This window comes from Intrasporangium sp. (assembly GCF_035280925.1).
Classification (GTDB): Bacteria; Actinomycetota; Actinomycetes; order Actinomycetales; family Dermatophilaceae; genus Intrasporangium.
Genome location: NZ_DATEEY010000102.1, coordinates 1 through 91,290 on the forward strand (window position 1 = coordinate 1; position 91,290 = coordinate 91,290).

Below are 91,290 nucleotides of genomic sequence, written 5' to 3' on the forward strand. Positions count from 1 at the left end.
CTCCTGCTCCTCGTAGACCTCCTTCCAGTCCCGGATCCGCACCGGGACCGGGCGGCGGGCGGGGAGCTCACGCTGCCTCGTGGTCAGGAAACCTTGCGGGTCAGCCATGGGAAGCCTCCATGATCCGGTTCCACACGTCCGCGCCGTCGACGTCGAGGCCCTGGGCCACCGCCTCGGCCCGGACGTCGAGAACGCGCTGGTAGTCGCGCGGGAGGACGAGGGTGAACCGCCCACGAGCGCTCTCCCAGTCATCGAGCAGGGCCCGGGCGACCGGCGAGTCGGTCCAGGCGACGTGGTCCGTGAGGAGCCGCCGGACGGTCGTCTCGTCGTCGGGCCGCAAAGGCACGAGGTCGACCAGCTCATGGTTGACGAGCTCCGGTCGGAGGTCGAGGACGTAGGCCACGCCGCCGGACATGCCGGCCGCGAGGTTGCGGCCGGTCGACCCGAGGACGAGGACGGTGCCGCCGGTCATGTACTCGCACCCGTGGTCACCGACGCCCTCGACGACCGCGGTCGCTCCGGAGTTCCGGACGCAGAACCGCTCCCCCACGACCCCTCGCAGGAAGAGCTCGCCCGTCGTGGCGCCGTAGGCGATGACGTTGCCGGCGATGACGTTCTCCTCGGCGACGAGCCTCGCCCCCCGATGCGGGCGGACCACGATCCGACCACCCGAGAGACCCTTGCCGACGTAGTCGTTCGCATCACCGAGGAGGCGCAGCGTCACCCCGGCGGGCAGGAACGCGCCGAACGACTGGCCACCCGAGCCGGTCATGGTCAGCTCGATCGTGTTGTCCGGGAGGCCGTGGGGATGTGCCCTCGTGACGTGGTGGCCGAGCATCGTGCCGACGGTCCGGTTGACGTTGCGGACCGCGATCTCGCTGCGGACCTGCTCGCCGCTCTCGATGGCGGGCAGCGCCCGGGTGACCAGCTCGTTGTCGAGCGCCTTGTCGAGCGCGTGGTCCTGCGCCGTCGTCTGGTGCAGCGTCCCGCCGGTTGGGTTGTCGGCGACCGCCAGGATCGGCGTGAGGTCGAGCCCGGACGCCTTCCAGTGCGCGATCGCCTTGTCGAGGTCCAGGCCGCCGACCTGGCCCACGGCCTCCTCGATCGAGCGGAACCCGAGGGCGGCGAGGTGCTCGCGGACCTCCTCGGCGACGTACTCGAAGAACGTCTCCACGAACTCCGGCCTGCCCGTGAAGCGCGCGCGCAGCTCCGGGTTCTGCGTCGCGATCCCGACCGGACACGTGTCGAGGTGGCAGACGCGCATCATGATGCAGCCCGACACGACGAGCGGCGCCGTGGCGAAACCGAACTCCTCGGCCCCGAGCAGGGCCGCGACGACGACGTCCCGCCCCGTCTTGAGCTGGCCGTCGACCTGCACGACGATGCGGTCGCGCAGCCCGTTGAGCACGAGCGTCTGCTGCGCCTCGGCGAGCCCGAGCTCCCACGGCGCACCTGCGTGCTTGAGCGATGTGAGCGGCGAGGCGCCCGTCCCCCCGTCATGACCCGAGATGAGCACGACGTCGGCGTGGGCCTTCGACACTCCGGCGGCCACCGTGCCGACCCCGATCTCCGAGACGAGCTTGACGTGGATCCGCGCGGCCGGGTTGGCGTTCTTGAGGTCGTGGATCAGCTGGGCGAGGTCCTCGATCGAGTAGATGTCGTGGTGGGGCGGAGGCGAGATGAGGCCCACGCCGGGGGTGGAGTGCCGCGTGCTGGCCACCCAGGGGTAGACCTTGTGGCCGGGCAGCTGACCGCCCTCCCCGGGCTTGGCGCCCTGGGCCATCTTGATCTGGATGTCGTCCGAGTGGGTCAGGTAGAGGCTGGTGACACCGAACCGCCCGGACGCCACCTGCTTGACGGCCGAGCGCCGCTCCGGGTCGAGCAGCCGGTCGATGTCCTCGCCGCCCTCGCCGGTGTTGGAGCGTCCGCCCAGGCGGTTCATGGCCACGGCCAGGGTCTCGTGCGCCTCCCGGGAGATCGACCCGTAGCTCATCGCACCCGTGTTGAACCGTCTGACGATCTCGCTGACCGGCTCGACCTCGTCGAGCGGGACCGGCAGGCGCCCGGTGACGCCGGCCGACTTGAACGCCATCAGGCCACGCAGGGTCATCAGCCGCGACGTCTGGTCGTCGATGCGCGCGGTGTACTGCTTGAAGATGTCGTAGCGGCGCTGCCGGGTCGAGTGCTGCAGGCGGAACACCGTCTCCGGATCGAACAGGTGCGGCTCCCCCTCGCGCCGCCACTGGTACTCCCCGCCGACCTCGAGCACGCGGTGGGCCTGGTACACCCCGTCGGCTGGGTAGGCCGTCGCGTGGCGCTCGGCCGTCTCCTTGGCGATGACGTCGAGACCGACGCCCCCGAGCTGCGACACGGTGCCGGTGAAGTAGCGGTCCACGAGCTCCTGGGCGAGTCCGATCGCCTCGAAGACCTGGGCACCGCGGTACGAGGCCACGGTGGAGATGCCCATCTTCGACATCACCTTGAGGACGCCCTTGCCGAGCGCCTTGATGAGGTTCTTCACGGCCTGCTCCGGCGTGACGCCCTCGATCTGGCCGGAGCGCACCAGGTCCTCGACCGTCTCCATCGCCAGGTAGGGGTTGACGGCAGCTGCTCCGTAGCCGATGAGGAGTGCCACGTGATGGACCTCGCGCACGTCGCCGGCCTCGACGAGCAGGCCGACCTGGGTGCGGGTCTTCTCGCGGATGAGGTGGTGGTGCACGGCCGCCGTGAGCAGCAGCGACGGGATCGGCGCGAGGTCGCGGCCTGAGTCACGGTCGGACAGAACGACGAAGCGGGCTCCCCGGACGATGGCCTGGGACACCTCGGCGAAGATCTCCTCGAGGCGGTCCCGCATGGCGGCGGCGCCGCCGGTGACGTCGTAGAGGCCCTTGACCACGTGGGTCGCATAACCCGGCAGGTCGCCGTCCGCGTTGACGTGGACGATCTTGGCCAGCTCGTCGTTGTCGATCACCGGGAACGTGAGCACGATCTGGCGAGCGTGGGCCGGGGATGCCGACAGGGCGTTGCCCTCGGGACCCATGGTCGTGCCGAGCGATGTGACGAGCTCCTCGCGGATCGCGTCGAGCGGTGGGTTGGTCACCTGCGCGAAGAGCTGGGTGAAGTAGTCGAAGAGCAGCCGGGGCCGCGATGACAGGACCGCGATCGGCGTGTCGGTGCCCATCGAGCCGAGGGCCTCGCCGCCGGACCTCGCCATGGGGGACAACAGGATGCGCAGGTCCTCGGTCGTGTAGCCGAAGGTCTGCTGGCGACGCGCCACCGAGGCCGCGGTGTGGACGATGTGCTCCCGCTCCGGGAGGTCCTCGAGGCGGATCAGGCCGGCGTGGAGCCACTCGGCATACGGCTTGCCGGCGGCGAGCTGGCTCTTGATCTCCTCGTCGGCCACGATGCGACCGTGCTCGGTGTCGACGAGGAACATCTTGCCGGGCTGGAGGCGCCCGCGTTGGACGATCGTGGCGGGGTCGAGCTCGAGCACGCCCGACTCGGAGGCGAGGACGACCAGGCCGTCATCGGTGACGGTGTAGCGCCCCGGCCGGAGCCCGTTCCGGTCGAGGACCGCACCGACGAGGGTGCCGTCCGTGAAGCAGACGTTGGCGGGCCCGTCCCAGGGCTCCATGAACATCGAGTGGAACTCGTAGAACGCGCGCCGAGCCGGGTCCATCAGCTCGTGGTTCTCCCACGCCTCCGGAATCATCATGAGGACCGCGTGGGGCAGCGACCGCCCGCCCAGGTGGAGCAGCTCGAGGACCTCGTCGAAGCTGGCCGAGTCGGACGCGCCGGGCGTGCAGATCGGGTAGAGCCGCTCGAGGTCGCCCGGGATGATGTCGGAGGTGAGCAGGCTCTCCCGGGCGCGCATCCAGTTCCGGTTGCCCTTGACCGTGTTGATCTCGCCGTTGTGCGCGATCAGACGGTAGGGGTGTGCCAGCGGCCACGAAGGGAAGGTGTTGGTCGAGAACCGGGAGTGCACGAGCGCCAGCTCGGTGGCGAAGAGCGGATCCGACAGGTCGGGGAAGAACGGCTCGAGCTGGCCGGTGGTGAGCATGCCCTTGTAGACGATGGTGCGAGCCGACAGGGACGCGAAGTAGACCTCGACCTCGTGCTCGGCGCGCTTGCGCAGGCAGAAGGCAAGGCGGTCGAGCCCGAGCGCGACCTGTCGCCCCATGGCCGAGCTGACGAAGAGCTGCTCGAAGTGCGGCATGCAGGCGCGCGCGGCGGCGCCGACGAGATCTCCGTCCACGGGCACCTCGCGCCAACCGAGCACCTTGAGGTGCTCCTCGACCGCGAGCGCCTCGATCCTCGCCTTGGCGGCCGCCCGAGCGGCCGGGTCGGTGGGCAGGAAAGCCAGCCCAGCGGCATACGCCCCGGAGTTGGGCAGGGTGAAGGGGACGATCCCACGGAAGAATGCGTCAGGCATCTGGGTGAGGATTCCCGCCCCGTCACCGACGAGGGGGTCGGCGCCGGTCGCTCCTCGGTGGTCGAGGTTGCGCAGCGCGGTGAGCGCGTGCTCGACGATGTCGTGGCCCGCGGATCCCCTCATGGTGGCGATGAGGGCGACCCCGCACGCGTCGTGCTCGAACTCGCGACGGTACAGGCCCGAGTCGTCCGGGTGGGTACTGAACAGTCCACGCGTGCGGGTGTGCGGCGACATCTTCACCGTCCTAACCTTCGTGTCGATCCCCTGACATGGGTGAGGGCGTGTGGACGGCCTTGGCCACAAGCTGTGCGGAGCAAAATACTGCCCGCTTCGGCGTGTCCTACCCCTTGATACGAGGCATTTCGGATGGTGAGACGCCGCAGCCGGCATGAATCACGGCACGGGACGGGTCGGGGGCTCGTCCGCCGGCTGGTCCGCCAGCTGGTCCTTGGTCGTCTCGGCGGCGTCGCTTCGCGCCCCCGCCGACCGGTCGGCCACATCGGTCTCGCTGGTCTCGCTGGTCTCGCTGGTCATGCTGGCCTCCTCGGTCCGCGGGTGGTCCACGTCGTCAGGCGGTGTGCCCTCGCCCGGGATGGCTCGGGCGTCGGCCCGCCTGCCGAACCAGCGCCACAGCCAGAGGCCGAGGAGGAACACGAGGATCGAGGTCCAGGTGTTGACGCGTTGGCCGAGGACGTGGGTGGCCGGGTCGGTGCGCATGTTCTCCACGACGATCCGGCCGAGCGGGTAGCCCATGACGTACGCGGCGAAGACCTGGCCCCGGGCCAGGTCGAAGCGCCGGCCCAGCCAGATGAGGAAGGCAGCGAGGGCGAGCACCCACAGCGCCTCGTAGAGGAACGTGGGGTGGAAGTAGCCGAGCACGACGGGGTTGCCGTCCGCTCCGACCACCGCTCGGCCGGCGGACTGGTCGAACTCGTAGACCCTGAGACGCCACGGCAGCTCGGTCGGCGCGCCGTGGAGCTCGTTGTTGAACCAGTTGCCGAAGCGGCCCATCGCCTGGGCGATCGCCACGCCCGGAGCGGCCGCATCGATGAAGTCACGGAAGTCGACGCCGGACCGGCGGCAGCCGATCCAGGCCCCGAGTGCCCCGAGGGCGATGGCACCCCAGATGCCGAGTCCCCCCTCGTAGATCTTGAAGGCGTCCAACGGGTTCCTGCCGGGCCCGAAGTAGAGGTGGTTGTCGGTGATGACGTGGTAGATCCGGCCGCCGATGATGCCGAAGGGCACGGCCCACGCGGCGATGTCGATGGCCGCATCGGTCGGCACGCCCCTGGCGGCGAGACGGCGCTGGGTGAGCCAGACCGCGACGATGATGCCGGCGAGGATGCACATGGCGTAGGCGCGGATCGGCACCGGCCCGACGTACCAGATCGACTGCGTCGGGGACGGGATCTCGGACGCAAGCGCTGGGAGTATGCCGCTGAGCCGGGTCACGCGCGTCCCCTCCGTACGCCGTCGGCGAGCTCACGGGCGAGGGTGCCGAGGGCCTCGAGACCGGCCCCCGGGGTGGCCGCCCCGGTGAGGCAGCGCACGAGCGCGGAGCCCACGATGACACCGTCGGCGAACCGGCCGACCTGGCTGGCCTGGTCCCCGGTCGAGACGCCCAGCCCGACGCAGACCGGCAGGTCGGTGACCGCCCTGGTCCGCGACACGAGATCCTCCGCGGCCTCGTCGACGCTCGCGCGCGCCCCGGTGACGCCCATCACGGCGGTCGCGTAGACGAAACCACGACCGTGCGAGGTGACCGCTGCCAGGCGCTCCGCGGTGGAGCTGGGCGCGACGAGGAACACCTTGTCCAGCCCATGGCGGTCGGCCGCGCTGATCCACTCGGCGGCCTCGTCGGGGATGAGGTCGGGCGTGATCAGCCCGGCGCCACCGGCGGCCGCCAGGTCGCCGGCGAACCGGTCGACCCCGTAGCGGAGGACCGGGTTCCAGTACGTCATGACGAGCGCTCCAGCGCCCGCTGCAGCGACGGCGCGCACCGCCTCGAAGGTGTCCTTGAGCCGCACCCCGCCCTCGAGGGCCCGGACGGCTGCGTCCTGGATGACCGGCCCATCCATGACCGGGTCGCTGTAGGGCACGCCGATCTCGACGATGTCGACGCCCGATCGGACGAGGACCTCCATCGCCTCGATCGAGTCGGAGACGGACGGGAAGCCGACCGGTAGGTAGCCGATGAGCGCGGCGCGGCCCTCGGAGCGGCACGCCTCGATGATGGGACCCACGCTCACCGCTGCTCCCCCATCCCCTTGGCGCCGGGCTCGTCGATCGGCTCGTCGTTGGGCTCGTCGATGGGCTCGATCGGGTGACCGTCGATCAGACCGAACCACCGCGCGGCCGTGTGGACGTCCTTGTCCCCGCGGCCCGAGAGGTTGACGAGGATGACCGCGTCAGGGCCCAGCTCCCGGCCGAGCTGCATCGCGCCGGCCAGGGCGTGGCTGCTCTCGATCGCGGGGAGGATCCCCTCCGTGCGGCTGAGCAGGCGGAAGGCCTCCATGGCCTCGACGTCCGTGATGGGGCGGTACTCGGCCCGCCCGGACTCCCGGAGGTGGGCGTGCTCGGGCCCGACGCTCGGGTAGTCGAGGCCGGCCGAGACGCTGTGTGACTCGATGGTCTGGCCGTCCTCGTCCTGGAGAACGTACGTGAAGGCACCGTGCAGCACGCCCGGGACGCCGGTCGAGAACCGCGCCGCATGCTTGCCGGAGTCGATGCCCGACCCGCCAGCCTCGAGCCCGACGAGGCGCACCGATTCGTCGTCGATGAACCGGTGGAAGATGCCCATGGCGTTGGACCCGCCCCCCACGCAGGCGCACACGATGTCCGGCAGGCGCCCGACGAGGTCAAGCACCTGCTGCCGTGCCTCGATCCCGATCACGCGGTGGAACTCGCGCACCATCTCCGGGAACGGGTGGGGGCCGGTGACCGTGCCGAGCACGTAGTGCGTGGTCGCGACATTGGCGACCCAGTCTCGAAACGCCTCGTTGACGGCGTCCTTGAGAGTCTGGCTGCCATGCTCGACGGGTACCACCTCGGCGCCGAGCAGCTGCATCCTGGCGACGTTGAGCGCCTGGCGCTCGGTGTCCTTTCGGCCCATGTAGACGACGCACTCGAGCCCCAGCAGGGCCGCTGCGGTCGCCGTGGCCACGCCGTGCTGCCCGGCCCCGGTCTCTGCGATGACCCGCGTCTTGCCCATGCGCCTGGTCAGGAGCGCCTGGCCGAGGACGTTGTTGATCTTGTGCGAGCCGGTGTGGTTGAGGTCCTCGCGCTTGAGGATGATCCGTGCGCCACCACAGTGCTCGGCGAACCGGGGCACCTCGGTGATGATGCTCGGTCGCCCGGTATAGGTCCGGTGCAACCGCTCGAGCTCGCCGACGAACGCCGGGTCCACGGCCGCCTTGCGCCAGACCTCCTCGAGCTGCTCGAGTGCAGGAATGAGGGCCTCGGGGACATAACGACCCCCAAACGCGCCGAAGCGCCCGACGGGCGCGGTCCGGGACATCGTCACTCCTCGTTGGACGCGTCGCGGGCGGCCTCGATGAACCGGCGCACGGCGTCGGACGGGGCGCCGCCAGTGACGAGGGCCTCTCCGATGAGTACGGCTCGTGCACCGGCCCGGACGTAGTCGACGACGTCGGCCGGACCTGCCACGCCTGACTCGGCGACGCTGACGACGTCGTCCGGCAGCTGCGGCAGGAGCTGGGTCACGAGGTGCGGGTCTACCTCGAGGGTCTTGAGGCTGCGGGCGTTGACCCCGACGAGGGCTGCGCCGAGGGCCATTGCCCGCTCCAGCTCATCGGCGTCGTGGACCTCGACCAGCGGGGTCATCCCGAGGGCGGTGGCGTGGTCGTGCAGGTCCCGCAGCAGGGGGTCGTCCAGCGCTGAGGCCATGAGCAGGACGAGGTCTGCGCCATGGGCGCGCGCCTCGACGACCTGGTACGGGTCCACCATGAAGTCCTTGCGGAGCACGGGGATCCCAACGGCGGAGCGGACGGCGTCCAGGTCGGCGAGGCTGCCACCGAACCTGCGCTGCTCCGTCAGGACGCTCACCGCGCTCGCCCCGCCGGACTCGTAGGCCGCGGCGAGCCGCCCGGGCTCCGGGATGTCGGCCAGGGCGCCCTTGCTCGGGCTGCGGCGCTTCACCTCGGCGATGACGGCAACGCCGGGGGCCGCGCGGAAGGACGGCAGCGGGTCGATCGGCGGCACGGCCTCCGCGGCCCGGGCCTCGAGCTCACGAAGGGGCGTGGCGACGCGACGGCCCGCGAGATCCTCGCGAACGCCGTCGATGATCCCGTCGAGAACCGTCGGCACAGCTCTCAGCTCTTGCCGACGGTCGAGGTGCCCCGCTCGTCCGGAGCGTCCCGGACGAGGCCCTCGCGCTCGCTGTCGTGCGGCTTGCTGCCGTAGCCCGCCATGGCGAGGACCTTGCCCACGATGGCGCCGACGACGATGACCACCGCGGCCACGACGCCGAGCGCCATGCTCGGGATGACGACCGCGATGCTGCCGATGGCCGCGCCGACCAGCATGATGCCCACCGCAGCCCATGCCGCAACGCTGTGCCCGTGGTCCTCGTGCTGCTCTTCCATGACGTTCTCTCCCATCCGGTGGGCGTCTCGTGCCCGTCACCGCTGCGTCGTCCGGTGGCTGCTCCCCGCCGCCTTCCGGTCATTCTGTCAGGTCCGGTCCGGCTCGTCTCGAAGGGTCGGGTCGTGGCCGTCGCTGAGCTCGTCCCACGTGGTGCGGACCTCTCCGCGTGGCCCGCTGGCCGGCTTCGTGCGGTCGTAGCGGGCGGACAGGCCGGACCAGGTCCGGCTCGACACCGCGGCGACCACCGTGCCGCAGACGAGGACCACGGCGACGACGAGGGCGAGCCACCCCCATCCGGTGGTGGCGCCGGTCGCGTCCGGCGCGGTCGTCCTCGCGAGCTGTTGCGACAGGGCTTCACCGACGACCTCCCGTGGTCGCAGCGTCACGAACGCCGTCACGGCCAGCGCGCCCAGGGCCGACACGACCATGACCACCGCCGAGGCGGACCGGATCACCCTTCCGCCCGTCATGAGGGCGAGGAGCGCGGCCACGCAGATGACGGCCAGTCCGACCGCACCGGGGGCGGCCCCTACCCCGCTGACTTCGACGGCGCCGCCGCTCAGCACGTCACCGCTCGTGCCACGCACCCAGACCTGCGTGGAGAGGGCGATGAGGACGACCGCGGGCACGGCCACCGTCAGCGCCGAGCGGCGCTTGTCGAGCCTCATCGGAGCACCGGCCTCATGCCAGCGGCTGCGGCCACGGCACGCAGCGCGGCAGCCGCCTTGTTGACCGTCTCCTCGTACTCGAGGTGCGGGACGGAGTCCGCGACGATCCCCGCTCCTGCTTGGACGTGCGCCTTCCCGTCCTTGATGACGGCGGTCCGGATCGCGATGGCCATGTCGAGGTCGCCCGCGAGGTCGAGGTATCCCACCACCCCGCCGTAGAGTCCCCGTCGCAACCCCTCGTAGCGGTCGATGAGCGCCATGGCGCGGGGCTTGGGCGCGCCGGAGAGCGTTCCGGCCGGAAAGGTCGCGACCAGGGCGTCGTACGCCGTGCACTCGGAGCGGAGCTCACCGACGACGGTCGACTCGATGTGCATGATGTGGCTGTAGCGGCGCACCGACATGAAGTCGACCGTGTCGACGGTTCCGGCCCGACAGATCCGCTGGAGGTCGTTGCGCGCGAGGTCGACCAGCATGAGGTGCTCGGCGCGCTCCTTGGCGTCCCCGAGCAGGTCCTCGGCGAGGTGCGCATCATGCTCGGGGCTCTTGCCGCGCGGACGGGATCCGGCAATGGGATGGGTGATGGCCCGGCGGCCGGTCACCTTGATGAGCGCCTCCGGGCTGGAGCCGACCACGTCATAGGTCGACCCATCGGGGTGCGGCAGCCGAAGCAGGTACATGTAGGGGCTGGGGTTGCTCACCCGGAGGGCGCGATACACGTCGAGCGCGTCGGCCGAGCACGGCACGGTGAAGCGCTGGGAGACGACGATCTGGAAGGCCTCCCCCGCCCGGATGGCCTCCTTGGCCTGCTCGACCATCGCCTCGAACCCCTCCTGCGTGTGACTGCCGCTTTGCCGCGCGGTCAGGGGCTCGATCGTCGCCACCGTGCTCGGCGCCGGCGCGGCGAGCTCCTCGGTCATGCGGTCGAGCCGGCCGACTGCATCGGCCCACGCCTGCTCGATCCGCTCGTCCGTGGCGTCGTGGTTGACGGCGTTCGCGACCAGCAGGAGCGAGCCGTCGCTGTGGTCGAACACGGCGAGGTCGGTGGCGAGCATCATCGCCAGCTCCGGCAGCCGCAGCTCGTCCTGCCCGGTGTCCGGCACACGTTCCCATCTGCGCACGGCGTCGTAGCTGATCGCCCCGACGAGGCCGCCGGTGAGCGGCGGCAGGCCGGGTGTGCGGGGAGTCGCGAGCAATGCGACGGTGTCCCGGACGGCCGCCGTCGGGTCGCCGGAACGGGGTAGGCCCAGGGGCACGTCGCCGATCCAGTACGCCTCACCGTCTCGCTCGGTGAGGGTGGCGGCGCTCCGAGCTCCGACGATGGAGTACCGGGACCAGACGCCGCCGTGCTCCGCCGACTCGAGCAGGAACGTGCCGGGCGCGTCCTTGGCGAGCTTGCGGTACACGCCGACAGGGGTCTCGGCGTCCGCGAGCACCCGCCTGACGACCGGGATGACCCGACGGTGCTCCAGGGCGAGCTCGGTGAAGACCGCGAGGCTGGGCCACGTCGTCCCCCACGTCAGGTCGGCGTGTGGGGCGGGCAACGTCTGAGCGGGCTCCGTGGTCGTCTTGGACACGTGCGCCATTCTCCCGCACCCGGTGCCCGGGTCCTCCCCCGCCCGCGATCCGGGATGCGGGGCCGGCCTCAGCCCAGCCTCCCTCCGGACGGGCCCTGCCCGACCACCGCTGGCAGCACGCGGGCATCGAAGCAGGTCCGGTCACCCGTGTGGCAGGCCGACCCGACCTGGTCGACCTGGACGAGCAGCGCATCCCCGTCGCAGTCGAGCCGGACGCCCCGAACCCACTGGACGTGTCCGCTCGTGTCTCCCTTGCGCCAGTACGCCTGACGGCTCCTGGACCAGAACGTGACGCGACCGTCGGCGAGCGTGCGCCGCAACGCCTCGTCATCCATCCAGCCGAGCATGAGGACCTCGCCAGTGTCGTGCTGCTGCACGATGGCGGCGACGAGCCCCTGCTCGTCCCGCTTGAGCATCGCCGCGATGGCGGGATCGAGCGCGGTCGTCTCGGTGCTGGTCGACTCGGTCACCGGCACATTCTGCCCCGACCGCCCCAACCGGGGCCAAACCACGGACGTATGCCGCTGGGCTGGCTTCGCCATGCCACCGCCGGCTGCGCCCGAGTGGTGGGCGGGCCAGGCGGAGGCAGGAGCGTCCGCGGAGTCACGGGGACCGCTGCTGCGCGGACCAGGACTGGTGGAGACTGGCGTAGACGCCACCGAGGCCGACGAGCTCGGTGTGGTGCCCACGCTCGACGATGCGTCCGGCATCCACGACGACGACCTCGTCGGCCGCTTCGGCCGTGGAGAGGCGGTGCGCGATGGCGATCGAGGTGCGACCTCGCGTCAGCGAGTCGAGGGCGCGCTGGAGCCGCACCTCTGTGCTCGGGTCGACCGCCGAGGTGGCCTCGTCGAGTACGAGCAGGTCCGGGTCGGCGAGGTAGGCGCGCGCGAGGGCGACGAGCTGGCGCTCACCCGCGGAGAGCGACTCACCGCGCTGGCCGACGTCCGTGGCCAGGCCGAGCGGCAGCGTGGCGACCCACGCCTCGAGGCCGAGCTCCCTGACGGCGAGGCGGACGTCGTCTCCGCTGGCGTTCGGCCTCCCGAAGCGGACGTTGTCGAGCAGGCTGGCGTCGAAGAGGAAGCCTTCCTGCGGCACGAGAACGACCCGTTGCCGGAGCGAGGCGAACCTGATGGTGCGCAGGTCCACCTCGTCGATGAGGACGCGCCCGGTGGTCGGATCCATCAGCCGGGTCAGCAGCTTCGCGAGCGTCGACTTGCCGGAGCCGGTCTCTCCCACGATGGCCACCCTGCTGCGTGGCGCGATGGCCAGGTCGATGTCGTGCAGCACCGGCTCCCCGCCGGGGTAGGCGAAGGCGACCCCGTCGAACCGAACGGAGATCGGGCCGCGGGGCAGCGTCACCCCGTCGGCCGGATCGGCGACGTCGGCCGGGGTGTCGATGATCCCGATCACGCGGCGCCAGCCCGCGACCGCGTTCTGCAGCTCGTTGAGGATCTCGGTGGCCTGCTGGACCGGCATGGTGAAGAGGTTGACGAGGAAGAGGAAGGCGAGCAGCTCTCCCAGGGTCAGCCGCCCGTTGGCCGCAAGGACGGTTCCCACGACGAGGACCACGGCAGTGGTCAGCCCGGAGACGAGCTGGCCCGACGTGAAGGCCATGACGGCACGGGCCTGGGCGCCGATCGCCGCCTTGCGGTGGTTCTCGATGGCGGTGTCGATGCGCTGCGCCGTGCGGTCCTCCACGCCGTAGGCACGGATCGCCTGGGCACCGACGACGGCCTCGGAGATGGCACCGAGCATGTCGCCGACCCGTTCACGCACCTTCGTGTAGCTGCGGCCGACGATTCCCTGGAACGTGCGGATGATGACGAACAGCGGCACGAAACAGGCCCACACGACCAGGCCGAGCAGCGGGCTGTAGACGAGCATCAGGACGGTCGCCAGCGTGATCTGGGCGACGTTGATCATGAGCATCAGGCCGCCGAACTGCACGAACATCGAGATCGTGTCGACGTCGGAGGTGACCCGTGAGACGAGCGAGCCGCGCCGCTCGGTGTTCTGCGTCAGCATCGACAGGTCGTGGATGTGGCGGAACGCCTTGAGCCGCAACGTTGCCAGCCCGCTCTCGGACGAGCGGAAGAGCCGCACGTTGACGAAATAGGCGGAGAAGGCCGTCACGACGACGCCGCCGAGGGCGAGCGCGATGAAGCGCACGACGACATCGATGTCCGGGCCGCCTGCCGCCAGGATGCCCTCGTCGGTCACGCGCTGGACGACGAACGGCACGAGGACCCGTCCCACGGTCGCGAGGACAGCGAGCAGCACGGTCACGCCGATGCCCCTGCCCAGCTCGGGCGACAGCTGGACGCCGCGCCGGAGCGTCCCCCAGGTCGTCAGGTCCCGGCCCGACGCGATGCCGTGGTGCTCGACGGGTGGTGCGAACCGCATGCTCATGGCGCCACCTCCGCGGCGGCCAGGGCGGCCCGCTCAGCGGCCTCGCGTGCGTAGGCGGTGACGAGCCGTTCGTAGCCCGGGCACCGTCCGAGCAGCGCGGTGTGCGTCCCGTGGTCCACGACGCGTCCCTCCTCGACGTAGACGACCTCGTCCGCGAGCAGGATCGTCGCCATCCGGTGGGCGATGACGAGTACCGTGGTGCCGGAGCTGGCCTCACGCAGCCGGGAGAGGATCGCCCGCTCGACGGATGGGTCCACGGCAGAAGTGGCGTCATCGAGGATCAGCAGCTGGGGGTTGCGGATCACCGCCCTGGCCAGCGCGATCCGCTGGCGTTGGCCACCGGAGAGGCTGGTGCCGCGCTCTCCCACGCGGGTGCCGAGCTGCTCCGGCAGGCGGCCGACGAAGGCCGCTGCCTGCGCCACCTCGAGGGCCCGCCACACTGCGCTGTCATCGTGGTCGGCGCCGAGGGTGACGTTGCCCCGGACGGTGTCGTCGAACATGAAGGTCTGCTGCGCGACGAGGGCCGCGACCTCGGAGACGCCGCCGCGCCGCACCTGACGGAGGTCGACGTCGTCGATGAGCACGGCCCCGGAGTCGGGGTCGACGAGCCGCATGAGCAGGTTCGTCAGGGTGGACTTGCCACTGCCCGTGCGACCGACGACAGCGACGGTCGAGCCGGCCGGGATGGCCAGGGTCATCCCGACGACGGCCGGGTTGACGCCCGGCTCCCCCTCCTCGGTCTCGATCTCGTAGGCGTAGGACAGGTCCTCCGTCGTGACCGCGCTGGCGCGGCCACGGGGCAGCGCTCGGTCACCGTGACGGAGGCCGCCGCTGGCATCGAGCACAGCGGAGATCCGCCGCCAGCCGACGACGGCCCGGGGCAGCTCGGCGAGCACCCACCCGAGAGCCCGGACGGGGAAGGCGGTGATGGAGAACAGGTAGGCGATCTGGGTCACCTCTGCCGCCGAGAGCTCCCCGGCCTGCACCCGCAGGCTCCCGATCAGCAGGACGGCGAGCGTGCCGAGGGTGGGGATCGCCTCGATCGCCGGGTCGAACCGGCCCCGCGTCCGGCCCACCTCGATGTTGGCGTCGCGCAGCTCGTTCGTCACCGTGCGGAACCGGTCGGTCTCGTGGTCCTCCCGACCGAGCGACTTGACGATGAGAGCGGCCTCGAAGCCCTCGTGGGCGACCTCGGACACGTCAGCGCGCAGCTGCTGCGCTCGAGTCACCCGTGGGGACATCGCCCGCTGGAAGGCGACGTTGGCGACGAAGAGCATGGGGAAGACGGTCAGGCCGACGACGGCGAGGAACGGGTCGACGACGACCATCTGGACGATGCCGAAGACGAGCATGACGAGGACGCCGATCGCCATCGGCAGCGGGGCGAAGACGTTCCACGTGGCCTCGACGTCGGCGTTGGCGTTCGACAGCAGCTGCCCCGAGGGATGACGGTGATGCCAGCTGAGGGGCAGCCGGAGGTACTGCCGCGTGACGTCGCGCCGATATCTCGCGCCCAGGTTGTACATGGCGACGCCGCCGGCAAGGCGCCGCCCGATCACACCGATGACGGTGACGAGAACGACTGCGGTCAGCACGCCGCCGATGAACCACAGCTGGTCCGCCGTGACGTGGCGAGCCTGGATGGCGGGGCCCACGGCTTCGTCGACGACCCAGCCGATGGCCCAGGCCATCAGGCCCGTCATGATGCCGTAGACGGTGGCCCCGAGGACCGCGACCGCGAACCAGCGCGGCTCCCCGGCGATGCCGCGGCGGACGACGGCCAAGCCGTCGCGGATGGTCGAAGGGGCGCCCGGCTCCGGCCACCCGGCGGCCGGACCGCTCACGGGCGCCACTCCGCGTCGGCAGCTCGGACAGCTCGGACAGGTCCGACACGTCCGACAGCTCCGACGGTCCTCGGCGTCGGCACCCAGTACCGGCGGCTCGTTCCACGGACGTCCTCGAGCACGCCGCCGTTCGCCTCGATCGTGCGAGCGGAGGCGACGTTGTCGTCCTCGCACGTCACGAGGGCGGGGTCGATGCCGAGGCGCGCGGCCATGCCCAGCGCGAGTCCCAAGGCGGTCGTGGCGACTCCTCGCCGACGGGCACTCGGCCGGACGGCGTACCCGATGTGCCCGCCCACGACGAGGAGCGAGTCGGTGAGCCGGTGCCGCACCGTGACCGTCCCGACGAGCCGATCGTCGTCGAGGATCCACCGGTACGACGCCGGGACCCAGCCCTCCGGGAGCCGCGTTCCGGGCACTTCGTACGAGGCGAGCAGGTCCGCCCACACCTCGAGTCCGCCGGGCCGCTCGAGCTCGGCGCGATCGTCAGACCGGTAGGCCGAGCCGTGGATCGGCGCTGCGCCGAACTCGTCCACCAGCTCCCACCACGCCTCGGCGAGGAGGCTGGTCGGACGAACGAGCTCGATCACCCCTCGACCCTAGGTCGGCGCAGGCCGTGGCTGCCACCGGGTTTGGGGGCGTCCGTCCGGCACCTGAGAGGATGAGGCCCATGACGCGCCATGCCTGGTCCGAACGCCAGCAGCTGTGCGACGAGCTGGATCGGCTCGGCCCGGATGCGCCGACCCTGTGCGAGGGCTGGGCCACGCGAGACCTCGCCGCCCATCTCTTCGTCCGCGACGCTCGCCCCGACCTCGGCATCGGCGCCTTCCTCCCCCTCCTGGGCGGACGGCTCCAGCGGGAGCGCGACAAGCTGGCCCAGGGCGACTACCGCGCGCTCGTGACCCGCGTGCGCGCTGGTGCCCCCGCCTGGAACCCCGTGTCCCGCCCCCGCATCGACGAGCTGGCCAATCTCGTCGAGTTCTTCGTCCACCACGAGGACGTCCGCCGGGCCCAACCGTCCTGGGCTCCTCGCGACCTCGCCGGCAACGAGCAACGCGCCCTGTGGGCGGCCCTGCGCAGAACCGCCCGGCTCATGTTCCGCAAGGCAGGGACGGGAGTCGTCCTCGTCGCCCCCGGTGTCGGCCGCCACTCGGCCAGGCTGCCCGACGAGCACGGCACCGTCGTGCTGCGGGGCACCCCAGCCGAGCTGGTTCTCTTCGCCTACGGTCGCGGCGACCACGCCGACGTGCAGTTCGAGGGACAGGCTGACGACGTCGTCATGCTTCGCCAGTCCAAGCTGGGCCTGGGCTGACAACGCGCCAGACCAGTCTCACCGTCGAGTGTGCAGTTCGCGCCGCGCACGATGGGAGCAATGACGGGACCAAGCCCGCCCAGGCCCAGCGCGCACGCACGAGCCGCACCACCGCGTCCCGTCACTCGTCCCTCACTGGGCGGCATCTTCTGCACACTCGACCGAAGCGGGCGCGCGTTGGACGCTCGACCCAGGGCCGGCTAGCGGACGGTGACTCCGGCCTCCCGCAGGGCCCGCTTGACCTGGCCAACGGTGAGCTCGCCGAAGTGGAAGACGCTCGCGGCCAGGACGGCGTCCGCCCCCGCCTCGACCGCGGGGGCGAAGTGCTCGACCCGGCCGGCACCGCCGCTGGCCACGACCGGCACCGCCACGGCCGCGCGCACTCGCCGGACCAGCTCGAGGTCGTAGCCGTCCTTGGTCCCGTCCGCATCCATCGAGTTGAGCAGGATCTCGCCGGCGCCGAGCTTCGCGGCCCTGGCGCACCACTCGACGGCGTCCAGGTCGACTGGCGTGCGCCCGCCGTGGGTCGTCATGACGAAGTCCTGTGTCCGGCGACCGGAGTCGTCCACCCGCCGGCGGACGTCGGCCGAGAGGACGAGCACCTGGGCGCCGAACCGGTCCGCGATCTCGGCGATGAGCTCGGGACGCGCGATCGCGGCAGTGTTGACACCAACCTTGTCGGCTCCGGCCCGCAGCAGCCGGTCCACGTCGTCGACGGTGCGCACTCCTCCGCCGACCGTGAGTGGGATGAAGACCTGCTCCGCGGTGCGCCGAACCACCTCGTAGGTCGTCTCACGGTTGCCCGAGCTCGCCGTCACGTCGAGGAAGGTGAGCTCGTCCACACCCTGTGAGTCGTAGAGCTTCGCGAGCTCCACGGGATCCCCGGCATCGCGCAGGTTCGCGAAGTTGACGCCCTTGACGACGCGGCCCGCATCGACGTCAAGGCATGCGATCACGCGGGTCGCCACGGTGCTGACGGTGCTGCGGCTGGTCACGGGGCCAGCGTAGATCGCGAGTAGGGTCGCGCTCATGTGGGACCAGATCACGGAACCCGCCGACCCCGTGCATCTCGAGGCGGTGGTCGAGCTGGCTCTGGACGTGCAGCCGCGCTGCGGGGACACGACGGTTGTCGCGATCGACGGACGCAGCGGTGCGGGCAAGACGACGCTTGCGCAGGGCGTCGCAGCCGACCTGAGGTCCTACGGCACCGTGGCCCTCGTGCACATGGATCACCTGTACCCGGGATGGGACGGGCTCGGGGAGTCGTCTGAGATCCTCGCCACCCGCGTACTCGAGCCGATCTCGCGAGCGAGCTCAGCGGCATACGCCCACTGGGACTGGGACGCGGGCGGCTGGGGCGCAACAGTCGTTCTCGAGCCGACCGACTTCCTCGTGATCGACGGTGGCGGCTCGAGCGTCGGGCCGGCCCGCCCGTGTACGGCGGTGGCCGTGTTCGTCGACGCCGACCCGATGCTCCGGATGTCGCGCGGTCTCGCGCGCGACGGCGACACGTACCGACCACACTGGCAGCGCTGGGCGGCGCAGGAGGACGCCGTCTTCGCCGCGGACGACACGAGGGCCGGCGCGGACCTCGTCATCGACACGACGCGACGTGGTCTACGGTCAGCCGGGTGGAACCAGCCGACGTGACCAGGGGCGCCGAGATCGGCGTGCGGGCGAGGCCGCTGCCGCCTCTCTGGGTCACCGCGGTCGCACTCCTCGCCGTGGCAGGCAACCTGCGGACCGCGATCACGAGCGTGCCGCCCCTGATCGACGCCATCTCGCGCGACCTGGGGCTGAGCCACGCCGCCGCCGGCGCCCTGACCACGCTGCCGGTTCTGTGCATGGGAGTGTTCGCGCCCATCGCGTCCGCGATCGCACACCGCCTCGGCGCCGTCGCGGCCGTCCTCGCCGCGGTGGCCTGCGTCGTCGTCGGCACCGGCAGCCGGTGGTTCGGCGACGACGTCGCAACGCTCTACCTCGGGACGTTCGTCGCCGGCGTCGGGATCGCCGTCGCCGGTTCGCTCCTGCCCCGCCTCGTCAAGACGTTCTTCCCGCCGGAGCGCGTCGGGCTGGTCACGGGCCTGTACATGTTCGCCATGATGGGCGGTGCGGCTCTCGCGTCCGCCCTCTCGGCCCCGTTGGCCGACCGCCTCGGGTCCTGGCAGGCGTCCCTCGCGACGTGGGGGCTCCTCGCCCTCATGGGCCTGCTCGTGTGGGCGCCGTTCACGCTGCGGGCGAACCCGCACCACCTGCAAGGCGAGGAGGGTAGGCGCCGGCTGCCGTGGCGACACCCCACCGCGTGGCTCGTCGCCGGATACCTCGCCCTGCAGTCCTGGTGCTTCTACTCCGCGGTGACGTGGCTGCCACCGACCTATGTCGAGCTCGGCTGGGACCGGTCCGCGGCCGGCTACCTCGGCGCAGTGTTCAGCGGCTCGCAGGTCATCTCCGGGCTGCTCGGACCGGTGCTCAGCGACCGTGCCACCGACCTGCGGCGGCTGCTCCTCGTCTCGGCCGGGCTCGGCGTCCTCGGCTGCCTCGCCATCTTCACGGCACCCGAGGCGGCACCCTGGCTCTGGGCCGTGGTGCTGGGCCTCGGCCAGGGCGCGGCCTTCTCCCTGGCCCTCGTCCTGCTCGTCCGCTACGCGCTGACACCCGAGGCGAGCGGGCGGCTCACCGGCATGGCCTTTCTCTTCTCCTACAGCGTGGCCTCGGTCGGCCCCTTCGCCATGGGTCTGGTCCGCGACGTCACCGGCGGCCTGACACTCGTCTGGATCGTGCTCGCTGCCATCGGCGTCGTGCAGGGCCTCGTCGTCGTGCGGATGCGTCCCGACCTGGCCCGCGTCACCTGAGCCTGCGCGGCGCGACCCACCGTCGGGCGCCGCCGGCAGGCGCGTCCGCCTCTTGGCAGCCCGTGCTGGATTGGAGCGGCGCGGAAGCTGGCGCCGGTGGCGCCGCCGCTCAGCCCCAGTAGTCGTCGGCCTCGGGGCCCTCCGCCTCAGCGATCCTCTCCGTGACGGTGAACTGGCCACGGTAGAACAGCATCGGGCGGCCGGCACCCGTGTCGTCGAGGCTGAGCACGCGTCCGATGACGACGTCGTGGTCGCCGGCGACATGCACCTGTTCCACGGAGCAGTGGATGCGCGTCAGGGCGTCGGCCAGGCTGGGCCCGCCGTCTGCAGAGGGATACCAGTCCAGCCCGTCGAACCGAGCGCCGGACGGCGACCCGAAGCGCTCGACAATGTCGTGCTGCTCGTGGTGGAGGACGTTGACGGTGAACAGTCCGGTGTCGCGCATGATCGGCCAGGAGCGGCCGCGATGGTCGGCGCAGAACAGCACGAGGGGTGGGTCGAGCGACACGGAGGCGAAGGACTGGCACGCAAAACCCACGGGGTCACCGTCCAAGGTCGTGCCGGTGACGACGGTGACCCCCGTCGCGAAGTGGCCGAGTGCGTGGCGCATCTCGTCGGCCGTCGGCTGGGGGCTCATCACGAGGGCGCGTCGCGGGACTCACCGAACGCCTGGACCAGCGCGGCGAGCCGGGAGGCCTCGCGGCCGGCGAGCTCCCCGTCGGCCTTCTGGATGGCCATGACCGCGAGGGTGTCGCCGTCCTGCAGGTCGAGGCTGACCCATGGCTCGCCCCCGCCGAACTGGATCCCGACGATCTCCGGCCACTCGAGGGTCCTGCTCAGCACGAGGTTGCGGACCGTGATCCCTTGGCGGCTCGGGGTGGCGACGATCGAGGCGTACCGCCAGGCCAGGGCAGCGATGACGACGCCGAGCCCGAAGAGCATGATCCGGTCCGGCACACCCCAGCGACCATCCTGCTCGGGCATGATCACGGCGATCAGGCCGAAGAGCAGCAACGAACCCCACACCACGCCGAGGGCGACGACCCGGCCGCGCCTGGGCCGGAACGGTGCCAGAGCCGCGGGGGTGCTCGTCGGTGTGTCGCTCACAGTCGGCACGCCGCGATGTCGGTGACGAGGATCGCCCGCGCGCCGAGGTCGTACAGCTCGTCCATGAGGCGGTTGCGCCCCAGACGCGGAACCATGGCACGCACCGCGACCCACGCCTCGTCCTGGAGCGGCGAGACGGTGGGTGACTCGAGCCCCGGCGTCAGCTGGGTCGCCCTGGCGACGAGATCCTTCGGGCAGTCGTAGTCGAGCATGACGTACGTCCGGGCGGTGATGACGCCCGCGAGCCGGCGCTGGAGCACGGACGTCGCCTGCTGCTCCCCCGGTCGGTCGCCCCGGATGAGCACGGCCTCGGAGCGCAGGATCGGCTCGCCGAAGACTTCCAGGCCCTGCTGGCGCAGCGTGGTCCCGGTCTCGACGACGTCCGCGATGACGTCGGCCACGCCCAGGGTGATCGCCGTCTCGACCGCGCCGTCGAGACGAACGACCTCGGCGGCGATCCCGCGCTTGGCGAGGTCGGCGCGCACGAGTCCCGGGTAGGACGTGGCGACGCGGTTCCCGGCGATCTGCTCGACCGTCGTGACCTTGCCGGGCCGCGCGGCATAGCGGAAGGTCGATGCGGCGAAACCGAGGGTCATCACCTCGAGGGCGGTCGCCCCGGAGTCGAGGAGCAGGTCACGGCCGGTGACGCCGGCGTCGACGGTCCCCGACCCGACGTAGACCGCGATGTCCCGGGGACGCAGGTAGAAGAACTCGACGTCGTTGTCCGGGTCCGCGACGACGAGCTCCTTGGCGTCGCGCCGGGTGCGATAGCCCGCTTCCCGGAGCATCTCGACGGTCGCATCAGAGAGGGAGCCCTTGTTGGGCACGGCGATTCGCAGCATTGTTGGGTCCTCGGTGCGGTCAGAGGTGGGCGTAGACGTCGTCGAGCGTGATGCCCTTGGCGATCATGAGGACCTGGAGATGGTAGAGCAGCTGGCTGATCTCCTCGGCGGCCTCGGCCGTCGACTGGAACTCGGCGGCCATCCACACCTCGGCCGCCTCTTCCACGATCTTCTTGCCGATCGCGTGGACGCCGGCGTCGAGTGCGGCGACCGTCCCCGACCCCTGAGGGCGCGTCGCGGCCTTCTCGGCCAGCTCGGCGTACAGCTGCTCAAAGCTCTTCACGGCCAAGAGCGTACTTCCGTATGCCGCTGGGCTCAGTCCCGCCCGATCCGTGGCCACCCAGCCGCCTTTCGGTTCGATGTATCGCTCGCGGTTCGAGGTGTTCGTTCGCTCCGGAGGGCGACCCGATACCTCGATCCGCGTTGGGCGCAGGGTCAGCGGAGGTCCCGGAGGGCGGCGACAGTGGCGACTGCCGCCGTCGCGGCCTCGTGGCCCTTGTCCTCCTTCGAGCCGGGCAGGCCTGCGCGCTCGATCGCCTGCTGCTCCGTGTCGCAGGTCAGCACGCCGAAGCCGATCGGGGTGGCAGTGCGCACCGAGACCTCCGTGATGCCGGTCGTCGCCGCCTGACAGACGTACTCGAAGTGCGGGGTGCCGCCGCGAATGACGACGCCGAGTGCGACGAGGGCGTCGTAGCGAGCGGCGAGCGCGGAGCACGCCACGGCGAGCTCGAACGTGCCCGGGACGCGGACCTCGCTGACATCCGTGACGCCCGCGTCGGCGAGTCCTCGACGAGCCCCGTCGAGCAGGCCGTTCATGACCTGCTCGTGCCAGCTGGCAGCGACGACGGCGACCTTGAGGCCACGGCCGTCGACGGTGAGCGTGGGTGCTCCGTCCTTCATGCGAGGTCTCCTCTCAGGCGGACTCGGGCTTGGCGCGGAGGACGGCCGGCAGGTCGTGCCCGAGCCGATCGCGCTTCGTCACGAGGTAGCGCTCGGTCTCGGGTGCCGCCTCGGTGTGCAGCCGCTCGACGGCGACGACGTCGATCTCGAAGTGTCGCAGCGCCGCCACCTTGTCCGGGTTGTTCGTCAGCAGCACGATGCGCGTCGCAGCGAGGTCATGGAGCACCGCGGCCCCGGCTGCGTACTCGCGCGCGTCGACCGGGAGGCCGAGGGCCGTCTGCGCGTCGACCGTGTCCGCACCACGATCCTGCTCGGCGTAGGCCCGCAGCTTGTCGACGAGGCCGACGCCGCGACCCTCATGGCCGCCGAGGTAGACCACGACCCCGCCCTCCCGGCCGACCCGGGCCAGCGATGCCTGCAGCTGGGGTCCGCAGTCGCACCGGAGCGACCCGAAGGCGTCACCGGTCAGGCACTCCGAATGGAGCCGGACCAGGGTCGGGGCCCCGGGCCTGGTGCCCGTCAGCCCCCGCGGGCTCACCAGGGCGACGTGCTCGTCCCCGGTCAGCGTGTCCCGGTAGCCATGAGCCGTGAAGGTGCCGTGGCGCGTCGGGATCATGGTCGTCGCGAGCCGCTCCACCCGGTCGTGCTGCTGGCGCCACGCGATGAGCTGCTCGATCGTGACGACGGGCAGTCCCGTCTCCCGTCCGAGGGCGACCACCGCGTCGTAGCGCATCATCCGGCCGTCGTCGTGAACCAGCTCGCCGATGACCCCGACGGGTGGCAGGCCGGCGAGGCGGGTCAGGTCGACCGCGGCCTCCGTGTGCCCGGCCCGGGTCAGCACGCCACCCGGTCGGGCCCGCAGGGGCAGCACGTGACCGGGGCGGATGAGATGGGTGGGCTCGGAGGCGGGGTCGGCGAGGACCTGGACGGTGCGGGTCCGGTCCGCGGCGCTGATGCCCGTCGTCACGCCGGTGGCGGCGTCGACAGAGATCGTGTAGGCGGTGCGCAGGGGGTCGCGGTTGTCCGAGACCATGAGCGGCAGCTCGAGCCGGTCGGCCACGTCGTTCGGCATCGGGGCGCAGAGATAGCCGGACGTGTGCCGGATCGCCCAGGCCATCCACTCCTCCGAGGCGGTATGGGCGGCCAGGACGAGGTCACCCTCGTTCTCGCGGTCCTCGGAGTCGAGCACGAGCACCGGTCGACCGACCCGCATCGCCTCGAGGGCCTCCTCGATCGTCGACAGGGCGGCGGTCATGACTCCTCCTTGGTGGCAGCGGCGCCGGCTGCGCCCTGCCCGTGCGCGAGCAGGCGCTCGACATACTTCGCCAGGACGTCCACCTCGAGGTTGACCCGGTCGCCGACCTCCTTGCGGCCCAGCGTGGTCAGCTCGAGGGTGGTCGGGATGAGCGAGACGGAGAAGGTCGCCGGTCCGACTGCCGACACCGTCAGTGACACGCCGTCCACCGTGATCGAGCCCTTCTCGACGACGTAACGGGCCAGTGCGCCCGGGAGGCTCAACGTCACCACCTCCCACCGGTCGCCGGGGGTGCGCTCGGTGATGGTGGCCGTACCGTCGACATGGCCCTGGACGATGTGCCCACCGAACCGGCTCGACGCCGCCATCGCGCGTTCGAGGTTGACGCGGTCACCCGTTCGCAGCGAGCCGAGGCCGGACCGACTCAGCGTCTCGGCCATGACATCGACGCTGAACCCGTCAGCATCATGGCCGGTCACGGTGAGGCACACGCCGTTCACCGCGACCGACGCACCATGGACCGCATCGCTGGCGACGAGCGGTCCCTCGATCCGGAGTACGGCCGACTCGGTTCCGTGCTCGATGGACCCGACGGTCCCCAGCTCCTCCACGATCCCTGTGAACATGGTTATCCCGCCTTCCCCACTCCCACGAGGCTCGACGTACGGGCGCCGGCCCTGCCGCTCACGGGTACGTCGACCGGGTACGCGGTGGTCGCGTGGATCCGAAGGTCCGCGCCGACGCGCCGCACGTCCCCCAGGGCCAGTCGCCTGATCCCCTCCATCGACGTGATGCCGAGATCCCCCACGGCCGGACGTCCCGCGCCGAGGAAGGCTGGTGCGAGGTAGGCATAGACCTCGTCGACGAGCCCGGCTCGGAGGAAGGCGCTCGCGAGCCTCGGGCCGCCTTCGAGCCAGACGTCACGGACTCCCTTGTTCCACAATGCCGCCAGGACTTCATGCGGGTCACGGCTGCGGATCTGAAGGACCTCGCCAGGCCCCTCATGGATCCGGGCCGAGGCGGGCACGTCACGCAACCCGACCACGACGCGAAGTGGCTGTGCGCCCGCAGGCGTGCCCAGCGGCATACGGCCACGTCCCGTCCGCACGGTCAGTGCGGGATCGTCAACGAGGACCGTGCCCGTGCCCGCGAGGATGGCGTCGCGTGACGCCCGGAGTGCGTGCACGTCGGCCCGTGCCTCCTCGCTGGTGATCCATTGGCTCGTGCCGTCGGCCGCGGCGCTGCGCCCGTCCAGGGTGGCGGCGAACTTCCACGTGACGAGCGGTCGGCCCAGCGCGATCGTCTGCGCCCAGCGCTCGTTGAGGGCAGCGGCCTCGTCCGCCAGGACCCCGGCCACCACCTCCACCCCCGCCGCGCGCAGGACCTCAGCACCTCCGGCCGCATCGCCGTTGGGGTCGTCCTGCCCGTAGACGACCCGGGAGACCCCGGCCGCGACGAGCGCGTCAGCGCACGGACCGGTCCGTCCGGTGTGGGCGCACGGCTCGAGGGAGACGTAGGCCGTGCCACCGCGGGCCCGGTCGCCAGCGACGGCCAGCGCCGCAGCCTCGCCGTGGGGCGTGCCTGCACCGCGGTGCCAGCCCTCACCGATGAGCCCGCCGGCCGGGTCGACGATGACGCACCCGACGCGGGGGTTCGGGTCCGGCCACGATCCCCTCGTGGCCAGGTCCAGGGCGCGCCGCATGAAGGCGACGTCCATGGCGTTGACGGCGGCGTCGGCGGCGTCGGCGGCGTCGGCGTTGGCAGCGTTGGCGGCAGCCATCGCTCAGGCCCCGCGGGCGGTGACGAGCACCGGCTCGAGGTCGCGGTGTTCGGTCCGCGACGCCTTGACCCACTGCGTGAAGCCGTAGACGACGAACAGCCCGTAGAAGACGTAGAGGACGGCCGTCGGCACGTAGCCGGTCGCGAAGCCGAACGGCACTCCCACCAGGTCGACACCGATCCACGCGAGCCAGAACTCGTTCCAGCCGCGGGCCATGGCGTACGTGGCCACGATGGAGCCGACGAAGATCCACGCGTCGCACCAGAAGAACCACCACTGCGGCGTCCAGAACGGGTTCGGTGCGAGGCTCCACAGCGACACGAAGACCTGATGCACGATGACGGTGCCGACGAGCCAGAAGCCGACCACGGCGGTGCGCTCGCGCGCCGTCGCCCAGCGCGGCGTGATCGCGGCGCCGGTCGCGTCGTCGGCATGGTTCAGCCGGCGCACCTGCGTCCACCGCCACCAGCCGTAGATGCTGGTGAGGATGAAGAAGACCTGCCTCCCGGCCTGGCCGAAGAGTGGGACGCGTTCGTCGGCGCCGAAGAGCGCGCCGAGGTAGACGAAGAAGAGCATGACGTTGGCGAGGATGCCGACGGGCCAGGCCCAGACACGGCGCTTCATGCCGAACCAGGCCGAGGCGACGCCGATGAGCACGGCGATGAGCTCGATCCAGTGCAGCTGGTAGGGCCCGACGGGGATCGCGGCGTCGATGGCCTGCTGGAAGACGTTCTTCGTCTCGTCTGCGAGAGCTAGTGACTGCATGTGGTGTTCGTCCTTGGAGTTCGTGGTGCTGCTCGGACGAACTCCGGGGAACCTCCACAGCTGTCGCTGCCGTGCTCCGCCCTCCCGATCTGGGTGCGCGAACCACCACAGACGTCAGTCTGTTTCGTGCTGCCTCCCATCCGGACTTTCACCGTCGGTCCTGGAGTTCCACCAGGTCAACCGGCCACTCGTCAAGCGTGGTGAGTGGTCGGGTCGCGGACTGTCACCGCCGGCTCGGAATTACACCGACCCCGGAGCACGTAGTCACCAGTATGCACCGTGACCTCGGCAACTCCCACCCCCCGTCCGCGTGACGGCCACCACGCTGGAAGGTGTCGTATGCCGCTGGGCTCAGTGGGTGTGCGACGTGACCAGAGCGCGCAGCTCGTCGACCGCGGCGGCGGCGTCCTCGGCGCCATAGACCGCCGAGCCGGCGACGAAGACGTCGGCTCCCGCCTCGGCGCACTGCTCGATCGTGTCCGCGCTGACGCCGCCGTCGACCTGGACCCAGATCTCCCCGCCATGACGCTTGACGGCCTCGCGGACCTGGCGGACCTTCGGCATCTGGTCGGCCAGGAAGGACTGTCCACCGAAGCCGGGCTCGACCGTCATGACGAGCACCATGTCGAGCTCGGGCAGCAGGTCCGCATAGGGCGCGAAGTCCGTCCTCGGCTTGACCGCCATCGCCGCTCTCGCGCCGGCCGCCCGCAGCGCTCGGGAGAGGGATCGGGGATCACGCGCAGCCTCGATGTGGAAGGTCACCGACCGACACCCCGCCTCGGCGTACATCGGCGCCCACCGGTCCGGGTCCTCGATCATCAGGTGCGCATCGACCGGGATGGGGCTGACCTTGACGAGCGCCTCGACGACGGGCAGGCCGATGGTCAGGTTCGGCACGAAATGACCGTCCATGACGTCGACGTGGGCCCAGTCCGCGTTGGCGACCCGCTTCAGCTCGCGCTCGAGGTTGGCGAAGTCGGCCGACAGGATGCTCGGGGAGATCTGCACGGGCCCAGCCTAGGGTCCCGCTCCTGCGCCACGAGGCCCGCATGAGTGGCCTGGTCGATGGACCCGCGGCAGCCACACGGCGCGTGGGAAAGACCCACGACACCTACCGCAAGGGCAGCGGGCCGGGCGTGGTGCTCGTGCACGAGATCCCGGGAATCACGCGCGGGTCCTCGCCTTCTTCGGCGAGCGGCTGGGGCCGCGCGGGTGCTCCGCCTGGCGGCCGACACGGCAGGATCGATCCATGAGCAGCGATCCGAGCAGCGGACCCAGCAGCGACCCCGTCATCCAGGCGTTCGACGGGGACGTCCTCGTCATGACCCTGAACCGCCCGGAGAAGCGCAACGCGCTCAGCCGGGGTCTCTGCCGAGCGCTCGACTCCGCCGTTCGGGAAGGCGCGACGCGAGCTCGGGCCATCGTCCTCACCGGCGCCGGGTCGACGTTCTGCGCCGGCGCCGACCTGGACGGCGTCTACGGCGAGGAGTTCCTCGAGGCGCACTACGGCATGCTGCGCGCGATCACCGGGTCGGCCATACCGGTGATCGCCGCGGTGAACGGTCCGGCGATCGGTGGCGGCACCCAGCTCGCCGCCGCGTGCGACCTGCGAGTGGCCAGCGTCGCGGCACGGTTTGCCGTGCCGACGGCGCGCAACGGCCTCGCCGTCGACCCGTGGACGATCCGGCGGCTCAGCGACCTCGTCGGCGGGGGTCACGCTCGCGGAATCCTGCTCGCCGCGGAGACCCTCGACCTCCCCGCAGCGCTCGCGTGCGGGCTGGTCCAGCGCGAGGGAGACCTGACCGACGCGATCGCCCTCGCCCACGACCTCGCCGGCTTGGCCCCGCTCTCCCTGGCCTACGCCAAACGGGTGCTCAACTCGCACCTGCCCGACGACGACCCCGAGCTGCGGGCCGAGTTCCTCGCCTGCTTCACGAGTGCGGATGCTGCCGAGGCCGACGCGGCACGGCGGGAGGGCCGACGACCCGTGTTCCGCGGACGGTGACCTCGGCTGATCTCGGCTGATCTGGGCTGATTTCGGCGGTCTAGCGCTTGCGCAGCAGGGCGACGAACATCGCGTCGGTCCCGTGCACGTGGGGCCACAGCTGGACGTACGGGCCGTCGCCGAGCTCGGGGAGCACGGCGCCCTCAGCATCGACAAACAGAGAGCGCGCGTCGACCAGCTCCACGTCGTCGCGCTTCTTGAGGACGTCCTGCACGACGAAGCGGGTCTCGTTGAGGTGCGGGGTGCACGTGGCGTAGGCGATGACGCCGCCCGGCATCGTCGCGTCAATGCCGGAGGCGAGCAGCTCACGTTGCAGCCCGGCCAGGGCGGCGACGTCCTTGGGACTGCGCCGCCACCGAGCCTCGGGTCGTCGGCGGAGGGCGCCCAGACCCGTGCACGGGGCGTCGATGAGAATGCGGCTGTATGCCGCCGGGCTCGCTTCCCCGATCTCGCGCCCGTCGCCGTGATGAACCTCGATCGTGCTGCCAGCGGCGCGTGCAGCCGCAGTCGCTGCAGTCAGCGTCTGGCGGACCAGCTGTGCGCGCGTCTGGTTCACCTCGTTGGCGATGAAGGGGATCCGCCGTTGCACGGCGATCGAGCCCAGGAGGCCCGCCTTGCCGCCCGGACCAGCACAGAGGTCCAGCCATCGCTCGGAGGTCATGGCGTCGTGACCTACCTCCGCGGTCGCGAGGGCCAGGGCGACCAGCTGGGACCCCTCGTCCTGGACAGCGGCTCGTCCCTCTCGGATGGCGGGAATGGCGCCCGGGTCGCCCTCGGGGAGCACGGCGCCGACCGGGCTCGTCGTGGACGCGACGGCGCCCGCGTCGACCAGCTCGGCCACGCTCGCCAGTCCCGGCCGCGCCGCGAGGGAGACCCTGGGTGCTGCGTTGTCCGACTCGAGCAGGCGACCCAGCTCGCCGTCGACGCTGTCGGCGGTGGCCCGGCCATGTCCGATGAGCGCCGCGCGGAGTGCCTTGGTGACCCAGAGCGGGTGTGAGGTGCGGATCGCGAGGGCCTCGAGCGGGTCGTCCACGTCAGCCGTGACGACCTCGAGCCACTCCTCGAGGCTGCGCTCACTGACGCGTCGCATCACCGCGTTGACGAAGCCTGAGGCACCCGCGCCGTTCACCTGCCGGGAGAGCGCGACGGTCTCGTCGACCGCCGCGTGGGTCGGCACGCGCATGCCGAGCAGCTGGTGGGCGCCGAGCCGGAGCGTGTCGAGGACGCGCGGGTCGATGTTGTCGACGGGGCGGTCGGCGGCATGGGCGGCGACGGCGTCGTAGAGACCGGACATTCGGGTCGCCCCGTAGACGAGCTCCGTGGCGAAGGCGGCGTCCCGCCCGTGGATCCGCTTCTCGCGCAACAACATCGGGAGCGCCAGATTGGCATAGGCGCCCTGGGCCACCTCGCGCATGGCGGTGTAGGCGGTCAGCCGGGCCGGATCGGTGCGCCGCGCCCGCTCCGACGGCCGCTGCACCGACCGGTGCCGGGCATTCCGGCCTCGGTCCGGTGGTCGCTGCCGTCCGCCACGGCGCCCCTCGTCACTCATCGGCGAGTCCCTCGCCTGCCTCGATGCGGGTGCCTCGCGCCCAGTCCGGAGCGGGCATCGGCCGCTTGCCGTGGGCCTGGACGATGCCGAGCCGGACGGGCAGGGTTCCCGTGCCGACGAAGACGGCCTGTCTCGTCACCAGGAGTGTGCCGGGCTCGAGCGTGCCATGCCCCGGCACCTCGTCGGGAGCAGCGATGGCGACCGGCAAGAGCTTGAGTCGCTCGCCCCGGAACGTCGTCCAGGCCCCCGGCGCCGGCGTGCAGCCGCGGATGAGCCGGTCGATGGCCCGGGCCGGCCTGGCCCAGGTGACGCGGGCGTCGGCGACCTCGACCTTGGGGGCATGGGAGATCCCTTCGGCTGGTTGCGGTCTGGCCACGAGGTCACCGTGCTCGATGCCGTCGAGGGTGGCGACGAGCAGCCCGGCGCCGCCGTGGGCGAGTCGTGCGAGGAGGTCGCCGGCCGTGTCGGTCGGCCGGATCGTCTCGGTCATGACGCCATAGACAGGGCCGGTGTCGAGCCCCCGCTCCAGCCGGAAGGTCGAGGCGCCGGTCACCTCGTCGCCTGCCATGATCGCGTGCTGGACGGGTGCGGCCCCCCGCCAGGCCGGGAGCAGCGAGAAGTGCAGGTTGATCCAGCCGTGCGGCGGGAGGTCCAGCGCGACCTGAGGGATGAGGTTGCCGTAGGCCACGACGGGGCAGGCATCCGGCTCGAGCCGCCGCAGCTGGTCGAGGAGCTCGGGCTCCTTGACCGAGCGGGGAGTCAGGACCGGCAGGCCGAGCTCCCCCGCTCTGACCTTGACGGGGGACGGCTCCAAGCGGCGTCCCCGGCCGGCCGGAGCGTCGGGGCGGGTGATGACACCGGCGAGGTCGTGGCGCGACTGCGCGATGGCATCGAGGCTCGGCAGCGCCGCCTGCGGCGTTCCCGCGAAGACCACCCGCACGTCACATCCCCAGGCCGAAGGTCGAGTGGGGGCTGACCTTCACCCTGGGCGCCGGCTCGCCGAACCACTCGGCCTCCCGGATGGCCCGCATGGCCTCCTTGCGTACCTCCGCGTCGAGCCGGTCGACGAAGAGGATCCCGTCGAGGTGGTCGGTCTCGTGCTGGACCGCCCGGGCCAGCAGCTGCGTGCCCTCGAGCACGACGGGCTCGCCGTGCATGTCCTGGCCCTTGGCGACGACGCAGAGGGCACGCCTCGTCTCAACGGTGACACCCGGGATGCTGAGGCATCCCTCGGGCCCGTCCTGGGTCTCGTCGGAGAGGTCGAGCAAGGGGTTGACGAGGTGCCCCACGACGTCGTCGACGAAGTAGGTGAAGACCCGAAGCCCGACCCCGATCTGCGGGGCGGCCAGACCGGCGCCGGGCGCGTCGAGCATGGTGTCCTCGAGGTCCTTGACGAGCGTCCGCAGCTCCTTGTCGAAGTCGACGACCTCGACCGCCGGGGTGCGCAGCACCGGGTCTCCGAAGAGGCGGATGTCCTTGATCGCCACAGGTGTCAGTCCTCGAGGGTCGCAGGCGCCCACGCCGGGCGCCGAAGACCAAGTCTAGGTGGGCCTCACCTGCGCCTCAGGGCAGGCGCTCAACCTCGAGGGGGCAGTACCCCGCCGCGCCCTCCCCGTGGAGTGCGCACTTGGCTCTGCGCCCCCCGTCGAGTGTGCACTTGGCATCCGTCGCGGGGGATGCCAACTGCGCACTCGACCAATCGTGGCGAGGTCCAGTGCACACTCGACCAATCATGGCGAGGCCCAGCGCACACTCGACCAACGTTTGGCGATGCGCACGGCACACTCGACCGGGAGGTGTCGCTGCTGGGCGGCCCGCCAAGGGCCAGCAGTCGGGCCGGCTGTCACGGCAGGCGCTCAACCTCGAGGGTGAAGCCCTGCGCCCGCAACCGCTCGACGAGAACGTCTCCGATCGCCGTGGCCGGGGTCAGGACTCCCGCGCGGTGCGGCAGGCGGTCCTCGTCAAGTGCGAGAGCCAACGCGCTCTCGCCGAGCATCACGGCCGTTCCGGTGTAGCCCGGGTCGTACGACGCCCCGACGCGGGCGACGTACCGGGCTCCGGTCGTGGTCGTCGTCCTGGTCTCCATGAGGAACCGTCCGGCCGCCATCTGCTCCCGGCTCGGGCCCTCGCCCGGCTTGGGCAGGAGCCGGTCGAGGACCGCGCGTGAGGGCGCCCAGGACAGGCCGGCCAGCCCACCGGTCAGCCCGATCGCCATCCCCGCGGCGAGCACCGGGGAGAGCGGGCCCTTGCCGAAGTCGACGACCTCGCGATATCGGAACTCCCGTCCGTAGGACCAGTCCGTCAGCGTGTTGGACAGGCGAACGACCCTGGTGTTGAAGCCCGCCATGGCGAAGGGCCCGTTCCAGCGTCCGCTGGCCGGGTCGCGGTCGACCGGCATCACCTTGCGGAGCAGTCCGGCGAGACCCCCGGGACGCCGGGACGCACTCGTCGGCTCCTCGGCGCGCCTCGGGCTGAGCGCGTACGGGTCGGCGAGCACGTGCCGGGTCTCGGGCTCCTCGCGGACGAGGATGGCCTGCTGACGGGCGGAGTCGACGGTGCCGCCGCTGAAGCCACCCGATGCGAACTTCACCGCGAGGAGCGTGTCCCCCAGGGTGCCCTCGCCGTCCTCTGCGGCACGTCGAGCCAGCAGGTGGACCGCGAGGTCCGACGGAACGGAGTCGTAGCCGCAGGCGTGGACGAGGCGAGCGCCCGTCTCGGCGGCTCGTCGCGAGAGGGTGTCCATCGTCCAGCGGACGAAGAGCACCTCTCCCGTCAGATCCGCATAGTGCGTCCCGGCGTCGGCGCAGGCGCGGGCAACTTCCTTGCCGTGCACGGCGAACGGCCCGACGGTCGTCGCCATGACACGGGTCCGTGCCGCCAGGGCGTCCAGTCCGGAGGCGTCCATCGCGTCGACCTCGATCAGCTCCCAGTCGGCGGCGTTCTCGTCCAGCCGATCCCGGACGGACTCGAGTCGCGAGCGCGATCGCGCAGCCAGCGCCACCCGCGCGGTCCCGGCCTGCTGCGACAGATATCGGGCCGTCAGGGCGCCGACGAAGCCGGTCGCACCGTAGAGGACGATGTCGAACTCGCGGGTGTCCATGGCGTCACTGTGCCATGCGACCCCAGAAGCTGTTCACTCGATCGTGAGGGGTGGGGGCCGTAGCGAGGGTGGGGGGCGTGGCGCGGCTACCAGCCATCGACCGGATCCACGCGGACCGTGACGACATCGCCCTCCTTGCGCGCCGACCGGAGGGCCCTGAGCGCGGCCAGCGCGTCAGTCAGCTCCGCGGTCACCTCCAGCGGAGCGCGCACCAGCGCGTGCCAGCTGCCCGGGTCATCGTCCGAGCCACCGTCGCCGCTACCAGTGCCACTGTGGGACCACGTGCCGAGCGGCATCGGGCCAAGCATCTGGGCTTCAGCAGGCAGGCGCAGCTGGGCCAGGGCCGCCTCGAGCGCCGCACGACTGCCCCGAAGCTGAGCCATCCGCACCGCGGGCGGCAGGCCCAGCTCGCGTCGCTCGCCGAGCTCTCGGCCCGCGAGCCACCCGGGATCCCAGCGCACGAGCGCCTCGACTGCCGGCAACGTCACCCCTTCGGGAGCCCCGGCGAGGACGACGGGCCGGCCGGGACGCACCAGCGCGGCCGCGGCCATCCAGCGGCGCAGCGACTCCAGCGGCGCGTCGAGGACCGGCAGGTCAAGACTCGCCCAGGCGTCGAGGAGCAGCACCGCCGCATACCCATCCTCGGCCACCGGCTCGGCACCGGGAGTCGCGATGACGATCGCCGGCTCCGGCCCGACCGAGCCGTGCACCTCTCCGGAGCCGGACGTGATGACCGGGTGGCCCGGCAGCGACCGCCCGATCTCCTCCGCGGTGCGGCGCGCCCCGGTGACCGTGGCGCGCAGCCGCCGGGAGCCACAGCTGCGGCACTCGAAGCCGGATGGCCCGAGCCCTGCACTGCACCAGCGGCACCGGGGTTCGCTGCCGGCGGAGCCCAGTGCCATCGGCCCGTGGCAGCGCGGGCACCGCACCGGGGACCGGCACTCACCGCAGCTCAAGGCCGGCAGGTATCCCCGCCGAGGGACCTGGACGAGGACGGGCCCGTCGCGCAGGGCGTCCTTGGCCACGCGCCACGCCCTCGACGGCAGGTGGGCCCGGGCAGCGGGCCCGTCCCGCTCCTGATCGAGTCCCTCCCCCGCAATGACGACCTGCGGCGCCGCGCCGCGGACGACGTCGTGGTCGGCGACCACCGGGACGACCTGGCCTGCCTCGACCTCGGCCTCCAACCGGAGGCTGCGGACGAAGCCGCCCGAGAGCAGTGCTGCGCCGGCCTGCTCGGCCCGCAGCGACAGGACGACTCCGGTGTGGTGATAGGGCGCCCGCGGCTCGGACAGCAGGTCGTCGCCGTCGTCCCAGCACGCCACCAGCCCCAGGTCATGGACCGGCGCGAAGGCCGCGGCCCGGGTGCCGATCGCCACCCGCACGTGCCCGCGCAGGACCTTGAGCCAGGCGGTGTAGCGGGCCTGGGGGCCCTGGTCTGCCGTCAGCCTGACGTGCCGTCCTGGACCGAGACGGCGGACCAGGGCCGCGTCGACGCGGTCGACGTCGCGATGATCCGGGACCACGACAACCGCTCCCCGCCCACCCGTCAGGGCGGCGTGGACCGCGACGGCGAGCGCCTCCGGCCAGTCGCTGTCCCGGTCCCTGGTCGGCAGCGCCAGCCACGCCGCGGCAGGGCCCTCGCCGGCTGCCACGCGACGCAGCCAGGCACGACCAGCGGGATAGTCGGCCCAGGGGCCGCCGTCAACCCCGCACGCCACGGGGCTCGACGGCTCGTCGGGAGCCGGCTCAGCGGCATACGACCTCGGCGTCGGCGGCAGGAGCGGGAGGTTGCGCTCCGCCGTGGCGTGACGTCTGGGCACGGCGAGGCGAAGGACGTCGCTGAGCGTGCCGGCGTATCGGTCGGCCACCGCCCGGCACAGCGTGAGAACCTCCGGTGTGAGGACGGGCTCCGCGCTGACGACCTTGCGCAGCGGCGTCAGGCGCCCCTCGTGCTCGGCCTCCGCGCGCCGCTCGACGAGGAACCCCTCGAGGTCCCGACCGGCAAAGCGCACCCGCACCCGGGCGCCGGGCACGGCGTCTGCGGCCAGCTCGTCGGGAACGGCGTACTCGAACACCCGGTCGAGGTGGGCGAGCGGCGTGTCGACGACAACTGCAGCGACCGGCCCGAGGGCCGGTCGCGGCGCAGAGGTGTCGTCGCCCACGAGGGCGAATCTAGTGTCAGCTGGCGACAGCGGCCCGCAGGGCCTCGATGCGGTCGGTCCGCTCCCAGGTGAAGGCGTTGTCCACCCCATCCGCCTTGGTGCGGCCGAAGTGGCCGTACGCCGCCGTGGGGCCGTAGATCGGGCGGAGCAGGTCGAGCGCGTCGACGATCGCCGCCGGACGCAGGTCGAACACCATGCCGATGGCGTCCTGGATCCGGTCGACCGGCACGGTCTCGGTGCCGAACGTCTCGATGTAGAGCCCGACCGGCTGGGCCTTGCCGATCGCGTACGCGACCTGGACCTCGCAGCGCCGCGCCAGGCCGGCCGCGACGACGTTCTTGGCCACCCACCGCATCGCGTACGCACCGGACCGGTCGACCTTGCTCGGGTCCTTGCCCGAGAAGGCGCCACCACCATGCCGGGCCATCCCACCGTAGGTGTCGACGATGATCTTGCGACCGGTCAGGCCGGCGTCGCCCATCGGGCCGCCGATCTCGAAGCGCCCGGTCGGGTTGATCAAGGTGCGGTAGGTCGAGACGTCGAGGTCGCTCCCCCCGGCGTGCAGCTCCTCGAGGACCGGCGCGATGACGTGCTCCCTGATGTCCGGCTCGAGCATCCCCTCGAGCGACACGTCGGGAGCGTGCTGCGTCGACAGGACCAGCGTGTCGAGCCGGACCGCCTTGTCGCCCTCGTAGGCGATGGTCACCTGGGTCTTGCCGTCGGGGCGCAGGTAGGCGAGCTCGTTGTTCTTGCGCACCTGGGTCAGGCGCTCCGACAGGCGGTGGGCGAGGTAGATGGGCAGCGGCATGAGCTCGGGGGTGTCGTCGCACGCGTAGCCGAACATCAGCCCCTGGTCGCCGGCACCCTGCTTGTCCATGGGGTCGACACCGCCGTGCCGAGTCTCATGGGCCGTGTCGACGCCCTGCGCGATGTCGGGCGACTGGGAGCCGATCGATACGGAGACGCCACAGGTGCGGCCGTCGAAGCCCTTCTGCGACCCGTCGTAGCCGACGCGCAGGATGGTCTCCCGGACGATGCGCGGGATCTCCACGTAGCCCGTCGTCGACACCTCACCCGCGACGTGGACGAGCCCGGTGGTGACCATCGTCTCGACGGCGACCCGGGCCTGGGCGTCCTCGGCGAGCATCGCATCGAGGATGGCGTCGCTGATCTGGTCGCAGATCTTGTCCGGGTGTCCCTCGGTGACGGACTCGGACGTGAAGAGACGTGCGGACACGTGGGCTCCCTGGCTGTGTGGCGTGCGGGCGATGGCGAGTTTAGCCCGCGGGATGGAGAAGGGCGGCCACAACGTCCAGTACGGCGTCGGCGACGGCATCCTTCGATGCCGGCCCCACCGTGCGGACCTCGTCACTGCCCCGGGTCAGGAGGTGAACGGTGTTCTCGTCCTGCCCGAAGGTCTTGTCGTAGCCGACCTCGTTGGTCACCTGGAGGTCGCTGCCCTTGCGGGCGAACTTGGCGCGGGCGTGGTCGAGCACCGACCCAGCCGCATCGCCCGTCTCGGCGGCGAAGCTGACGATGACCGGACGCGCCGCCCCGCGCTCAGCGCGGTCGGCGACGAGGCCCTTGACGATGTCGGGGTTCTCGACGAGGTCCAGACGCAGGCCCGCGCCGTCCTCCCCCTTCTTGATCTTGCTGTCGCTCGCTGTCGCCGGGCGGAAGTCGGCAGGCGCCGCGGCCATGACGACCACGTCGGCGTCCGTGGCCGCCGCGACCACCGCCTCCTGCAGCTCGATCGTCGTCTCGACGGGAACGACCGCCACGCCGTCGGGCGTCGGGAGTGAGACGTTCGCCGCCACGAGGGTCACCGTGGCGCCACGGGCGGCGGCCGCGCGAGCGATGGCGAGGCCCTGCTTGCCCGACGAGCGGTTGCCGAGGTAGCGCACGGGATCGAGGGGCTCGCGGGTGCCCCCGGCCGAGACCACGACCTTGCGGCCCTTGAGGCCATCGACGTCGTATGCCGCTGAGCCGGCTTCCCGGGACCCAGCGGTGGCGACGTCCTCCCGCGCTCCCGCGTCGTCACTCCCGCTCGGGGCGGTAGGAGGGGGACCATGCGGGTCAACGATGGCGAGCACAGCGGCATAGAGCTGGTCGGGCTCGGGAAGCCGACCGGCGCCGGTGTCGGTGCCGGTCAGGCGACCTTCCGCCGGGTCGATGACGTGGACCCCACGCTCGCGCAGGGTGGCCACGTTGGCCCGGGTCGCCGGGTGGAGCCACATCTCGGTGTGCATCGCGGGGGCCAGCACGACCGGGCAGCGCGCCGTGAGCAGGGTGTTGGTGAGCAGGTCGTCGGCGAGGCCGTGGGCGGCCTTGGCGAGCACGTCGGCGGTCGCAGGGGCGACGACGACGACGTCGGCGGCCTGGCCGATGCGCACGTGCGGCACCTCGTGGACATCCGTCCACACGTCGGACGCCACCGGCTTGCCCGACAGGGCGGCCCATGTCGGCGCGCCGACGAAGCCGAGGGCGGCCGCGGTGGGCACCACGGTCACGTCGTTGCCGCTCTCGGTGAAGAGCCGCAGCAGGGAGCACGCCTTGTAGGCGGCGATGCCGCCGCTCACGCCGAGGACGACGCGCATCGGACGGGGCGCCTCAGGCCTCGGTCGGCTCGGAGGTGAGCAGGCCCTCGTTGATCTCGCGCAGTGAGATCGACAGCGGCTTCTCGTGGACCTCGGTCTCCACGAGCGGGCCGACGTAGTCGAGCAGGCCCTCCTGCAGCTGGGAGTAGTACGCGTTGATCTGGCGAGCCCGCTTGGCCGCGTAGATGACGAGCGCGTACTTCGAGTCGGCGGCGGTCAGCAGGTCGTCGATCGGCGGGTTGGTGATGCCGATGGGAGCGGCCTTGGTACCGGACACGGTGATCTCGTTTCGTTGGGTTCGTTGCGTGCGTCGTCTCGTGCAAGGACGCCCTCGCGGCGCACAAGACCGGCGGGACCACCGTCAGGAGCGTCCCGATCTCATCAATGATACGAGTTCTTCGCTGGCCCGACGAACGTCGTCGTTGACGATGACCTTGTCGAACTCCGCTCGGGCCGCCAGCTCCGCGCGGGCGGTGTCGAGCCGACGGGTGCGCTCCACCTCGTCCTCGGTTCCCCGGCCGACCAGCCTGCGGACGAGCTCCTCCCAGTTGGGCGGCTCGAGGAAGACGAAGAGCGCGTCGGGCCAGGTGTCCCTGACCTGACGGGCTCCCTGCAGGTCGATCTCGAGCAGGGCGTCCTTGCCCTCCCGGATGGCCCGCTCGACCGGCCCTCGCGGCGTGCCGTACTGCGCGACGCCGTGGACGACGGCGTGCTCGAGGAACTCGCCGGCGGCGACGAGCCGGTCGAACTCCTGGTCGTCGACGAAGTGATAGTGCACGCCGTCCACCTCACCGGGTCGCGGCGTGCGGGTCGTCATGGACACGGAGAACCAGACGCCGGGGAAATGGGTTCGGACGTAGGCCGCGATGGTGCCCTTCCCCACCGCTGTCGGGCCGGCAAGCACGGTGAGGCGTCCGGGCTCGCGGGGCGCCGTCCCGGAGGCCGGCGTCACGGCCGCTCGAACTTGCGCAGCAGCGCAGCGATCTGGTTGGCGCCAAGCCCCCGCACCCGACGGGACTCGGCGATGCCCACCTCAGCCATGATGGCCCTGGCCCGGACTCGGCCCACCCCCGGCATCGACTCGAGCAGCTCGGTCACCTTCATCTTGCCGATGACGGGGTCGGCCTTGCCGTCCTCGATGACCTCGGCCAGCGAGCCGCTGGAGTACTTGAGGCGGTTCTTGACAGCTGCTCGCTCCCGGCGCGCGGCGGCAGCCTTCGTCAGGGCTGCGGCGCGCTCCTCAGGGGTGAGCGGTGGAAGGGCCACGGTGCGAACTCTCCTCGCTGGGCGGGCGCGGTGTCTCGCCGATTCGATGACTGGGTCTGCGCCGAACCTAGCGACCTTGCCCGCGCTCGTGCAACGCGGCACCCTCCACTGAGGCCGGGCCCGATGGGCGTGCTTGGAGCGCAACGCGACCCAGCGCCGCGGGTCGGTCGACCCACCCCCTGAGCTCCTCGATGCTGCGCTGCAGCCGGTCGACGAGTCGGTGCGGTTGCGGACCGGCCGCCAGGAGGGCCCGGCTGGAGGCGGCGAGGACCTGGCTCCGGGCCGGTCCGAACGTGTGCTCGAGTGCGACGACGTCGCCTCCCTGGGCGCCGAAGCCGGGTGCGAGGATCGGCGTCGCAGCGGCGCGCAGGTCGAGTGCGAGGTCCTTGACCGCGCTGCCGACGGTGGCCCCGACGACGAGGCCGACGTGTCCCAGCTGTCCGCTGGACCGGGCGTCCTCGTTGTCCGCGGCGGCGCCCCTGACGATTGAGCCGGCCACCGACTCGTCGTGGCGCTGCGCGTGCTGCACGACCGAGCCCTCGGGGTTCGACGTGAGGGCCAGCACGAAGACCCCCCGCCCGGTCCGGCGCGCGAGGTCGATCGCGGGGCGCAGCGACTCGTAGCCGAGGTACGGGCTCACCGTGAGCGCGTCGGCAGGCGCGGCTGCCTCGGTCCCGAGGTACGCCTCGGCGTAGGCGGTCATCGTGGAGCCGATGTCGCCTCGCTTGGCGTCGAGGATGGTGAGGGTGTCGGCCTCCCGCAGCTCGGTGAGGACCCGCTCGAGGACGGCCACGCCCCGGCTGCCGAAGACCTCGAAGAAGGCCGACTGCGGCTTGACCGCTGCGACCCGTCCCGCGAAGGCCTCCACGCAGGTCAGGGCGAACCGTTCCAGTCCTGCGACGTCATACGTCAGGCCCCACCCCTCCACCAGTGAGCGGTGCGGGTCGATTCCGGCGCAGAGCGGTCCGGCCGCTGTCATGGCGGCGGCGAGCCGGGTCCCGAACGCGGTTGGTGTGGGTGTCATGCGGACACCTCGACCGCATCAGGGGAGGCAGGCGTGACACCGAGGAGGTTGAGGTCACGGGCGTGGTCCTGGAGGGACTTGACCCGGATCTCCTCGGTGAGGTGGGACTCGATGCCGAGGACGGCCGCCGCGAGCGTGGCGATGGTCGTGATGATCGGCAGGTCCGCGCTCGTCGTGGCGGCGCGGATCGCATACCCGTCCGCCCTGGCGTCCTGTCCCGAGGGTGTGTTGACGACCATCTGGACCGTGCCGCCCTGGATGAGCTCGACGATCGACTTCTCGCCCGCGTGCTCCCCCGTTCGCTCCGTCAGCTTGCGCACGAGGGTTGCCTCGATGCCGTTGCGCTTGAGCACCGCCGCGGTGCCCGCCGTCGCGAGGATGGTGAAGCCGAGGTCGACGAGCCGCTTGACGGGGAAGAGCATCGCTCGCTTGTCCCGGTTGGCGACCGAGACGAAGATCGCTCCGGTGCGGGGCAGCCCACCGCCGATTGCCAGCTGGGCCTTGGAGAAGGCGGCGCCGAAGTCACGGTCGATCCCCATGACCTCGCCGGTCGAACGCATCTCCGGCCCCAGCACGGAGTCGACCGCGAGTCCCTCCGGGGTCCGGAACCGCTTGAACGGCAGGACCGCCTCCTTGCATGAGATCGGTGCGTGGTCGGGCAGCGACCCGCCGTCCCCTGAGCGCGGGAGGAGTCCTTCCTCACGCAGCTCGCGGATCGTCGCACCGAGCATGACCCGCGATGCGGCCCGGGCCAGCGGGACGCCGGTCGCCTTGGACACGAACGGCACCGTCCGGGAGGCGCGCGGGTTGGCCTCGATGACGTAGAGGATGTCCTGCGCCAGGGCGAACTGGACGTTCATCAGGCCCCGGACGCCGATGCCTTCGGCGAGCTTCCGGGTCGCCACCCGGACGCGCTCCAGCTCGGCGTCGCCCAGGGTCGCGGGGGGAAGGGTGCAGGCGCTGTCGCCCGAGTGGACTCCCGCCTCCTCGACGTGCTCCATGATGCCGCCGAGGTAGAGGTCCGCACCGTCGAAGAGCGCGTCGACGTCGATCTCGATCGCGTCGTCGAGGAAGCGGTCGACGAGGATCGGGTGCTCGGGGGACGCCTCGGTGGCCTTCTCGACGTAGGTGACGAGCGAGTCGTCGTCGTAGACGATGACCATGCCTCGGCCGCCCAGCACGTAGGACGGCCGCACGAGCACGGGATAGCCGATCTCGCGGGCCACGGTCAGCGCCTCGTCCGGGCTGAGGGCCGTGCCGTGCTTCGGAGCGACCAGTCCGGCGCGGGCGAGCACCTGGCCGAAGGCGCCGCGGTCCTCAGCGAGGTGGATCGCCTCGGGTGAGGTCCCCACGATGGGCACGCCCTCGTCGGCCAGGGCCCGGGCGAGCCCGAGCGGGGTCTGGCCACCGAGCTGGACGATGACCCCGGCGATGGGCCCGGCCTCGGTCTCCGCGTGGATCACCTCGAGGACGTCCTCGAGCGTCAGCGGCTCGAAGTACAGCCGGCTGCTCGTGTCGTAGTCGGTGGACACCGTCTCGGGGTTGCAGTTGACCATGACCGTGTCGTAGCCCGACTCCCGCAGTGCGAAGGAGGCGTGGACGCAGGAGTAGTCGAACTCGACGCCCTGACCGATGCGGTTCGGTCCGGATCCGAGGATGATCACGGCGGGCCGCTCGCGTGGAGCGACCTCGGTCTCCTCGTCGTAGGACGAGTAGTGGTACGGCGTCAGAGCGGCGAACTCGGCGGCACAGGTGTCGACGGTCTTGTAGACGGGTCGCACGCCGAGGGCGTGGCGCACCCCCCGCACGACGGCCTCGGGCATGCCGCGCAGCGCGGCCACCTGCGCGTCGCTGAAGCCGTGTCGCTTGACCAGGCGAAGCAGGTCCGCGGTCAGCGTGGGCGCCGCGGCCAGGTGGTCGGCGACCTCGTTGAGCAGCTCGATCTGGTCGAGGAACCACGGGTCGATGCCGGTCGCCTCGTGCACCTGCGCGACGGTGCACCCGCCACGGAGTGCCTGCTGGACCAGGACGATCCGCCCGTCGGTTGGGACCTCGGCCTCCCGGAGGATCCGCGCCGCCCCGGCAGGAGTGACCTCACCGGACCAGTGGAAGGTGGCGTCCTTCTTCTCGAGCGAGCGCAGGGCCTTCTGCAGCGCCTCGGTGAAGTTGCGACCGATGGCCATGGCCTCCCCGACTGACTTCATCGTCGTCGTCAGTGTCGGGTCGGCCGCCGGGAACTTCTCGAAGGCGAAGCGAGGCACCTTGACGACGATGTAGTCGAGCGTGGGTTCAAAGGCTGCGGGATACCAGTGCTCGCCGCGCACGGCGCCGTCCGGGGCGTCCACGGGTGTCCCCGCGTGTGTCGTGATGTCGTTGGGCACCTCGTCGAGCGTGTAGCCGACGGCCATCTTCGCCGCGATCTTTGCGATCGGGAACCCGGTTGCCTTCGAGGCGAGGGCGCTCGAGCGAGACACACGTGGGTTCATCTCGATGACGATGACCCGGCCGTTCTCCGGGTTGACCGCGAACTGGATGTTGCAGCCGCCCGTGTCGACGCCCACCTCGCGGATGACGGCGATGCCGATGTCACGCAGGCGCTGGTACTCGCGGTCGGTGAGCGTCAGCGCGGGCGCGACGGTGATCGAGTCCCCCGTGTGCACGCCCATCGGGTCGAGGTTCTCGATGGAACAGACCACCACAACGTTGTCCCGGTGGTCTCGCATGACCTCGAGCTCGTACTCCTTCCAGCCGATGATCGACTCCTCGAGGAGCACCTCGGTCACGGGTGAGTACTGCAGGCCGGCGCCGGCGATCCGGTGCAGGTCCGCCTCGTCGTAGGCGAAGCCGGAGCCAAGGCCACCCATGGTGAAGGACGGCCTGACGACGACTGGGTACGTCAGCTCCGCTGCCGCAGCGAGGCACTCGTCCATCGTGTGGCAGATGATCGAACGGGCCGACTCGGCGCCGCAGCGCTCGACGACGCCCTTGAACTTCTCCCGATCCTCGCCGAGCTGGATCGCCTCGACGTTCGCGCCGATGAGAGGGCAGTTGTACTTCTCGAGGACCCCGTTCTCGTGGAGGGCGATGGCGCAGTTGAGTGCGGTCTGGCCCCCCAGGGTCGCGAGCACGGCGTCGGGCCGTTCCTTGGCGATGATCGCCTCGACCACCTCGGGCGTGATCGGCTCGACGTAGGTGGCGTCCGCGAACTCCGGGTCGGTCATGATCGTCGCCGGGTTGCTGTTGACGAGGACGACCCGGATGCCCTCGTCGCGCAGCACCCGGCAGGCCTGTGTGCCGGAGTAGTCGAACTCGACCGCCTGGCCGATGACGATCGGTCCCGAGCCGATGACCAGGACGCTCCTGATGTCGTCGCGCCTGGGCATCAGAGTGCCTCCTCGATCTGCTCGTCCCTGTGGGGGGTGTGTCCCTCGGTCATCCGGTCGTCGGTCGCGCTCGTCGGGGCTCCGGGCCTCGCTCGTTCCTCGCTCGTGTCCTCACCCTCTCCTCGCCGCTCCATCAGCTCGATGAACCGGTCGAACAGGTAGGCGGCATCGTGCGGCCCCGCGGCTGCCTCCGGGTGGTACTGGACCGAGTAGGCGGGGGTGTCGAGGCACTCGAGCCCCTCCACCACATCGTCGTTGAGGCAGACGTGGGACACCCGGGCCCTCCCGTGGGGCGTCACGGTCACGTCGTCGAGTGGTGCGTCGACCGCGAAGCCGTGGTTGTGTGCCGTGACCTCGACCTTGCCGGTCGCCCGGTCCAGGACCGGCTGGTTGATGCCTCGGTGTCCGTACTTGAGCTTGTAGGTCCCGAAGCCGAGGGCGCGCCCGAGCAGCTGGTTGCCGAAGCAGATGCCGAAGAAGGGGACTCGTGCGTCGAGGACCTGGCCCAGCAGCGCGATCTCCGACTCGGCGGTCGCCGGGTCGCCTGGTCCGTTCGAGAAGAACACGCCGTCCGGGCCGCGCTCCCCCACCGCCTGGACCTCCTCGAAAGAGGACGTCGCAGGCAGGACGTGCACCTCGATCCCGCGTTCGGACATCAGCTGGGGAGTCATCGCCTTGATGCCGAGGTCGAGCGCCGCCACCGTGAATCGCCTCTCGCCCTTGGCGGGGACGACGTACGGCTCGGTGGTGGTCACCTCCTCGGCGAGGGCGGAACCGGCCATCACGGGGGCCGCGAGCACCACGTCGATCAGCTCCGACTCCGGACGCGCGGCCGACGAGCCGCTGAAGATGCCCACACGCATGGACCCGCGCTCGCGCAGGTGCCGGGTGAGGGCCCGCGTGTCGACCTCGCAGATGCCGACGACGCCCTGGTCGCGCAGCTCGTCCTCGAGCTCCCGCGTCGCCCGCCAGCTCGACGAGCGGAGGGCCGGGTCCCGCACGACGTAGCCGGCCGCCCAGATCCGGTGCGACTCGCCGTCCTCGTCGTTGACCCCGGTGTTGCCGACGTGCGGTGCCGTCATGACGATGACCTGCCGGTGGTAGCTGGGGTCGGTCAGCGTCTCCTGGTAGCCGGTCATACCGGTCGAGAAGACGGCCTCGCCAAGGGTGTCGCCGACCGCCCCGTAGGCCAGGCCGCGAAAGGCCCGCCCGTCCTCGAGGACGAGCACTGCAGGCTCACGAACGAGCCTGGCTGGACCGGCGAGCCCGATCCGGCTGGGAGGGTTCACGGTCACGAGGCGCTCTCCATCAGGGTCTGGTCGGTGCTGTGGGTGACCGTCCCGCGGTGGATGGTCGAGTGCACGGCACCGCGGAAGGTGCGCCCGTGCCAGGGGTTGTTGCGCGAGCGGCTCCGGCTGGCAGCCGCATCGATGGTGACCTCGCGGTCCGGGTCGACCAGGGTCAGGTTCGCCGGCGATCCGGCCTCGAGCGGCCGCCCCTGCCCGGTGAGGCGGCCGATCCGGGCCGGCGCCGTCGACATGATCCGCGCGACGGCGGCCCAGTCGAGCAGGCCCGGGCGGACCAGTACCTCGCTCACGACGTTGAGCGCCGTCTCCAGCCCGAGCATCCCGAAAGCGGCGTCGGCGAAGGCATGCTCCTTGTCGTGCCTGGCGTGGGGGGCGTGGTCGGTCGCGACGACGTCGATCGTGCCGTCGACCAGTCCGGCCCGGAGGGCCTCGACGTCCTCCGTCGGGCGAAGGGGCGGGTTGACCTTGTAGACCGGGTCGTAGCCGACGAGCAGGTCCGTCGTGAGGGCCAGGTGATGTGGCGTCACCTCTGCCGTGACGTCGATCCCCTGCGCCTTGGCCCAGCGGATCACCTCCAGCGTGCCCGCCGTCGAGACGTGGGCGACGTGCAGTCGTGACCCGGTGTGGCGGGCGAGCATGACGTCGCGGGCGACGATGGACTCCTCCGCGATGCCCGGCCATCCGGGTAGTCCGAGCCGTCCGGACAGCTCGCCCTCGTGGCAGCACGCCGACGAGTCGGCGAGGCGGGCATCCTGCGAGTGCTGCGAGATGACGCCGCCGAAGGGCTTGATGTACTCCAGCGCGCGGCGCATGACGCGGGCGTCCTGGACGCACCGCCCGTCGTCTGAGAAGACCCGCACCCGCGCCCGGGACCTCGCCATGAGACCGAGCTCCGCGAGCTCGGCACCCTCGAGTCCCTTGGTGACGGCACCGACGGGCACGACCTCGACGAGACCACAGGCCCGGCCCAGGTCGAGCACCCGCTCCGCCGCCTCGCCCGTGTCGGTCACCGGGCTCGTGTTGGCCATCGCGAAGACGGCGGTGAAGCCTCCTGCTGCAGCGGCGGCCGATCCGGTCGCAATGGTCTCGGCGTCCTCCCGGCCCGGCTCACGCAGGTGCACGTGGAGGTCGACGAGGCCGGGGAGCGCGACGAGGCCGTCCGCGTCGATGACCTCGACACCGGCGCCGGCGGAGCCCAGCGACCCGACCTCGCGGATCACTCCGTCCTCGAGCAGCAGGTCCGCTCCGTCGCCGCCCAGGATGCGGGCTCCCCGGACGAGCAGACGGGTCATCGGAGGGCTCCCTCGGCTGTGGCGGACATGGCTCGCACCGGGGTCGAGGGCGCCTCGTCGCTGCCGGCCAACAGGTGGTAGAGGACGGCCATGCGCACCGCGACGCCCGCGGAGACCTGGTCGAGGACGACGGACTGCGCGCTGTCCGCTGCCTCGGGCGCGATCTCGAGGCCGCGGTTCATCGGTCCGGGGTGCAGGACCAGGACGTCGGGGTTGCGTGACACGAGCCGGTGGAGCCGCTCCCTCGTCAGCCCGTATCCCACGGTGTACTCGCGCGGCGTCGGGAAGTAGCCACCGGTCATCCGCTCGCGCTGGACCCGCAGCATCATCACGGCATCGACCTGGTCGTCGCCCTCGAGCACCGCGTCAAGATCCCATGAGGTGCCGAAGCCGTCACGCTCGCTCCACCCCGTGATCCCGCTCGGCATGAGCGTCGGTGGCGCCACGACCGTGACCCTCGCCCCCAGGGTCTTCAGGGTGATGACGTTGCTGCGAAAGACGCGCGAGTGGGTGAGGTCGCCAACGATGACGACGTGCCTGCCGTCAAGGGCTCCCACGCGTGACCGGAGGGTGTAGGCGTCGAGCAGCGCCTGCGTCGGGTGCTCGTGCATGCCGTCCCCGGCGTTGATGACCGAGCAGCGCACCCACTGCGCGACCTGGTGGCAGGCCCCGGAGGCGTTGTGCCGGATCACGAGCGCGTCAACCGCCATCGCGTCGATCGTCATGGCCGTGTCCCGCAGGCTCTCGCCCTTGGAGGTCGAGGAGCCCTTGGCCGACAGGTTGATGGTGTCGGCCGACATCCACTTTCCGGCGATCTCGAACGAGGACCGCGTCCGAGTCGAGTCCTCGAAGAAGAAGTTGATCACGGTCCGCCCGCGCAGGGTCGGCACCTTCTTGACCTCACGGCGCTGGAGGTCGTGCATCGACTCGGCCGTTGCGAGGATGTCCTCGACCTCGGAGCGCGTGAGGTCCGCGGATGAGATCAGGTGCCGGGTCATCGGCCCTCACCGCCGCTGATGCGCACGATGTCCAGGCCGTCGATCTCGACCACGCGGACGTGGACGCGCTCGTTGCGGGAGGTCGGCAGGTTCTTGCCGACGTGGTCGGCGCGGATCGGCAGCTCACGATGACCGCGGTCGACGAGAACGGCCAGGCGCACCGCTCGCGGCCGCCCCAGCTCGGACAGCGCGTCGAGGGCCGCCCGGATCGTCCGCCCCGAGTAGAGCACGTCGTCGACGAGGACCACGACCTTGTCGTCGATGCCCTCGTCCGGAATGCGCGAGCGGTGCGCGGCACGCACCGGCTGCCGGCGCAGGTCGTCGCGGTGGAGCGTGATGTCGAGCTCGCCGACGGGGATGTCGATCCCCTCCACGGCCGAGATCGCGGCACCCAGCCGATGCGCGAGCGGCACACCGCGGGATGGGATGCCGAGGAGGACGAGATCCGAGGCACCCTTGTTGCGCTCGAGGATCTCGTGACCGATGCGCCGCAGCGCCCGGGAGATCTCATCCGCGCTGAGGACGTCTCTGGCGTCCTCGGGGGTGGTCGAGCTGGGGGCCGGTGCACTCAGGTCAGGGCAGGTCACAGCCGCTGGACCTCCTTCCCCGCCTCACGGGACGGTGGTTAAAGGATGTCTTCCGCGGGCGAGTCTAGCGCGCTCCGCGACGCCGGCCCGCACGCGTCCACCGCGTGGCGCACCTCACGTCATGAGCGTCGCGGCGAGGGTGCCGCCGAGCTCGAACGCCCCCTCCCGAACCTGCTTGTCCACCGGCCCGATGACGAGCAGGGGCGCGGCGGCCCGTACCCACCCCAGCGCGCCGACGATCGACTCGATCGCGCGGCTGGCGCCCTCGGTGTCGTTGTTGCCGTGCACCCAGTAGCCGTAGGGCATTCCGTGCTTCGCCTCGAGGGTGGGGTAGTAGACGGTGTCGAAGAAGTGCTTCAGCGCGCCGCTCATGTAGCCGATGTTGGCGGGCGTCCCGAGCAGCACCCCGTCGGCGCCGAGCAGGTCGCTCGCGGTGGCAGACAACGCCGGATGGACCTCGACCTCGACGTTCTCGATCCCGTCCGCGCGGGTGCCGGCCAGCACCGCCTCGAGCACCTCCTGGGTCGCCGGGGACGGGGTGTGGTGGACGACGAGCAGACGCGCGGTCACCCCGCCAACCTAGACCGCGCCGCACGTCCGCCGTGGGTGGGTCGTCGGGGCTCCGTCCGCGGATCGCGACGGCGAGGGTGCCCGGGGTGACCTGTCAGAGGTGCTCGGCGGACATCGATGCCGTATGCCGCTGGGCCCGCTCCCGGCCCGACGCTCCCTCGCGCTGCTCCCGCCAGTCCAGGGACCGTGATTCGCGGGCGTCGCGTCGAACCCGCGTGCCGAGGGCGCGGTATGTCGCGCCTCTGGCACGCGCGCTCCTGAGCCACGCCGCTGGGAGGTCGGGTTCGCGCGGGGCGAGCTGAGCGGCATACGGCCCGATGGAGGCGACTCAGACGATGGTTGCCTTCACCTCGGACAGCCGGGCGAGCAGGCCGTTGACGAAGGTCGGCGACTCGTCCGTCGACAGCTCGGTCGCGAGCGCGACCGCCTCCGAGATCGCGACTGCGTCGGGGATGTCGTCGTTGAAGAGCACCTCCCAGGCGCCGATCCGCAGGATCGCCCGGTCGACGGCGGGCATCCGCTCGATCGTCCAGCCCTGGCTGTAGTCGGTGAGCGCGGCGTTGATGTCGCCCCACTTCCCGACGACCCCCCGCACCAGCTCGGCGGTGTAGGGGTTGTTGCCCGCGCGGGACCCCGAGATCGCGGCGTCGGCGAGCCGCTCCTCGAGCAGTGCCTCCGCGTTGAGTCCGCGCTGGTCCGCCTCGAAGAGGATGTCGAGGGCGCGGGACCGGGCTTTCGTGCGTGCAGCCAAGGCGATCAGTCGTTGACGCGGCCGAGGTACGACCCGTCTCGGGTGTCGACCTTGACCTTGGTGCCGGTCTCGAGGAAGAGCGGGACCTGGATCTGGGCGCCCGTCTCGAGCGTGGCCGGCTTGGTGCCACCGGTGGAGCGGTCGCCCTGCAGGCCCGGCTCCGTGAAGGTGATCTCGAGGACGACCGACGCCGGCAGCTCGACGTAGAGCGGGGTGCCCTCGTGCGTGGCGACGATGGCGTTCTGGTTCTCCAGCATGTAGTTCGAGGCGCTGCCCACGGTCGACTCGGGCACGTGGATCTGGTCGTACGTGTCCGTGTCCATGAAGACGAAGTCGGTGCCGTCCTTGTAGAGGTACTGCATGGTCCGCTTGTCGACGTTGCTCGTCTCGACCTTGACGCCTGCGTTGAAGGTCTTGTCAACGGTCTTGCCGGACACGACGTTCTTCAGCTTGGTGCGCACGAACGCGGGTCCCTTGCCCGGCTTGACGTGCTGGAACTCGACGACGGACCAGAGCTGTCCGTCGAGGTTGAGCACCAGGCCGTTCTTCAGGTCGTTGGTCGTTGCCATCAGTGAGTGGTCGCTTTCGTATGCCGCTGGGCTCGCTCACGCGCGCGCCTGCTCGCGGGTGCCCACGGACGTGGGCGGAGTTGGCTGAGGAGTTGCCGCGCAAGTGTAGCCGCGCGGCTGGACGATCGAGCAATCGCGCGTGCGCGGGCCGGGCTCCGGCGGGTAGGCTGTCCGGCTCCGCTCCCCCACCCGCCAATCCGCCGTCACCGCTCGTCTGGAGGAAGGCCCGCTCCGTGCCGTCGCTCGACGCCGAACTCGCAGACGAGCAGGCGCATCTGGAGCGAGCCCGCGCCGAGCTGGCCAGGATGCGCGAGGCGGCCGAGTCGCTCGACGCGTCCAAGGCGAGTGATGCCGTCTCCGGCGAGGTGCTGGGCTGGGTGCTGGCGCGGCGCATCGCCTCGCTCCAGGACGACCCGGAGACGACGCTCTTCTTCGGCCGCATCGACACTCGCCCGCGCGGAGGCCCGGCCGAGGACTTCCACATCGGTCGCCGGCACGTCACCGACGCGACAGGCGACCCGCTCGTCGTCGACTGGCGGGCGCCGATCTCGACCGGCTTCTACCGCGCTTCGAGCGCGGAGCCGATGGACGTCGTGCGACGACGACGGTTCGGCGTCCATGCTGGACGACTCACGGCAATCGAGGACGAGTGGCTCCTGGGCGACGAGGTCTCCCGTGATGGGCGCAGTGCCCTGCTGGCAGCCGAGATCGAGCGCCCCCGCACCGGGCCGATGCGCGACATCGTCTCGACGATCCAACCGGAACAGGACGAGATCGTCCGTGGCGACGTCGCGACCACGATCTGCGTCCAAGGAGCGCCGGGCACGGGCAAGACGGCCGTGGGCCTGCACCGCGCCGCCTGGCTGCTCTACTCGTTCCGTCAGCGGCTGGACCGCTCAGGCGTTCTCGTGGTCGGACCCAACCGTGCCTTCCTCGATCACGTCGGGGCCGTCCTGCCCTCCCTCGGCGAGGTCCGGGTTGCCCATGCCACGATGGAGACCCTCGTCGCCCACGCCCCCGCGCGCGCCGAGGATCCCGTGGAGGTCGGGAGGCTCAAGGGCGATGGGCGCCTGGCGGAGGTGCTCTCCCGGGCGGTCTGGTCCCACGTCAGGCCCGCGAGCGAGCCCCTCATCGTCCCGCGCGGGGTGCGCAAGTGGCGGGTGCCCGCCTCCGAGGTCCAGGACGTCCTGGACGAGCTCAAGGCGCGCGACCTCCGCTACGAGGCCGCGCGGGGCCACCTGCTGCAACGGCTGGCCCATCACGTGCTCCTGTCCATGGAGGCCTCAGGAGAGGCCCCGGACGACCGGGTCCAGGACGCCGTGGCCCGGTCGTCGGCGGTCAAGCGCTATGCCGCCTCGGTCTGGCCGGCCCTCGATCCCGCCGCCGTGCTGCACTCGCTCTTCTCGGACGCCGCGGCGCTCGCTGCGGCGTCCGCGGACATCCTGACGCCCGAGGAGCAGCGGCTGCTGGTGTGGGACAGGCCAGCCCGCACCAAGGGGGCGGCGAGGTGGTCGCGGGCTGACCTCGTCCTCCTGGACGAGCTGTCCGACCTCCTCTCGCGCACGCCGAGCCTGGGCCACGTGATCCTCGACGAGGCCCAGGACCTGTCCCCCATGCAGCTGCGCGCGGTGGGTCGCCGGTGCTCGACGGGATCGGCGACGGTGCTCGGTGACCTTGCGCAGGGCACGACGCCGTGGGCAACGGCGTCCTGGGCCGAGGCGATGGCGCACCTGGGCAAGCCGGACCACGACCTGGTCGAGCTCGACCGCGGCTTCCGTGTGCCGGGACTCGTCATCGACTACGCCGCCCGGCTGCTGCCCCACATCTCCGAAGGGCTCACTCCCCCGACGTCGGTCCGCGACAACCAGGGCAGGCTCACCGTTTCCCGGGTCGTCGAGGGCGGCGTTGGCGCACGCCTGGCCGGGATCCTGGCCGAACGGGTGGACGAGCCCGGATCGACCGGAGTCATCGCCGCGGACGACCACCTCGACCGACTCGGCGCAGCCCTCGACGAACGCGGTCTTGCCCACGGCCGGCTCGACGTCGACCACGGAGACGACGCGGACCACCCGGTCCAGCTGGTTCCCGCGACGGTGGCCAAGGGCCTCGAGTTCGATCGAGTCGTCGTGGTCGAGCCGGCCGCGATCGCAGCGGCCGAACCGGACGAGCGGACCGGCCTGCGTCGCCTCTATGTCGTGCTCACGCGTGCCGTGTCGGAGCTCACGGTGCTTCACTCCGAGCCCCTCCCCGAAGCGCTGACCCCGTGAGCCCCTGCGTCTCCGGCGTCCGCGGTCAGACGCCGATGGTCAGGTGTGCCGTCCACCCCTGGTCGTTGTCGCCCGACATCGTCGCGAGCTGATGGCGTGCGCCGTCGTCACGGAAGACGTTGTCGGTCGCGAGCGAGAGCCCGTTCAGGTTGCGGAGACTCGCGTCGTAGCCGTTCGTGCCGTAGACCGCCTCGCAGGCCGCCTGGGGAAACGCGAGCTGCGAGGTCTTGACGATCGGACCGCTCGACGTCGCATCCGCCACTCGCTCATAGACCTCGAAGTGCACGTGCGGCCACCGGCCCGGGTAGCAGCCCGGATAGACGGAGCCGAAGGTCACCGTCCCCGTGGCATCGGTCTCCTGGACGCCGCGAAGGTAGTTCTCCTCCTCGAAGCCGCTGGAGTACATCGAGTAGTTGCCGTCCCGGTCGCAGTGCCACACGTAGACCGCCGCGCCGACCAGAGCCTGGCTCGCCTCCGCGTCCTTCACCGTGATCCGGATCGTCAACGGGACACCCTCCGCCACCTGCGACGAGGTGCCGAAGCTGCCGCGGATGTCCGAGCGCACGATGCCCGAGTCGTCGAGAACGTCCTGGCCGTTCGAGCCGTCTCCGGGGAACGGTCCCGCGGTCTCGTCCGGCACCTCGACGAGGTCCCCACCACCGGACGCCGAAGTGGGTCCACTCGTCGCGGCCGCCCTGGTGGAAGTCGTGCCCGGGGTCGTGGCGCCCGCGCCCGACGAGGGGTCGGCTGACGTGCATGCCGCGAGCGCGCCCGCCAGGCCCAGGCCGCCCATCAGGGTCATGGCCCGTCGGCGGTCGAGCAGCGTGGCCAGGTCGAAGGCGAGCCCCCGGTCATCCGCGTGGTCCTGCTCGTCGAACGCGTCCATCGCGGCCCTCCTTCCCGGGGCGTCAGGTGGTGGTCGGCCCCGCTCTGTCCAGCAGCCTGGGTGCAGTATCGGTGTACGTCATGAGGCTCGCCTGTGCGGTCCGTGTGGTCCTCGGCTCACACGAGGGCCCGCAGCCCGAGCAGGTAGGACTGGAGGCCGAACCCGGCGATCGTACCCGTCGCGACGGGAGCGACGACCGACTGGTGCCGGAACCCCTCGCGCGCAGCGGGATTGGACAGATGGACCTCGACGAGCGACCGTCCGCTCGTGGTCACGATGGCGCACGCGTCCCGGACGGCATACGAGTAGTGCGTGAACGCTCCCGGGTTGAGCACCACATCCGCGCGCTCGTCGACCGCCTCGTGGAGCCAGTCGATGAGCTCTCCCTCGTGGTTGGTCTGGCGGCAGTCGGCGATGAGACCGAGGTCCCGTGCCTCCCGCTGGACGGCGGCGTGGATGTCGTCGAGGGTGTCGGACCCGTAGACGTCCGGCTCGCGCGAGCCGAGCCGGTTGAGGTTGGGTCCCGAGAGGACGAAGACCGTGGGTGCCGTCATGGCGGGAGTCTAGAAGCAGATGCCATGTGCCGCTGTGCTGGCTGACCGCAACGACCAATCGAGTGAACGGGTTCCGGGAAGGACGACCCCCAGAGCTGTGCACTCGATCGTGCGGAGGTGTGGGTCAGGCGTGCGTTACGAGGCGGTAGGCCTCGCGGAGCAGGTCATCAGGAGGACCGACGAGCCGGGTGGGCCGTGCCAGGCCGTCGAGGACGACGAAGCGCAACACCGAGCCGCGTGACTTCTTGTCCCGCCGCATGGCCGTCAGGAGGGCGTCCCACCGGTCGCCCCGATAGGTCGTCGGCAGGCCGACGGACTCGAGGACCGTCCGGTGCCGCGCCACCAGCCCATCGCCCTCCGGGCCGGAGAGGTGGCCGGAGAGCCGGGCGAGCTCGGCGGCGTACACCATGCCGACGCTGATGGCCTCCCCGTGGCGCCACGTGTAGTCCTCGACCTGCTCGATGGCGTGACCGAAGGTGTGGCCGTAGTTGAGGACCTCCCGGAGCGAGCTCTCCCTGAGGTCGACCGCCACCACGTCCGCCTTGACCTGGACGGCTCGCTCGATGAGCTCGCGGAGACGCGGGCTGTCCGCTCGTCGAGCGCCAGTCGGGTCCGCCGCCACCAGCTCGAGGACCACCGGGTCGGCGATGAAGCCGCACTTGACGACCTCCGCCAGTCCGCCGGCGAAGTCGGCCTCGGGCAGGGTCGCCAGGACCTCGGTGTCGCACAGCACGCCAGCCGGTGGATGGAACGCGCCGACGAGGTTCTTGCCCTCGGCCGTGTTGATGCCCGTCTTGCCGCCGACCGCAGCATCGACCATGCCGAGCAGGGTGGTCGGGACCTGAACGACCCGGACACCTCGCAGCCACGTCGCCCCGACGAAGCCCGCGAGGTCGGTGACCGTTCCCCCACCGAGGCCGACGATCGCGTCGCTCCTCGTGAAGCCCGCTCGCCCGAGCCGGCCCCAGAGAGAGTCGGCGACCGAGGACGTCTTCGCGGACTCGGCGTCGGGCACCTCGGCGAGCTCAACGGCATACCCCTTGTCGGTGAGCGCGTCGGCCACCTTCCCCGCCAAGCCGGCCAGCGTCGGTGGATGGACGACGAGCACGCGCTCGACGCCCGGGCGCAGCAGGTCCGGCATGCGGCCGATGACGCCCGAGCCGATGACGACGTCGTAGTCGTCACCGACCCGGATCACGGTCGGTTGCGCCGGGCGGGTCACGCCTCCACGCCTTCGAGCAGACCGGCGATCTCCTCAGCGATCTGCTCGGGATCACGACCCGCCGTGTCGACGCGGTGGGTCGCGACTCGCTCATAGGTCGCGCGGCGGGCGTTCATCATGGCGACCCACGACGCCCGCGGGTTGACGGTGAGCAGAGGACGCGAGCGGTCGAAGCCGATGCGCTTGCTCGCGTCGGCGATGGCGACGTCGAGGAAGACGACGACGTGGCCGACCAGGGCTGCCTCCGTCTGCGGGTCCATCACGGCTCCGCCCCCCAAGGCGACCACACCCCGCTCTTCCATGAGCGCCCGCGCCACCTCTGCCCGCTCGAGATTGCGGAAGGCCGGCTCGCCGTCGTCGACGAAGATGTCCGAGATCGACTTGCCAGCGGCTTCCTCGATCGCCGTGTCGGTGTCGTGCAGAGGCGCGCCGAGCCGAGCCGACAGCACCCGGCCAACGGTGGTCTTGCCCGAGCCAGGCGGCCCGACGAGGACGACGGCCGGACGGTTGGACGCCGTCACCATGTGCGCAGGCTCTCGGGGATCGCCGTGAGGTATGCGTCGTGGTTGCGGGCCGTCTCCGTGACCGAGTCGCCGCCGAACTTCTCGACGCAGGCCTCCGCGAGGACCAGGGCCACCATCGCCTCGGCGACGACCCCAGCAGCCGGGACGGCGCAGACGTCGGAACGCTGATGGATGGCCGTGGCAGCCTCGCCCGTCGCGATGTCGACCGTCGCGAGCGCCCGAGGGACGGTGCTGATCGGCTTCATCGCGGCGCGTACCCGGAGCGGCTCGCCCGTCGACATGCCCCCCTCGGTGCCGCCGGCTCGACCGGTGCGCCTGCTGATGACCCCGTCGATCAGGTCGATCTCGTCGTGAGCCTGCGAGCCTCGGCGGCGCGCCGTCTCGAAGCCGTCGCCGATCTCGACGCCCTTGATGGCCTGGATGCTCATCAGGGCAGCCGCCAGGCGGGCGTCCAGCTTGCGGTCCCAGTGGACGTGGGAGCCCAGGCCGGGCGGAAGGCCATAGGCGAGCACCTCGACGACACCGCCCAACGTGTCGCCGTCCTTGCGGGCCGCGTCGACCTCGGCCACCATCGCCGCGGATGCATCGGCCTCGAGGGCGCGGACCGGGTCGGCGTCGAGGCGTTCGACGTCGTCCGGGGTCGGCAACGTCGCACCGGTCAGGTCTGCGGCGGTCCCGATGGACGCGGTGTGCGACACGAGCCGGATGCCGTAGGCCTGCTCGAGGAACCTGGCCGCCACCTCCCCGAGGGCGACTCTGGCCGCCGTCTCACGCGCGGAAGCCCGCTCGAGGACCGGCCGCGCGTCGGTGTGGCCGTACTTCTGCATGCCGACGAGGTCGGCGTGACCGGGCCGCGGCCGCGTCAACGGCTTGTTGCGCGCGAGCTCCTTCTCGGCGTTGACGTCGTCGGCGGCGGCGAGGGCCTCGGCGCTCACGGGCTCCGGGCTCATGACCGTCGTCCACTTGGGCCACTCACTGTTGCCGATGCGGATGGCGATGGGTGAACCGAGCGAGACGCCGTGACGCAGGCCGCCCAGGAACTCCACCTCGTCCTGCTCGAACTTCATCCGCGCGCCGCGACCATAGCCGAGTCGCCGGCGCGCGAGCGCGTCCTGCACGTTCTTGGCGGTCACCTGGACACCCGCCGGCAATCCCTCGAGCACGGCCACGAGGGCGGGGCCGTGCGACTCACCGGCAGTCAGCCATCGCAGCATGGGACGATCCTCCCACGCGTGTCAGGGGCGCCCGGTGGGGCGCCCGCCAACCGGGATGGCTCAGAGCTCGTCGGGCGGCAGGACGGTGAGGACGCGCGCGATGAACTCGTGGAACTCCTGCATGTACATGCGCAGGAAGGACTCCAGCTCCGGGTTCCTGATCTCCCCGTCCTCGCCGTAGTCCTCCGGCTTGAAGTGGATGTAGGCCTCGACCGCGTTCATGAGCGGGCTGTTGCAGAAGGCCATGACCTGCTTGAGGCTCTGCTGGCCGACCGCCGTCCCGATGGCGCCCATCGAGGCCCCGATGACGGCTGACGGCTTCCGGGAGAAGGAGTTCTGGCCCCAGGGCCGGCTCGCCCAGTCGATCGCGTTCTTCAGGGCGCCCGGGATGGACCGGTTGTACTCCGGTGAGACGAACAGGACCGCATCGACGGCGGCGATGGCCTCCTTGAGGGCGCGACCCTCGGGCGGGTAGTCGGCGTCGTAGTCGTAGCTGTAGAGCGGGAGGTTGCCGATGGGAATCTCGGTGAACTCCATGTGCGGCGGAGCGACCCGGAGCAGCGCCTTCGACAGCGTGCGGTTGATGGAGCCCTTGGCGAGGCTGCCGACGAAGTAGCCGACCTTCTGCGTGGTCATGCTGTGAACCCCTCTCCTCGGCGGGACGCGTAACGGGACACACGTACCCCGTACTGCGGTGGCCACCGCGTCGGCTGACCTCAGACGAGCGGGCGGATCTCGACGAGGAGCGCGAGCAGCGCGCCCACCAGCATCCACGGGCCGAAGGCGATGTGGTCCTTGCGGGACCCCAGCCGCAGGATGATCCGGCCGAGACCGTAGGCACCGGAGAGCAGGAACGCCGCGTAGGTCGCGATGACCGGCGCCCACGGCGAGAGGTAGCCGGTCGCGATGCCGATGAGTCCAGCGAGGGTGACGTCGCCGAGGCCGAAGCCGCTGCGCAGCAGTGCGGCCACGAGCGCCAGCAGGAAGTAGATGCCCCAGAGGACAGCGCCCGCGACGAGGGCCCGGCGCAGGGCCGCCCAGTCCCCCGAGGCCCACGAGGCGAGGGCCAGCTGACCGATGAGCATCGGGTAGGCGGGTCGCGTCAGGCCGTGCGGAAGCCGGTGGACGTCGGCGTCGACCCAGGCCAGGCCGACGCCGACGGTGGCGAAACCGAGGTAGGCGGGGGCGAGGGCGTACTCGGCGGTCGGGCCGAACCGCCACGCGAACAGGCCCCAGAGCACCGCGAGGGTCGCTGCCACGGCCCACACCGGCGGCCGAGGGCCCGGGCCGGTCTCGTGGTCCAGCCGGTAGCCGAGGGTCGCGAGACGCGTCCCGAGCACCCACCCGACCACGCCGCCCGCCGTGCACAGAGCTGCGACGTACCACCACGGAGTCGGTGGGAAGTCGACCCAGGTCACGCGCCGGCCCCGGGCCGCTGCCGCCTTCGCAACGCGAGCTCGCGCTCGAGCGCGTCGACCATCGCCTGGATCGGTGCCGGACGGCCAGTCATGAGCGAGACCTGCTCGGTCGCCTGGTGCAGGAGCATGGCGGTGCCCTCCTGCACGGTCCAGCCTGCGGACGCTGCCGCGGTCTGCAGGGGCGTGCGCCCGGCGCCGTAGACGACATCGAGAACGGTGCGCGGGCTCTCGTCGCGATCAGACCGCGGGAACACCTCGAGTCCGGTGACCGCCGCCGGGGGGACGGTGCTGATGACGACGTCGCTTCGCGACCACTGCCCCATGGGCACCTCCGAGACGGAGATACCCGCGCGACGCGCCTGCTCGACCGTCTCCGGCCGCGCGCCGGTGCGAACCATGAAGGTGATGTGTCGGGTGCCCGACGAGGCGAGCGCGGCCACGGCGGAGCGGGCCGTGGCGCCGCTGCCGATGATCGTCGCGTCGGTCGTGTCGTGACAGCCCGCGTCGAGGAGGGCGACCGCGATCCCGTGGACGTCCGTGTTGTGGGCCGTCCAGCCCACGGGCCCGCGCACGAGGGTGTTGACGGCGCCCGTGTCGGCCGCCGTCGCCGCGACCTGCGAAGCCGCGCGGAGAGCCACCTCCTTGAGCGGCATGGTCAACGAGAGTCCGCGCCAGGTGTGGTCGAGTCCGGCGAGCGCATCGTCGAACCCACCCTCGTCGACCTCGCGCGACTCGTACGTCCAGTTGCGCATGTGCAGCGCGGCGTAGGCCGCCCGGTGCAGGACGGGGGAGAGAGAATGCGCGATCGGTGACCCCCACACGCCGCACTTCACGCGGCGGCCGCCACGCTCAGCACTGGCCCTTGTTCGCCTGGCACCACGCCTGGAACTCGGCGACGTTGGCCTCGTGCTCCTCCCAGGTGACGGCGAACTTGGTCGTCCCCTTGCTGGGATCGACGGTGACGAAGTAGAGCCACGGGCCCTGAGCCGGCTGGGCCGCCGCCTGGATCGCACTCTCGCCAGGGTTCCCGATCGGCCCGGGCGGCAGTCCCGTCACCTCGTACGTGTTGTACGGGCTCTTGCTCGCACGGTCGGCGTCCGTCGTCGTGATGCCATGTTTGCCGGTCGCGTAGTTGACCGTGGAGTCGAACTGCAGCGGCATGTCCTGGGCGAGCCGGTTCTCGACGACGCGGGCCACCTTCGGGCGGTCTTCCGGGAAACGCGCTTCCGCCTCGACGAGGCTCGCCACGATCATCGTGCGCTCCATCCGGTCCGGAGTGACCCCCAGCGCCTCGAGGCGCTTCGTCGACTCGGCGACCATCTTGCGCAGGTGGTCGACGGCCGTGGTGTCCGGCTCGAACTCGTAGCTCGCCGGGAAGAGGTATCCCTCGACGTTGCCCTTCGCCGAGGGAGGCAGGCCGAGCGCGGCACCGTCCTTGGCCGCCTTGGCATACTCCGCGACGGGGATTCCCGTGGCATCGGACAGGATCGGGTAGACCTCCTTGGCCCACTTGCCCTCCGGTACCACGACCTTGGTGACGATTCGGTTGGCGGGATCGACGAGGATGGCGAGCGCGTCGGTCGCCTTCATCTGGGTGCGCATCTCGTAGACACCGGGCTGGATTCCGGCGCTCTTCGGGTCGTCGCTCGCCGCCTCGATGAACGCCTTCGTCGTCTTGACGACGTCCTGGTCGGCAAGGACCGTCGCGATGGCCGATCCCCCGGCACCCTGCGCCACCGTGACGCGGACCGAGCCCGAGCCCGGACCGGGGTAGTCGTTCGGCTCGAAGAACCCCGCGACGACTGGGCGCAGGTAGGTGTAGGCGATCAACACCCCCCCGCCGACGATGGCCAGGGCCAGGACGATGACGGCCAGGCGGCGCAGCACGGACGGCTTGCCGCGGGGGGCCTGGCCCTTCCGTTTGGCCGCGCGTTGCGCGGCGAGCTCGGCTTCCTTCGCCTCGCGGCGGGTCCGCGGCGGTGGCGTCGGCTGGACTGCCTCCTGTTCGTGGCCGTTGTCGTCGGCGGACTCGTCGTGCTCGCCGAAGATGGAGGCCTCGAGATGGTCCTTCATCGTCGACGTTCCTTCTTCCGTGCTCTGCCGAGCGAGACGATCTCACCCGATGGCCTGCCCGACAACGCTTCCGCGTCAAGGGCCGACTGGAGGATCAGCACGGCGGCAGCCTGGTCCACGACCGATCGCTGTCCCCGACCCGGCACACCGCTGTCGTGCAGTCTCTTGTGCGCCGCCACCGTGGTCAAGCGCTCGTCGACGAGCCGCACCGGCACCGGAGTGACCCTGGCCGCGAGCTGACCGGCATAATCCCGGGCAATCCGGGCCGCCGTGCCCTCCTGGCCGGACAGCAGCCTCGGGAGGCCGACGACCACCTCGACGGCGGCCCGTGCGGTCACGAGGGCAGCGATCGCCTCGACATCGGCGCCGCTGCGCTGGTCCCGGGGCAGGGTCTCGACGGGGTGCGCGAAGGTGCCCGACGGATCGGAGGCGGCGACGCCGACGCGAGCGTTGCCCACGTCGACGCCGATTCGCACACCGGTTCGGGCAGGCACGGTCACGCGCCTCGTTGCCGGAGCTGCTCCTCGACGGCGCCGAGCGCGGTCGAGACCTTCGAGGGATCGGTGCCACCGCCCTGGGCGATGTCGTCCTTGCCGCCGCCGCCGCCCCCGAGGACCTGTGCGGCGGTCTTGACGAAGACACCGGCCTTGAGACCGATCTCGCGTCCCCGCTCGTTGGTCGCGACGATGACGATGGGCCGGCCGTTGGAGACGCCCGCCATGGACACGAGCGACGGCCGGTCGTTCCCGAGGCGGCGGCGCACGTCGAGGACGAGGCCGCGCAGGTCGTCGGCCGTGACCTCCGCTCCCGCGTCGTGGCTGACGAAAGTCACCCCGCCGAAGTCGCGAGCCGTGGCGACGAGTCCGGGCGCGGCACCGAGGACGTGGGCGTGCTTGACCGCCGCAATCTCCTTCTCGGCCTCCTTGAGCTTGGTCAGGATGATCGCGATCCGGTCGGGCAGCTCCTCCTTGCGGACCTTGAGCTGGTCGGTGAGCTGGCCGACGATCGCCGCCTCGCGGGCCAGGTAGTGGTACGCATCGGAGCCGACGAGCGCCTCGACCCGGCGGACGCCGGAGCCGATCGACGCCTCCCCGAGGAGCTTGACGACGCCGAGCTGGCCGACCCGCAGGGCGTGCGTGCCGCCGCAGAGCTCTCTGGACCACTCACCGATGGACACGACCCGGACCCGGTCGCCGTACTTCTCGCCGAACAGCGCCAACGCCCCCATCCGCCGGGCCTCGTCGAGGGACATGACGTCGGCCATCACGGGCAGGTCGTCGAGCAGGACGGCGTTGACCTTGGCCTCGATGTCGGCCATCGCCTCGTGCGGCACCGGACTCTGCGCCTTGAAGTCGAAGCGCAGCCGGCCAGGAGAGTTCTCCGAGCCCGCCTGCGTCGCCGCGTCGCCGAGCTCCTCGCGGAGCGCCTGGTGAACCATGTGCGTCGCGGTGTGCGCGCGGGACACGGACCGACGCCTGGCCACGTCGACGAGCGCCTCGGCCTCGGCGCCCGTGACCGCCTCCCCCTCGAGGACCGTCGCGCGATGGACGATGAGGCCGTTCACCGGCTTCTGGACGTCCCGCACCTCGATGAGCGCACCATTGGCGAGGCGGATCCTCCCGTGGTCGGCAAGCTGCCCACCGGCCTCGGCATAGAGGGGCGTCCGGTCGAGCACGAGCTCGACCTCGTCGCCCGCGCTCGCGGACTCGACGAGCGCTCCGTCCTGGATGAGCCCACGGATCCGGGCCTCGGACACCACCTCGTCATAGCCGGTGAACTCGACCTCTCGACCGAGCTGGTCCGCCAGCTGGCGGTAGACGGACACGTCGGCGTGCGTCATCTTCTTCGCCTTGGCGTCGGCCTTGGCCCGGTCGCGCTGCTCGGCCATGAGCCGCCTGAACCCGGGCTCGTCGACGTTGAGGCCCTGCTCGGCCGCCATCTCGAGGGTGAGGTCGATCGGGAAGCCGTACGTGTCGTGCAGCTGGAACGCCTCGCTGCCGCCGAGGGTCCCCGACCCGCTGGACTTGGCCCGGGCCACCGCGACGTCGAGGATCGTCGTGCCGGCGCTCAGCGTCCGGTGGAACGCGTCCTCCTCCGCGTAGGCGACCTGGCTGATCCGGCCGAAGCCGGACTCGAGCTCGGGGTAGGACGCGCGCATCTGGTCCTTGCTCACGGGCAGCAGGTGCTCGAGGGTCGGGGCGTCCACGCCGAGCAGCCGCATCGAGCGAACCGCGCGGCGGATCAGCCGGCGCAGCACGTAGCCACGGCCCTCGTTCCCGGGCGTGACACCGTCGCCGATGAGCATGAGGGCGGAGCGCACATGGTCGGCGACGACCCGGAACCGGACGTCGTCCTCGAGGTCGGCGCCGTAGCGGCGACCCGACAGCTCCTCGGCGGCCGCGATGACCGGGAACACCTCGTCGATCTCGTAGAGGTTGTCGACGCCCTGGAGCAGGTAGGCGACGCGCTCGAGTCCCAGACCGGTGTCGATGTTGCGCTTCGGGAGCGGGCCGGCGATGTCGAAGTCGTCCTTGGCCCGGACCGCGGACAGGTCGTCCTGCATGAACACGAGGTTCCAGAACTCGAGGTACCGGTCCCCCGCCTCCCAGTCACGGTCGGCGCCGAACTCGGGGCCTCGGTCGATGAGGATCTCGGAGCATGGTCCGCCCGGCCCGGGGACGCCCATGTTCCAGTAGTTGTCCTTCTTACCGAGGCGCACGATGCGGTCGTCGGGGAGCCCGGCGACCCGCTTCCAGAGCGCGATCGCCTCGTCGTCCTCGTGGTAGACCGAGGCGTACAGGTCCTTCTCGTCGAACCCGTAGCCACCGTCGTGCTGTGGCCTCGTCACGAGCTCCCAGGCGAGCTCGATGGCGCCCTCCTTGAAGTAGTCGCCGAAGCTGAAGTTGCCGTTCATCTGGAAGAACGTGCCGTGACGCGTGGTCTTGCCGACCTCCTCGATGTCGAGGGTTCGCACGCACTTCTGCACGCTCGTCGCACGGGCGTACGGCGGCGTCTCCTGACCGAGGAAGTAGGGCTTGAACGGCACCATCCCGGCGTTGACGAACAGGAGGTTGGGGTCGTCGTGCACCAGTGGCGCGCTGGGGACGACGGTATGACCCCGGCTCTGGAAGAAGGCGAGCCAGCGTCGCCTGATCTCGGCGGTTTCCATGATCGTGAGGTCCTTGCTGATGTGGGTGGATGAGGTCGGGGCGGGGTCAGACCGCGCTCACGCGCGTGGCTGACCCCCGGAGAGCTCGTGCCCACCGGACGGCTCGCGCACCCAGCCGGCCCGAGGCCACTGGGCGGGTCATCTCGCACACATCCATGACCTCTAACCCTAGCCGACGAGCGGGATACACCGTTGATCCGTTGTCGCCGCCCCGCGGCCTGTCTCGGCTCTGGCAGCCTAGGTCCATGACGACGGACGACCGAGGCCCCAACGATGACCTCAAGGCGACGTTGCTGGGCTACCTGCAGCGCGCCCGGGACGCCGTGCTGTGGAAGCTCGACGACCTGTCCGACTACGACGTGCGGCGTCCGCTGACCCCGACCGGCACCAACCTGCTCGGTCTCGTCAAGCACCTCGCCGGGGTCGAGTCCGGCTACTTCGGATTCGTCATGGACCGGCCGTTCCCCGAAGCGCTCAGCTGGCTGGACGAGGACTCGGAGCCGAACTCGGACATGTGGGCGACCGCCGACGAGCCACGCGAGGTCGTCGTCGGGCTCTACCGGCGGGTCTGGGCGCACGCAGACGCGACGGTGGCCGCGGTGCCGCTCGACGCGCAAGGGCTCGTGCCATGGTGGCCGGAGGAGCGGCGCCGCCCGACGCTGCACACGCTCCTCGTCCACGTGACCGCCGAGACGCACCGGCATGCGGGCCACGCCGACATCGTCCGCGAGCTCGTCGACGGGGCGGTCGGGCTGCGGCGCACCGCAACCAACCTGCCTCCCGGCGATGCGGCGTGGTGGGCCGCCTACCGCCAGCGGCTCGAAGCGGTCGCGGCGTCCTTCCGTTGAGAATCGCCCCTCACGCTGCTCCACCGCGACACCGGCCGGGGCACGCGAACCCCCGCCTTCTTCTGCCGTATGCCGCTGAGCCGGGTTCTCGACGAACGAGCCGTCAGCCGTCCTGCCGAGGCGCCTTCCCCAACCGCTCGTCCAGCCAGTCCATCCTGGCCCGCAGCCGCTCCTCGAAACCGCGGTCCGTCGGCGCGTAGTACGCCGTCTGGCCCTGGAGGTCATCGGGGAGGTACTGCTGCCTGGCCACGGCATCCGGCTCGTCGTGGGAGTAGACGTAGCCGGACCCGTGCCCCAGCCGCTCTGCGCCGGCATAGCCGCTGCCTCGCAGGTGGGGCGGAACGGCACCCCCCCGGCCCGCGCGCACGTCCGCGACCGCGGCGTTGATGCCGTTGTAGGCGGCGTTCGACTTCGGCGCCAGCGCGTTGTGGACCACAGCCTGCGCGAGGATGATGCGCGCCTCGGGCATCCCGATCTGGGCGACGGCGTGCATGGCCGCAACCGCTGTCTGCAGGGCCGTCGGGTCAGCCATCCCGATGTCCTCGCTCGCCGCGATGACGACTCGACGCGCGATGAAGCGCGGGTCCTCGCCGGCCTCGAGCATGCGGGCCAGGTAGTGCAGGGCCGCATCCACGTCACTGCCCCGCATGGACTTGATGAGCGCGCTGGCCACGTCGTAGTGCTGGTCACCGGTCCGGTCGTAGCGGACGGCCGCGTGCGCGATCGCCTGCTCGACATGGGCGAGCGTGACGGGCACGGGCGAGTCGTCGCTCCGGCCGGCCGGCTGGGCGTCGAGGGCGACCCCGGCCCCGGCCTCGAGAGACGTCAGCGCGCGACGGGCATCGCCGCCCGACGTCCGGACCAGGTGGTCCATGGCGTCGGCGTCGAGGGTGTGCGCTCCCGCGAACCCTCGCTCATCCGACAGCGCCGACTCGACCACTTGGCGGATCTCCTTGTCTGACAATGGTTTCAGCGTCACGAGAACAGAGCGGGACAGCAACGGGGCAATGACGCTGAAGGACGGGTTCTCCGTGGTGGCGGCCACGAGGATGACCGTCCGGTTCTCGACACCGGGCAGCAGGGCGTCCTGCTGCGCCTTCGTGAACCGATGGATCTCGTCGAGGAAGAGCACGGTCTGGCGCCCGTACAGGTCCCGCTCCCGCATCGCGGACTCCATCACGGCGCGGACGTCCTTGACGCCCGCAGTCACGGCGGACAGCTCGACGAAGCGCCGGTCCGCCGCCGTCGCGACGAGGTGGGCGAGCGTCGTCTTGCCGGTCCCGGGTGGGCCCCAGATGATCGCCGAGAGGGGGCCGGCCGCTCCCCCACTTCCCTCGATGAGGCGCCGCAGGGGGCTGCCCGGGCGCAGCACCGCCTGCTGGCCACGGACCTCATCGAGCGAGCGAGGCCGCATGCGGGCGGCCAGTGGGGCCCCGCCCGCCGAGGCCGGCCGGCCCTCGCGCTCGGCCGCGGAGGCGGCACCGAAGAGGTCGTCGGTGGTCACTGTGGAAGGCTATCTGGCGTGCGCGAACGATCCACCTCGACGCAGGCGCCCCGGCCCGAGCTCCCGTCCGCGCGCCCGTCGTTCCTCGCCCGTCTCGGCCGCAGCACGGGGCAGCATCCGCTGCGGTGGGTCGTCGGGTGGGTCCTCGCCGCCCTCGTCTCCTTCGCGGTCGCGGTCGGTGGCATCACAGGGGAGTCCCTCTTCAACCGGCTGACGTCCGGTGAGCCCCGGGTCCCCGGCCAGTCCCAGACCGCGCGGGACATCATCGAGTCGGTCGAGCCCACGTCGGAGGGCGTGATGCTCCAGGTCGACGGCGCTCCACTGGACGACTCTCGGGCCGTCGCGGGCGCGGCTGCCGCATCGGCGGCCCTCATGGAGATCCCGGGCGTCGCCTCGGTGCGGTCGCCGCTCCTGTCGCCCAGCGGGCTCGCCGACCCCGAGGTCCGGCCGCTGCTCGCCGGCGGCACGACCGAGTCCGGGCGCTTCCTCACGATCGCCGACCTCGACGAGGCGCTCACGGACAGCGAGCTCGACGCGGCGCGGTCAGCAGTGGAGGCCCATCTGGCGGAGGTGGCGGATGCCCTCCCCGGCGCGACGGGCACGGTGGGCAGCTACCACCATGTCCTGAAGGCGGTCACCGGCACGATCGAGCGCGATCTCGTCCGTGGCGAGGGCATCGCGCTTCCGCTGACGTTCCTCGTCATGGTCTTCGTGTTCGGCGGCTTCGTCGCCGCTGGCATGCCGATCGCAGGAGCTATCATCTCGATCGGCGGCGCGCTGCTGTCCCTCTTCGCCTTCTCGCACGCCCTCGATCTCGACGCCACCGTCGTCAACATCGTGACCCTGCTCGGGCTGGGCCTCTCGATCGACTACGGCCTGCTCACCGTCAACCGGTTCCGCGAAGAGCTCGCCACCGTCGCGCCGGGCCGTACCGCGACGCGTGAGGAGGTCGTCCTCGCCTCGGAGCGGACCGTGGCGACGGCCGGCCGGACCGTCCTCTTCTCGGGCATCACCGTGGCGATCGCCCTGTCCGGTCTGCTCATCTTCGAGGCGGAGATCATGCGGGCGATCGGCCTCGCGGGCGTCAGCGTCGTGCTCGTGGCGATGGTCGTGGCGGTGACGCTCGTGCCGGCTCTTGCGGTGCTCGGCGCCAAGCGCCTGGGCCGCAAGGCGTCGCGCGCGGTCGAGGACACCGGCGTGTTCTCCCGGCTGGCCGTCGCCGTCCAGCGCCGTCCCGTCGTCGTCATCCTCGCCGGCCTGGTCGTCCTCGTCGCAGCGGCGCTGCCGACGCTCGACATGCGGCTCACCGCGTCCGGCACGGAGCTGCTCCCCGTGACCGCGCCGCAACGGGTCTTCTTCGACACCCTGCGCAGCGACTACCCGGCCCTCGCCGCGCCCGAGGTGACCGTTGTCGCCCGCAGCGCCGACACCGCGGCCGTGACGGCGGCGCTCCAGCCGCTCCGTGCCGAGCCGGGGGTCACGGACTTCGCCGTCCGACCGCTCGGGAGCGAGTACCAGCTCGCGAGCTTCCGCGTCGAAGGGCACCCGACCTCGGACGAGGCCCAGGACCTCGTCACGACGATCTCCGACCTGCAGCCCGACTTCGAGACCTGGGTCACGGGCCAGGCGTCCGGGCAGATCGACTTCCTCGACTCGATGAGCCGGCGCGCCCCCTACGCCGTGGGGCTCGTCGTGCTCGGCACGTTCGTCCTGCTCTTCCTCATGACCGGCTCGGTCGTCATCCCGGCCAAGGCCCTGCTCCTCAACGTCATCTCCCTCGGCGCCGCGCTCGGGGTCGTCGTCTGGATCTTCCAGGACGGGAACCTCGAGGGGCTGCTCGGCTTCACGTCCGTCGGGGCGGTCGAGTCGATGGTGCCCTTCCTCGTGCTCGCCTTCGGCTTCGGCCTGTCGATGGACTACGAGGTCTTCCTGCTGTCCCGCATCACCGAGGAGTACCACGCAGGTGCGCAGAGCGACCGGGCGGTCTCCCTCGGCCTGCAGCGGACGGGCCGGATCATCACCTCGGCCGCGCTGCTCATCATCATCGTGTTCGCCGGGTTCATCGCCGGTGACATCCTCATCATCAAGCAGATGGGGGTCGCCCTCGTCGCCGCGGTGGCCATCGACGCCACGATCGTCCGCATGCTCCTCGTCCCCGCCACGATGACCGTCCTCGGCCGTTGGAACTGGTGGGCCCCGGCTGGGCTGCGCCGCCTGCACCACCGATTCGGGATCAGGGAGTGACCCAGGCATGACCGGCCGGCGCCAACGGGTGCGCGCCATCCGCCTGACCACCAACGCCGAGCTGCTGGCGGCAACCGGCGGTGACGCCTTCATCCGCTACGACCTGCCCGACCCGCTCGAGGGTCCCGGCTGGTCGCTCGGAACCGCCGTCATCGTCCCCCGCCGGACCCACACTCGCCGCCTCGGGCTCGTCGTCATGGGGCGGCCGGACGACGTCGAGGAGCTCGCGGAGGAGCTGGCGGACCGCAACGTCTTCGACGACCCTCGTCTGCTCCATGCCACCGTGGAGTGGACCGCCTTCCCGGCCTTCGCCGGCGTCGTGCCGCTGACCGACGTCGGCGGCGACTGGGAATGGATGTGCATCCGGACCGATCCTCCCCGGGTGGACGGCGAGGATCGCGTCGTCGGGCTCGACGCGACCGACGAGGAGCAGATCCGCGCCCTTCTCGAGGTCGCCAACGCGCGCACGGACGCTCGGCCCTTCGAGACCCCGGGACAGCGTTGGGTGGGCGTACGGGACGCCGACGGCACCCTGGTCGCGTGTGGGGTCCGGGTCCGGACGCTGGCCGGCACCCCGATCCTCGAGGGCATCACCGTCCGCGCGGACCAGCGCGGCACCGGACTGGGTCTCGCCGTCACGGCGCGACTGACCCGCGAGGCGGTCCGTTCGGACGGCGTCTGCACACTGGGGATGTACTCCGACAACGACGTGGCGCGGCGGCTCTACCACGGGCTCGGCTATGGCGACGACCACGTGTGGTCGAGCCGCCGCCTCGCTGCCGACGCGAGCCCGGCCGCGCTCTAGCTGTACCCGCTCCCCACAGCACCTCTCGGCAACACACCGAGTAGGTTCCAACACACCGGCCGCGGATCGCGGTGCGTCCGAACCTGGTCGGTGTGTTGCTGGGTCGCCCCCAGCCCCACGAGGACGTATGCCGCTGCGCTCGGCGAGCTCAGCGGCATACCTCCTGCTGTGGTGGGGTCGTCACACCCGTGCCGGCGACGGCTCGGGAGTGGCGTCGACCCCCGCTTCCTTGCGCTGGACCGGCGTGATCGGCGCCGGGGCGCCGGTGAGCGGGTCGAACCCGCCGCCGGACTTCGGGAAGGCGATGACGTCGCGAATCGACTCCGTCCGCGCGAGGAGCGAGACGATCCGGTCCCAGCCGAAGGCGATGCCCCCGTGCGGCGGGGCGCCGTACTGGAAGGCATCGAGGAGGAAGCCGAACTTGTCCTGCGCCTCCTCGTGGTCGATCCCCATGACGTCGAAGACCCGCTCCTGGACGTCGCGGCGGTGGATACGGATGGAGCCACCGCCGATCTCGTTGCCGTTGCAGACGAGGTCGTAGGCGTAGGCGAGCGCCGACCCGGGGTCCTGGTCGAAGGTGTCCTCGAACTCCTTCTTCGGCGAGGTGAACGCGTGGTGCACGGCCGTCCACGCGCTGTAGCCGAGCGCGATGTCTCCCGAGGCCGTCGCCTCCGCAGCAGGTTCGAAGAGCGGTGCGTCGACGACCCAGAGGAAGCTCCAGGCCTGCTCGTCGACCAGTCCGCACCTCCTGCCGATCTCGAGGCGCGCCGCGCCGAGCAGCGCGCGGGACGGCTTGGTCGCACCGGCCGCGAAGAAGATGCAGTCGCCCGCCTTGGCGCCGACGTGGCCGGCGAGGCCGGCTCGCTCAGCATCGGTGAGGTTCTTGGCCACCGGGCCGCCGAGCTCACCATCCTCCCCCACGAGGACGTACGCCAGGCCACGAGCGCCACGCTGCTTGGCCCACTCCTGCCAGGCGTCGAGCTGCTTGCGCGGCTGGCTCGCTCCCCCGGGCATGACGACGGCGCCGACGTAGTCGGCCATGAAGACGCGGAACGTCGTGTCCCGGAAGTACTCCGTGCACTCGACGAGCTCCAGACCGAAGCGCAGGTCCGGCTTGTCGGAGCCGAAGCGGCGCATCGCCTCGTCGTAGGTCATCCGCTCGAACGGCGTCTCCAGCTCCACCCCGATGAGCCTCCAGATCTCGGCGATGACCGCCTCGCTGAGCTCGAGGACGTCCTCCTGCTCGACGAACGACATCTCGATGTCGAGCTGGGTGAACTCCGGCTGGCGGTCCGCGCGGAAGTCCTCGTCGCGGTAGCACCTGGCGATCTGGTAGTAGCGCTCCAGGCCGGCCACCATGAGCAGCTGCTTGAACAGCTGCGGGCTCTGCGGCAGGGCGTACCAGGACCCCGGGGAGAGGCGAGCCGGCACGAGGAAGTCACGGGCCCCCTCCGGCGTGGAGCGGGTCAGCGTGGGCGTCTCGATCTCGACGAAGTCCCGCTGGCCGAGGACCTTTCGGGCGGCGGCGTTGACCTGCGAGCGCAGGCGGATCGCCGCGCCCGCCGAGCTGGCGCCGGGTCGGCGCAGGTCCAGGTAGCGGTGCTTGAGCCGAGCCTCCTCGCCGACGCTGACGCGCTCGTCGATCTGGAACGGCAGCGGCGCACTCGGGTTGAGCACCTCGAGCTCGTCCACGACGACCTCGATCTCGCCGGTCGGCAGGTCCGGGTTGGTGTTGCCCTCCGGACGAACCCGCACCTGACCGGTGACCTTGACGCAGTACTCGTTGCGCACGTCGTGGGCACCACCCTCCTCGAGCACCTCGTCACGCGCGACGACCTGGGCGACACCGCTGGCGTCCCGGAGGTCGAGGAAGGCGACGCCACCGTGATCGCGCCGTCGCGCCACCCAGCCGGTGAGGGTGACGGTCTGTCCGGAGTGGTCGGCACGCAGGGTGCCGGCCTCGTGAGTGCGGAGCACGAAGGTGTCCTTCCGATGGTGCGGGGTTTCCAACGATGCGGCCGTATGCCGCTGGGCTCGGTCGCGCTCGGACGGCGTCGTCGTGCGCGGGGTCGGCGCGGGGCGCCGACGCCCAATCCTACGGGGTGCGAACCCGCCACACTGTGACGGTGGGATGCAGCCGGAGCGGGCCCGGCGGCATACGACGGTGTGGTGTCGACGTCAGGACGAGTACGCCCTCACCGCACCGGTCGACCGGTTCCAGACGAGGTACCCGTGCTGGAAGTTCTGGCGAATCCCGACAGTGACCGTGTAGGGATCGCTCTTCGGGTAGCCGAGCCAGGAGCGTTCCCAGCCGAGCTTGGCCCAGGCGGTCCGGATGGCGCCCGTCACCGGGTGCGCCCCGGTGCCGCTGCTCCAGAACATCGATCCGCCCTGGAAGTGCTGGTATCGGCCCACACCGCTCGCCGTGGCGTTCGTGTTCGTCGTCGGGTAGCGCAGGTAGGACGCCTCGGCCTTCATCGCGGTGTACCTGGACAAGATGGCGTCGCGCACGTAGTGGGCCCCGGTCGGGCCGGACGCATAGACCGCCCCGCCCTGGAAGCGCGCCACGTAGCCATTCCGGGACGCCGTGAGGGTGACGTCGATGGTCGGGTACCCGAGCCAGGATCGTTCCCAGCCGAGGCTGGCCCAGAGCGACCGGATGGTGCCGGTCACGACGTGCGCGCTTGAGTCACTGCTCCAGAAGATCGACCCATCCTGGAAGTGCTGGTACCGCCCCGCACCGCTGGCGGTGGCCCTGGTGTCGGTGGTCGGGTAGCGCAGCTGAGAGGTCTCTGCCCCGATCGAGCGGTACTTGGGCAGGATCGGGCTGGTGAGGTAGCGCGTCCCGGTCGTCCCTGAGTGGTAGATGACCCCCTTCTGGAAGACCGCGATGTAGCCGGTTCGCGACGCGGTGAGGGCCAGGTCTCGCGTGGGGTACCCGAGCAGGGACTGCTCGGCGCCCAGACCGATCCAGCGGTTGCGGACCGCACCACTGACCGCGTGGGCTCCGGAAGCCGCGCTCCAGTAGATCGAGCACGAGCTCGCGAAGTCGTTGTAGCGACCGTCGCCGTTCGTCGTGGGCAGGTCGTCGGTGACGGGAACTCCGCACCAGGACAGGCCGCCGAGAGCGGTGAACCGCTGGGCGATCGCCCCGGCCACGTAGTGGACTCCTGCTGCTGGGGACCAGTGGGCGGAGCCCTTGGAGAAGGTACGAGACCGTGTCGACAGGTCGCCTTGCTCCACTCCGGCCGGGTCGCCGAGGGCTGTCCTGAAGGCGGCGTCGCCGGCGTACCTCCGGTCGATGGGCGTCTGGTAGATCGCCTCGAGTGTGATGTCGCGAGACCCGACCACCACCTCGCGGTCACGGTTGACCTCGCCATCGCCCCAGCGCGTGAACCCCGACAGGCCGTCATGTCCCTTGTCCGCGGCGACGACCGTGATGGTCATGCCTTCGGTGAACACTGCCGAGGCGGCGCTGACGTCGGCCATGGTGAACGCCGCTGGCCACGTGCTGGTGATGGTCACACGGCGCTGCCGCGGCCGGACCGCGAACTCGGACCGGGTCGTCGCTCCCTTGCTGTCGGTGGCTGCGGCGGCGACCCAGAGCTGGGTGTCGCCCTCGTGGCCCTCCATGGGAAGGTCGAACAGGGCGCCCTGTCCGGTGGTCCCATGGTGCTGGTGGCAGTCGGTCACCGCGTAGCAGTGCTCGAGGCGCGACGACCAGGACACGGTCAGCGCACCGTCCTCGGGGTCGGATGCCGTTGCCTCTGCATGCACCGTCTCCCCGACCGCGTAGGTCACCGACGGGTCCGGCCAGGTGACGTCGAGGTTCGGCGCCAGGTTCGTCGGGTACACGGTCTGCGTCGTGCTCGACGTGGCGCCCAGCGGGTCGGTCACCGTCAGGGTGACGTCGTGGTGGTCGGGATCGGCGGGGAAACGGTGCGTCGTCGTCGGGCCGCTCGCCGTGGCGCCGTCGCCGAAGTCCCACCGGTAGGTCAACGTGTCGCCGTTCGGGTCGGTCGAGGACGTGCCGTCGAAGGTCATCGTGCCCGGTGTGTCGGTGACGCTCGTGTACGCGGCGGTCGGGGCGGCGTTTCCCGGCGCGTACACGAGGCGCCGCAGTCGGGCCGCTCCGATGTCGGCGAAGACGATGTCGCCGCCGCGGACCGTGTCGAAGCGGACGGGGGACCCGATCTCCGATCCGAAGCCGCCCTGTTCTGGGGTCGTCGTCAGGACACCAGCGGGCGAGAACGCCATGGTCCACAGCATCCCGTCGACGTAGTCCGCGAAGAAGTAGCGCCCTCGGTAGGCAGCCGGGTAGGAGGTTCCGGTGTAGACGACTCCCCCCGTGACGGCGGACCCACTGCCGGCGTGCGGGTACTCCCAAACCGGCTTCGTCGTCGTCACGCCTTGGCACTCGGCGAGCTCCGAGTAGCCCTTCGTCGGTGCGGAGCCTTCCCAGCACGGCCAGCCGTAGGAGTACCCCGGCCGAATCAGGTTGACCTCCTCGGTCGTGCTCTGGCCGACGTCGCCCAGGATCGGCAGGCCGGTCACCGGGTCGAGACTGAACCGGAAGGGGCTGCGCAGGCCGCTGGCAAAGACGAGGCTGCGGGGGGCCCGCGGGTCGCCCTGGTCGAAGAACGGGTTGGTCGGGACGCCCGAGCCGTCGGGCCTGAGGTGGAGCACCTTGCCGTGCACGTCGTTGACGTCGAGGGAGCGGAGGGCCACCTTGTTCAACGGTTCGACGACCCCGTCACCGACCGTGGTCCACAGGGTTCCGTCCGGTTCGACCACGATGGAGCCGAAGGAGTGCCAGCGCCCGTCCGAGGACGTCTCGAACACGGCCCGCTCGTCGGAGAGCCCGGTCGGGAGGCCGTCCTGGTCGACGACCACGGTCCATCTGCTGAGGCGCAGGATTCCGTTGGCGCCCGATCCCGGCCCGGTGCTCGGCACGGTCCGTGCCGTGTAGATAGCCCGGCTCGTCTCGTAGTCGGGGGCGGCTGCGACGCTCACCAGACCGAGGTCGCCCGCGGCGTTCACGGTGAGCGACGCAAGGCGCCTCGGTGTTCCGGTCCTGGGCACCCACTGGACGCGCCCGTACTTGCCCACGGCGACGAAGCTCTCGTCCGGCAGAAAGGCGAAGTCGGTCAGCAGGTCACCGGGACCGGACGCCGACGGTGCCGTCATGCCCGTCGCGATGTCCTGCAGCACGAAGCCGGATGGCAGGCGCTGGACCGCGACTGCGGGCTCGGGACGGACCGTGGCCGCGAGGGCTGCGGCGGCGATGAGGACGCCCACCATCAGCGCGGCGACGCGCCCCGCCCGGGCCCTGCTCCCGGCGATGCCATCAGGGCTCTGCGCCATCATCCTGATCCTCTGCCACATCATTGTCCGCGGGTTGAGCAGCGCCAACGCTAGTCGCCTCGGCGGACGCGGGGTGCCCGAATCGACAGAAGCGCACGCGGGGCACGCACGCCGAGCACGTCAGCGTCCCCTCAAACGGATGCGCGCCGGTCGTCTCGCCGGTGAACTCGTCACCCGGGTCGCATCCTGCTCCGTCTCCGGGAGGGGAATCCGAGCCACCAGGCCGGGTGCCCGGCGACGCACCCGTGCGCCAGACTCACGAAAGCAGCTGGGCCGACTCGGCGGAGAGGGCCTCAACGACCGCGTGGAGCGCCGGGCTCGTGCCCATCGTGGAGCGCCACACGACGCTCACGGTGCGGGCCGACAGCGGCTGCGTGATCGGTACCGCCCGCACGTCGTCCGGCAGCTCACCCCGACCGAGGCGCGGCACGAGGGCGACCACCTGACCCCCGCCCACGAGCGCGATGTGCGTTGCGAACTCCTGGGCGATGTGCCCGATACGTGGAGCGCGCCCGACGTCGGCGTACATCTTCACGAGCCACTGGTGGCAGATCGAGCCGGGCGCGACCGAGACCCACTCCTCCTCGAGCACGTCCTGAACCGACAGCTCGCCGTGGTCCGCGAGCCGGTGGGTCCGGTGCACGAGGACGTCGGCCACATCGCGTCCGACGTGCCGGATCTCGAGGTGGCTCGGGATGGCCAACGGGAGAGGTTCCCAGTTGTGCACGACGGCCAGGTCGTGCGAGCCGGCAGCGACGGCATCGACGGCATCCCAGGGGTCGAGCTCGTCGGCCTTGAGCACGACTCCCGGCGCGCTCGCGCGGAGCCGCTCAAGGGCTCCCGGCAGGATGCCACGATATGCGGTGGCGAAGACCCCGAGGCGCACGGAGCCGACGGGCTGGCCCTCGATGCCGCGCACCCGAGCCTCGAGTCGCTCCATCTCGGCCAGCAGGTCACGCGCCGACTCGGTCAACGACCGGCCGGCCTCGGTGAGCAGCACGCCACGTCCGCGGCGTTCGAGCAGCTGCACCCCGGTCTGCGACTCGAGTCGCTTGATCTGTTGGGAGACGGCGCTCGGAGTGTACTGGAGCGCCGTCGCCGCAGCACCAACGGAGCCGAGCCGCTCCACAGCGACGAGGGAACGGAGTGCAACGGGGTCGATCATGCAGCAACGCTACATGATCCACCCCAGAACTATTTGATGGTCTTTCACGATCAGCGGGCGCACACTCGTGGCCATGCGCCCACGCAACGCCGCCCTGGCCGTCCTCGTCGCCCTCATCTGGGGCAGCAACTTCGTGGCCATCCGGGTCGGGCTCGACGACGTGCCGCCCTTGCTCTTCCTCGCGATCCGCTTCGTCGTCGTCTGTCTGCCCGCCGTGTTCTTCGTCAGGCGGCCCGCGCTCCCCTGGCGTGACCTGCTGCTCATCGGCGCCTTCGTCAGCCTCGGCCAGTTCGCGTTGCTCTACGTGGGCATCCACCTCGGCATGCCGCCCGGCCTCTCGTCGCTCGTGCTCCAGGCCCAGGTCCTGTTCACCGTGGTCATCGCCGCCGTGTGGCTCCGGGAGCGGCCGTCCCAGCGCCAGCTCCTCGGCGTCGGACTCGGCGGAGCCGGACTGGTCGTCATCGCCGTGGGTCGCGGTCTGAGCTCGCCGCTCCTGCCGCTTGCGGTCGTCATCCTCGCGGCCGTCTCGTGGGCGATCGGCAACGTGCTCACGCGCCGGGTCGGGAGCGTGTCCGGCCTGGGCCTCACCGTCTGGACCGGGCTCGTCGTCCCCCTTCCTGCGCTGGCGCTGTCCTGGGTGGTCGAGGGACCGGACGCGATCGCGGCGGGCCTCGCGGCCTTCGGCTGGGAGGCCGCCGTCTCGACGGCCTACACCGCGTACCTGTCCTCACTTGTCGGCTACGGGATCTGGAACACGCTGCTCTCGCGCCATCCGGTGGCGAGCGTCACCCCCTTCGCGATGCTCGTGCCGGTCTTCGGCATGGCTGCGGCCGCCCTCGCCTTCGGGGAGCGTCCGACGCTGCTCGAGCTGTTCGGCGGCCTCGTGCTCCTCGCCGGTGTCGCGACCGCGGTCCTGCGCCGCAGGCCCAAGCCCAACCGCCCCCTGACTCAATCGAAAGAACAACTTCTGGGATCCAGGGACCAAGCTCGTCGGCCGGCCGCATCGGCTCAGACCGGATCGCCGTCGACGTAGAACCACCGCCCGGCTCGCCTGGCGAACCGGCTCACCTCGTGCAGCTGACCAGGGCCGAGGGGGCCGGAGCTGCGGGCGATGAACTCGACCACGCCGGTGACGTCATCCGGGCCACCGCCCTCGACGCGAAGGATCCGCAGGCCGAGCCAGTCGACCTCGGGGTCGACGGGCTGGCGCTCGGGGCGCGTTCGCGGATGCCACGTCCGGAAGATGTGGTCGGCGTGGTGGACCGCATACGCCGTGTACCGCGACCGCATCAGCTCCTCCGCGGTCGCCGGCACCCGGACGCCGTCGAGGACCGGCTCGCAGCACTCGCGGAAGGAGGGGCCCCCGCAGGGACAGGAACCGGCCATGTTCAGGGCTGACCTGGTCATGCGCCGTGGGGAGTGGACTCTCCCCCTCTTTGCGCCTCCCATGCCGGCCACGAGGCGTCCTTGTCACGCAGCGTCGCCCATCCCGCCGCCCGCGCCGCGTGCGCGGCGAGGACCCCGATGAGGGCTGCGCTGTTGCTGATCTGGGCTGCGAGGGCGGCTTCGTGCGCGTCATCGAGGGGCACCCAGAGGGGACGGATCGTCAGCTCCTCGGCTCGCCGCTCGTGCAGGTGCTCGCCGGACACGTCGCGCAGGTCACGGGCCAGGAAGATCCGGACCGGCTCGGGGAAGGCCCCGGCCGAGGCGAGCTCGTCGATGAGCGCGTCCCACTGTCCGGCGACGAGGTCGACCTCCTCGGCGAGCTCCCGGGCGGCCGCCTGCCAGGGCGGCTCCCCCGTGACGTCGAGGAGGCCCGCGGGCAGCTCCCACACGTGCCCGCGCGCCGCGTGGCGGTACTGCCGGATGAGCAGCACGTGGTCCACCCCGTCGAAGGGCTGGAGCGCGACGACGGCCACCGCGCCGGGGTGCTCGATGTAGTCCCGGACGACGACCCCGCCCTCGCCGAGGTCCACGCGGTCACGGCGGACGTCGAAGATCCTGCCGGAGAAGGGCACCTCCGAGTCGAGGACCGGTGCCGAGGTCCAGTCCTCGACGACGTCGGCGAGTCCGCCCCTCGGGGCCGAGAGGCTCACTCCGCGTCAGCCGGGACGGTGACGAGGGTGGGGTCGGAGACGGTCGACGAGTCGCTGTCATCGACGTGGCGTGGCCGCTCGACCTCGACGAGCCGCTCCGCGCGCTGCTGCTCGAGCGCGGCTCCGATGAGACCGGCGAAGAGGGGGTGCGCCCGGTTCGGACGCGAGAGGAACTCCGGGTGTGCCTGTGTCGACACGTAGTAGGGGTGGACCTTCCGGGGCAGCTCGACGTACTCCACGAGCTGCCCGTCGGGCGAGGTTCCCGAGATGACCAGTCCGGCCGCCTCGAGCCGATCCCGATAGCCGTTGTTGACCTCGTAGCGGTGCCGGTGGCGCTCCCGGACCTCCGCCTGGCCGTAGGCCTCGCGGACGAGGGAGCCCTCCGTGAGCGACGCGGGGTAGAGGCCGAGCCGCATCGTGCCACCCAGGTCACCGGCTCCCTCGACGAACGCCTTCTGCTCCTCCATCGTCGCGATGACCGGCGCCTCCGACTGGGGGTCGAACTCCGTCGACGACGCGCCCGCGATCCCGAGGACGCTGCGGGCGTACTCGATGACCATGCACTGGAGGCCGAGGCAGATGCCGAGCGTCGGGACCTGGCGCTCGCGAGCCCACGTGAGGGCGCCGAGCTTCCCCTCGATCCCTCGGACGCCGAAGCCGCCGGGAACGAGCACCGCGTCGACCTCGCCCAGGGCCTTCTGGGCGCCCTGCTGCGTCTGGCACTCGTCAGAGGCCACCCAACGGATGCGGACCTTGGCGTCGTGGTGGAACCCGCCGGCTCGCAACGCCTCGGTGACGGACAGGTACGCGTCCGGCAGGTCGATGTACTTGCCCACGAGGGCGACCTCGACCTCGTGCTCCGGGTCGTGCACCCGCTGGAGGAGCTGGTCCCACTCGGTCCAGTCGACGTCCCGGAAGCCGAGCCCGAGCCGCCTGATGACGTGGGCGTCGAGCCCCTCGCGGTGCAGCACCTTGGGAATGTCGTAGATGCTCGGCGCGTCGACGGCGGCCGCGACCGCGTCGACGTCGACGTCGCACATGAGCGAGATCTTGCGCTTGATCGGCTCCGGGATGTCCCGGTCCGCGCGCAGCACGAGCCCGTCGGGCTGGATGCCGACCTGGCGCAGCGCCGCCACGGAGTGCTGGGTGGGCTTGGTCTTGAGCTCCCCGCTCGGCGCGATGTACGGCACGAGGGAGACGTGCAGGAAGAAGCTGTTCTCGCGCCCGATGAGGTGGCGCACCTGACGGGCCGCCTCGAGGAACGGCAGGGACTCGATGTCGCCGACGGTGCCGCCGATCTCGGTGATGATGACGTCCGGCGCGTCCGGCGTCCCGGTGGCGAGGGCCCGCATCCGGGCGACGATCTCGTTGGTGATGTGTGGAATGACCTGGACCGTGTCGCCGAGGTACTCGCCGCGACGTTCCTTGGCGATGACGTTGTTGTAGACCTGCCCGGTCGTCACGTTGGCGGCGCCGACGAGGTTGACGTCGAGAAAGCGCTCGTAGTGGCCGATGTCGAGGTCGGTCTCGGCGCCGTCGTCGGTGACGAAGACCTCACCGTGCTGGAACGGGTTCATCGTTCCCGGATCGACGTTGATGTACGGGTCGAGCTTCTGCATCGTGACGCGCAGGCCACGCGATCGAAGCAGCCGACCGAGGCTGGAAGCCGTCAGGCCCTTCCCGAGCGATGAGGCGACGCCTCCGGTCACAAAGATGTGCTTCGTCGTTTCCACCACGGGCTTTAAGTCTACGTCATGGGCACGTCGCGGCCGTGTACCGCGCCACCCAGCGGCGCGCCTCCTCCTCGGGGGACGCCCACGTCGCCGCGCGAGCCCGAGCCTCGCTGGACAGGCGCCTTCTCAGGTCCGCGTCGCCGAGCAGCCGGTCGACGGCGTCGGCCACCGCATGTGCATCCCCAACCGGGACGAGCAGGCCCGCCTCTCCGATCAGGCCGGGCAGGCCACCCGTCCGCGGTGCGACGACTGGGACGCCGGCCGCCATCGCCTCCTGCACGACGAGGGCCCGGGCCTCCCACCGGCTCGTCAGGACGAAGACGTCCGCCGCCTTCAACCAGGCCTCCACGTCGGGCTGGGCACCGACAAAATCTAGTGGTATGCCGCTGAGCTCGCTCTCGAGGGACGCTCGCAGCCGCTCGTCCCCGCCACCCACGACGACCCAGCGGATCGGGCCACGCACCTTCCCGGCAGCAGCGACGAGCGTCGGCAGGTCCTTCTGCGGGGCGATCCGGGCCACGGTCAGCACGAGCGGAGCCTCCCGGTCTGTTCCTCCGACCTCCGCCGCGTCGGCGAGAGCCAGTCTCGCCGTCCGACGCTGCGCAGGCGTGCTCACCGGGGCCCGGAGCAGGCGCGGGACGGCGGGCGACGCGACGGTCGCGAGCTCGGCCTGCCGCGCGCCGAGGCCACGTGCCAGCTCGACGAGGTCCTCGCTCGCGCCGGTGACGAGTGCCGCGCGCCGCATGGCCCAGCTCAACACCTTCCGCACCGCCCCCGAGACCACGGTGTGGGCTCTGAGCGAGCCCAGCGGCATACGGCCGAGGGTGCCGTCCGGCTCGTGCGCCACGTCGTCGGGCAGCATGTTGTGCAGGGACACCACGAAGCCGGGCCGCGGCCTGGCGCGGGCGACGGCCACGGCGGCCACGACGGCGGCCTGGTGTCCGTGGGCGTGGACGACGTCGACGGTCCCCGCGAGGTTCTTGAGCAGGTGCCAGTCGACGAGGCCTCGCGGCGCGGAGAGTCCGCGGTGCACGGGCCACAGCAGGTGGGCGTCGGGCCAGCCGAAGGAGGCAGCCGTCGACGCTGACGTGGCGAGGACGACCTCGCTCCCCGCCGCCCTGAGGTCGCGCGTCAGGCGGTCGACATGGGCTCCGATCCCGCCCGTGGAGTCGCCGAGGACCATCAGCACCCTCATGGCCGCCCCGTGGTGTCCGCCGACCGCGGCACCGGTCGGCGCAGCTGTCGCAGGCGACGCGCCAGGCTGGGCTCGACGGTGAGGGCGACGCCCGCCATGACGGCCGCCGAGCCGACGCCGATCGCTGCAGCGAGGCCGACCGCACCGAGGAGGTCCGTCGCCACGATCCGCGTGCCGGCCACCCAGCCGACCACGGCGGCTGCCACGGCACCCGTCATGGCGGCGACGATCGAGCGACCCGGCACCGAGAGGGCCGAGCCGCCCCATACCCGTGCCACGAGGACGGTCAGGACGACGGCTCCGCTCACCAGACCAACGCTCGAGCCCAGCGCCAGGATCCGCAGGGTCGCCGGCCCGTCAGCGCGGTCCGGGTCGAGGACCAGGAACGGGGTGAGCGTCGTGGCCAGCCAGGCCAGCCCCACGACGGCACCCGCGAGCACCGCCCGGCCGCGGACGTAGCAGGCCCGACTGAGCAGGCCGATGACCGCCAGCGCCGGCACCGTGGGGGCGAACGCAGCCAGGGACTCGGACATCGCACCCAGCGTCGGGCCGGACGCGTCCGCCGCATCGCCCGCGTCGAGCAGGCGGAAGAAGGTGCCGACGGGACCTGCGACGGCGACGAGCATCGCCGCCCCGAAGGCACCCACGACGAGCGTCCCGAACCAGCTGTGCCGAAGCGTCGTGGCCGCTGGCGAGCCCGCGCCCCGCATCGCGGCGGCCGAGCCGTCCCTGCCCTCCAGGGCCGCAGCGCCGGCCAGGCTCGGGAAGGCAGCCGTGGCCAGAGGGACCGCGAGCACGGCGTAGGGAAGCAGGGCCACCGCCTGGGCGTAGGTGAAGACGTTCAGCGTGCCGACGCCACCTCGGTCATTGGCGAGCCGGATGACGACGAGGATGGCCAGCTGTTGACCGGCGACGGCGAGCAGGCCGGCGAGTGCGAGCGACCGGACCCGGCTGCCGACTCCAGTCGGGAAGCGCAGCCGCGGGCGGAGTCGGACCCGGGCCTGACGGATGGGGACGGCCAGGGGCAGCGCCATCGCGGCCACCCCCAGAGTCGTGCCCACCCCGAGGACGAGGACGGCCTCGCGTGGGATCTCGGCGATCGCGGCCGACGGGTCCGGCACGAGCGACCCGTAGGTGAGGTAGGTGGCGATGACGACGAGGCTGGACAGCAGTGGCGCGAGCGCCGCGGCCACGAACCGTCGGTGCGCCTGCAGGATGCCCGCGAGCACGATGGCGACACCGTAGAGGGGCAGCTGAATGGCGAAGATGGCGAGGAACTCGGCGCCGAGCCCGACCGCCGCGGGGCCGGTGCCGAGCAGGGCGGAGGCGATCGGGCGGGCGGCGAGCAGCACGATGGCACCGAGCGGCAGCAGCACGACCAGCGCCCAGGTCAGCAGCGCCGACGCCGTCTCGTCGGCGGACCGGCCGTCCGCACGCGCGAGTGCCCCCGCGACGAGCGGTATTGCCACCGCCGCCAGGACGCCACCTGCGGCGATCTCGAAGATGACGTTGGGAACGGCGTTGACGGACTGGTAGACGGTCCCGACGGGCGTCGCACCCACGGAGTGCGAGAAGCTCAACCAGCGACCGAAGCCGACGACACGAGCCAGCAGCGTGATCATCGCGATCGAGCCAGCGGCCGCGACCACGGTCCGCGTGACTGTGGGCACCGATCCTTGGGTTCCGGCGTCCGGGTCGCGGTGCTGCGGTACGTCGGGGCGAGGGTCCGGTCGTGACGACGGAGTCGGGGTCGGCGGGTTCGGCGGGTTCGGCGGGTTCGGCGGGTTCGGCGGGTTCGGCGGGGTCGGCGGGGTCGGCGGGGTCATCGACGAGCCCGGCCCCAGTCGTCCAGGCGACGCAGGACGTCGTTGGCCTCGATGACGGCGCTGAAGCTGACCCGCTCGGAGGCGAGGGTCAGTGCCGTGAACAGGCCGAGGGCGACGAGCCTGCCTCTCAACCCGCAGCGTTCGATGAGGGCGAGTCCGGCGAGCGCGCCAGCGGCGTTGGCGCCGGTGTCACCGAGCATCGAGACGCCGGCCAGGTCATCACGGACGACGCCGGCGGCGGCGCCCAGGCCCGATCCGGCGGAGCTGGATCCGGCGATGGCGAGGGGGGCGGTGCCCGCGATGACGACCTTCAGCGCCCGCCCGGGCCGCAGGTCGAAGAGGTTGACGACGTTGGCGGCCGCAGCCACCACCGCTCCCCCCACGAGAGTCCTGACGACGGTCTGTCCCGTCTGCCCTTCGCCCCTCCCTCCGGTCACCCGAGTCCGCTCGCCCACGCGGTCGGAGAGCAGCGCGCCAGCGAGCCCGGTGACCGCCAGGCCGGCGATCTTGACCGCCCCGGTCGTCAGCTCTCCCCGGCGCAGTGCTCCGAGGTGGCCCTTGAGTCCCTTGCGCGAGGCGGAGCCGGACAGGTCGTCGAGTGCTCCGAGGGCACCGCTGGCAACGGTGACGACGAGAGCCGCGGCTGGAGAGGACCGGATGGCTGGTGGTGACGAGTCGTCGCGGTCGAGCGCCTCGAGCAGGGCCGCGATCCCGATCCCGGTCGCGGCGCCGCCCAGCCAGGCGGGGCCCTCGAGCAGGGTCAGCGGACGCCCGGCGTAGTTGGTCCGTTCCCACGGCTGCCTGGCCCGATGGGGGAGGCTGGCCGCGAGACGACGCGTCGCCGCCGCCCCGGCGGCGGAGCCACCTGCGGCAGCCGCAGCCCGGAGCCCCGCGCGGACCCGTGACCTCACGGAGCCACCCGGGGGACCACCGCCGTGGCTCCATCCGCCGTCCCGTAGTGCCCGATCTCACCGGCCAGCTCCGCCTCGAGCGCGAGCACGACGATGGCCGGTCCCCGTGGGTCGCTCGCATGGTCGACGGTCGAGATGAGTCGGGCGATGGCATCGACTTCGCGGACGGCCGCGACGGCGTCGGAGGAGACCGGCTGCCCCGCGGAGACCACCGGCTGCGGTCCCGCGACGACAGCGCCCGCGGAGTTCTCCGCGACGAGGCGAGCGAGGGTCCGGATCGTCTCTGACCGACGCTGGACCTCTGCATCGTTGCCGGCGAAGTTCCCGGAGACGATCACCGCGAGGTCGGCCGGCTCGGGCGCGTCGGTCGAGGAGTCCACCAGTCCGGCACCGGTCAGGGTCTCCAGCGCTGCGGTGCGCGACTCCGATGCGGACACCACGTCGTTGCTCACTGCGAGGCGAGCGAGCACCTCGGCGAGCAGCGCGTCCCCCGTGAACGTCGAGGAGATGCCAAGGGTCGAGGCGGCCGCCCTCGCCGCTTCCGTCCGCTCCGGCTCGCCCGCCGGCTCGAACCAGTCGCCGCTGATGGTGAGCGTTGCGCCCAGGGTCGCCCCGCTGCTCGTCACCGCTTCCTCGACGAGGTCAACCAGGCCGCCGTCGGCCGAGGGCAGGACGATGACGGCGACCTTGTGCCCCGGGAGGGCTGCGTCGATCACTCGGTCGGAGACGGCCGAGGCGTACTCCTCGCCGGCCGCGACCCGCTTCTCGTTCACGGCCAGCCGGTCGTTGAGATCCTGCTTCTCGACCCGCAACGCGGACACCTGGTCCGTCAGCTGCGACCCGAGATTGCCCTGGAGCGGGCCGGCGCCGAGGACGATGCCGACGGCGAGGGCCAGGAAGATCGAGATGATGGAGACCAGGTGGTACCGGAAGTCGATCACGTGAAGATCCCCACGGTCCAGGTCCAGACGTCGTCCCACCGGGCGGCGATGACCTGCAGCCAGGCCTGACCGGCGGGCGTTGCCGAGATGGCGGCGAAGAGCGCCAGCATGCCGACGAGGAGCATCACGACGAGCATGCGCGCCGGGATCCGCGCCTGGTAGAGGCGGCTCACGCCCTTGGCGTCGACGAGCTTGCCTCCCACCCGCAGCCGGGTCAGGAACGTCGAGGCCTGGCCGTCCCTGCCCTTGTCGAGGAACTCGACCAACGTCACGTGTGTCCCCACCGCCACGATGAGCTCGGCGCCCGCGTCATCAGCAAGCAGCAGGGCGACGTCCTCGCTCGTGCCGGCTGCGGGGAAGACGACGGGCTCGATGCCGAGCGCCTCGACGCGGGCCAGTCCGGGCGCCCGGCCGTCGCGGTACGCGTGGACGACGATCTCGGCTCCCGAGCGCAGGGCGCGGTCCGAGACGGAGTCCATGTCGCCGACGATGAGGTCGGGTTGGTAGCCGGCCTCGAGGATGGCGTCCGCGCCGCCGTCGACGCCGATGAGAAGCGGCCGGTACTCCCGGATGTAGGGACGCAGCGTCTGGAGGTCCTCGCGGTAGTGGTAGCCCCGCACGACCACGAGCGTGTGCCGGCCCTCGATCCTGGTCCGGATGGGCGGGATCCCGATCCCGTCCAGGAGCAGCTCCCGCTCCTTGCGGATGAACTCCATGGTGTTCGTCGCGAAGGCCTCGATCTGGACGGCGAGGCCCGCCCGGGCCTCGTGCATCTGCACCTGGATCGCCTCGGCGTCGAGCAGGTGACCAGACGAGATCCGCGTGTCGCCGCGCCAGACCCCGTCCCCGTCCAGCCGCAACGGGTCACCGTCATGGAGCTCCATCACCGCGGGGCCAGCGGCGTCGAGCAGCGGCACGCCTGCCTCGCTGAGGATCTGGGGCCCGACGTTGGGATAGCGACCGGAGATCGACGCCGAGGCGTTGACCACCGCGGCGGGCCTGGCAGCCACGAGTGCGTCAGCGCTCACCTTGTCGAGGTCCTCGTGGTCGATGACGGCGATGTCTCCGGGCCGGAGCCGCTTCGTGAGGTTCTTGGTCCGGCCATCCACACGGGCAGGACCCATCACCCCTGGACCCGAGGTTGGGGCGTGCGCGCGGCGGCGGAGAGACATGGCCATGGTTGCACCCATCGTGCCACGTCAGTCTGGGGGCCACCGACCCGCGAACGCTCGCCGGAGACAACGAAACGGAGTCGTTCAGGCCGCCCCGACGCGGGAGTCCCGCAACGCGTCCGCCTGCTCGAGCAGCTCTCGCGCGTGCGCCAGACCGGCCTCCGAGTCCGCGTCCCCGCCCATCATCCGGGACAGCTCGCGGAGCCGGTCGGCACCCTCGACCACGGTCACACTGCTCGAGGTGATCGCTCCGTCATCGGACTTGTGGACGACCAGGTGCCGGTCCGCGAACGCCGCCACCTGGGCCAGGTGCGTCACGACGATGACCTGCGCCCGCTCCGCGAGGGCGGCCAGCCGGGCACCGACGTCGATGGCGGCGCGCCCCCCGACCCCGGCGTCCACCTCGTCGAACACGAAGGTCGGCGGCGTGCCGCCGGGGCCGGTCGGGCGACCGGTGCCGTTGCTCGAGGTCACCACCTCGAGTGCGAGCATGACTCGCGACAGCTCACCCCCTGAGGCGCCCTTGGCCACGCTCCGGGGTGCAGCGCCGGGGTTGGCGGCCAGGAGGATCTCGACGTCGTCGGCGCCGTGTCTCCCCACCCGGACCCGTTCACCGGATGGGAGCGGCAGCCCGTCCTCGGCAGTGCGCTGCTCGATCCGGACCTCGACGACCGCCTTTCCCATGGCGAGATGCGACAGCTCCTGCGAGACCCGGGCCGCGAAGTCCGTGGCCGCGGCCATGCGTGCGGCGGTGAGCTCCGACGCGGCTGCGACGAGGTCGGTGGTGAGCTCGCGGAGCCTGGTGTGGAGGGTCTCGACCCGATCGTCCGCAGTGAGGAGTGCATCGAGTCGCGCCGCCGCGTCCTGCGACCAGACGAGCACCTCGTCGACGGTCTCGCCGTACTTGCGGGTGAGCGCAGCCAGGGCCGCGCGCCGCTCCTGGACATACTCGAGCCGCTGCGGGTCGAGCTCCACGTCCTCGAGGTAGCCGGTCAGGTCGGACGCCAGCTCGGTCACGAGGGTGGCGACCTCGTCGAGTCGGGAGTCCAGGGCGCCGAGCCGCTCGTCGTGAACGGCCCCGTGCGACAGGGCGGACCTGGCCGACCCGATGAGGTCACGGACGTTCGGAGCCGGCTCAGCGGCATACTCATCACCACTGAGGTCAGCAAGCGCCCGGCCGGCCGCCAGTCTGAGGCTGTCCGCATGCGCGAGGCGCTCGTCCTCCGCGCGGAGCGCGGCGTCCTCGCCGGGCTGCGGGTCGACGGCCTCGATCTCCTCGAGTGACGCGGTCAGCGAGTCGATGGTCCGAGCCCGCTCACGCGACTCCCCTGCGAGGCGTTCGTGCTCGGCCCGAGCGGCACGCCATTCGTCATGGAGGCGCGCGACCCGGTCTCGCAGCGCGCCCACCTCGGGGCCTGCGAAGTCGTCGAGCACCTCACGGTGGGCCTCACCCTGCTTGAGCCGCCACTGGTCCGCCTGGCCGTGGACTGCGACCAGGTGGCGCCCCAGCTCTGCCAGCACCCCGACCGGCACCGTGCGACCACCGACGTGGGCCCGCGACCGCCCGGACGAGGTGATGGTCCGAGCGATGACGAGCTCGCCGTCCTCGTGTTCCGCGCCGGCCTCGTCCGCGCGCTCGAGCGCGGGATGCCCGATCGGCAGGAGGATGACGCCCTCGACGAGGGCCTGGCCCGCGCCGGTCCGGACCAGCCCGGAGTCGGCCCGCTCACCGAGCAGCAGGCCGAGGCCGGAGACGACCATCGTCTTGCCGGCACCCGTCTCACCGGTCAGCACGTTGAGACCAGGGCTCAGGTCGAGGACGGCGTCGTGGATGACGCCGACGCCACGAATCCTCATCTGGCTGAACACGGGACCACCTTAGGGCCGAGCACCCTCCCCGCCCTGCTTGCCATCCACGTCGTCCGCGCGTGTCTCCTCCAGCTCGTCCGATGGTGCTGGGCGCTGAGAGGCCGGGCCCGGCGTGGGGATCGTCCCCCCCGGTTGGCTGCGGATCCAGACGTCCGACCGAGGCGAGGTGCCGGCGGCGGACCTGACCCGACTACCGTCGCCGCGCCAACCCCGCACCGGGAGATGGAACTTCGCCACGAGCCGGTCGGTGAACGGCGCGGTTGTCAGGCGCGCCAGGCGCACCGGACGAACCCCGCGGCGCACCTCGATCCGCGCACCAGGGGGCAAGTCGATGTGACGACGTCCGTCACACCACATGATGCCGATGACCTCGGCCCCGGTCCGCAGCTCGACCGCCACGTGTGAGTCCGGTCCGAGGACGAGCGGGCGGCCGAAGAGCGCATGGGCGGAGTTGGGGACCAGCAGGATCGCCTCCACCTGCGGCCAGACGACCGGACCGCCCGCGGAGAAGGCATAGGCGGTGGATCCCGTGGGCGTCGAGACGATGAGGCCGTCACCGCCCCAGCTCGACAGGGGCCGGCCGTCCACCTCGATGGTCAGCTCGATCATGCGCTCCCTGGCGGCCTTCTCGACGCTCACCTCGTTGAGGGCCCAGCTGCTCGCCACGACCTCGCCGTCGAACTTCGCGTCGACGTGGAGCGTCATCCGCTCGTCCACGGTGTACTGGCGGTTGGCGATGTGCTCGACCGTCGCGTCGAGGTCGTCACGCTCCGCCTCCGCGAGGAAGCCGACATGTCCGAGGTTGACTCCGAGAAGAGGGATGTCCGCACTCCGCGCGAACTCCGCGCCGCGCAGGATCGTCCCGTCTCCCCCGAGGACGACGACCAGGTCGCATCCGTCGGCGACCGTCTCCTCCGCGATCATCTCCTGGGTGGCGATGTGAACCCGGTTGCTGTGCTTGAGGTCGAGCACCTTCGCCTCGTCCGCCTGCAGCGACACCTCGATCCCGAGGTGGGTGAGGCGATCGATGACGCCCTTGGCGACGGTGAGCGCCTCCGGCCGGCGGGGGTGCGCCACGAGCAGGATGCGGCGGTTCACGAGTTCTCCTCCTGGCGGCCGATCGAGTCCAGCATGTCATCCGCGGACAGGGCCGCAGGCGTGCGGTCTCGTGCGGCGAGCCACAGGAGGAACTCGATGTTGCCCTCCCCGCCCCGAATCGGGCTGGGGGCCGCCGCACGCACGCCGAGGCCCATGCGCGTCGCCGTCGCATGGACGCTGCGGAGAACGCGATGCCGTTCGTCGCGCGACGTCACGACGCCGCTGCGACCCAACCGCTCGCGGCCGACCTCGAACTGGGGTTTGACCAGTACGACGAGGTCGCCGCCGTCCCCGTCGTCGGAGACCAGGGGCCGAATCGCTGGGAGCGCGACCGTGAGCGAGATGAAGCTGAGGTCGCACACGACGAGGTCGAACGGCCCGCCGAGCGACCCGGCGTCGACGTCTCGGATGTTGGTGCCCTGCAGGTCGATGACTCGCGGATCGAGCGCCAGCCGGGCGACCAGCTGACCGTGGCCGACGTCGAGTGCAGTCACCTGGCTGGCTCCGTGCTCGAGGAGGACCTGGGTGAAGCCCCCGGTGCTCGCACCGACGTCGAGGCAGCGCCGGCCTGCGACAGCGATCGGCCAGAGCTCGAGTGCCCGCACGAGCTTGAGGGCGGCTCGACCCACCCAGCGGTCGGCCTTGCGGGTCAGCGTGATGACGGCCGCATCCGACACCTGGCGGCTGGGCTTGCCCACGACGTGTGCGTCGACGAGAACGACGCCGTCACGGATGAGATCCCCGGCCTGGGCTCGCGACCGGGCCAGGCCGCGCGACACCAGAGCAGCGTCGAGGCGGCTGCGGGTCACGCGCCACCGAGGTCGTTCAGGCGCGACTGGAGGGCGATGAGCGCCCGCTCACCCGCGTCGATCCGCTCGGCGAGCGAGGCGTCCTGGGCCGAAGCCAGATCGGCCAGGACTGTGTCGATGGCTCCGTCACCGGTCGCCGGCGCCTCCACCGGTGTCCCGTCGGCGTCCGCGAGCAGCGACGCGGCCTGCCCGGGCTGTCGACTCTCGAACTCGGTGCTCATGCTGCTGCCTCCCTGCTGCGACGTCCACCAGCCACCGTAGCGGTTACGACGACCCCGGCAGGTCCAGGAGCTCGTCGAGCTCGCCCGCGAACCGCTCGAGCTCGGGCAACCCCACTGTCCCGCCCTCGACGGCATCGAGCACTGCCGTCAGCCCCGCTCGCACGAGCTCGACCGGCCGGGCGCCACCAGCGACGACGTCCAGGCCACTCGCCGACAACGCGACCCGGCCGCCGGCACACGTCCACCCGTCAGCGGCGGGGAACACAGCGGCATACGGCTGCTCGAGCTCACCCAGGGCGCCGAGTACCCACGTCGGCACGCCGACCTCATGGTGACGGAGGAGCTCGCTGGCACGGTGCACGCCGGTGAGCAGCCACGCAGAGTCAAGGCCGGCGGCCGCGGCGCCGGCGATGTCGGTGTCGAGCCGATCGCCCACGGCCAGGGTCGCCTCCGGGCGGGTGCCGAGACGCTGCACGGCGGCCCGGTAGAGGGGCGCTTGAGGCTTGCCCACCACCGTGGGCTCGCGGCCGACGGCGGCGGCGAGCAGGGCGACGTACGCCCCGTTGCCGGGCGCCAGCCCCCACTCGAGGGGCAGCGTTGAGTCCGCGTTGGTCGCCACCCAGACCACGCCGCCGGCCAGGTGCCTGGCCGCCGTCTCGAAGTCCCTGACCGTGAGCCCACGGCCAAGACCCTGCAGGACGGCATCCACCGGCTCCTCAGCGTCCGGGGACCCGGGCAGCACGGCGTCCAACCCGGCATCGGCGAGGGCCGCAGCGACTCCCGGTCCGCCGAGCGCGAGGATGCGCGAGCCAGGAGCGAGCATCGTCGTCAGCTCGGCGGCCCCGGCCTGCGCGCTCGTCACGACGTCGCCCGCGGTGGCCGGCAGGCCGAGTGTGCCGAGATGCTCAGCGACCTCGCCGGGCAGACGAGAGGCGTTGTTCGTGGCGTAGACGATCCGCACCCCGTGGGCAGCCAAGCGCCGCAATGCGGCTGGGGCTCCTGGCACTGCCCCGGTTCCTCGGTACACGACGCCGTCGAGGTCACAGACGATCCCGTCGTAGGCGTCGCGTATCGGTCCGGCCGATGCCCGCGCGAAGGGCACCCTGGACATTGCCTCGCGCTCCGAGGCGCGTGCGCGGTCGTCCATGCGGTGTCCCGGCCCTCAGCCCTCGGCGGACTCAGGGTCGATCTCGTCCTCCTCGGGCGTCAGGTCCATGACCTCGGCGCCATCGAGCTCATCGAGCCGCTCGGCGGCATCGGTCGTCAGCTCATGGTCGGCGTCAACCGCTCGGGCGAACCACTCCCGCGCCTCAGCCGGCTCACCCGCGGCAAGCTTTGCGTCCGCGTAGGCGTAGTAGAGGCGCGCAGCCGACGGACGATTCGGGCTCAGGCGCCGAACCAGGTCCGAGAGTCCTGCGGCTGCCGCATCCGTCTGACCCAGGTCCCGCCGGATCCCCGAGACGACGATGGCCAGTTCGACGCGATCGTCGATGGCGAGGTTCGCGGCCTCCTCGCTCTGTGCCAGCTCGAGAGCCTTGGCGTGCCGGCCTAGCGCACGCTCACAGTCCACCATGAGCGGCAGCAGGTGGTGCGAGCCGGACAGGCGACGCACCGTCCGGAACTCGCTCAGCGCCCGGGCCCAGTCACCCATGCGGTAGGCCACCAGCCCCAGGGCCTCCCTCGCGGCCGGGACCCGGCCGGCCCGGCGCGCTGCCGTCTCGGCATGGGCCAGGGCCGCCTCCGGGTCGGCGTCGAGCAGCTCCGCCACCATGACGAGGTGCTGCGCCACGCCCTCCGCGTTCTCCTTGGAGAGCGTCCGAAGCTGGTTCTTCACGCCACGATCGACCTCGTGCCCCGTGACGCCCTCCCGGATCGCCGGATCCGGCCTGCGCGGAGACTTCGGCGTCAGCCTCGGGCCGCCACGCCGCTCCTCCGGCTCGCGCCCTCGACCCCGGGGCGGGCCGGGGTCGCGGCCCTCTTCGCGGCGCCCACCCCGCGGTGCACGGGCTCCCGAACCGGAGGCCCGACCAGTGGTTCGGGTGCCGCGTTGCGCGCCTCGCGACCCATCCCGCCGGTCATCGCGCCGGTCATCGCGCTTGCCATCGCGCCGGTCATCGCGCTTGCCATCGCGGCGGTCTTCGCGCTTGCCATCGCGGCGGTCATCGCGCCGGTCATCGACCTGACGGAACTCTCTCCGCGCTTTGGGCCCCCCGTCGCGCCGACGCTCGCCCCCCCGGTCGTCCCGCCGGTCGTCACGCCGGTCAGCACCGGAGGATCGCTGTCCAGTGCCATGGGGACGTTTGCCGGCACGGTCGGGACGGCCGTCGTCCCGACGCGGGCGGGGCGCATCCCGCCTCGCACCGTCGCTTCGCCGGTCGTCGTTCCTGTCCCGGTCGTCGCTCATGACGTCATCCTTCTCCCTCGGACCGCACTCGCGCCACACGAGCAGGGTCCAGAAAACAAAAGAAAGGCGCCCTGGACGAAAGCAATGAAGTCTCGTCCAGGGCGCCTTGTGAAAAGTTTGTCCGGCTGCGTCCTACTCTCCCACACCGTCACCAGTGCAGTACCATCGGCGCTGAAGGGCTTAGCTTCCGGGTTCGGAATGGGGCCGGGCGTTTCCCCTTCGCCATGGCAGCCGTAACTCTGTGGAGATGTCA

81 protein-coding genes, 1 rRNA gene and 1 riboswitch are annotated in these 91,290 nt (G+C 71.4%); of the genes, 9 read left to right on the forward strand and 73 right to left on the reverse strand.

What is annotated here, in order from left to right:
• Positions 1 to 100: 100 nt before the first annotated feature.
• The 12 genes from gltB to VJN29_RS09830 all read right to left on the reverse strand — a co-directional run bounded on the left by gltB (position 101) and on the right by VJN29_RS09830 (position 16,122).
• The gene (gene gltB, locus VJN29_RS09775; RefSeq protein WP_324143515.1) at positions 101 to 4,666 is read right to left on the reverse strand and encodes a glutamate synthase large subunit; all 4,566 of its coding nucleotides are present in this window, start codon (positions 4,664 to 4,666) and stop codon (positions 101 to 103) included.
• A gap of 159 nt (positions 4,667 to 4,825) precedes the next feature.
• Positions 4,826 to 5,884 carry a prolipoprotein diacylglyceryl transferase gene (lgt, locus tag VJN29_RS09780; protein WP_324143436.1) on the reverse strand — a complete coding sequence of 353 codons (1,059 nt, stop codon included), beginning with the start codon at positions 5,882 to 5,884 and terminating at the stop codon, positions 4,826 to 4,828.
• On the reverse strand, positions 5,881 to 6,681 hold the full coding sequence (gene trpA, locus VJN29_RS09785) for a tryptophan synthase subunit alpha (RefSeq protein WP_324143437.1): 801 nt from the start codon (positions 6,679 to 6,681) through the stop codon (positions 5,881 to 5,883). Before trpA ends, lgt begins: the two co-directional genes overlap by 4 nt.
• Positions 6,678 to 7,949 carry a tryptophan synthase subunit beta gene (trpB, locus tag VJN29_RS09790; RefSeq protein WP_324143438.1) on the reverse strand — a complete coding sequence of 424 codons (1,272 nt, stop codon included), beginning with the start codon at positions 7,947 to 7,949 and terminating at the stop codon, positions 6,678 to 6,680. Before trpB ends, trpA begins: the two co-directional genes overlap by 4 nt.
• Before the next feature lie 2 nt (positions 7,950 to 7,951).
• The gene (trpC, locus tag VJN29_RS09795) at positions 7,952 to 8,758 is read right to left on the reverse strand and encodes an indole-3-glycerol phosphate synthase TrpC (RefSeq protein WP_324143439.1); all 807 of its coding nucleotides are present in this window, start codon (positions 8,756 to 8,758) and stop codon (positions 7,952 to 7,954) included.
• 5 nt (positions 8,759 to 8,763) lie between these two features.
• On the reverse strand, positions 8,764 to 9,036 hold the full coding sequence (locus VJN29_RS09800; protein ID WP_324143440.1) for an HGxxPAAW family protein: 273 nt from the start codon (positions 9,034 to 9,036) through the stop codon (positions 8,764 to 8,766).
• Between the two features lie 87 nt (positions 9,037 to 9,123).
• A complete protein-coding gene (locus VJN29_RS09805; RefSeq protein ID WP_324143441.1) occupies positions 9,124 to 9,705 on the reverse strand; it encodes a Trp biosynthesis-associated membrane protein in 582 nt (193 codons plus the stop codon).
• Complete coding sequence (locus VJN29_RS09810; RefSeq protein ID WP_324143442.1) at positions 9,702 to 11,279, reverse strand: anthranilate synthase component I; 1,578 nt, start codon at positions 11,277 to 11,279, stop codon at positions 9,702 to 9,704. Before VJN29_RS09810 ends, VJN29_RS09805 begins: the two co-directional genes overlap by 4 nt.
• 68 nt (positions 11,280 to 11,347) lie before the next feature.
• Positions 11,348 to 11,755 carry a phosphoribosyl-AMP cyclohydrolase gene (gene hisI, locus VJN29_RS09815; RefSeq protein WP_324143443.1) on the reverse strand — a complete coding sequence of 136 codons (408 nt, stop codon included), beginning with the start codon at positions 11,753 to 11,755 and terminating at the stop codon, positions 11,348 to 11,350.
• Positions 11,756 to 11,882: 127 nt separating this feature from the next.
• Positions 11,883 to 13,691 (reverse strand): ABC transporter ATP-binding protein, encoded by a 1,809-nt coding sequence (locus tag VJN29_RS09820; RefSeq protein ID WP_324143444.1) that lies wholly within the window; start codon positions 13,689 to 13,691, stop codon positions 11,883 to 11,885.
• Complete coding sequence (locus VJN29_RS09825) at positions 13,688 to 15,535, reverse strand: ABC transporter ATP-binding protein (protein ID WP_324143445.1); 1,848 nt, start codon at positions 15,533 to 15,535, stop codon at positions 13,688 to 13,690. The genes VJN29_RS09820 and VJN29_RS09825 overlap by 4 nt, the downstream gene beginning before the upstream one ends.
• Positions 15,532 to 16,122 carry a GNAT family N-acetyltransferase gene (locus VJN29_RS09830; protein WP_324143446.1) on the reverse strand — a complete coding sequence of 197 codons (591 nt, stop codon included), beginning with the start codon at positions 16,120 to 16,122 and terminating at the stop codon, positions 15,532 to 15,534. The genes VJN29_RS09825 and VJN29_RS09830 overlap by 4 nt, the downstream gene beginning before the upstream one ends.
• An 80-nt stretch (positions 16,123 to 16,202) precedes the next feature.
• On the opposite strand from VJN29_RS09830, the gene VJN29_RS09835 reads away from it, so the two are divergent.
• Positions 16,203 to 16,844, forward strand: coding sequence for a TIGR03085 family metal-binding protein (locus tag VJN29_RS09835; protein WP_324143447.1), 642 nt, complete (start codon positions 16,203 to 16,205; stop codon positions 16,842 to 16,844).
• Positions 16,845 to 17,044: 200 nt separating this feature from the next.
• Here VJN29_RS09835 and hisF read toward each other — a convergent pair whose 3' ends face one another.
• On the reverse strand, positions 17,045 to 17,839 hold the full coding sequence (gene hisF, locus VJN29_RS09840) for an imidazole glycerol phosphate synthase subunit HisF (RefSeq protein WP_324143448.1): 795 nt from the start codon (positions 17,837 to 17,839) through the stop codon (positions 17,045 to 17,047).
• 34 nt (positions 17,840 to 17,873) lie between these two features.
• On the opposite strand from hisF, the gene VJN29_RS09845 reads away from it, so the two are divergent.
• Entirely contained in the window at positions 17,874 to 18,494 is a 621-nt protein-coding gene (locus VJN29_RS09845) for a hypothetical protein (RefSeq protein WP_324143449.1), read from the forward strand.
• Positions 18,476 to 19,696 (forward strand): CynX/NimT family MFS transporter, encoded by a 1,221-nt coding sequence (locus VJN29_RS09850; protein WP_324143450.1) that lies wholly within the window; start codon positions 18,476 to 18,478, stop codon positions 19,694 to 19,696. The genes VJN29_RS09845 and VJN29_RS09850 overlap by 19 nt, the downstream gene beginning before the upstream one ends.
• Before the next feature lie 109 nt (positions 19,697 to 19,805).
• Here VJN29_RS09850 and VJN29_RS09855 read toward each other — a convergent pair whose 3' ends face one another.
• From VJN29_RS09855 to rpe, 10 genes are all read right to left on the reverse strand, one after another.
• Positions 19,806 to 20,333, reverse strand: a complete 528-nt coding sequence (locus tag VJN29_RS09855; protein ID WP_324143451.1) for a flavin reductase family protein — start codon at positions 20,331 to 20,333, stop codon at positions 19,806 to 19,808.
• Positions 20,333 to 20,803 (reverse strand): PH domain-containing protein, encoded by a 471-nt coding sequence (locus VJN29_RS09860; protein ID WP_324143452.1) that lies wholly within the window; start codon positions 20,801 to 20,803, stop codon positions 20,333 to 20,335. The genes VJN29_RS09855 and VJN29_RS09860 overlap by 1 nt, the downstream gene beginning before the upstream one ends.
• Complete coding sequence (gene hisG, locus VJN29_RS09865; protein ID WP_324143453.1) at positions 20,800 to 21,645, reverse strand: ATP phosphoribosyltransferase; 846 nt, start codon at positions 21,643 to 21,645, stop codon at positions 20,800 to 20,802. The genes VJN29_RS09860 and hisG overlap by 4 nt, the downstream gene beginning before the upstream one ends.
• A gap of 19 nt (positions 21,646 to 21,664) precedes the next feature.
• On the reverse strand, positions 21,665 to 21,928 hold the full coding sequence (locus tag VJN29_RS09870; RefSeq protein WP_324143454.1) for a phosphoribosyl-ATP diphosphatase: 264 nt from the start codon (positions 21,926 to 21,928) through the stop codon (positions 21,665 to 21,667).
• Between the two features lie 152 nt (positions 21,929 to 22,080).
• Positions 22,081 to 22,545 carry a 6,7-dimethyl-8-ribityllumazine synthase gene (gene ribH / locus VJN29_RS09875; protein WP_324143455.1) on the reverse strand — a complete coding sequence of 155 codons (465 nt, stop codon included), beginning with the start codon at positions 22,543 to 22,545 and terminating at the stop codon, positions 22,081 to 22,083.
• Positions 22,546 to 22,558: 13 nt separating this feature from the next.
• Positions 22,559 to 23,800: a 3,4-dihydroxy-2-butanone-4-phosphate synthase gene (ribB, locus tag VJN29_RS09880; RefSeq protein WP_324143456.1), complete on the reverse strand. Its 1,242-nt coding sequence runs from the start codon at positions 23,798 to 23,800 to the stop codon at positions 22,559 to 22,561.
• A complete protein-coding gene (locus tag VJN29_RS09885) occupies positions 23,797 to 24,426 on the reverse strand; it encodes a riboflavin synthase (protein ID WP_324143457.1) in 630 nt (209 codons plus the stop codon). The genes ribB and VJN29_RS09885 overlap by 4 nt, the downstream gene beginning before the upstream one ends.
• Positions 24,427 to 24,428: 2 nt before the next feature.
• A complete protein-coding gene (ribD, locus tag VJN29_RS09890) occupies positions 24,429 to 25,580 on the reverse strand; it encodes a bifunctional diaminohydroxyphosphoribosylaminopyrimidine deaminase/5-amino-6-(5-phosphoribosylamino)uracil reductase RibD (protein WP_324143458.1) in 1,152 nt (383 codons plus the stop codon).
• A 3-nt stretch (positions 25,581 to 25,583) separates the two neighbouring features.
• Complete coding sequence (gene pnuC, locus VJN29_RS09895) at positions 25,584 to 26,345, reverse strand: nicotinamide riboside transporter PnuC (protein ID WP_324143459.1); 762 nt, start codon at positions 26,343 to 26,345, stop codon at positions 25,584 to 25,586.
• Positions 26,346 to 26,468: 123 nt separating this feature from the next.
• Positions 26,469 to 26,608: riboswitch (FMN riboswitch) on the reverse strand.
• A gap of 88 nt (positions 26,609 to 26,696) precedes the next feature.
• A complete protein-coding gene (gene rpe / locus VJN29_RS09900; RefSeq protein WP_324143460.1) occupies positions 26,697 to 27,353 on the reverse strand; it encodes a ribulose-phosphate 3-epimerase in 657 nt (218 codons plus the stop codon).
• A gap of 241 nt (positions 27,354 to 27,594) precedes the next feature.
• On the opposite strand from rpe, the gene VJN29_RS09905 reads away from it, so the two are divergent.
• Entirely contained in the window at positions 27,595 to 28,350 is a 756-nt protein-coding gene (locus VJN29_RS09905; protein ID WP_324143461.1) for an enoyl-CoA hydratase, read from the forward strand.
• 40 nt (positions 28,351 to 28,390) lie between these two features.
• Here the strand turns inward: VJN29_RS09905 and VJN29_RS09910 are convergent, their stop codons facing one another.
• From VJN29_RS09910 to efp, 19 genes are all read right to left on the reverse strand, one after another.
• On the reverse strand, positions 28,391 to 29,899 hold the full coding sequence (locus VJN29_RS09910; protein WP_324143462.1) for an RsmB/NOP family class I SAM-dependent RNA methyltransferase: 1,509 nt from the start codon (positions 29,897 to 29,899) through the stop codon (positions 28,391 to 28,393).
• On the reverse strand, positions 29,892 to 30,839 hold the full coding sequence (fmt, locus tag VJN29_RS09915) for a methionyl-tRNA formyltransferase (RefSeq protein WP_324143463.1): 948 nt from the start codon (positions 30,837 to 30,839) through the stop codon (positions 29,892 to 29,894). The genes VJN29_RS09910 and fmt overlap by 8 nt, the downstream gene beginning before the upstream one ends.
• Before the next feature lies 1 nt (position 30,840).
• Positions 30,841 to 31,386, reverse strand: a complete 546-nt coding sequence (gene def / locus VJN29_RS09920) for a peptide deformylase (RefSeq protein WP_324143464.1) — start codon at positions 31,384 to 31,386, stop codon at positions 30,841 to 30,843.
• Between the two features lie 356 nt (positions 31,387 to 31,742).
• Entirely contained in the window at positions 31,743 to 32,999 is a 1,257-nt protein-coding gene (locus VJN29_RS09925; RefSeq protein WP_324143465.1) for a saccharopine dehydrogenase family protein, read from the reverse strand.
• An 86-nt stretch (positions 33,000 to 33,085) separates the two neighbouring features.
• Positions 33,086 to 35,161 (reverse strand): primosomal protein N', encoded by a 2,076-nt coding sequence (locus tag VJN29_RS09930; RefSeq protein ID WP_324143466.1) that lies wholly within the window; start codon positions 35,159 to 35,161, stop codon positions 33,086 to 33,088.
• 16 nt (positions 35,162 to 35,177) lie between these two features.
• Entirely contained in the window at positions 35,178 to 36,398 is a 1,221-nt protein-coding gene (metK, locus tag VJN29_RS09935; RefSeq protein WP_324143467.1) for a methionine adenosyltransferase, read from the reverse strand.
• A 40-nt stretch (positions 36,399 to 36,438) separates the two neighbouring features.
• Complete coding sequence (locus VJN29_RS09940; protein ID WP_324143468.1) at positions 36,439 to 37,758, reverse strand: bifunctional phosphopantothenoylcysteine decarboxylase/phosphopantothenate synthase; 1,320 nt, start codon at positions 37,756 to 37,758, stop codon at positions 36,439 to 36,441.
• 13 nt (positions 37,759 to 37,771) lie between these two features.
• Entirely contained in the window at positions 37,772 to 38,035 is a 264-nt protein-coding gene (gene rpoZ / locus VJN29_RS09945) for a DNA-directed RNA polymerase subunit omega (protein ID WP_324143469.1), read from the reverse strand.
• Positions 38,036 to 38,119: 84 nt separating this feature from the next.
• The gene (gene gmk, locus VJN29_RS09950; protein ID WP_324143470.1) at positions 38,120 to 38,710 is read right to left on the reverse strand and encodes a guanylate kinase; all 591 of its coding nucleotides are present in this window, start codon (positions 38,708 to 38,710) and stop codon (positions 38,120 to 38,122) included.
• Positions 38,707 to 39,024 carry an integration host factor, actinobacterial type gene (gene mihF, locus VJN29_RS09955; protein WP_324143471.1) on the reverse strand — a complete coding sequence of 106 codons (318 nt, stop codon included), beginning with the start codon at positions 39,022 to 39,024 and terminating at the stop codon, positions 38,707 to 38,709. Before mihF ends, gmk begins: the two co-directional genes overlap by 4 nt.
• A 67-nt stretch (positions 39,025 to 39,091) precedes the next feature.
• A complete protein-coding gene (gene pyrF / locus VJN29_RS09960) occupies positions 39,092 to 40,048 on the reverse strand; it encodes an orotidine-5'-phosphate decarboxylase (RefSeq protein ID WP_324143472.1) in 957 nt (318 codons plus the stop codon).
• The gene (gene carB, locus VJN29_RS09965; RefSeq protein WP_324143473.1) at positions 40,045 to 43,431 is read right to left on the reverse strand and encodes a carbamoyl-phosphate synthase large subunit; all 3,387 of its coding nucleotides are present in this window, start codon (positions 43,429 to 43,431) and stop codon (positions 40,045 to 40,047) included. The genes pyrF and carB overlap by 4 nt, the downstream gene beginning before the upstream one ends.
• A complete protein-coding gene (gene carA, locus VJN29_RS09970; RefSeq protein ID WP_324143516.1) occupies positions 43,431 to 44,720 on the reverse strand; it encodes a glutamine-hydrolyzing carbamoyl-phosphate synthase small subunit in 1,290 nt (429 codons plus the stop codon). Before carA ends, carB begins: the two co-directional genes overlap by 1 nt.
• Positions 44,721 to 44,722: 2 nt before the next feature.
• Positions 44,723 to 46,030: a dihydroorotase gene (locus VJN29_RS09975; RefSeq protein WP_324143474.1), complete on the reverse strand. Its 1,308-nt coding sequence runs from the start codon at positions 46,028 to 46,030 to the stop codon at positions 44,723 to 44,725.
• Positions 46,027 to 47,028: an aspartate carbamoyltransferase catalytic subunit gene (locus VJN29_RS09980; protein WP_324143475.1), complete on the reverse strand. Its 1,002-nt coding sequence runs from the start codon at positions 47,026 to 47,028 to the stop codon at positions 46,027 to 46,029. The genes VJN29_RS09975 and VJN29_RS09980 overlap by 4 nt, the downstream gene beginning before the upstream one ends.
• On the reverse strand, positions 47,025 to 47,615 hold the full coding sequence (gene pyrR, locus VJN29_RS09985; protein ID WP_324143476.1) for a bifunctional pyr operon transcriptional regulator/uracil phosphoribosyltransferase PyrR: 591 nt from the start codon (positions 47,613 to 47,615) through the stop codon (positions 47,025 to 47,027). Before pyrR ends, VJN29_RS09980 begins: the two co-directional genes overlap by 4 nt.
• Before the next feature lie 114 nt (positions 47,616 to 47,729).
• On the reverse strand, positions 47,730 to 48,185 hold the full coding sequence (locus VJN29_RS09990) for a flavodoxin family protein (RefSeq protein ID WP_324143477.1): 456 nt from the start codon (positions 48,183 to 48,185) through the stop codon (positions 47,730 to 47,732).
• 328 nt (positions 48,186 to 48,513) lie between these two features.
• Complete coding sequence (gene nusB / locus VJN29_RS09995; protein ID WP_324143478.1) at positions 48,514 to 48,936, reverse strand: transcription antitermination factor NusB; 423 nt, start codon at positions 48,934 to 48,936, stop codon at positions 48,514 to 48,516.
• A gap of 5 nt (positions 48,937 to 48,941) precedes the next feature.
• Entirely contained in the window at positions 48,942 to 49,505 is a 564-nt protein-coding gene (gene efp / locus VJN29_RS10000; protein ID WP_324143479.1) for an elongation factor P, read from the reverse strand.
• 233 nt (positions 49,506 to 49,738) lie between these two features.
• Here efp and VJN29_RS10005 point away from each other — a divergent pair, with 233 nt between their 5' ends.
• Positions 49,739 to 51,772, forward strand: coding sequence for an AAA family ATPase (locus VJN29_RS10005; RefSeq protein WP_324143480.1), 2,034 nt, complete (start codon positions 49,739 to 49,741; stop codon positions 51,770 to 51,772).
• 25 nt (positions 51,773 to 51,797) lie between these two features.
• Here VJN29_RS10005 and VJN29_RS10010 read toward each other — a convergent pair whose 3' ends face one another.
• From VJN29_RS10010 to alaS, 11 genes are all read right to left on the reverse strand, one after another.
• Positions 51,798 to 52,658, reverse strand: a complete 861-nt coding sequence (locus tag VJN29_RS10010; RefSeq protein WP_324143481.1) for an intradiol ring-cleavage dioxygenase — start codon at positions 52,656 to 52,658, stop codon at positions 51,798 to 51,800.
• A 116-nt stretch (positions 52,659 to 52,774) separates the two neighbouring features.
• On the reverse strand, positions 52,775 to 53,212 hold the full coding sequence (aroQ, locus tag VJN29_RS10015) for a type II 3-dehydroquinate dehydratase (RefSeq protein ID WP_324143482.1): 438 nt from the start codon (positions 53,210 to 53,212) through the stop codon (positions 52,775 to 52,777).
• 124 nt (positions 53,213 to 53,336) lie between these two features.
• Complete coding sequence (gene aroB, locus VJN29_RS10020; RefSeq protein ID WP_414654339.1) at positions 53,337 to 54,353, reverse strand: 3-dehydroquinate synthase; 1,017 nt, start codon at positions 54,351 to 54,353, stop codon at positions 53,337 to 53,339.
• A gap of 77 nt (positions 54,354 to 54,430) precedes the next feature.
• The gene (locus VJN29_RS10025; RefSeq protein ID WP_324143484.1) at positions 54,431 to 54,958 is read right to left on the reverse strand and encodes a shikimate kinase; all 528 of its coding nucleotides are present in this window, start codon (positions 54,956 to 54,958) and stop codon (positions 54,431 to 54,433) included.
• Positions 54,952 to 56,172 carry a chorismate synthase gene (gene aroC / locus VJN29_RS10030; protein WP_324143485.1) on the reverse strand — a complete coding sequence of 407 codons (1,221 nt, stop codon included), beginning with the start codon at positions 56,170 to 56,172 and terminating at the stop codon, positions 54,952 to 54,954. Before aroC ends, VJN29_RS10025 begins: the two co-directional genes overlap by 7 nt.
• 60 nt (positions 56,173 to 56,232) lie before the next feature.
• Entirely contained in the window at positions 56,233 to 56,808 is a 576-nt protein-coding gene (locus VJN29_RS10035; protein WP_324143486.1) for an NADPH-dependent FMN reductase, read from the reverse strand.
• Positions 56,809 to 56,888: 80 nt separating this feature from the next.
• Positions 56,889 to 57,590 (reverse strand): prepilin peptidase, encoded by a 702-nt coding sequence (locus VJN29_RS10040; RefSeq protein ID WP_324143487.1) that lies wholly within the window; start codon positions 57,588 to 57,590, stop codon positions 56,889 to 56,891.
• Positions 57,587 to 58,411 carry a shikimate dehydrogenase gene (locus tag VJN29_RS10045; protein ID WP_324143488.1) on the reverse strand — a complete coding sequence of 275 codons (825 nt, stop codon included), beginning with the start codon at positions 58,409 to 58,411 and terminating at the stop codon, positions 57,587 to 57,589. The genes VJN29_RS10040 and VJN29_RS10045 overlap by 4 nt, the downstream gene beginning before the upstream one ends.
• A gap of 28 nt (positions 58,412 to 58,439) precedes the next feature.
• Positions 58,440 to 59,663 carry an endolytic transglycosylase MltG gene (mltG, locus tag VJN29_RS10050; protein WP_324143489.1) on the reverse strand — a complete coding sequence of 408 codons (1,224 nt, stop codon included), beginning with the start codon at positions 59,661 to 59,663 and terminating at the stop codon, positions 58,440 to 58,442.
• Positions 59,660 to 60,157 (reverse strand): Holliday junction resolvase RuvX, encoded by a 498-nt coding sequence (gene ruvX, locus VJN29_RS10055; RefSeq protein WP_324143490.1) that lies wholly within the window; start codon positions 60,155 to 60,157, stop codon positions 59,660 to 59,662. The genes mltG and ruvX overlap by 4 nt, the downstream gene beginning before the upstream one ends.
• A gap of 2 nt (positions 60,158 to 60,159) precedes the next feature.
• A complete protein-coding gene (gene alaS, locus VJN29_RS10060) occupies positions 60,160 to 62,832 on the reverse strand; it encodes an alanine--tRNA ligase (RefSeq protein WP_324143491.1) in 2,673 nt (890 codons plus the stop codon).
• Positions 62,833 to 63,077: 245 nt separating this feature from the next.
• On the opposite strand from alaS, the gene VJN29_RS10065 reads away from it, so the two are divergent.
• Complete coding sequence (locus VJN29_RS10065) at positions 63,078 to 63,680, forward strand: DinB family protein (RefSeq protein WP_324143492.1); 603 nt, start codon at positions 63,078 to 63,080, stop codon at positions 63,678 to 63,680.
• 103 nt (positions 63,681 to 63,783) lie between these two features.
• On the opposite strand, the gene VJN29_RS10070 is transcribed toward VJN29_RS10065, so the two are convergent.
• On the reverse strand, positions 63,784 to 65,184 hold the full coding sequence (locus VJN29_RS10070; protein ID WP_324143493.1) for a replication-associated recombination protein A: 1,401 nt from the start codon (positions 65,182 to 65,184) through the stop codon (positions 63,784 to 63,786).
• 18 nt (positions 65,185 to 65,202) lie between these two features.
• Here VJN29_RS10070 and VJN29_RS10075 point away from each other — a divergent pair, with 18 nt between their 5' ends.
• Together VJN29_RS10075 and VJN29_RS10080 are read left to right on the forward strand one after the other, a co-directional pair.
• Positions 65,203 to 67,428 carry an MMPL family transporter gene (locus tag VJN29_RS10075; RefSeq protein ID WP_324143494.1) on the forward strand — a complete coding sequence of 742 codons (2,226 nt, stop codon included), beginning with the start codon at positions 65,203 to 65,205 and terminating at the stop codon, positions 67,426 to 67,428.
• 7 nt (positions 67,429 to 67,435) lie between these two features.
• Positions 67,436 to 68,233: a GNAT family N-acetyltransferase gene (locus VJN29_RS10080; RefSeq protein WP_324143495.1), complete on the forward strand. Its 798-nt coding sequence runs from the start codon at positions 67,436 to 67,438 to the stop codon at positions 68,231 to 68,233.
• Positions 68,234 to 68,413: 180 nt separating this feature from the next.
• Here the strand turns inward: VJN29_RS10080 and aspS are convergent, their stop codons facing one another.
• The 3 genes from aspS to VJN29_RS10095 form a co-directional block, all read right to left on the reverse strand.
• Positions 68,414 to 70,210, reverse strand: a complete 1,797-nt coding sequence (gene aspS, locus VJN29_RS10085) for an aspartate--tRNA ligase (RefSeq protein ID WP_324143496.1) — start codon at positions 70,208 to 70,210, stop codon at positions 68,414 to 68,416.
• A gap of 201 nt (positions 70,211 to 70,411) precedes the next feature.
• Positions 70,412 to 73,600 (reverse strand): PQQ-dependent sugar dehydrogenase, encoded by a 3,189-nt coding sequence (locus tag VJN29_RS10090; RefSeq protein ID WP_324143497.1) that lies wholly within the window; start codon positions 73,598 to 73,600, stop codon positions 70,412 to 70,414.
• A gap of 253 nt (positions 73,601 to 73,853) precedes the next feature.
• Positions 73,854 to 74,762 carry a LysR family transcriptional regulator gene (locus VJN29_RS10095; RefSeq protein ID WP_324143498.1) on the reverse strand — a complete coding sequence of 303 codons (909 nt, stop codon included), beginning with the start codon at positions 74,760 to 74,762 and terminating at the stop codon, positions 73,854 to 73,856.
• A gap of 73 nt (positions 74,763 to 74,835) precedes the next feature.
• Here VJN29_RS10095 and VJN29_RS10100 point away from each other — a divergent pair, with 73 nt between their 5' ends.
• Positions 74,836 to 75,795, forward strand: a complete 960-nt coding sequence (locus tag VJN29_RS10100; protein ID WP_324143499.1) for an EamA family transporter — start codon at positions 74,836 to 74,838, stop codon at positions 75,793 to 75,795.
• Here VJN29_RS10100 and VJN29_RS10105 read toward each other — a convergent pair.
• The 16 genes from VJN29_RS10105 to rrf form a co-directional block, all read right to left on the reverse strand.
• Positions 75,771 to 76,169, reverse strand: coding sequence for a YchJ family protein (locus VJN29_RS10105; RefSeq protein ID WP_324143500.1), 399 nt, complete (start codon positions 76,167 to 76,169; stop codon positions 75,771 to 75,773). The two genes, VJN29_RS10100 and VJN29_RS10105, sit on opposite strands and share 25 nt — an antisense overlap.
• Entirely contained in the window at positions 76,166 to 76,858 is a 693-nt protein-coding gene (locus VJN29_RS10110) for an NUDIX hydrolase (RefSeq protein WP_324143501.1), read from the reverse strand. The genes VJN29_RS10105 and VJN29_RS10110 overlap by 4 nt, the downstream gene beginning before the upstream one ends.
• Positions 76,855 to 78,594 carry a CTP synthase gene (locus tag VJN29_RS10115; RefSeq protein ID WP_324143502.1) on the reverse strand — a complete coding sequence of 580 codons (1,740 nt, stop codon included), beginning with the start codon at positions 78,592 to 78,594 and terminating at the stop codon, positions 76,855 to 76,857. The genes VJN29_RS10110 and VJN29_RS10115 overlap by 4 nt, the downstream gene beginning before the upstream one ends.
• A 16-nt stretch (positions 78,595 to 78,610) precedes the next feature.
• A complete protein-coding gene (locus VJN29_RS10120; RefSeq protein ID WP_324143503.1) occupies positions 78,611 to 79,786 on the reverse strand; it encodes a glycosyltransferase family 4 protein in 1,176 nt (391 codons plus the stop codon).
• The gene (gene murJ, locus VJN29_RS10125; RefSeq protein ID WP_324143504.1) at positions 79,783 to 81,456 is read right to left on the reverse strand and encodes a murein biosynthesis integral membrane protein MurJ; all 1,674 of its coding nucleotides are present in this window, start codon (positions 81,454 to 81,456) and stop codon (positions 79,783 to 79,785) included. The genes VJN29_RS10120 and murJ overlap by 4 nt, the downstream gene beginning before the upstream one ends.
• Positions 81,457 to 81,608: 152 nt before the next feature.
• Positions 81,609 to 82,523: a hypothetical protein gene (locus VJN29_RS10130; protein WP_324143505.1), complete on the reverse strand. Its 915-nt coding sequence runs from the start codon at positions 82,521 to 82,523 to the stop codon at positions 81,609 to 81,611.
• A complete protein-coding gene (locus tag VJN29_RS10135) occupies positions 82,520 to 83,464 on the reverse strand; it encodes a copper transporter (RefSeq protein ID WP_324143506.1) in 945 nt (314 codons plus the stop codon). The genes VJN29_RS10130 and VJN29_RS10135 overlap by 4 nt, the downstream gene beginning before the upstream one ends.
• Positions 83,461 to 84,642 carry a putative cytokinetic ring protein SteA gene (gene steA / locus VJN29_RS10140; RefSeq protein ID WP_324143507.1) on the reverse strand — a complete coding sequence of 394 codons (1,182 nt, stop codon included), beginning with the start codon at positions 84,640 to 84,642 and terminating at the stop codon, positions 83,461 to 83,463. Before steA ends, VJN29_RS10135 begins: the two co-directional genes overlap by 4 nt.
• Before the next feature lie 78 nt (positions 84,643 to 84,720).
• The gene (gene recN, locus VJN29_RS10145; RefSeq protein WP_324143508.1) at positions 84,721 to 86,505 is read right to left on the reverse strand and encodes a DNA repair protein RecN; all 1,785 of its coding nucleotides are present in this window, start codon (positions 86,503 to 86,505) and stop codon (positions 84,721 to 84,723) included.
• 9 nt (positions 86,506 to 86,514) lie between these two features.
• Positions 86,515 to 87,603 (reverse strand): NAD kinase, encoded by a 1,089-nt coding sequence (locus VJN29_RS10150; protein ID WP_324143509.1) that lies wholly within the window; start codon positions 87,601 to 87,603, stop codon positions 86,515 to 86,517.
• Positions 87,600 to 88,412 (reverse strand): TlyA family RNA methyltransferase, encoded by an 813-nt coding sequence (locus VJN29_RS10155; protein WP_324143510.1) that lies wholly within the window; start codon positions 88,410 to 88,412, stop codon positions 87,600 to 87,602. The genes VJN29_RS10150 and VJN29_RS10155 overlap by 4 nt, the downstream gene beginning before the upstream one ends.
• Entirely contained in the window at positions 88,409 to 88,633 is a 225-nt protein-coding gene (locus VJN29_RS10160; RefSeq protein ID WP_324143511.1) for a hypothetical protein, read from the reverse strand. The genes VJN29_RS10155 and VJN29_RS10160 overlap by 4 nt, the downstream gene beginning before the upstream one ends.
• A gap of 43 nt (positions 88,634 to 88,676) precedes the next feature.
• Positions 88,677 to 89,780 (reverse strand): HAD-IIA family hydrolase, encoded by a 1,104-nt coding sequence (locus VJN29_RS10165; RefSeq protein WP_324143512.1) that lies wholly within the window; start codon positions 89,778 to 89,780, stop codon positions 88,677 to 88,679.
• A 15-nt stretch (positions 89,781 to 89,795) separates the two neighbouring features.
• On the reverse strand, positions 89,796 to 90,467 hold the full coding sequence (locus tag VJN29_RS10170) for a tetratricopeptide repeat protein (protein ID WP_324143513.1): 672 nt from the start codon (positions 90,465 to 90,467) through the stop codon (positions 89,796 to 89,798).
• A gap of 71 nt (positions 90,468 to 90,538) precedes the next feature.
• The gene (locus tag VJN29_RS10175) at positions 90,539 to 90,808 is read right to left on the reverse strand and encodes a hypothetical protein (RefSeq protein WP_324143514.1); all 270 of its coding nucleotides are present in this window, start codon (positions 90,806 to 90,808) and stop codon (positions 90,539 to 90,541) included.
• Between the two features lie 348 nt (positions 90,809 to 91,156).
• Positions 91,157 to 91,273: ribosomal RNA gene (gene rrf, locus VJN29_RS10180) — 5S ribosomal RNA — on the reverse strand.
• Between the last annotated feature and the right edge of the window lie 17 nt (positions 91,274 to 91,290).

Excerpts from the sequence above, each read along its gene's own strand:
- VJN29_RS09940 (WP_324143468.1), bottom strand. The coding sequence starts at position 37,758 with ATGCGCGTCGTCCTCGGCGTGAGCGGCGGCATCGCCGCCTACAAGGCG.
- VJN29_RS09845 (WP_324143449.1), top strand. The coding sequence starts at position 17,874 with ATGTGGGACCAGATCACGGAACCCGCCGACCCCGTGCATCTCGAGGCG.
- ribB (WP_324143456.1), bottom strand. The coding sequence starts at position 23,800 with ATGACCGCCGCCCTGTCGACGATCGAGGAGGCCCTCGAGGCGATGCGG.
- carB (WP_324143473.1), bottom strand. The coding sequence starts at position 43,431 with ATGCCCAGGCGCGACGACATCAGGAGCGTCCTGGTCATCGGCTCGGGA.
- VJN29_RS10025 (WP_324143484.1), bottom strand. The coding sequence starts at position 54,958 with ATGGTGACGGCGTCCAACCGTCCGGCCGTCGTCCTCGTCGGGCCGCCT.
- pyrF (WP_324143472.1), bottom strand. The coding sequence starts at position 40,048 with ATGACACCCACACCAACCGCGTTCGGGACCCGGCTCGCCGCCGCCATG.
- steA (WP_324143507.1), bottom strand. The coding sequence starts at position 84,642 with ATGGCCATGTCTCTCCGCCGCCGCGCGCACGCCCCAACCTCGGGTCCA.
- gltB (WP_324143515.1), bottom strand. The coding sequence starts at position 4,666 with ATGTCGCCGCACACCCGCACGCGTGGACTGTTCAGTACCCACCCGGAC.
- VJN29_RS09980 (WP_324143475.1), bottom strand. The coding sequence starts at position 47,028 with ATGACCCGGCACCTGATCTCATCCGCGGACCTCACGCGCTCCGAGGTC.
- VJN29_RS09805 (WP_324143441.1), bottom strand. The coding sequence starts at position 9,705 with ATGAGGCTCGACAAGCGCCGCTCGGCGCTGACGGTGGCCGTGCCCGCG.
- ribH (WP_324143455.1), bottom strand. The coding sequence starts at position 22,545 with ATGAAGGACGGAGCACCCACGCTCACCGTCGACGGCCGTGGCCTCAAG.
- hisG (WP_324143453.1), bottom strand. The coding sequence starts at position 21,645 with ATGCTGCGAATCGCCGTGCCCAACAAGGGCTCCCTCTCTGATGCGACC.
- VJN29_RS10065 (WP_324143492.1), top strand. The coding sequence starts at position 63,078 with ATGACGACGGACGACCGAGGCCCCAACGATGACCTCAAGGCGACGTTG.
- alaS (WP_324143491.1), bottom strand. The coding sequence starts at position 62,832 with ATGGAAACCGCCGAGATCAGGCGACGCTGGCTCGCCTTCTTCCAGAGC.
- VJN29_RS10165 (WP_324143512.1), bottom strand. The coding sequence starts at position 89,780 with ATGGACGACCGCGCACGCGCCTCGGAGCGCGAGGCAATGTCCAGGGTG.
- ribD (WP_324143458.1), bottom strand. The coding sequence starts at position 25,580 with ATGGCTGCCGCCAACGCTGCCAACGCCGACGCCGCCGACGCCGCCGAC.
- VJN29_RS09925 (WP_324143465.1), bottom strand. The coding sequence starts at position 32,999 with ATGGACACCCGCGAGTTCGACATCGTCCTCTACGGTGCGACCGGCTTC.
- VJN29_RS09910 (WP_324143462.1), bottom strand. The coding sequence starts at position 29,899 with ATGAGTGACGAGGGGCGCCGTGGCGGACGGCAGCGACCACCGGACCGA.
- efp (WP_324143479.1), bottom strand. The coding sequence starts at position 49,505 with ATGGCAACGACCAACGACCTGAAGAACGGCCTGGTGCTCAACCTCGAC.
- VJN29_RS10080 (WP_324143495.1), top strand. The coding sequence starts at position 67,436 with ATGACCGGCCGGCGCCAACGGGTGCGCGCCATCCGCCTGACCACCAAC.
- VJN29_RS09820 (WP_324143444.1), bottom strand. The coding sequence starts at position 13,691 with ATGAGCATGCGGTTCGCACCACCCGTCGAGCACCACGGCATCGCGTCG.
- pnuC (WP_324143459.1), bottom strand. The coding sequence starts at position 26,345 with ATGCAGTCACTAGCTCTCGCAGACGAGACGAAGAACGTCTTCCAGCAG.
- aroC (WP_324143485.1), bottom strand. The coding sequence starts at position 56,172 with ATGCTGCGATGGCTGACTGCCGGTGAGTCGCACGGCCCCGCCCTCGTG.
- VJN29_RS10175 (WP_324143514.1), bottom strand. The coding sequence starts at position 90,808 with ATGACCGGCGCGATGACCGCCGCGATGGCAAGCGCGAAGACCGCCGCG.
- VJN29_RS09885 (WP_324143457.1), bottom strand. The coding sequence starts at position 24,426 with ATGTTCACAGGGATCGTGGAGGAGCTGGGGACCGTCGGGTCCATCGAG.
- VJN29_RS10095 (WP_324143498.1), bottom strand. The coding sequence starts at position 74,762 with ATGATCGACCCCGTTGCACTCCGTTCCCTCGTCGCTGTGGAGCGGCTC.
- VJN29_RS10160 (WP_324143511.1), bottom strand. The coding sequence starts at position 88,633 with ATGAGCACCGAGTTCGAGAGTCGACAGCCCGGGCAGGCCGCGTCGCTG.
- VJN29_RS10035 (WP_324143486.1), bottom strand. The coding sequence starts at position 56,808 with ATGACCACGCAGAAGGTCGGCTACTTCGTCGGCAGCCTCGCCAAGGGC.
- mltG (WP_324143489.1), bottom strand. The coding sequence starts at position 59,663 with ATGAAGGACCATCTCGAGGCCTCCATCTTCGGCGAGCACGACGAGTCC.
- trpB (WP_324143438.1), bottom strand. The coding sequence starts at position 7,949 with ATGTCCCGGACCGCGCCCGTCGGGCGCTTCGGCGCGTTTGGGGGTCGT.
- VJN29_RS10120 (WP_324143503.1), bottom strand. The coding sequence starts at position 79,786 with ATGAGGGTGCTGATGGTCCTCGGCGACTCCACGGGCGGGATCGGAGCC.
- VJN29_RS09800 (WP_324143440.1), bottom strand. The coding sequence starts at position 9,036 with ATGGAAGAGCAGCACGAGGACCACGGGCACAGCGTTGCGGCATGGGCT.
- VJN29_RS10105 (WP_324143500.1), bottom strand. The coding sequence starts at position 76,169 with ATGACCAGGTCAGCCCTGAACATGGCCGGTTCCTGTCCCTGCGGGGGC.
- VJN29_RS10010 (WP_324143481.1), bottom strand. The coding sequence starts at position 52,658 with ATGGACGCGTTCGACGAGCAGGACCACGCGGATGACCGGGGGCTCGCC.
- VJN29_RS09835 (WP_324143447.1), top strand. The coding sequence starts at position 16,203 with ATGACGCGCCATGCCTGGTCCGAACGCCAGCAGCTGTGCGACGAGCTG.
- VJN29_RS10090 (WP_324143497.1), bottom strand. The coding sequence starts at position 73,600 with ATGATGGCGCAGAGCCCTGATGGCATCGCCGGGAGCAGGGCCCGGGCG.
- VJN29_RS09855 (WP_324143451.1), bottom strand. The coding sequence starts at position 20,333 with ATGAGCCCCCAGCCGACGGCCGACGAGATGCGCCACGCACTCGGCCAC.
- VJN29_RS10100 (WP_324143499.1), top strand. The coding sequence starts at position 74,836 with ATGCGCCCACGCAACGCCGCCCTGGCCGTCCTCGTCGCCCTCATCTGG.
- VJN29_RS09905 (WP_324143461.1), top strand. The coding sequence starts at position 27,595 with ATGAGCAGCGATCCGAGCAGCGGACCCAGCAGCGACCCCGTCATCCAG.
- aroQ (WP_324143482.1), bottom strand. The coding sequence starts at position 53,212 with ATGACGGCACCCACGGTCTTCGTCCTCTCGGGACCCAACCTCAACCGG.
- VJN29_RS09975 (WP_324143474.1), bottom strand. The coding sequence starts at position 46,030 with ATGACCCGTCTGCTCGTCCGGGGAGCCCGCATCCTGGGCGGCGACGGA.
- aroB (WP_414654339.1), bottom strand. The coding sequence starts at position 54,353 with ATGCCGGACCTGCTGCGCCCGGGCGTCGAGCGCGTGCTCGTCGTCCAT.